Origin of the sequence: Flavobacterium psychrotolerans (assembly GCF_003097635.1) — a bacterium.
Taxonomy (GTDB): domain Bacteria; phylum Bacteroidota; class Bacteroidia; order Flavobacteriales; family Flavobacteriaceae; genus Flavobacterium; species Flavobacterium psychrotolerans.
The window spans coordinates 57,672-173,014 of the sequence record NZ_QCZI01000001.1 but is presented as its reverse complement, the minus strand read 5'-3'; the positions used below and the strand labels follow the sequence as shown (position 1 = coordinate 173,014).

Below are 115,343 nucleotides of genomic sequence, written 5' to 3'. Positions count from 1 at the left end.
GGCTAAATTCTTTTTTGAAATCGGGTAAGCGTAAAAATGAAATAACCGAACCCACTAAATGCTGATGCCAAAACTTTGTTTTCCATAAACTAAAAGCAATAAAATAAAGACTTTCGCAATCTTCTTTGTTTTGAAAAATGACTACAAAACTGTTAGTAAATGGCTCTTTTTGGGGCTTACCGCTGTTCATCCCTTTGTTAAGTACAAATAAATGGGGTTTTGTGTAAATTGTTCCCACTTTGTGGGTTTTGATTATAAAATTCATCATACGTTCCGTTTTAAGATGATGTGCCTTGCATTACTCAATAGTTCAGTTTGTTTTTTTGGTTTTCGTGAATTCCACTTCGTTCCATTTCACAAGCCATACATAAAATTTTTAAAAGAAAAAAAGAAAAAAAAGAAAGTCGTACTTCAAGTGGAGGTTTCAAGAAAAACAAGTTTTTTTAGAAAAAATACTACCCGATACATCATCGGAAATGTGGGCGTGAAATCGGAATGAAATGTTGTTGCGAAACGGTATGGGTGGAGATTTTTTCTAAAACCCGAAGGGCTTGAACTTTTTTTTCTTGAAACCGGAACTTACCTTTACTTTCTTTTATTTATTTTTTTATTTTCCTTTTGAACGAGATGTTCTTAATGAAAACGGAACCAAAAAAGGTTGATTTGATAGCTGATGTTCTTCGGAAAGGGTATTGAATTTTAAAGTAGGAAAAAGAAATATAAAATCTATTCCAATCATTTTTCTGCTTTAAAATTCAATACTCTTTCTTACGGTTTGATTTTGTGGGTGTAATAAATTGCTTTATTGAAATTGTGAAGTTTAGAAATGAAGTTGTAAAGCAATTTATTACACTTACAAAAACAATGAAAACACTTTTTCCTAGTGCGATGAGGCAGTAGCGCAGGTAAGTGTGTCTTTTTTTATTTGCTTACTGAGAAGTTTCTGATTGATTTTACTATCGGCTTGATGCCAACACTTCTTAAAAAGTTAGATTTGAATTTTTAAGAAAATAATTTACTTAAAACGCTAGTTATCAAGGCGATGGAAAATCAATTTATTTTGTGTTTCTGGCAAATAAAAAAAGATACTCTTACTGGCTCTTTTTTGGTTTTGTGGGTGTTGTAAATTGCTTAATCCGAAATTGTGAATGTTAGAAATAGAGTTGATAAGCGATTTACAACACTTACAAAAGCAATGCAAACACTACCGATTTAGGTGTAAAGTTGCTAAAAACAGTTACCTAAAACGTTCTTAAAAGTAAGTATAACCGTAAAGTTTCTGATGAAATGGTGAACGTTGTTGAAGACAGTGGCGAAGGACGGTGTTTTTTGTAGCTGGGTGATGCGATGGGAGCTGCAAAAAATGTTGTCCTGGAGCCACTGGCAAGCGCGTTGGCAGGAGCGGCTGTTTTACATAAATGATATTATAGCTTCATTGCAAAAACCAAAAAAACAATATAAACGCTTTGTGATGAACTATAATACTCAATTATGTAACACAGCTTGGGGAAAAAAATTACTGGCGCAAGTTGCGAAGCGTACGTGTTTTTTCTAAAAACTGTGCCAGTAATTTTTTTTGGAGCGTTGGCAAAGGAGTGGCAACTGAAATGTAAAACGTCCTTTTTAGCACTAATCCTTTTTTTAAAGATTATGAGTTGATTAAACTATTGTTTTAAATTAAAACATAATTTTGTTTTATATTAAAACATTTTATATATTTGTACCCACTAACTAATATCTCAAAATTATGATTTTTCAAATATCACAAGTTCAAATTGGACAGCGGATTGTTGAGTTAAGAAAGAAAAAACAACTTTCACAAGAAGACTTGGCAAAAATTGTTGGAATATCTAGACCTTCTATAACTCAAATTGAGTTGGGTAAAAGAAGTTTAAATATTATGGAACTGCAAAAGTTTGCTCAAGTTCTTGGTTTTTCGCTTGACGACTTTATGTCAGAGGACTTTACATCAGAAGGTTTGCTTATTTCAGAAGAAACTGAAAAGCCAAAAACTGTAAATGAGAGAATATCAGTACCAACTTTACAAATAGGTAAGTTTAAAAATGTGCTATTGTATATTTTGGAAAAGTGTGCCGGAAAACCAAATGTAGGAGAAACTGTTTTATACAAGCTTTTGTATTTTTCTGATTTTAATTATTATGAATTATACGAAGAACATCTTACTGGAGCTAATTACAGAAAACTACCTTTTGGACCAGTGCCTCAAAACCTAGATACTATTATTTCTCAAATGATTGATTTTAATCAAATACAACGTGTAAAAACAGAATATCACGGTTATCCTCAAACTCGTTATTTACCATTAGAAAAAGCTGATTTAACAGAATTAAAAGCTAGTGAAAAAGAGATAATTGATAGAGTAATTGAACAAATGAGTGATTGGTCGGCTTCTGCGGTTAGTAATTATTCGCATAAAGATATTCCTTGGATGGCTTCAAAAGATGGAGAAGAAATTAATTACGAATTGGCTTTTTATAGAGAACCTCCTTTTTCTGTAAGAAATTATGAAGAGGAAGTTGAATTATGATAGTATTTGAAGAAATAGATCCGTTTAAGAAAGACTTTAAAGGTCTTTTGAAAAAGTATAAGACTTTAAAGGACGACATAGAAGTAGTAAAGAAAGTTTTGGAAATTTTACCTGATGCAAGACCTCCTTTTAGTTTTAGAATTGACAACCTAGGAATTGAAAGCTGTGTTATTAAAGTAAAAAAAATAGCTTGTAAATCGTTAAAAGGAAATGGAGTTAATTCGGGATTGCGTTTAGTTTATGCTTATTTCAAGGATGATAATAAAATTGTTTTTATTGAGATATACCATAAAAATGATAAGGATAATGAGGACAGAGACCGAATAATGAATTATTTTGAATAGTAAAAAAAAATAACCGAAGCAAAAAGGAATAGCGCTTCGGTCGGATGAAATAAAAGTTTGACGGCTCTATATTTCTTCTGCAAAAGTAATAGAATTCTATTTATTACCTAATTATTCCTTGGGTTTTTGACCAAACGCCTTAATATTAAATAGTTTGGTTAGACAAAATCATTAACAGCTATGGCTAAAAATGGTAAAGTTGGAGACGGACATCGTAATGGTGCTGTAAAAGACCGTAGTCAAACTTATAATCCAAAAACGGAGCAGTGGGTAAAGCGTGATGCTGATACTGGTCGTTTTATGGATGTTAAGCAAGATGGTACTCCATTCAAAGGTGTTACTAAAGAGAAGTAACATTAGGTAGCTGATAGAACACGGCTTGGTGTTGTTCGGAATTCTATTAACCAAAAAATTAATTAGATGTACACATTTAATAAAATTAAAACCAGTGAGCAAGCGTCACTATGCCATAACAGTAATTGTGTTACTGTTTATGGTGAAACTGCTAAATTTGTCAATAGTGTTGTTGCAGTTGCAACTGTTTCAATTGCTTTGATTTTGATCATAAGGGCATTAAAATAATGTTCTTTAAAAACCAGTTTTGCCTATGGTAAAACTGGTTTTTTAAATTATACTCAAATATGTTGTCTTTAATTGGATTGGAAATTAGCGAAATGAAGCAAACAAAGAATTGATGCTAGGAATACTTGGACTAGGAGCGATTTTTGTGCAGATGAAAGAGATAATGTGATTTAAATTTCTTTATTAATTTAATAAGTCCACCTAATAGTTTATTAACCCTATATCTGTTAATGAGTTAATAAAAATTTGGTTTATGAAATTTTATATCATTTCTATATAATTATGATTCATATTTATAAAACTATTAATGGAATTATTCAAAGCATTGTCAGAGGGTAAAAGCTCAATATAACAAGTGTCAATTGCTCTAGTTAAAGCCATTAGAACCCAAGTTGCTGCATATTTGTTTTTTCTTTCTTCTGGTTCCATAATTTCTGAAAGCAAAAAATTATCTGCATCATCTTCATTTCGTTTGGAATCAAAAAAACCATTAATATCAAAACACATTGTTGACCAAGCCTCTAAACCTCGACTAGATTCGTAATAAATCGCTCTAATACTTAATGAACCTGGTACACTTTGTTTTCTTTTATCAATATTTCCTGTAGAATTCCAAAATCTAGCTTCATTTATTACATTGTCAGCAATTGATAATAATTCCCATTCTGTTTTTTTATTGTCACTATCGATTTTTACAACATCATATTCATTAATATTAATACTTTTTTGATCTGATAATATAATATTTGCATTTTGATTCTTTTCTTTAGCATTTTTTAGTAATAATAATGAATCATAAGAGCTACATCCTTGCCTAGTACCCGCTATTAAAAGTTCATTAATTATTTTTGCTTTTCTAAATAAATCAGGATTGTAATTTCTCTCAATCAATATTCTACCGTGATCTTCTGTATCTAATGGTTCTATTCCTAAATCTATATTAAAAGATGCAGCAATATGATTTACCAAGGATGCGATTGCAGGTTTCATTCTGTAAGATTTTCTTCTTTTTAGGTATTGATAACTATCAATTTTATATCCTTTTGAAATATTCCAGTTGCATACTTCTGAATATCTTATAAGTTGTTCTTTCCCACCGCTAGCAATTATTATATTTTTTACACCAAATAATGAAAAAAAAATATCTCTTTCGTAAGAATGACAATCTTGAGCCTCATCAATATACAAACTTCTTCCTGCTCTAAAACCATTTATACTTTTTCCATATCGCTTTTTTAATTCCTCTAAATTTATATTCTTACTTCCATCATTAACAAGAATTGATGAATTCAAATTCATTGTGTTCTCAAGTAATTCAAACTTATTTTCAATTTGAAATTCTTTAAAGAACAAATCCAAGTTATCTATAGCCAACAGAATTTTTTTTAATACTTCGTGATAATCAGACAAAAACATACTGGAATTAATATGCTCTTCTAATTTTATCTTTTTAAATATTTTAAATTGATTTATATGCTTCTTTGTTTCTAGTACATTTTTAAAATCTTTATACATATCAGAATGATTTATAAAATCAATTGCCTCTCTTTTAGTCCCTTCATCAAAAGAGTTTTCATTTTGTATAATTTTTTTTAAATCATTCTTATTGATTGTAATATTTTGATTTCTAATACCATTAAACAATAACTCAATTCTTTCAAGTCTGTCATTCATTACATTTGTTAAATAACTAATTCTACTTTCAGACATTAGTAAAACCACTCCTAATTTTTTAGCAATATTGAACATAAAAGAATGAATCGTGTTTGTCGTAGTTGATTCTTTCTGAATAATTTCATTTTCGGTTAATACATTCTCAAATCCTTTTATTTGTCTTGAAATCTCATAAACTAATAGATGATTGTAAGTTAAAAATGTAGCTCTTTTGCCTATCAAACTTTTTTGCAGCATCCATTTTAGTAAATCTGATGACTTACCTGAACCAGCTCTCCCTTTTACTTCAACAAGTGTATTTCCTATTGAATCAAATGCTTTTTGTGATGCTGACTCAAATCTATTTTGAAATCGTTCAATTTTTTGTTTTGTTAGATAACCTAATTCTGAATCTTTTGATGCTCGTTCTAAAATTTGTTTAATCGATGTTTCATACGAGGGCTCATAATTCCAATCTAAATATCCTGGATATCTTAAGTAATCATTTAAAGCAATACATTCCTTTATTAAATTAAATTTTAAACTTTTAGCTACAATTATATTATTGGAAACTAACTCATCGTTATCATTTAAAACCCAAAAAACAGGATGAACAGTTATTTTTTCTCTAATTAGATTACAAGCATCGTGAAAATAATTTGTTAAACCCCATTTGAGTTTTGAGGCATTATCTTTTAAATCAATAAATGAATCATTAATTTCTAATTCGCTATTTTCAACTGTGATATTTTGGTTCTTATATTCTTTAATAATTGAAACCGCAATAATTAAATTTGATATATAAACAAAATTATCTTTAGTTTCAATTTTTGGTCTGACTGAAAGATTCTCAGGGACTTTTATAAAAATAACAAAATCTAATGTCGATTGATTTAATACTGAAACTGGAAATTTATTTAAAATTATAACTTCAGCTTTTCCATAATAAGAAATTAACTCATTTATAAACGAATCTTTTAATTCATCGTAATTTAAGAAAGGATTGGTGCCGTTTATTTTAGTTAAAGTTAATTCCATATCTGATAGATTTTAGAATGAATTAATAAAAATTATAAATTAATACCTCATTTAAAAAATAAGGATTTTACAATACAAATTAAGCAGCAAAACCTCTTCCCATTTGTGCTAACTCATAAAAATGCTGAAATGCTACATCTACTTTTTGAGAAAAAACTAATCGGTCATAACTGGTTTCTGGTAGCAAGCTTCCAAGTACCAATTGGATTTCTCTTTTTACTTTTTCCTGTGTTGCCTTTTCTTTATGCCATTCTTGGATTAGGATTTTATTTTTAGCGTCGTATAATTTCTCTAGTAAAGACTTTGCAGCCAATCGAACTGATTTTTCTTCCTCTTTGGTTAATTTGTCTTTTTTTAATAAGTCGAAAAGTTCTTGCTCTTCTTCATTCATTTCATTTTTAGCAGCTCGATGTTGCTCTTCATTCATTGCTTCGGCTTGTTTCACTAATTCTTCATAAGCTTCTTCAATAGAAATACTACCAGAGTTATAATCATCAATTATCTTTTGAAAGTTTTCTAAAAATGAACCTCTCGTTTTATTTTGAGCCATCATTTGCTTTAACTTCACTTCGAGCAATTCTCTTAAATCTGCAAACTGAATATTCTTATGCTTTTTTTCTGGAAACTCGCTTCTCAATAATTCGAAATTTAATTTACTTAAATCGATTTGCTTTGATGAATCCATCTTGTATTCCAAATTAATTGGTTCTTGCAAATCTCCTTTTCCAACGATACTACTGTCTAGTAATTCTTCAATCTTTTTCTTGGCTCTTTCTACTGCTTCGTCCTGATCTACATTTCTGTCGACAACATCTCTTAAATATTGTAAAACATCCCTATTCTTTTTTACGATTGGAAATTCATACACTTCGGGTTTTGCTGAATCATATAACGAAACAATGGTATTTACGAATAATCCTAATTGTTTTCTATGCTCATCTTTAGCCAAAATAATATTGGCGTATTCTTGAAACAATTCTATTTCTTTGAATCCTCTTTCTCCCATTGATAGAATTTTATCTACATCAGCTCCCAATTCGTTACAAAATAGCTTTGCTTCAATTATTGCTTGGTCTAATAATGATAATAATTCTTCAAACTCTTTTGCTGGATATTCGTCTTCATCGTCTTCATTTTTTCTGCCTCTAGTTCCTTCTGCATATGCAGCTAAAGCTATTTTAAGATTTCTAAAAACTCCAAAATAATCTATTACTAAACCATTCTTCTTTCCTTCAATAACCCGATTTGTTCTTGCAATAGTTTGCATTAACGTGTGATTTTGCAATGGTTTATCTAAATAAAGCGTTGAAACCGATGGTGCATCAAAACCAGTCATCCACATTGCGGTAACAAAAACAATGCGATATGTATTGTTTGGGTCTTTGAAATAATCTTCAATATTGCGACCGTCTTCATCTGGATGGTCTAATAATTGTCTGTGTGGTCTAATATTTAAACCTGCTTCACTAAATGTTTTTTCCTCTTCTTTATCACTTCCTTCTTGACTAATTACCACTGCCATTTTGGTTTCGGTCATAAAAGAAATTGCCTTTTCATATCTTGTTTTTAGTTCGGGATTGGTTTCGCTAGCTATTTTCTTTCTTAACTCTTTGATTTCTTCTTTTAGATGGTATTGTACTTTTTCATACATTTTGACAGCTGTGAATTTATCAATGCTTATTACCATTGCTTTCATTGGTCTTCTTCTGTCCTCTTCATCTACGACATCTAAACGATACGGAAAATGTTTCACTATATGCTTTGCAATTTCTTCTAATCTATCGTCTCTTCTGACTACATTCAATAAGGTAGAAAACTCTTTATCTAATTTGCTTTTTTGCTCTTCTGTAAGGTTTTCGTCTTCCAAAATAGCAGCTGCTTCTCCAACCAAATCAGGATTTACTTGTTCTACTCTTGGTACACTCTTTTTATAGAAAATAGGCACTGTTGCACCATCTTCAATACTTTGCGCAAAATTGTATTCCGAAATATAAGAACCGAACCAATCCTTTGTTAATTCGCTTTTTAATAATGGTGTGCCTGTAAAAGCTATGTATTGGGCGTTTGGTAATGCAATACGCATATTCTCTGCCAAACTCTTATATTGTGTTCTGTGGGCTTCATCTACAATAACAATCCAATCTTTTCTGTCGGTTAGTTGTGGATATGTTTTGCCGCTTTCTATCCCGAATTTGAAAATCAATGTAAAAACATACGCTCTATTGGATTGCAAGTATTCTCGAAGATTTACTTTGTCTTTTGGTCTGAAATAATTTTCTTTTTGGTCTTTGGTTTCAACAATGGCTTCTGTTTCTAGAAAGTTTCTGTAAATCTGACCATCCAAATCTTTACGGTCTGTAATGACTAAAAAGGACCAATTTCCTGTAACTTTACGATGGATTTTTTTAGAAAAGAAAATCATTGAATACGATTTCCCTGAACCTTGTGTGTGCCAAAATATACCTAACTTCCCTTTGTTGGTATCTTTATTCTGTAAAGCCAGTATCGCATTGTTTACTCCTAAATACTGATGGTTTTTAGCAATAATTTTAACCTTGTTTTTATGGTACAACACAAAGTTTTCAAAATAATCTAGTATGTTTTCTTTGCAACAAAGACCTTCGCCAAAGATTTTCAAACTTAAATGTTCTCCGGTTCTTTGGCTTTCAATCTCGATTTCGTCTTTTGTGGGCTGGTCGTGAGTAATGGCGGTGTCGGTTAATTTTAACCAAGAAAAGAAATGATCCCAAGGTGCATTGAAACTACCCACTCTGGTTTGAATTCCGTTTGACACACACACAAATAAATTGTACCAAAACAATTGTGGAATATCTCGTTTGTAATCCTTTAAGTTTTTATCAAATCCTACTTTTACCTTTTCCGTAGCATTTTTTAATTCAATCATTACTAATGGTAAACCATTTATGTAGAGCAATAAATCGGGTCTTCGTGTGATGGTTTGTGTTTCCTGGTATTCGATACTTAATTGAGAAACCAATAAAAAATCATTGTTTGTCTTTTCGTTAAAATCAATTACTTTGACATAATCATTTTCTTCACGACCTAATTCGTTTTTATATTCAACTTGTACACCGTTTTTAATTAGTTCATATATTTCTTTGTTTGCTATGATTGGCGTAAGTGTAGCTCTGCTTTTTGTCAGTTCATAAATGGCGTGGTCAATACATTCTGACGGTAAATTTTTATTTAGGTTCTCTAAACTGCTTCGTAATCGGTCGAGTAACACTACATCTTTGAGTGTTTCTCTGCCCATTAGTTTTTTCTCCCAAGCATTGATGTGAGTGTAGCCCAATTTTTCGGTAAAGAAATTGATGTCGGCTACTTCAATATGTGATTCGTTTAGATATGCCATAGTTAAAATGTATTATGGTATTTATTTTTTTAAAACTTCTTGACAAAAATCAATCGCTATTTCAATTTTATCTTTTGTTATAGATTCCTTTAAAACGTAATAATTACTAGCCTTTACCAGTTTAAAGTTTTTTACAAGTGAATTAAATTCTTTGTGTTTATCAATATTGTAAATATCATATCCTTCATCGCTACAATAGATATCTATATCTTTTAGCAAACGTAAAAAGCTTAAATCCTCTGTATATCTACCCATATAGAGTGTTAAGCCTTTTTGCTTGGTCAATCTACTATTTATAGTAATTAAATAAGGATTAAGGTGATAGGAAGCCAAAGGCTGTATACCTGAATTGCCTAAACTATTTATATTAAATCCATTACTATCTTTCCAAGTAAACAAATTGAACCTTTCAGAATAAGTTGAAGTAAACTCATTGTATTTGACAAAATAATAAATCCAATCTTTTACTATTGGTTTAAAATTCATTATCATTTTGTTTAATTTATCAGTGATTGTCTTTTCTGGTAAATTAATATATTCTTTTAAAAATGAGTTAATTATACTTTTTATTGCTACCTGTTCAATTTTATCAGTAGTTGAAAGAATTCTATTCCAATACTCCTTGGAACCAAAATATCTAATTATACCCAAGCTGGAATAATCGTGTGTAATTACTGAAAAATCACCGTGTGTTAATAATGCTCTCACTAATAGTGAATTATTAGTTTCTTTAAGTTCCCAAATTTCATAAAAAGCTTCCACATATTTTTCAATATTAACAGCTTCAATTTCGAAATTATCACTAATGCCTTCTAAATAAAAATGTTCCTCTAGTTTGATAATATTTTCTTCTTCTTTATTGTTTTTAAGAATAGAAACAATTTTACTCTTTTCAGCATCAAAAGCCTCTTTTGTAAATCCTTTTAGTTTATTTTCTGTAAATAATTGAAATACATTTTTGTTTTGATTTGTCTTAATTAATTTTACCAATTCATCGATAAATTTAGAATAATCAAAAAAGTTCGGAAGTCTTAAATTTGAAGTATATTCAATTCTTTTTTTGGTATTTACTTGTCGAATTCTTGAAAGTAAATTTCTCAATATTCTAATGAAATCCTTTAATTTTTTATCCGGAAAGAGTGATTTAGTTTCAATACAAAATTCTAAAACTCCATATAGCAGCACTCTTTGCTTCACATCAAATTGATTGTCAGTGAACGCTCTTAAAAATAAATCGGTAGTATTGTCATCAAATAATTTTACTTTACCAATTACATATTCATTATTACAAAATAATTCACTGAAAAACGAATCAATACCATTTACACTCGACAGAAAATCAAGCGAATTGAAAAGAAAATCAACATTTTCCTTATGTGCGTAAACCGTTTTTAATGATTCGAAATTCTTGATGAAATTTTCATCTTTATTTTTCTTGTAATGAAGCATTTCTGCTACATAATAGAAAAAATTTAATATGTTTTCATCTAAACCTTTATCACTAACCTTCCTGTAATTCCAAAATAAATCGACCCATTTACCATCAATATTAAAAGCAAAATATTGTTGATAGTTAATTTTACTTCCTTTGAAATCAATTCTTTCCTTAAAATAATTTGTTTTATCATCATTTAAAAGTTGAGAGAATATTGCTTTAAAATTTTCAAAAGGTGTTAAAGGTTTTCCTCTTGAATTCATTTTTATGTATAGCTCATCTGTTAATTTGAATTCATCGGATTTAATATCAATGTAATCAAAAGTAATAAGTTCATTCAAAGTCAATTTATCCCAAACATTTTCAGAATCGGCTAATGATGAATGAATTGTTTCCAACATATTAAGCATTGCAATAATTGTGGGATCATTTTTCCAAGAAGTCATAAACCAAGACGAATCTATTATTTCTTCTTTTATAGATTCTATTTTATCTAAATTTGAAATTGGGTTATTGACTAAATTTTCACAAAATCTTTTAGAAGAAATTCTTGTTTCATAAGTGAAATTTAAAAGAATTGTTTTGATTTCATTAGTTTCTTCCTCTTTTATTAATTTCCCTTCTTTAGAAGCAAAATACCAATGTAATAACCACAAAGTAGTTAATCGTTGTTGTCCATCAAGCGGTATAAAATCGTTCTTACCTTGACTGGTTTTTTCGGTGTAACCATAGACAAAATCTAAATTAAGCTTTTCTGTATCTTCATTTAAGATTTTTTGTATTTTGGTTATGAAACTATTTCTTAAATCTTTTTCTGATTCTCGACCTTGTGCATAATCTCTTTGAATCAATGGAATTTTGACTAAATTATTTTCTAATAATGTATATAAAGTATATTTCATTGATTTGCTTTAATTAACTGCTTCTATTACAAAATAATTATACATTTCCTCAAGACTTTTAAGATACCCTGTTCTGTCTTCTAATCTCCAATAGGCATTGTTTTGAGGGTAATCTGTGTACGATTTTAAAAAGACATTCCTAGAACTAATAGGAATGTAAAATCCTTTGACTTCTCTTTTTTTAATTTTCTCTCTCTTTACATCAAAAACAGAATTGTTTAGTTGACTGTTGGTGTTTTTATCGATTAAACATAAATTATCAATCTGATGCGTGTTCTTTTCGGTAATACCCGATATTTTATTGATTAATGAGTACACTGAACTCACCATTTTATTAAATTCTTCTTTGTCTAAATCATCATCTTTTAAAGCAATATTCATCTTTTTAATTACACTGTCAAATTGCGTATCATTTGTATTGGTCAATGATTTTATATGGTCTTGTAGCCAAGATTTTTGCTGTTCTAATTTTGTAATATTTTCAGATTTTTGTGCGTGGATATGCTCTAAACTCCATTTTTCGTTCTTTTTAGTTTTTTTGTAAAGATTGAAAGGAAATTTTGCTTTTTCTTTTTCCGATTTTAAGGTAGCTATAACATTGTGCAAAAACAAAATCTTGATAATTAATGGCTTATCGTTTGTTTTTTGGTCCTCGTTTTCATAACACAAATCTTTTAGATTAACAGCTATACTATTGCCACTTGCATCTTTGCGTTTTGTATTTATTTTGATTAAATCTTTAATTTCGCCTTCGAGATATGTTACAAAGGATTTTTTTGTTCTTTCTTTCGATTCTTTTATTAAGGTATCAATTATATAACTTCCTTTTGATTCAATTAGATAGCCAATATAATGATAGAGTTTTCTGTTTTCGAACCATTCTTTGTAATATTCAAAATATTCAATTACCATTTCCCAAATGTGTTTTACCGCATCTATTCGAGATTTTTTATCATTTGTGATTAAGTCTTGTAAATAAGCTGACAGGATTAGAAAAGTTGCGTGTTTTAAAGGTTTAGATTCAAAATACTTTTTCTCTTTTAAAATCTTATTTGCAATAGCATCAAAAATAAATTCGATGTGTGTGGGCTTTGTATTTTCCTCGTTGCTTAAAAAATACCAAAAAACTTCTTCTTGTAATGTATATTCAATCGTGTCCCATTCAGTGGCGATTTCAAACAATTTCATTTTATTGAATTTCAAATCGTCTGGATGGTATTTGTCACTTTGTAGTAATAATGCTTTTATCAATTCGGCATCGGTTAATGGAATTTTACCCACATTCAGTCGAATGAAAACATCTATTGGATTTTTTTCTTGTTCTACATCATACCAAATAAAACGTATGTTTTTGTTTCCTAAACTATTATCGTCAAGTAAAATTGGGATTAATTTTCCTTTTGCTCCTGCGTGTTTACTAAACCAAGTTTCTATGTATCTATAACTATTACAGATGTGCTGAAAATCAATATTTGATTCATCAACAGTAGTTATAAAAGTTCTATCGGCTAAAAACTTTTCGCACTTGTCTCTTGTTTCATAGTTTAATGTAAAAAGCTCCTGATTGTACCCATCTTCAAACCTTCTTTCTTCTAAATAAACCAGTATCAAGTATAACGTTGTTAATCGTTGTTGTCCGTCTAAAACATTGTATTCGTTTTCTGCTATTTTTTGAACTACAATAGGCTGCAAACAATAGAATTCTCCATTGTTAGACGTGTTCATAAAATTCCAAATATCATCAAGCAGTTCAGTAACTTCCTGCTCTTCCCATCTATACCCACGTTGATAATGCGGAATTATAAATTTTTTGCCAAACAAATCTATTAACGGTGTTGTGCTACTCATAATTTATTTATTTTGATATTCGGCTCTTGGCTCTGCTACCATTAATAATTCTTCCTCGACCAAATGATTAACACTTAATTTACCGCTTATTAATCGAGGTAATAATAAATTACGTGTTTCTTGAAGTATTTGAGTTTTACCTTTTAATATCAGAATCTCCTCAATAATTGGATTTACAACTTCTTCAAACTTGTCTAAAATTATTTTATCAGGTAAAAGAATTTTCATAAAGTTTATCGAACTTCCAGCGTGCAGAATTGTTGTTCCCGCAGCGTGAGCTTTTATTGTTGATTGAATGTTTTCTGACAATAAAGTTTGGTAAATGAATGACCTCTTTAAATTTTTATTTTTAAAAACTATTTTTCTAACTCCACTAGAAAATCCTCCAGATAAATTCATTGCAACTAGACCAACACTTCCGTCTAAAGTAATAGCAATATCATCTGTATTTAAAATTTTGTCTTTTAATAAGTCTTTGTGAACAAATACACAATTGTCCCTTGAACCCAAATCTCCAACTCTCAAAAAAGGTATGTAATTATTATCTATTTTTTCATTGCAGTAATTATCACTTCCTGGCTCAATACCTTTTTCAAATTTAATATAATCATCTAATCTTACTTTCTCCCAACCATAAGGTAATCCATTTAGTATTTTAGAATTTACATAACCCGGAAAACGCAAACGCACAAACCATTCTTTATAAATTTCTTCTGCCATTTCTTCCAAAAGCTTGATGCGTTGTTTGTTGTTTTCAATCAATTCATCGTAAGAAGATAGTATGGAAGCAATTTTATTTTGAATAATAACTGGTGGTGTTGGTATTTTGAAAGTAAATAACTTCTCCATACTTAAGTTTTCTCTTGCTCCACCATCAGATATTTTTCTCATTTGCAGTTTCATTGTGTCAAAATAATATTTAATAAATATTTCATTTGACATTTCGGGATTTGCAATGAAACCAATTACACTATCAGGAAAACAAGCATCAAATCCTAAAATAGCAGATTCGGCAGTATTAGCACCAACGATGGAAAGACACAATGTGCCTTTTTTCCATAATTTACTTTGAGCTAATCCAACATCGTTGTATGTGTTTGTATATTCGGAAATATAAAAATCGGTTTTTTGAATATCTCCTGTTTGAATTAAAGGATATTTTCCGCCGTATAGTTTTTTATCTCCGCGAGGTCTGTGTTTTGATTTACCACGAGCAACAAAACCTAATTCGTCTAAAGTTTTTATTTGCCAAATCATATAAACAGATTATTAATATTTTCTTCAATAGTTAGTTCGATAGATTTAGATTGAATTTTTAAACTATTTAATTTTTGATTTAAATCAAAAATTTTGTCTTTATAATCATTGAATGATTTAAAACCATCATTATCAACTATCCCAACATATCTACCCGCATTCATTGAGTAATCTTGTTCTTCTGTATATTCAGTTTTATCGGCAACTTTGCATAAACCTATAACATCGGCATATTTTGCTTCTGGAAAACGGCTTTGTAACCAGTCTATATTGGTTTGAAAATAGGCAACTTCGTCGGTACTGTTTTTCCAGATTTGTTGCAATTCTTCAATTAATTTTATACCATTTAAGCCTAAAGCCACCCAGTCTTTATCGTTTTTTACTTTGATTTGTTTATCAGCAAGTGCTAAAACTTCAAGCAATGCGTCTTTGCTAGTTTTTAGTTTAGTTTCTAATTCTTTTATTTGGGTGGTGTAAACAATTAATTTTTTGGCGTACTTTAATTGTTGCTCGTTTGATGCGATTGCTTCGTTCCTCGCAATGACTGGTAACGGAATATTTGGTAATGATAAAGCTGCTATTTTATTAAGTAGACCATTTTCTTCAATCTTTTTGAAAGCTTCAGGCTTGTGTTTGGTTTTACTTTCTCTTGAATAATGCTGTAAATTAATTATCGTACTTTTTAAAATAGTAAAATAATCATTATAAGCTGTTGGCACTTTGTCTATCGCTTCGTTGGCTTGGTTGATGTAACTACCAATTAATTCAAGATAGCGTTCGTTTTCTCCACGATACAAACGTACAATTGCCGTAAGGTTTTGTATGTGTTCTTCTTTCCACTCACGGTGTGCTCTATCAATTTGATTGTAGGTTTCTGTCGAATCAATAAAAAGTATTTTATCTTTTCTATCCGTATTTATTTTCTGCTTGTCAAAAAACCATAACGTTGCAGCAACCGTAACGGTTAAAAACATATTGGAAGGCATAGAAACCATACAATCTACAATGCCGCTATCTACTATCTTTTTACGAATTTCATATTCTGAATTTCTTGCATCAGATGCCGAATTAGGCATCACAAAGCCAGCTCTTCCTTTATCGTTTAATGATGTAGCAAATAAGGAAATCCAAAGATAATTGGCATCGGTAATGCTGTCGTTGGTGTTTTTGCCTTTGTTTTTTGGCAAGCCGTATTTGTAGAAACGTTCGTCGTTTTTTACGGTACTTTCTTTTACTGATTTTACATTAAACGGTGGATTAGCCATTACAAAATCGAACTTTCCTAAACCATCATAAGGGTCATTTTCGTAAGAGTTGGTTTCTGTAATTTCGCCACGAATGTTGTTGACCATCAAGTTCATCTTTGCCAATCGTGCCGTTTCGCCCATATATTCTTGACCGTACACATAAATATCACTCAAATCGTGTTTGGCTTCTTTAACGAAAGTTGCACTTTGTACGAACATACCTCCCGAACCACAAGCTGGATCGTATATCTTTCCGGCATACGGTTCAATGACTTCTACAATAAAACGCACTACAGAAGTTGGTGTGAAAAATTCTCCTCCTTTTTGCCCTTCGCTCATTGCGAATTCGCCCAAGAAGAATTCATATATCTTACCAAAAATATCTCCTGTTGCATTTTTAGGAATGTCGGAGAATGTCTTGAGTAATTGTGGTAGTATATCGGCTTTCTTTTTTTCTATTTCAAAGTAGGCTTCTTTTGGCAAAACATCCTTGAATTTATCGTCTTGGTATTTTTCGATGCCTTCCATTGCTTCACGGAGTTTTTTAGCCAAACTTTCGTCTCCAGGAAGTGTGAGTAAATAATCATAACGAGCAAAATCTGGCAAATAAAAACCACATTTTGACAACGCTATAGAATGAATTGATCTTTCTAATCTGGTTCCTTTTTCGGCTTCGTATTCTTTAAGGATTTCAGGCTCGTAGTGGCTGTATTTATTTTCTGCAAATCGTAGAAAAATTAGTCCTAAAACTGGCACTGCATAATCGGCTGCTTTCAGTCCGCCATAAGCACGGAGCGAATTGGCAGAATCCCACAGGTCTTTTTCTAGTTTTTTGAGTTGTTCGTTTGTCATTATTGATTAAAAATAGTATTTAAAAACAAAGTTATCTACCTAACTCTTTGTTAAATGAGACCAACTTTATTTTTTAGATTTTATAATTTGTGCAGGTATTTTATTTTCTGTTTTTACTATCTGTTGTAGCAGATTTTGTACAATCAACAAACATACAAAAAAGCAATGGAATGTAAAAGAGCGAAAACAAGTTTAGGGTAAGGTTGGTACCCTAATTTGAGATAAAAGATTTTTTATTTTTTTAGCATAAAAAAAACGGATTTATATGGCTGTATGAGTGCAAACTGGAACTACTACTTTACTAATTTGCTTTGTTATGGTCTTATATTACCCGATTGTTTGACAAGAAAAAAAATAAAAAATGTTTGTGCCGTTTTTTGGGTACCAACCTTACCCTATAAAAACAAAGAATTTTGAAGCAAATAAAAGTAAAAAACATAAAAAAAGTGGAAACGTTAGTTTTCCACTTTTTTAAGCGATTTTTGTGTGCTGTTTTTAAGGTTTAATTATTCAATTATTCTTGAATTTCTCTGTTGCTATAATCTACTTCTTCATAGCTGTTTTCTTTAACTGCATAAACAAATAATCCATTTTTTTTAAGTCTTATAAAATTATGTTTTTTTAGTGCTTTCCCCAGCTTGTTAATTGTATTATCATTAATGTTGATTTTTGTTCTATCGACTAATTTTGAAGCTATTTGCGAAGCATTTAAAAACGTTTGCGCATTTTCTACCTCGCAAGGTTCAAACCACGTTAAAAGCAATTCTTCTTCTGGACTTCGGAGTTGGTATTGTTCATTATTCTCGGTTATTGATTTTATTTCTTCCTGGTCAAACCAAAACCTGAAACCACTTTTGAAAAGAAATAAAGCTTGTGAAAATGCCATATTAATATCTACATTGTGCTGGTATTTTATGCCTTCCAATTCAAAACAAAGAAACCTTCTGCTTCCTGTACTATCATTTAAAAACTGTGCGGTATTGACACTTCCGGCAAACGATGCCCTTCTGGGCATTGTTTCGTTGTTGTGTCCGTAAGCTTTTCGCATTCTGATTTGCGTTTTTGTAATGATTTCTTTTAGTGATCCAATTTCGGAACGATTTAAATTTTCGAGTTCGTCCAAGTTGATTAACATACATTCCGCTAGTTGAACCAAAGTATCTTTATTATTTGGGTTGATGGTTCCGGAAAATAAATATTCTTTCAATTGCTTGGGAACGAGTTTTTCAACCCACGTTGTTTTACCTAATCCTTGTTTGCCGCTAAAGACAATAACGGTGTGATTTATTACCTTTTCATCGAGAACGCAACCAACCATAGCCACTAACCATTTTTTGAAACATTGCTGCCAAAGTTCTTGTTTTGTAGTGGTTATGGTGTTGGCTAATTCGGTAATGTAATCGGTCTTTTCATCATAAGTAGGTAAATTGAAAAAGTAATCTTCAAATGGATTGAACAGCTCACAAAAATCAGAATACAATAAGTTTCGTAATGAAGATAAATTGGTTTTAATTCGTCCTTTTAAACACTCCCGTAGCATTGAATTTTCAATAAAATCATTCATTACATTCCACTTCTTTTTACCGAAATATTGGAACTCTAATTTACCTGATACTATATTATGCCGAAATACATATTTGTTTGATAAAAACAGTTCTAAACGGTCTATTTGGGTTGGTTTTGGTTTGTCTTCGTCGTCTTCGCTATCATCAAAGCTCTTCGACAAGCTCAGAGTGACATCTTTTTTCTTAGTTGGCTTTTCTCTTTTATCGTTTCCAAACTCGTGAATGTTTCCGTAAGCACTATTTACTGCTTGTGTTACTTCTTTTTCATCATAACCAAAATCAGTTAAAATATATCCCAAAGCTTCGTGAAGTGAAACTCCTTTGCGATTTAGGTTACAGGCTAATTGGTGTACGAATACGTTTCGGCTACCATTCACGAATTGCACTTTTTTTTCGGTGAATTTTATGCAATGATTGTAAATGGCATCGTAATCTGTTGATGGTTCTAGTTGAGTTCCCTCGACTGCGCTCGGGATGACAAGCTCGGGAATTTCGACTGGAATTGATGTAGCAAAAACGGAAGCGTTCTCATTGAGATATAAATTTTCATCAAAAGAATAAAAACATAACCTTGTTACATCTTTGCCCGATTTGTCTATTTCCAGTTTTAAAATAGCCTCATAATGTGCTTGAACCAATAAAAATGCTTCTTTGTGATTGGCTTTGTCTGAATTAATTTTGACTAAAATTTTTAATCCGTTTCCTGATGGACTGATGAAACTGGCATAAGTAAACTCACTTTGATTGGCCAAATGCGAAGCATTTTGCAAATCGGTTTTACTTAATTTATCAATGTCCAAAATGATACAATTTGAATATTCGGCTAGGAATTCCAATTTTCGACCTCCAACAAACTTTCCCGAAGGCGTGAATGCTGGAAGTGATTTTTTGGCTTTGTTGTAGGCTTCTGTTTTGTTTTCGGTAAGTGACTTTCGTAAGTAAACTATGCCCGGTCTGTACTTTCCAGTTTTGATTTCTTCTAAAATTGTTGAAATTGTTTTGTGTTCTATGACTTCGTTGAAGTTTTTAAAGACTGTTACCATTTTTTAGGTTTTAAAATTTATTTTCAAGATTAGAAGTTTCCCTTTTGTGATTGGCTTGCAATCACAAATTTCGCAAGTTCCGTTACACTCTTTCATTTTATCTTCCTTTAAAAGATTTGTTGTAATGTTCCGTAAGGAGTTTTTCAACATCAGAAAGTTTGTAGTAGATTTTGTTTCCCACTTGACTGAATGAAATTTTACCTTCGTCTCTCCAGGTTTGAGCTGTACGTTTTGAAATTTTCATCAGTAAAAGGAATTCTTGATTGTCTAAAAAGGTTTCTTTCTTTGGGTCTGCCTTGATAGAGATTTGAGATTGAATAGTGTCTAATTTTGTCATTAGATCTGTGAACTGGTCTTTTGTGAAGATAATTGCATCCATTTTTAAAAGTTTTAAATTGTTATGGTGCAAATGGACGAAATCAAAAAAAGTCCGATTAGACTTATTTGGTCTTATCGGACTAAAAAGTTTGTTAGACCTTATGAATATTGAGAAGTTGAAATGTTAATTTTAGAAAAAATCGGACTATAGTTTTATTTTCCAATCATTATTTGGGTTCTTATCTGTTCGAGTTGGCGATAAATATGTTTGAATTGTAAGCATTGAAAGTTCATTTCCATTTTCGTCTAAATAATTATCACAAATGAATTTTGCAATTTCTTTTATTTTATACTCAATGTAAGGTTTGCCATTTGGTTTTACATCATTCATCATTTGTTTGTAAGCATCAGTTAAAATATTGATTGGACCATTCAAACGGATTTTTAAAGTTGGTGCTTTTGCCAATTTTACATTGTCTAATTTTTCTTGTTGTTCTTTATCATATTCAGAACGCATTTTGCGTAGAGTTTGTAAATGCTCAATTTGATGGTTACATTGTTCGTCATACGCTTGTAAAGTTGTATTAATTGAAAATTTATCAGCTTGTTTATACGCAAAAGCTTCTTGGGTTAAATAAATAAGTTTTTCGGTAAAGTCTGTTAGTGTTTCAATATGATTTTTGACTTCAAAATACGAAAAATATCTATCATCAGAATTAGCGTTAATAAGTCTTTTTGGAGTTTTTGTTTTCGTGTCAACTACTCTTAAAGATTGCAGCTCTGTTCGTTTTTTCTCGATTAAAAAGTACAACTTATTGTATCTACTCATTGCCGTTTTGGAACTGAAAAAAGCTTCATTGTTGGCTAATAGTTTTTCGAGTTTACAAATCCATACCTCTGGGTTTTTTACCAGGTTGAATTGATAATCGATAAATGCAGGGAATTGAGATTGTTTGAGTTCTAATGTTTTTGCAATTAAGGCATTGCAATAACTTTGAACATTGACTTTTTCTTCAACGATTATATCAAATAAAGGATTTTTGGCTAGTGCTTGTGGCACTGCCAATAATTCTACAAACGGAGCTGTTTGCATATTTTGATCCTTTGAATTCAAATTTTAGTATGTTTTTTTTGGTATTCATTTAGTATTGAAAGGTAATTAAAAGCGGTTTTAAATTGGTTGCTTTTTGGAAGTCCTAGTGTTTTCTACTAGAGTTCGTTTATCACTCGTTTCGAATGCTTTAAAAATTACTTGTTTACTCTGTGGTAAAGTTATAAAATAAAAAAAATCCTTGTTAAAGGATTTTATTTGAAGTTATTAACAATCGTTTAAGGTCAATAAAATAGGCACTTAACACGATATTTAAAAAATATAATTGTCTACCGCTTTGTCCAGTTCTTCACTGATGATTTTAGCATATATCTGCGTTGTGCTGATGTCTGTGTGATCCATTAATTTAGAAACGTGCTCAATTCTCATTCCGTTATTTAACGCATTGGTTGCAAAACTGTGTCTTGATAAATGGAACGAAAGTGGAAACGGCAGTTTCATTATTTTACCCATTCGGTTGAGTTGGAAATTGGCGGAATGATTTTCTCTTTGAGATATAAAATAACGCATTTCTTCGCTCTTTTTGTAAGTTGCTTTATCGGTTATAATCGGAAAAATATAATCATCGTGTTGTGCATCTTCCTTGATGTATTTATTCAAAATATCAATCGCAACCTTTCCGATTTTAAACTGGTGTAATCTTCCTGTTTTGCGGATTACTTTTTTTATTCTTTGTTCTTCGCTATTGTAATTAGTGTATTGCAGCTCGATAACATCACTAAATCTTAATCCTCCTGCGTAAATTGAGAAAAGGAATAAATCACGCCATAAATCAGCTTTTCGTCCTTCCTTTAGTTCTAAATTGGTTAATATCTCGATTTGGTCTTTGTTTAGGAATACTCTTTTTTCAGTATCTTTTCTCAATGTCAGTTTGTTAAATGGGTACATATATTCCGGAATGATATCTTCTTTGATTGCTTCCTTGAACATTATCGCCAAAATCATAATAGAATAGCGTTGCGTAGTTGCTCCGTTTTTCAAAATATTTCCCATATGAGCCATATAATCTTTGAGAACTGTAACCGTAATATCATCGAAATAAACATCCCTACTACCAACATAATTCTCAAACTTCTTGGTGTAAAGCGTATAGTTTTTATAAGTTCCAAATGATACGCTGCCTTTTATTTTTTCACATCGAGCATAAGCATATTCAAAAAAGTTTGGCACAACTTTTCCCTTGATAGCATCTTTTAATTTACTGATTGAAATGGATTTTACTTTGCGTTCCATATCCGCAACCTGACCTTCAGCATCGGCAATCTTTTGAGATAATGAGGCATTCATCCTCGCACTGTTTGGATGGTTCTTCTTTACTTTCTGCTTTGTTTCATCCCACTCGTTCTCTTTGAGCTTCACTCCAGCAGTGATAAATTTCGTTTTTCTATCTTTTATAATTCGAATATACAATGGGCTGTGTCCTGTTTGGTCTGCCTGATGTGTTCTTAAAATTAGTTTAATTGATGCCATAGTGTTAGGAAATTAGAAATGTTGTACTATATTTGTAAAGCAATGCAAATGAGTGAAAGTATTGTAAATACTAGGTTTTCAATTGGGTGCATCGTGATACGAAGGTACAACATTAGGTATAACAAAACAAGTATTTCGTTGCTTTTTGTTGCTTAAAATTGCATAGTATATTTTTATAAAGTCAATGAATACAATACTTTAAGTGCAAAATGGAACTGGCAGTAACAAAATGAGGATAACAGCGGTTTGCCACAATGGCTTAATTCTGTGTTTCTTTAGAAAATATGCTGATAACTCAAAGTTTGGTTTATATTTGCGATTGTTCGGTAAGATTTACGCCACTGACGCAAGCCACCGGACGTTAGCTGATATTTTGAAAAAACCGAACTAGATGACAATGAAAAACAAATTACTATTTATTCTCTTTTTTGCAATTCTCAGTTGTTCTAAAAACAAAATACTTAAAACTGAATTAAACAAAATTCAAATAATTCCTTCGGGCGAATGGATTAGTTCTGTAGATTCAGCATCAGGCTTGAGCATAAGAAAAGATCGAATGGCTTTTTATAATAACAACAAGTTTAACTCTGAAGATATTGCTAAATATAGAATTATTGATTCAATCGAAATGGACGATAATAATAAAAAGATTTTGGGAACTTATTTAATCGCCGACGGAATTGACGATACAATAGTTTATAAAATAACAAATCGGAATAATAAAAGTATTAGTATTGAACTTAAAAACGGCAGAATTGATGAGTTTAAACTTGAAGAAAAATAAAAAACATCAGCTAACAGCCACTACAACGGATTTGGGCATTTGGCTTAATGGAAAAATGGTTTTGTATTTGGGATGATTTGCTTCGCCTGTTCGCTATCGCTCGGGTGGCAAATCCGAATAATGAGCTTAATTTAGTCGTAGTACCAGAACGTTTTCAGAGACAACTCATTGACAGAAATAAAAAGTAGAAATTATTTTAACTTCAACAACTAAGTATTTAAAAAATGGCAAAACAAATTTTTATCAATTTAGCAGTAAAAGACTTGCAAAAGGCTATGGACTTTTATATTGCATTAGGTTTTACAAACAATCCTCAATTTTCGGACGACAATGGAAAGTGTATGGTTTGGAGTGAAAGCATTTTTGTGATGATTATGACTCACGAAAAATTTAAAACATTTACCAACAAACCCATTGCAAACACCAAGAGCAATATTGCAGGTTTGTTTTCGCTTTCCGTTGAAAGCGTAGACAAGGTAAATGAAATTGTGAAAAACGGTATTGCAGCAGGAGGTATAGAACCTAATGAAATGAGGGACTATGGCTTTATGCAACAGCGAACTATTGAAGATTTTGACGGACATACTTGGGAAATTTTCTATATGGATATTTCAAAATTTCCAACAAAACAACCAGCAGAACAATAACAACGAACCGCTAACATCGACTTGACGATATGGCGGTTGAAGTGCTTCTGTGAAACATTTGTGCTGGTTTAGCATTAACAATTTTTTTGAACTTTAATGCTAAATCTGCCATCTAACCCGCTCGTCTGAGCATTGGTAACCCGCTGACAAGACACCCTAATAAATCTGTACGGTCGATGATTCTTTTCTTGAATTAGCCTTTTTTAAAGTCAATTTGTAAATATTGGATTTCAATTCATCCGTGTCTTGGTCTTCGCAGAGAAAAAATGTGATTTCGGAATTGGAATTTTCAAATAGGGTCAATCCCTCAAATTTGTGTTCGTCACTGATTTTTCTGGTAAAATCAATTTTCATGGTTTGCACATCAATACGACCAATAATGCTGCCTAAAACTTCGCCATCTTCATAAGTTGAGGTCGTGTCTTCGGCTGTAGCCAAAAAGTAAATCTTATCATCAACCAAAATCGCATCGGTAAAACTGGTGCGCACTCCATTTATTTGGGGTAGCTTATAGGCGTTAGAAAGGATATTGAATTCATTGGTCAAGTTTTTTCTCTGAATGGTAAATATGACATTCTTGTTGGTGGTTCCGTTGCCACGGTTAAACAATAGCCAACTTGTGCCGTAGTAAATGGCACCTTCAATATTGAAATCTTCGGATTTGATTTTGCCGAAACTTTGTATCATCAGATACAAATCGGTCAAATCAGTTGTTGTGATGATTTGTTTGGTTTTTGCATCGATTTGTACCATTTTGTTGCGTTTTTCGGTCGATCCCGAACCCAAAACGTACAAACTATTTGCAAAAGAAGTTATCGATTCAAAATCGGGTTTGTCTTTTTTAGGAATGTTTTCTAGTGGATGTTCCGTCAGCGGATGCTGCTTTAAAACACCGGAATTAAGGATGTATTCATAAAGAAATTCGCTGTTGTCGCCAATGAGCAGTAGGGTATTGTCTTTGTAAACCAGTCCGGAGGCGGAGCCAATTCCGATAATTTGAAACAGTAATTCGAAAGTAAATTTTTCCATAAATTTTATTTTGAAAAGAAAAGCCTAGCCCTGATGGAAGTGACATCCTTTTTGTTCCCCCTTTTCGGGGGAACAAAAAGATATAACGAACAGCAGGAAATAGCTTCAAAAAATGATTAAATTTGAGGTGATAAATATAAATTATTTTCTATGAAGTCTATTGATCCCGATGATTTTAAAGTAGTAAGTCCAATTCGGCTTTCTGAAATTCCAACAAATTTGCGTAACAAATCCGACGATGCCGAAAAGGAGGAGAAATTAGATAAGGTGCAGGTCAAGCTGAGTGCGTTGCAGGACGTGATGTATGCCCACAACCGGTATGGTGTTTTGATTTGTTTGCAAGGCATGGATACCTCAGGGAAAGACAGTTTGATTCGGGAGGTTTTTAAGGAATTTAATCCTAGAGGGGTTGAGGTTTTTACTTTTAAGACTCCAAATTCAGCAGAATTAGAGCACGATTATTTGTGGAGGCATTATTTGGCTTTGCCCGAAAAAGGGAAGTTTTCGGTTTTTAACCGGACGCATTATGAAAACGTGTTGGTAACGCGGGTGCATCCGGAATATGTTATGAGTGAGAATTTGCCGGGAATTTTATCTGTTGAGGATATTACACCTGAATTTTGGGAAAACAGAATGGAGCAAATCAATAATTTCGAGAAGCACATTACCCAAAACGGCACCATAGTGTTGAAATTCTTTTTGTACCTGAGTAAGGAAGAGCAACGCAAGCGGTTAATGCGTCGATTGGAAGAGGTGGAGCACCATTGGAAATTTTCGCCTGGGGACTTGAAGGAACGCGAACATTGGGATGAATACATGCAGTATTATGAGGAAGCCATTAACAAAACTTCAAAAAAGCATGCCCCTTGGTATATTGTTCCCGCTGATGATAAGGAAATGGCCCGTTATATTGTGGCTAAAATTATTTGGGAAGAAATGCAGCGGCATACGGATATTAAAGAACCCGAATTAGATGAAAAAGTTAAAGCCAATTTTGAAATGTATAAAGAGATACTGAAAAAAGAATAAAACAAAAAATGCCCTCAAATTTTGAGGGCATTTTTTGTTTTTGAATGGGTATTTATAGTTTGAAACCATAAGCAACACGCAAGGCAATTTGATTGGTATCATATTCGGTGTAGGCTTCATAACGTAAACTCACGTCAATGATTTTATTGGCATATCCAATTCCGGGTGTCCATAAGTAGGTGTCTTGTTTGTATCCATTAGTAACTGCAATACCACCACCAATTTCTCCTAAAACATAGAATTGATCTTCCCAAATAAAGGCTTTGAAACCTGCTTTTACTGGGATAAAACCTAGATCCTTAACACCATTATTAATAAATAAATTGGTAAAACCGGTAGTAAGTGTTACCGAGGTTCTTTTTGATAAATCATATTGAAGTCTGACATCTGCACCTAATGAATAGTTGTAAAAATCATGGTTGGTAGGTACACCACCATTTAATCCAACTCCTAAACGAAATCCTTGGTCATAATTAGTGGCTTCCGTTTTTTCTTGTGCTTGTAGATTGTTTGCAAATAAGATTGCTATTGCAAATGCAAATAAGACTTTAATTTTTCCCGTAATTTTCATAATTTTCGTTTTTAATATTTATTAGTAATAATTTAATTGGCTCAAAACCATGGTGCAAAAGTATACTTACAATAAAGCCGAAATGTTACATAATTATTGAGGTTTGTTATATGATTCCTTGTTTTACATAAATTTTCATGCCTAAAGAGACTTTATATTCGCAATAGTGTTGATGCAATTGAAAGCTTCTACTTACCTTTGCGGACTTAATAATAATAAAGTGAAGCGATCTCAATACACAAAAGAATTTTCTTATAATTTAAAATTGGCCTATCCCGTGATTCTCGGGATGTTAGGGCATACCTTAATAGGAATTGTAGATAATTTTATGGTGGGGAGTTTAGGCTCCACAGAGTTGGCGGCTGTTTCTTTAGGAAATAGTTTTATTTTTATTGGTTTATCTTTAGGGATTGGTTTTTCTACTGCCATAACCCCATTGACTGCTGAAGCCGATGCTGAAAAAAACGACAAGAAAATCCGTTCCACGTTTCATCATGGTCTTTTGTTATGTACCATATTGGGAGTTACTTTATTTATCTTGACCGTTTTGTCAAAGCCCATCATGTACTTGATGCACCAGCCCACAGCAGTAGCCGATATGGCTGCGCCCTATATAGATTGGGTAGCGTTTTCTCTAATTCCGGTTATTATGTACCAGGGTTACAAGCAATTTGCCGATGGGTTATCTCAAACTAAATATTCCATGTACGCTATTTTTATGGCAAACGTGGTGCATATTTTTTTTAATTACGTTTTGATTTATGGAATTTGGATTTTCCCAAAATTAGGGATTTTAGGTGCCGCATTAGGAACCGTGATTTCGAGAATTATGATGGTGGTTTTCATGCACTTTCTTTTGCGAAAAAATGCAGTATTTAAAAGGTATTTCAAGAATTTTAGTTTCAAGGAAATACGAAAATCCATGCTAAAAAAAATCATCAATCTCGGATTTCCTTCTGCCATGCAAATGTTGTTTGAAGTGGCTTTATTTACCATGGCAATCTGGCTTTCGGGTTCCCTTGGAAAAAACAGCCAGGCGGCCAATCAAATTGCGCTGATCCTGTCCTCCACGACTTTTATGATTGCCATGGGGCTAAATGTCACCGCCATGATTCGGGTGAGTTATGCAAAGGGATTAAACGATTATAAAAATTTAATTACCATTGCACGATCTATATTTTTATTGACCATTATTCTGGAAACGTTTTTCGCCATAACATTCGTGGCTTTACACAACTATTTGCCGCACTTGTTTTTGAATATGGATGATGTTACGCAATCACTGGACAATACCGAAATCCTATTGATTGCTTCTAAATTGCTTTTGGTTGCTGCTGTTTTTCAAATTTCAGATGGGATGCAAGTTGTTGTTTTGGGTGCTTTGCGAGGGTTACAAGACGTGAAAATCCCCATGTACATTACTTTTGTAGCTTATTGGCTTATTGGTTTTCCTATATCTTTTTATTTGGGAAAATACACCGATTTTAAAGCGACTGGAATTTGGATTGGATTGTTGGCGGGACTAACAGCGGCCGCATTATTTTTGTATATTCGCTTTGCGAGATTGACTAAGAAATTGGTTTTAGAAAACCAAAAGGATTTAAGCTAAAATAAATACTAATCATTCTCTCGTTCAATAAACTAAATATTAAAAAATGATACTATTCATTATTCTTGGAGTTATTTTACTAATTGTCAGTTTTTCATTAAAACACAATGCGAATCCGTTTACTCCATATGCCAACACAGTAAAGTTTATTGCGCTATTGGTAATTGCTATAGGGATTTTCTCTTCAATGTTCAAGCAAATAGACGCTGGGAAAGTGGGCGTGCAATCGCTTTACGGAAGTGTTCAATCCGACGTATTGGAAAGTGGTTTGCATTTAATCAATCCGCTTTTGGACGTAACGGATTTTGATATTCAAACACAAAACTATACCATGTCAGCCATTCACGGAGAAGGAGTTCAGGAAGGGGACGACGCCATTCGTGTTTTGTCTAATGACGGGCTGGAAGTAGTTATTGATTTAACTGTTTTATACCGGATTACTCCCAATGATGCACCAAAGATCTTTAAACAAATTGGGGTAAATTATACCGATAAAATTGTGCGTCCCGTAACCCGAACCCGTATTCGTGACAACGCCGTTTATTATGATGCCGTGGCATTGTATTCTACCAAAAGAAACGAATTTCAACAGCGTATTTTCAAAACGATTGAAGCCGATTTTAAGACTCGAGGATTAATTTTGGAGCAATTGTTAATCCGAAACATCAATCTTCCAGCTTCTGTAAAAGCGTCAATCGAAAGTAAAATTAATGCCGAGCAAGATGCCCAAAAAATGACTTTTGTATTGCAGAAAGAAAAACAGGAAGCGGAACGAAAAAGGGTAGAGGCACAGGGTATTGCCGATTACCAACGGATTATATCTTTAGGATTAACCGATAAACAATTGCAATACGAACAAATAAAAGCACAGAAAGAAATTGCGACTTCCCCAAATACTAAAATTATTTTTATGAACAGCAAAGGGAATGCACCGATTATTCTGTCAGACAAATAAATTAAATAAGTAAATTCGGTTATTCGTTAATTTTAATGAAAAAATAACCGAATCAGCAAATAATCAAATCAACATAATATGGAATTACCAAAATTTTTACTAGGCGACAACACGGACTTTCCGGAAGATATTTTCATCATTCACTTGGATTATCCTCGATTTATCATCAACCTAAAAGACGATGAGGTCGAGTTTATGGAAGAAGCCGAAGACCTAGATGAAGGCGAATTAAATGCCGAAATGGAAGGTTTGATCGAGCTTGCCAATGCCTTTTATGACCGGGAAATGGAACGTTACGAGAAAGAGTAAAATAAGTTTTTAATAAAATTTGAGCAGCTGTAAAAGGTGAAATTTCATCATTTTGTACTGCTTTTTTGTTATAGAAAACTTAAAGTAGTAGATATGGATAAAGATACAAGTGAATTATTTACAATGTTGAGGTTCGAGAACTATGTTACAGCTAGATATATTGCTTTTACTTGTGGTTCTTTTAATCGTATGGCACATTACTTAATGGGAATGAGTTTAGAACTTTCATATAAATTTATTTGTATGGAGCTTAAAAAAAAGGGAATCCAATTTTCAAATAATGAAGATAAACTTCTGAAAAATTCACACGATCTAATTAAATTACATGAACTATGTAAGTCAAAAGGACGTCTTTTGAAAATTATCAATTATGAATCATTTCTTTTTTATGCCAATGCTTTCTACAAGACAAGATATCCTGAACATATTAAAGAATCTACAAAAATTGCTTCTGAAAAATTTAAACAAATTTCATTTTCAGCACATAATATTTTTCCGTTCGATGATTTAATTTCCCAAATTGATAGTGATATATTTGATTTGACTAATGATGAAAAAACATCTATTATCTATGTGGGGATATTTAATATGAATACACATCCATCTAATTCATTATTTCATTCAAATGGTAAATGCTATGATTTAATACCAAAATATGAGATTTTTCTAAATTCAAATATTCCAAATCACGTTAACTCAATGTATATTTTAAAAAACAAGAGAGAATCAATCCTAAGGAGTAAAGAAGTATATATGTATGATTCATATGAAAAAAGCAAATCATTTGATATGAAAAAATTTATTTCCCATTTAGGAGAAAAATGATAAGTAATTATAATTTCTTATCATCAATCCGTCATAAAATCCTGAATGTTCTGATAGATATTTTGTAATTTTTTATAAAGAAACGCATTATATATTTTTATTTTTTAAAATAGGTTTTCAACAAAATTTGAGCAGCTGCAAAAGGTGAAATTTCATCATTTTGCACTGCTTTTTTGTTTTCGTCCAATAATTTCTGGATTTCCGGATGATTGAAAAAATGCAGTTTTAGTTGTTCGTTGATGGTTTCCAACATCCAGTACTGGTTTTGCTCCTTGCGTTTTTCAAAGAAATACAGATTCCCTTTTGTCTGTTCCAGAAATTTAGAAATCGTTTCCCAAACTTCAGGAATTCCGTCGTGGGTAATAGCGCTACAGGTAGCAGTTGTAGGGATCCAACCCGATTTTTTAGCGGGAAATAAATGCAATGCCCGGTTAAATTCGGTTTTGGCTAAATTGGCTTTTCTAATATTATCGCCATCGGCTTTGTTAATTACAATAGCATCCGCCATTTCCATAATGCCCCGTTTTATGCCTTGCAACTCATCGCCAGCACCCGAAATTTTTAGTAACAAAAAGAAATCGACCATACTGTGTACAGCCGTTTCGCTCTGACCAACGCCAACGGTTTCTATAATTATGGTGTCAAACCCTGCGGCTTCACAAAGCGTAATGGTTTCCCGAGTTTTTCGGGCCACTCCACCTAACGTTTCTCCCGAAGCGGATGGGCGGATATAGGCATTTTTGTCTTTTACCAATTCTTCCATTCGGGTTTTGTCTCCCAAAATGCTTCCGTGACTAATGGTACTACTCGGATCGACAGCCAATACGGCTACTTTTTTTCCTAGACCAGTCAAGTATTTTCCAAAGGCCTCAATAAAAGTACTTTTTCCAACTCCAGGAACTCCTGTGATTCCTATTCGGACTGATTTGTTGGCATGAGGCAAACAAGCATTAATAACTTCGTTTGCTTTTTCTAAATGGTTAGTATTCGTACTTTCTACCAAAGTAATCGCACGACTTAATGCAGTAATATTTTTGTCTAAAATCCCCTCCACCAATTCTTTTGAAGTGGGTTGCTTTTTTCTAAATTGCTGAATTTGAGCCACAACGTTTGTACTAAGAATTTCTGGTGGAGAAATTCCTGCTTTTTCGTGAAGTGTCGAGGCGATTTTGTTTTTTGAATCCAAGGAATTTCATTTTTGTAAAATTACTAAAAATAGTAGTTCCGCTTAAAGGACTTCTTATAAATTTTAATTTTAGCTTTCTTGTTCCTTAACCTGTGGATTCATTTTTTTGACGTTCCTTTGCACAAAATCAATAAAAATAAATGGACAATATTGTTTTATTACTCCTTTGTTTGCTTATTGGGTTTGGATTGAAATACGTTAGTGCTTTTCCCAAAAACGGATACATAGCCCTGAATCAATTCATTATCTATGTGGCCTTGCCCGCTTTAGCCCTGTTTTATATTCCCAAAATAGCAATTAACAGCAGTTTATTGTTTCCTTTAGGAGTGGCATGGTTGGGATTTTTTCTGTCGTTTATTTTTTTCTATTTCATCGGAAAAAGGTTCGGTTGGTCTAATAAACTTATAGGTTGTCTGATACTCACTGCCGGATTAGGAAACACTTCCTTTGTTGGATTTCCAATCATTCAAGCCTTATATGGAGAAGAGGGTTTGAGGACCGCAATTATTGTTGACCAACCGGGATCATTTGTTGTATTGTCCACTTTTGGAATTATTACGGCCTCTTTTTTTTCAAGAGGGAAACCGGATTTTGGTTATATATTCTCTAAAATTCTACTTTTTCCGCCTTTTATTGCTTTCGTACTTGCCTGTATCATGAATGCGATTCAAATGGATTTTTCAACGGAATTGCAATCTGTGTTTCAAAAATTAGGGAATACCATCACGCCAATTGCATTGGTTTCAGTAGGATTACAATTAAGTATTGACAGAAAAAGCAAGCACTGGGGATTTTTGGGATTGGGTTTGTTTTTCAAGTTAATAATTACTCCTGCCATTTTTTATCTTTTATATAAAGTGCTGCTTCACGGTAAAGGCTTGGCTATTGATGTTTCGGTTATGGAATCTGCAATGCCATCCATGATTGCAGGGGCTATCTTGGCTTCAAATTATGGACTGAAGCCCAAATTAAGTAGTATGATGATTGGGATAGGGATTCCTTTATCATTTATTACATTGGGATTTTGGTATTGGATTTTAACTACTTTTTAGACTATGAGCACTTCAGATACTACTTCAGCGGGAAATTTAGCCTCAAAAACAGTTTTCCCTATTCTGTTTTCTATTGCTTTTGCCCATTTAATTAACGATTTATTGCAGGCAGTAATTCCCGCATCCTATCCCATTCTAAAAGAAAATTTTCATTTGAATTTCACCCAAATAGGATTAATAACGCTTTCCTATCAATTGGCAGCTTCCATCTTGCAACCCCTCGTAGGATTGTATACAGATACAAGACCCAAACCTTTCTCTCAAATTTTCGGCATGTGTTTTACCTTGGCAGGTATCGTTTTTTTATCGTATGCTTCAAGTTTTTACACAATAGTATTTTCGGTAATCCTTGTAGGAATTGGTTCTTCCATTTTTCATCCTGAAGCGTCCCGAATTTCATTCTTGGCTTCCGGCGGAAAAAGAGGTTTGGCGCAATCTATTTTTCAATTGGGTGGAAATGCAGGAACGGCCATTGGCCCATTATTAGTAGCATTAATCGTAGTGCCCAACTCGCAACACTATATCATTTGGTTTGCCATAGTAGCATTTGTCGGGTTAATAGTCCTGAGCCGAATTGCATTTTGGTATCAAAATCACTTGAGTCTTCGTACTTCTAAAAAAGCAGTGATTGATTTGCCTAATTTATCCCAAATAAAAATCAATGTTTCGGTTGGAATCTTATTAGTATTGATATTTTCCAAATTCTTTTACATGGCTAGCATGTCGAGTTATTTTACCTTTTATCTCATCGAAAAATTTCATTTATCGGTTCAGGATGCTCAGTTTCATTTAGTATTATTCTTAGCTTCTTGCGCTATCGGAACTTTAATTGGAGGACCTATTGGTGATAAATTCGGACGGAAATATGTTATTTGGTTCTCTGTTTTAGGCGTTGCTCCATTCACTTTGCTATTGCCATTTGTCGATTTATTTTGGACAGGATTCCTATCTGTCCTCATCGGAATCATCATTTCTTCAGCATTTCCAGCCATCTTGGTTTATGCACAAGAATTATTACCTAAAAAACTCGGAATGGTTTCTGGACTTTTCTACGGATTCGCTTTCGGGATGGGCGGTTTAGGCTCTGCTTTATTAGGAAATCTGGCCGATCACACCAGTATCATTTATGTTTATTATCTCTGTGCTTATTTGCCCTTAATAGGAATTATTGCCTTCTTTTTGCCCAATTTAAAGAAAAAATAATCGAAATCAGGAGCGAAATACTCGGGCCTTTTTAGAAATCATTTTCCTGCTTTCGGCTTTATCCTCGCAAAGAAGCGAGGGATATCACCTCTATCAGGGCTAAATAAGAAATGCCTTTTGCATTTGTAAATATTTAAAAAAACAACTACTTTCACGCCACAAATGCAACTTTCATGAACACTCCAATTACAGCCGAAATATTGCAACAACTCGATAGAATTGTTGGTAGCGCTTACCTTTTTACCGACGAAGAAACTAGAAATCATTACGGCCATGACGAAACCGAAGATTATGTTTTTCCCCCATCGGTAGTGATAAAACCAGGAACGCCAGAAGAAATTTCTGCAATACTAAAAGTGGCTAATGAGCATAAAATCCCAGTAACGGCAATAGGAGCCAGAACGGGTTTGAGTGGAGGCGCATTAAGTATTCACCAAGGAATTGGACTTTCTATGGAACGTTTCAATAAAATTTTGAATATTGATGAGAAAAACCTTCAAGTTATTGTAGAACCCGCTGTTATCACCCAAGTTTTAAGGGAAGCCGTTGCCGAGAAAAAGCTGTTCTACCCACCAGATCCAAGCAGTCAAGGCAGTTGTTGGATAGGAGGGAACGTTGCCGAAAATTCGGGTGGAGCAAGAGCCGTAAAATACGGAGTTACTAAAGACTATGTTTTAAACCTAGAAGTAGTTTTAGCCAATGGAGAAATTATTTGGACAGGAGCAAATACCTTAAAAAATTCTACAGGATACAATTTAACCCAATTAATGGTGGGTAGTGAAGGTACGCTTGGAATCATCACAAAAATTGTAATGAAATTGTTGCCTCAAAACACACATAATGTCTTGATGCTCGTTCCGTTTTACAATGCTAACGAAGCATGCGAAGCCGTTTCAGCTATTTTTAGAGCAGGAATTGTTCCGAGTGCTTTAGAATTTATGGAGCGCGATGCCATAGATTGGACATTAAAATTTGTTCCAAATCTCAATGTAACTGTCAAAGACGAAATTCAAGCTCATTTATTGATCGAAGTAGATGGCAATTACCCAGAAATCCTTTTTGCGGAAGCTGAAAAAATAATGGCTGTTGTCGAACAATTTCAAATAGATGAAGTTCTGTTTGCCGATACTGAAGACCAGAAAAATGCACTTTGGAAAATGCGTCGCAGTGTTGCCGAAGCCGTAAAAGCAAATTCAATTTACAAGGAAGAAGATACTGTTGTTCCTCGGTTTGAGCTACCAATATTGCTTAATGGAATAAAAGGAATAGGAAATAAATACGGTTTTAAATCTATTTGCTACGGTCATGCTGGTGATGGTAATTTGCATGTAAACATCATAAAAGATACCATGTCTGATGAAAATTGGAAAACCGAAGTGCCAAAAGGAATTCGGGAAATTTTTGAATTGACTGTTGCCTTAAAAGGAACTTTGTCCGGAGAACACGGCATTGGCTACGTTCAAAAAAACTTTATGGATATTGCCTTTAGCGAAACCCATTTGCAACTCATGAAAGGGATAAAGACTATTTTTGATCCTAACGGAATTTTAAATCCAGGGAAAATTTTCCCTGACAATAAATAGGATTCATTTAGGAATTGCTTTTTAAACGTTGGATTTGAACTTAATTTTGTTCTAATTTTTTGGCGAGTTCGATCAATAGAGAATCTGCATTTTTGAAAGTTGGGGATTGCTCCACAATGCTGGCGACTCTTTTTTTATTGAGTTTCAACGTGACATCAGCATCGGTCGTAAACAGTAAAACAGAAAAAAATGGATTATTGATATAAGGGATTAATATTCTGATTGCTTCATCAATACTATAGCTTTCCACCACTTCTTCAGTCTGAAAACGGAAGGTTATTGCTAGGCCAAGTTCTTCTTCGAGCATTGCAGTACGTACATAAATATTCTTCAAATCAGGGTTGCCGATAGTTTTCGCTAAAGTTAATTTGGCGAAAGTGCCATCTTCAATACTGGCTTTAACTCGGCTGAAAAATGTGGAATAGATACTATTGTTTGGCATTTTGATGTGATAGTGTTATTAATTTTTTTGGAAATCTGACATTGCAAAATTAGTATTTGTCTTTTTTAATTAACCCAAAATTTTAAAATTGATTGAGGCAAGTTTGTTTTTTATTAAAATTCATGTAAATCATCATTATCGTTTCATTGAAAAATGCGATTTGAATTCTTTCAAAACTCCAAACTTCAAATAGTTTATAGTGAACCAATAGTCACTGGAAGGCATGTTTTGATTGTTATAACTTCCGTCCCAACCATGCCCGGATGGTTTTATTTGACTTAACAATTTTCCGTAACGGTCAAATATATATATGGTAGCATCCATATCCTCCTTTAAGTCATAAATGTTCCAAGTGTCATTGTAACCATCGCCATTAGGGGTAAAGAATTTAGGGTAATTTACAATCAAAGCTTCTGTTACAGAATTCCCACAGCCATTTTTATCTCTAACGGTTATTGTATGAGTTCCTGATGGAACGTTTTGAAAAACGGGACTGTCTTGAAAAACACCGGAATCCAATTGGTATTCATAAAATCCTCCAACGCCATTAGCTTCTACTACTATCATTTGGTTTTCTAAAAAATAATCGGATGATGAATAGCCAATTACGGCCGGTTCAGAAGGGGATACTTCAACGGAAATAGGATCTGATACACACCCTAATTGATTGTCAGTTGCAATTAAAGTATATGTTCCGGGTAAAATGGCATTATATGTATCATTGGTTCCCATTATAACTCCGGTTTCATTGAGCCATTTAAAGGTATAGTCAACAGCACTCAAACCACTGGGAATAATATATGGATTTAATAATGTGCTAGTTTTACTGTCATAACAAATGATTCCTCCTTTTGGATTTGGCACGGGAAGTTTTTTTACAGTTATGGCAATACTTTTTATATCAAAACAATTTGGAGTTAATGTGTTGCTTACTCGTACAAAAATTGTTTTCAAGTCGGTTGAAACAATTGGGTTGATTTGCGCTATAGCATCGGCTTGTTTGGCATAATATTGAATTGTAAATTCAGCGGAAGTCTGACTTCCTAAAATAGTTGAACTAAGTGGAGTCAAATTAAAAATAGTAATTCCGTCATTGGTACCGTCATAATCACAAACAGTTGTCAAGTTACTTGGCACTGGAAAGGCAATTGGAGTGTCTACAATGGTAACAACAAAATCACTTTGATCATTACATGTTGGACTAAATGGGGATAATGAATAAATGTATATGGTTTGGAAGCTTTTTACCACTTCTCCAGAATTTAAAATGGTTCCCGTTCCGTTTGACCCTGTATAATAATTTCCAATTTTCAGTTGGGGTAATGTGTAACCTTCGCAAATAGTTATATCTGGTAGTTCATCTACGTTGAATATGGTTACTTTAAAACTTTTTTCATCTGTACAATTAGGAGTTGTTGCTGTTTGGGCATACACATAAAGCGTTTGGGTTGATGTAATGATATCTCCTTCCTTCAACAGAGTTCCAGCTCCACCAGTTTGGGTGTAATAGTCTCCTAATGCCAGTTTGGGCAATGTGTATGAATTACAAACATTAACATCGGAAACTGCGCCTATTATAGGTGATTTATTAATGGTTATAACAAAACTGTTTTCGTCTGTACAATTGATTCTCTCTCCCGATTCGGTATATATATACAACGTTTTTGTGGTTGTTATTACATCCCCAGCATGCATTATACCTGCTGTACCACTGCGTATGACATCACCTGATGAATAATCTCCGGGTTGGTCATAATAATTTCCGACTTTTAAAGCAGGTAATGTATAACTGTCACAAGCAGAAACATCTGCGGGCTGATCGGCTTCAATAGAATATAAAATAATATCAAAACTGTTCTCACTGGTACAATTTGCCGAGATTTTCGAAACGGCATAAATATATATCTTTTGTGATGTATTAATAACAGTTCCGGAAGAAAGTTTTGTGCCAGATCCTCCTGGACCAGTATAATAATCACCAACGGTCAAAGGCGTAAGTACATAATTATTGCAACTTTCAACTAGAGCTCTGGAATCTATTAATGGACTTTTGTTAATAGTGACTTTAAAACTGGATTCATTGTTACAATCAATAGAACGTTTGAAAATATATATGGTTTGACTTGATGTAATTATGTCTCCCGCCTTTAACAATGTTCCTGCACCATTAGTCTCCGTGTAGTATGCTCCTTTTGCTAGCAAAGGCAAGGTGTAATTGTCACATGCAGTAATATCATTTAGCACATCAATTTGTGGTTGTGCAATTTGTACTACAAAGTGTATCGTGTCAGTACAATTGGGTACGTTTCCATTTGGGACATAGATATATATGGTTTGTGTATCATTTATTATGGTTCCAAATGGAATTAAAGTTCCGGCACCTGAGGGCAAAGTATAGTAATTACCAATAGGTAAATCAGGTAAAGGATACCCTTCACACTGTGAAATATCTGGGGGGGTATTTATTCCTATAAAAATTTCAAAAGAAGTTTTTGAAACACAAATATTAAGAGGATCGGAAGCGTTGGTATTGTAAACATAAACGGTCTGCGAAGTTGTAATGACGGTTCCAGGGGCTAACATTGAGCCACCTCCGTTATCCTGAGTGTAATAATTACCTGCAGTCAATGGAGGAAGTCGATATGAAGTGCAATCAAATACGTTAGGATGGATGCCTACATTTTCAATTGGGATTATAGTAACTGTAAAAGGTTCGTCAATCTCACAAAATGGTTCTTCTTTAGCTTTGTAATAAAAATTGATAGTTGTTGTAGTGGTAATCACGGTGCCTTTTTTTATTTCAGTACCTTTTCCTCCGGGTAAAGTAAAATATTTACCAACTTCTAAGGCGGGTAAAGTATAATTTTCACAATGTGTGCTGCTTTTTGGGGTTAATTTTTCAGCGTCAATTATAGTGATTTTAAACGTGCTTTTGGCGGCACAACCCAAAGGACCGTCGGGTTGGTTAATTATTTGCATAGTTGTTGTTTCAAGAACAGCATCTCCGGCTAAAAATACGTTTCCTGTTTCAATATCTTTTGTAGAATAATTTCCATTAACTAACGGCATCAACAAATATTTATCACAGGCTTCCACATCCAGTAATTTATCGACTTCGGGTAATGGATTTACAATCAATTTGAAGCTAGTTGTACTAAAGCAACTTGTATCAGTTGAATTTTCAATTCTGGCATATATTATAGTACCATCAATACCGGTATAAACATTCCCTAATGGATTTGTATTTGTATTGGCATCGGATATTGAGGTGTAATAAGTTATGATGTTTGAAGTTGCTGATTGACCATTTAAAATGAATGGATTTTGTTTAGAGGGTTGAATTTGACTCGTATTTGTCCCTGCTTTTATAGCGCATTGAGTTATGTCTGGTGGTTTATTGGCAATTGGAGCAGGGGAAGTCAATAACTTGAAAGATTTTACTGTAAAACAAGAATTCGCACTATTGTTAATTCTAACATAAACAGTTTGTCCCGGAGCGCTGGTATAATTGGTTGGTAAAACGTTTATTCCAGCATTTGCATCGGGAATTGAAGCGTAGTAGTTAATCACTGTTAGTGGATCTAAACCGGTTTTTACTATTGGTGTATTCAATGACAAATCATATAAATAGGTGGGAGATCCTATGTCACATTTTGATAAATTAATTGGGTTTTTTGTAACAATCATTGGGAAATACTCAACCTTCAAGAAGTCGGTTTCCGGGGGGCAACCATTTATTTTATTTTGATAGGTAATCGAATAATTTCCGGGTTGGCTAATGGTTAGGTTTGCACCATTTCCTTTAGGAACACCATCTTTTTTCCAACTTAAAGTATAATCCGCAGGATTTAAACCAGAGGATAAAATATGGGAAGTGCCAAAACAAATGGCCGTATTGTCAGCAACAGTTAGGTCTAAGCCCAAAACATTTTGTCCAATGTTGAAAGTGTCTGAAGCTATAAATATAGCAGAATCAGATCCAGAATCTGTACGATCGGCAATAACCAGTTTAATATGGTAAGGCGTATTAGGAACTAAAGTGGCAGATGCATTTAATAATTTGGTTTGGCCATTAAAATTTGTTGCAGAACCAGCAGCAGCAGAAGCGCCATTGTAACTTCCAAAATATTGGGCATTTGCAGAAGGGCATTTAGAATTATACAAATAATCTCTAATTGTTGTAACAGATATTGGTGTAGTAGTATTTGGAACTATGGCTAAGTTTGTTGTTACGCCTGTGGCGGTGTTGGTTAGCAAGAAAGCAAAAGCATCAGAAAACTGGCATTGGAAATTTCCATATTCTTCAGAAGCAAAAAGGAATTGAAAGCTAAAAGAAGGAGAAATAGGTGTAAAATCAAATTCTAAAACGGTTGCATTAATGGAATTCATCGTAATTCCTGCTTGTGTCATGGTATTTTCTAAAGCGGAATCTCCAGGCCAATTATTAGCGCCGTCATTCAACGCTGTAAAATTAGGTCCAACGGCATTTTGTGCATTACCGGTACTCAAAATTACACCGTTTTTAATCGGAAAATTTGGATTAGTATTCTGGAAATACCCAATACCATTTGATGAGCCAAAATTAGTGCCTGTTTTAGATGTAATATTTGTTGCTGAAGCACATAATGAATTAATCAATACGGTATTCACTAATTGAGGGACAGAATACGTACTAGTATTTACTGTTATGGCCTGCGAAAAACAATTTACTGCTATTGAAAAGGCTAGTAAGAGTGATAATTTTTTCATTAAAATTTAATATTATCATAATATGATATCCTTTAATAAAACAATGTACAAAAAAACATCGATTAAATGCAAATTAAATCGAAGAAATGCGCTTCTATGCACTTAAATATGTAAAATTCTTACAAAAAAAACATTTTCTTGCAAGGAATTCATATTCAATATTATAGTGGTTCAAAAGGTTATACATTTATATTTGACAAATATATCAAACTTGTTAGATTAATATAATAAGTTATTGTTAAATGCTTTTAGCGTTCTGTAATTATTCAAAAATATTTCCATTTTTAAAATGCAATAGATATGCCTATATTTGCAGACTTAAAATCTATAATTCTATGTCTCTTTCTCAAATTCTTACCCCGCAAATAAAAAATGCAATACGTGTACTATTTGATGTTTCAATCGAAAGAATTGAATATCAAACTACCCGTAAGGAATTTGAAGGAGATATTACCATGGTACTATTTCCGCTTCTGAAACAAATCAAAAGCAATCCACTGGAATTAGGAAATAAAATTGGAAGCTTTTTAGTCGAAAACGTTGAGCAAGTTAAAAGTTTCAATGTAGTTTCCGGATTTTTGAATATTGTAATTTCGGACAGTTATTATTTGAGTTTTTTCAATGAAATTAAAGATGATGCCCAATTTGGTTTTGTAATTCCCAATCCAAATGATAAAGCGGTAATGGTTGAATATTCTTCGCCCAACACAAACAAACCGTTGCATTTAGGACATGTTCGCAACAATCTTTTAGGGTATTCCGTTGCCGAAATTATAAAAGCTTCCGGTAAAAAAGTATACAAGACCCAAATCATTAATGATAGAGGAATTCATATTTGTAAGTCGATGCTCGCTTGGCAAAAATTTGGAAACGGAGAAACTCCGCAAAGCTCTGGTTTAAAAGGGGATAAATTGGTTGGGAAATATTATGTTGCTTTTGATAAAGCCTATAAAGAAGAAATCAATCAATTAGTTATTGAAGGGAAAACAGAAGAGGAAGCCAAAAAACAAGCTCCAATTATTCTCGAAGCCCAAAAAATGCTTTTAGATTGGGAAGCGGGAGATGAAAAAGTGGTGCAACTCTGGAAAACGATGAACCAATGGGTTTATGATGGATTTGAAATCACTTATAGAAATCTTGGAGTCGATTTTGACACTTATTATTACGAGAGCAATACTTATTTATTGGGAAAAGACGTAGTGCAAATTGGTCTGGAAAAAGGCGTTTTTGAAAAAGATCCAGACGGTTCAGTTTGGATTGATTTAACGGAGGATGGTTTGGATCGAAAAATTGTACTTCGCTCTGACGGAACTGCCGTTTACATGACACAAGACATTGGAACCGCCATTCAACGTGTCAAGGATTTTCCTGATGTTGGGGGGATGGTTTACACGGTAGGAAATGAACAAGATTACCATTTTAAAGTTTTGTTTTTAATATTGAAAAAGCTTGGCTTTGATTGGTCTAAAAATCTATTTCATTTATCCTACGGCATGGTCGATTTGCCTTCCGGTAAAATGAAATCTCGTGAAGGAACCGTTGTTGATGCGGATGATTTGATGGAGGACATGACTAAAACGGCACAACAATTAGCAGAAGAATTAGGTAAACTGGAAGAATATTCTAAGGAGGAAAAAGAAAAATTGTACAAGGTCATCGGGTTAGGGGCATTGAAATATTATATTTTGAAAGTGGATCCTAAAAAAAGAATCCTCTTTAATCCGGAAGAATCAGTAGATTTTGCAGGAAATACGGGGCCTTTCATTCAATATACCTATGCAAGAATTCAGTCGATTTTAAGAAAGGTTGATTTTAATATTGATGTCACATTGAGTGCAGTCGAAGTGCACGAAAAAGAAAAAGAATTGATAAAACAAATCGAATTGTACCCTGAAGTAATTCAGAATGCTGCACAAAATCATAGTCCCGCTTTATTGGCAAATTATACCTATGACTTAGTCAAAGAATACAATTCATTTTACCAAACTGTTTCTATTTTAGGGGAAGCAGATTTGATTAAAAAAACATTTCGAGTTCAGCTATCTAAAAAAGTAAGTGATACCATTAAATCGGCGTTTCAACTATTAGGGATTGAGGTTCCGGAAAGAATGTAGGTTTTAAAAATTTACTCTGAAACTTAAATTTGGAGTTCTTAGCAATGCCAATGTTTTTACATCTTCGATAGAATTAGAAGCAGTATTTATTCTATAATACTCACTAATTTCATTTTGTTTATTTAATACATTCAATATGGAGAAACCCAACTTGTATTGAATTCCATTTTGATTTTTCCATTTGTAAGTTGTAGAAAAATTTATTTGAAAAAAAGGCTCTAAATGTTTGTTGTTTGGAGAATTATATTCAATAGTTGGATTTGAAGGATTGCTGTTATTTATTTTATCATTTACAGGAGTTGTTTCTGGTCTTCCCGAATACCATTTGGATCCCAAAGCTATTTTAAGATTATCTTTTTCATAAATACCAGCCCAAGTTATCACATGATCCATTTTGAAATTGTTTGAAAATGAGGGATGTATAAAGTTTGGGAAATAATAATTATTGTCGTTATAGGTGTAACTTATCCATGAAATAAAGTGATCTATTTTTTTTTGCAACAGAATTTCCGTCCCAAAGACTTCGTAATCCCCGTTAATTTTTTCGAATTCTAATTGATTCTGAAATCCCTGGCCGGAACTGTTTATTCCGGATACTTTTTTATAGTAATTTTCTAAAGTAATCAGCCAATTATTTTTTGCAAAAGTCAAACTAATGGATGCTTGTTTGCTCCTTTGAATTGGGATTGTAGTATTATTGGCTAATATCCAGCGTCTTTTTTCTATTCCAAAATAATCTTTCTGTAAATCAATAATCTGAAAACAATTTTGGCTTTTAAATTCCCCTAAAATCTCCAAATTTAAATATTCGAAAATTCCGTAATTAAATTGTAATCTCGGTTCAAAAAGATACCTGTTAAATTGTTCAATATAGTTAATACGTATTCCAGCATTCAAAGACACTTTAGAAATGGTATCGTTATACTTTCCTTCAAGAACGAGCGCATGGATTCTCAAAACACTTTTGTTTCTTCTGTAAAAAGACGGACTATTTACTTCATCTAAATTTGAAGCACCAATTTCGCTAAACTGATATCCATTATTGAAAGTAAATTTGGAACTGATAACATGGTGGTTTTCTAACTTAATGCCATTATCCAATATTTTATTTTCTTGTTTAACAATTTGGTTGTCTTGTATCTTATTTTTTTTGGCATCAAGTTCATATGAAGAGCTGTATGTATTGATTTTGCTCGTATTTTGGGTATTCCAATTTCGTTCCCACGAAAGATTTCCTCCATAATTTTTTTGATATAAGGTATTATTTTCCGACTGATAGTTAGAATTGATAGTATTAGTTTGATAAACGTTTAAGCGATCATTAATGGATATAAAATCGACTGTGAAATGATTTTTTAATCCTATTTTTTGAGAATATTTAACTGTAACATCAGAAAAATAAAACTTTTCATCATTTGTATAATTGACGTTTTGTTGGTTGGAAAAGTTGGAAATAGTTGTGTTTTGAAATGCCTTATCAAAATACTGTTTGTAAGTAGGGGTTTCAACTAAATCAGTTATGGATCTTCGGGCCGAAATTTCAAAAAAACCTTTTTTACTACTATAAAATTTAGAGTAAACATCCGCATTAATCAAATTTATTCCAGCACCAAAACTGTTCTTTTCAAAATCTCTCGTGTCAGATGAAATATCCACAACACTCGATACACTTTCCCCATAAAAGGCGGAAGTTCCATTTTTATATATAGAAACTGTGTGAGCCAAATTAGGATTAAAAGCTGAAATTAATCCGAAAAAATGGCCGGTTTGGTACATTTTTATTCCATTCCACAAAAACAGATTTTGGTCGTGGGTACCGCCTCTAACATTGATGTTCGCAACACTTTCATCGGCACTATTTATTCCAGGAATTTGTTGTAGAGTTTGCAAAACATCCGATTCAATTAATCCGGGTAATAGTCCAAGTTTTTTAGGTTTTATTTCATATGTGCCATTCAAAGTTTTTGATATTCCCGAGGTCAAAAAATGATTAGTTGTAATATCATCCAGTTCAGAAATTTCTTGTTCAAGATAAATGGTTATACAGTCCTGATTTTGTAAATTGGGTATTGTGATTTTAATTGTTGTGAAACCAATAAAACTTACCACAATTTCATTTGAATTTTCATTTTTCAATTCGAAATAGCCCTTCTTGTCGCTTACTGTAGTATTGCCTCTACCGATTTGAATATTTGCATTTTCAAGTGGAGAATTATCAATTCTCGAGAAAATATGCCCGCAAATTAGTGTTGAATCAGACTCGCTTTTATTAAAAACAGTAATGAATTGATTGTTTATGTTTTCAAAGGAAAGGTTGGTCTTGTTTTGAAGATAGTTTATCTTTTCATTCAAGGTCAAAGTGCTTTTTGGAGGTGGAATTATATAAGAAACAATTTCAGTATCGATATAATTAAAAATTACGTGGTGTTCTTTTTCTATGGTTTGCAAAATGGTTTTTAACGGAATTGCTTTGTCTCTTTCTTGGGCAAAAGCGCTCAAGGCAAAAACAAAGCAAATCAATAATGTATAATTCCGTTTTAAAAAAAACATTTATTTTCCTTCAAGATATATTTTATTTGTTCCAATTTTTTTTATTTCAAAATGATAGGTTGTAGCAATAATTTTAAGAGCAACATTTAAATCATCAGTAGGTATTTTTCCGGTAAATAATTCATCTGAATAATTTGGTTTTACTTCAATTGAAACATCATATTGCCTTTCAATTTCATCTATTATTCGTTGTAAATTTTCGGTATTAAATGCAATTTTGTTTTCTAGCCATTCAGGTTTAGAAACATCAATTTTTGAGTCTATTTGCCTTTCATTTTCAAAAGTTACACTTTGCCCGTAAGTCAAAAGTATTTCTTTGTCCTTATAATTTACTTTTACCCTGCCTTCAAAACAAGTCACGTCAAATCTGTTTTTTCTGGCTTTAACATTAAATTGAGTTCCTAGTACAGTTACTTTTCCCAGATTGGTTGCGACTTCAAATCGTTTGCCTTTTGCGACCCTAAAATAAGCTTCTCCATTTAACTCTAGTTTTCTGTTATTGTCCCAATTCCATTTTTTATATTCTATTTCGGAACCGGCGTTCAAAACAACTTCAGAATAATCGGGTAATGTAAAAGTAGTTTTTTTTCCGTTACCGGCACTTTGGGTTTGCGTAGTGAAATTCTGCATTACAAAGATAACACCAAGTCCAATAATTAATACCGCGGCAATTTTAAACACCCAATTTTTGTACATGGAAATTACATTCCCTTTTTTATTTTGTCTCTTAATAATACTTTCGTATAATTTTTTTTCATCAAACGGAGGTGCTTCTAGCTCATTTGAGTACTGTTTTATTCTTGCATAGGTGGTGTATTCTTTTGTGTTTTGGAAATTTATTAATTCCTCATCCGACATTTCTCCAGCTAACCATTTTGCTAATTCATATTTCTCTTCCATACTATCCTTTTATTTACGATATAAACAGATTACATCATAGAAACCCTACTTTATTTGCTCAATTTCAATTCGCAATGAAACTAATGCGCCGTGAATTCTTTTTTCAACAGCTTTTACACTAATTCCCAATATTTCAGCGATTTCTAAATATTTTTTTCCTTCTATCCGATGCAGAAGAAAAGCGGTTCTTTGACCTTCGGTTAAGTTACTGATTGCTTTGTCTAATTTGATTTTGAATTGCTCTTCTTCAAGAATAAATTCTGGATTAACACTATTTTTATCTGTGTTAACGTTATTTTTTGCATAATTCAAAACCACCTTTTGGTGTGCAATTTGGTTTAGAGTAGCATTATTGGCCACGGTATATAAAAATGATTTGGCTTTTTCTTGTGGAACATCGGCACAGTTTTCCCACAACTTAATGAAAGCATCTTGTACCATGTCATTGGCTTGTTCTTCATTTCCGAATTTAAAGTACAAATAATTGCGAACGGACTTGACATTGCTTTTGAAAAAGGTCGAAAAAATGATTTCGTTACAAATACCAATGATTTTGGTTTTATCCATTATAAGCTGTTAATTTCTCAGAGTGTGAAGTTAAAAAAAAATATTTAGTGTAGGGTTATTTAGCTTAAACTTGTTTTGTATATTGCAATAACATGGATAACGCCAATTACGGTCATGAAAAAAATACAATTTATACTCATCTTTCTTTTAGGGGCAGTCTTGTTTTCTTGTCAAAAAGAGGAAGAAAATGTGATTCAAAATCCAACGAATAGTTTAACCAAGACTTCACCATTAACATCATTGTTGTCTAGAGTTTCCCAATATCCAACCGCTTATGATAATATTATAGACGGAACAAGTTTTTGTAGTGTAAAATTGCCGGTTACTATTGTTGTTGATAATCGTCGAATTACAGTTAAATCAAAATCAGATTGTGGTTTAATTGCTGCCATTAAAGAAGAATCTGTTTTTGATGATGACAAGGTAAATTTTGTTTATCCGATAACTATGATTTATAGAGATTTTCAGCAAGTTGTAGTATTAAATGATACGCAATTAAAATATATTTTAGAAAATTACGGAGTAGCACAAAATATAAATGAAATAGATTGCATTGACTTTAATTATCCAATCATTATTAATTCATATGACAGCAATCGTCAAATTGCCAAGACTATAACTGTCCAAAGTGACTCGCAGTTGTTTAATCTTTTAGATAATGTAAATGTTACCGATTTTTTCGGACTAGTTTATCCCCTAACTGTGACCAATTTTGAAGGGCAGATTTCTACTATTTCCAATAATGATGGATTGAGTCGTGCGATAGAAAATGCAATAGTCCAGTGCGGCAATCCATCTGACATGAAATTATCTGATATTATCGTGGTTGGAACCTGGCATATTTCATATTTTTTAGATAATAATGAAGATAGAACTACGCAATTCTACGGCTATAACTTTACTTTTTCATCTGATGGTTCAGTCACAGCGGTAAAAGGGTATACAACCATTAAAGGTTCTTGGAGCTCTCTGGATTATGGGACTAAAAAGTTGAAGGTGAATTTTGCAGGTTCTATGTTTAATGAATTTAATAGGGATTGGAACGTTTCAGAATTTAACTCTAAGAGTGTTCAGTTAAAACATGTAAGTGATGAAATTCACCTTTTGTATTTTGTAAAAAACTAATTCAGATCATCCCCAAAAATCAAAATCATTTTTTGGTTTTGAGATCTAATCTTGTTATTATTACAAAAAATTACGCACCCATCAATTCAATAATCTAAAATATCTTATATATTATCTGCAAATAAGTAGTTTGAATGGGAGGAAGGTAAAAAGGTTACTTGTGTTGTTTTTGTTAGAAGAAATGGAATAAACGTTATTTTTTTCATGCCTGCATTTCTCAAGAATCAGTACAATTGGGTATTTTATGGAATTGAATCCATAGGAATATATTGAGTGCAATTAGGAATTCGAAGCTATTCGTTTTGTTGCGTATTTTAGGATTTATTTACTAATCAAGTCACAGCAATTTATAAAAAAAAACCATCAAAAATTGCTTCTTGACGGTTTCTTAAATAACTAATTCTATAATAATATTATTTTCCTTCAAGGACAAAATTAATTGCAATCTTGATGTTTTCTGCAAATTTTTCTTTTACAAGACTTGGGATCTCAATTTTATAATCTTGTGCCTTTACTGTAAAGTTGCTGATGGCATTCACTTTTCCCGCATTTAGAGCAAGAGAAATCTTCGTTTTTATTTTTTTAGTAACGCCATGGATGGTCAAATCGCCTTCCAAATCATAAACTGTTTTTGAGGAAGATAATTTTGAAGCATCAAAATTCGCTATTTTTCCTTTGAAAGTTGATTTAGGGAATTGAGAAGATTCCATGTAATTTTCATTAAAATGTTCTTCCATCAAAGGAGCTTTGAACTTAAATGCTTTTACCAAAGCCAAGGCAACAAAGTCACCCGTTGTCTCATCAAGAATACAAGAAACCGTACTATTGATTCCCGCAACCTCTACCATATTTGGAACGGAAGCATCAAATTTTATTTCTCCAGATCGAGTCATCATTTTTTGAGAGAATGTGAGGCTTCCAACAAAAAGACACATTGTTAAGACTGCAAATTTTTTCATGTTTTACTTTTTTTAATTTAGGAATCCTTGATCCGCCCAAAGTTGAATCATATCTATTGTTGCTTGAGGCATTTTCCCATCTTGAGGCATAATACCGCCACAGGCTCCGTTAATTTTACATAATAGGTTCCCATTTTGAGTGGATTCAAGTACTTGGTCGTAGTTCTCCAAGTCAGGGAATTGGGAGCCTCCTGAGTGGCAACTTGTGCATTTTGCATTAATTACGGTTTTTATGTTTTTCTCATAAGTAGGGTTAGTGACAACCCCTGAAATGTCTTGATACGTGTTTGATTCACATGAAAACATACAAGAAAACATAAATGAAGCACTTGCAAGCATTAAAAATATTTTTATTTTTTTCATATTCTTTTTTTTAAAAAACTCGATACATATTAAATCCAAAATACAGTTGTTTCTTACCATCCCATCTGCCCTCTGTATTAGAGAATAGTGTAACGTCATTCATCGGTTGACTATTAGAGAATATCAATTGAAAAACGTGTCCACCTGTTTCAATATCCAATCCTGCCGAAAGCGGATTGTGATAAGGAGAAGTAAAGCCTTCTGGTAAATTTAATCGTGCAGCATATTCTAAGTTCACGCTCAATCGTTTCGATAATTTATATCTCGCACCTGAGCCTAATAATAACAGGTCTTTTTGGTCTAATATGCCATCATATAAATTTTTGTGAACATAAATGGGAGCTAATTCAAATGAAAACGAGTCAGAAAATTTTCTGGAAACTAACAGCTGTGTGGTATAAGCTAAGCGGTTATTGAACTTTAAACCTGGAGTTAAATCATTTTTTTTAAGTTCACTATTGATGTCCATAGTGTTATAGCCAACAATTGTTACTGGAAATCCTTCTGCTTCTTGATTTGCAAATTTGTATTTTGCAGTCAATTCATATATTTTCCCGTGTGTTTGTCTGGAAGCCCCCAAAGAGAACCAATTTGTTACGCCATAGATTCCGCCAATTTTAGTATAAGCTTGGTCAAGTCCAAAAAAATTGTCCAATCCTTTTGCTAAATCTCCAAATCGGTGAGAAATTAATACATAAAATTCTCCTTTTACGGGTAATTTAGTCGATTGCATGTTGCATATTTGCAATGCTTTAAAAGCGGCAGTTTCAATTTCTTTCTTGTCTGATTTTACGGCATCTAGTTGGCTTAATAAGTCATCTTGCGCTGAGGCATAACCCACAACGAAAAAGACAAACACAAAAGATAAAAAGCTTTTTATTTTCATTTATTTTATTTTTTTAATTACAAAAACATTGGTCTAATTTTAATTCCCCCATCAAATCATCATAACCTACGATTCTACCTTTTACAGTTACGGTTTGATCTTTTTTGAAAGAAGTATTTGGGTTATTTAAAGTACAAATAATAGTGTTATCTAACGTTAATTCCGAGGCAGTTACAGCAGTTATGGTTCCTTTTATAGCTACCGCTTTTTCTAGATATTTTTTGTTGGAGGCATCAATGTTAGCTGCGAATTCACCGGAAATACTTTTTGACGAAACGGTAAAATTAGCGTCCTCAGTTGATAAATCTCTTGCGCCACCAAACATTACGTAATTATAACCTATAAGTCCAACTAGGATAACGACTAAAAGAGAAATAACAATAATTAGGGGTTTCTTTTTCATTTGTATTTAATTTAAATAAGTATTTATTTTAGTACTATTTTTTTAACGGTTTTGTCTTCTTTGTTTGAAATTTCAATGAAATACATACCTTTTGACAATTCTGACAAATCTACTGCGTTAATTGGATTATCAAGATTAGTATTTATTTCTTTTAATAATTTCGCGTTGGTATCAAAAACTCTGATTTTTGAAATTTGAATTGCGTTGTTTTTAGTGATATTAAAAATGCCGTTTGAAGGGTTTGGAGAAATGCTTATTTTGTCTAAAGAGGCGAAATCTTCTGTTCCAAGTGTAGTAAAAGTAAGTGTTTTACTTCCAAATGTTGAATGCTGACTGGACACGTTTGTTGACGGTCCTACTGCATAAATAATGTTGATGGAATTTGAAGCATAATTAAAAGTGAAATCTTTTGAGTCACTAGTACTAAAAGGTCGGGTAGCAACAACTGTTCTGGTTGTGCCCACAACTACATTGCTTACTAATGTTAAATTCTGGGTTGGATCAGTAATTGCAGCACTATGACCTCCAGGAAGAAACTGATCTAATAGTGATGTGCCATAGGTAAAACAATCCGTATTAGAAGTCATCGAAGTTGTATTAAAACCTACAGATAACCACTTGTTTGAAGGGCCTATTAGTGTTATGGTTGCAGTTGAGTTTCCTTTATGTAAGTTTATTTTTACTTTCATTGATCCAATAGTGGTTAGGGCAGTTTCTTTCTCTTGCGCATAGGACAAGTTTATTATTGTCAGCATTATTAGTAAAGAGTAGATTTTTTTCATTTTTTTTGATTTTTATTGGTTGTTTTTATTTTTCTAAAAGGATTATTAATTCGGTATTCTTATTAAAATTAGCAAAATCAAGAGCTGTTTTTCCATCACTATCTTTCGCGTTTTTATTTGCGCCGGCTTCAATTAATAGTTTAGCAATATCATTTTTATTAAAAAAAACAGCATATATCAACGCGGTTTTTCCTTGGAAGTCAGATTGGTTCAAGTCGGCCTTAACATCAATCAATTTTTTAACAATTTGTATGTTTCCGGACATAACTGCTGCCATTAGAGCACTTCCCATTCCTGAATTATAATTGATATCTTTTACATTATCGGCCAAAAACATAGCTACGTCAACATTTGTCCTGTAACATGCTAAAATCAGTGGACTTGATTTCCTGTCATCAGTCGTGTTTATTAACTGGGGATGTTTTTTGTATAAACTTTTCATTTCTGTTAAAGTTCCTTTTCTGGCAATATCGAAAACATTATTTCCCTGTGCAAAAAGAGAACCACAAGTAAAAAATACGAATACAATTATAACAATTCTTTTCATCATTACTTTATTTATTGCGATTTGAATTTAAACAAACTTTAAACGCAAAACCCTACCTTAATAATTAATTATTTGCACTTTTTGAAAGCAGGTGTTCTTTATCAGTTAGTTGTGGTTTTTTTGTATGCGAAAATACGAATAAAATAATAAGTAAAAATGCAGTTCAGATTAATTTTGGTTTAATTTTTTACAGAAAAAGTCGAATGCTATAAGGAGATTATCGGATTTTTTTTATTTCTAATACAACAAAACTTCAAAATCAAATGCTTAAATTTGCGCTTCGTTCTGAAATAAATTCAGAGTCAAATAAATTCAACACCATGTTCAGCAATTTAAGCGATAAATTAGATAAAGCCTTTCATGTCCTAAAAGGTCATGGAAAAATCACCGAAATAAACGTAGCAGAAACCTTAAAAGAAGTTCGTCGTGCCTTACTAGATGCCGATGTCAATTTTAAAATCGCAAAAGATTTTACTGCTAAAGTTAAAGAAAAAGCCATTGGTCAGGACGTTTTAACAACGCTTCAACCAGGACAACTTTTGGTGAAGTTAGTCAAAGATGAACTAACCGAATTAATGGGAGGAGATGTTGCGGGTTTGAATCTTTCCGGAAACCCAACCGTGATTTTAATGTCAGGTTTGCAAGGTTCTGGAAAAACTACTTTTTCAGGGAAATTAGCCAATTTCCTAAAAACAAAAAAGAACAAAAATCCGCTTTTGGTGGCTTGTGACGTTTATAGACCTGCGGCTATCAATCAGTTGCATGTGGTTGGAGATCAAATAGGAGTAGAGGTTTATTCTGAAATAGGGAATAACAACCCCGTAGAAATTTCGGTTAATGCCATAAAGTATGCCAAAGAAAAAGGATATAATGTCGTTATTGTCGATACTGCAGGTCGTCTTGCCGTTGATGAGGAGATGATGACCGAAATTGCCAATGTCCATAAAGCTATTCAGCCACATGAAACTTTATTTGTTGTAGATGCCATGACGGGTCAAGATGCTGTGAATACTGCCAAAGCATTTAACGACAGACTGAATTTTGACGGTGTAATCCTTACCAAATTAGATGGTGATACCCGCGGTGGGGCAGCAATTTCGATTAAATCGGTAGTAAACAAACCGATTAAATTTGTTGGGACAGGTGAGAAAATGGATGCTATCGATGTGTTTTATCCTTCTCGTATGGCCGAACGTATTTTGGGTATGGGTGACGTCGTTTCATTAGTGGAAAGAGCACAAGAGCAATTCGACGAAGATGAAGCTCGAAAAATTCAAAAGAAAATCGCGAAAAATGAATTTGGTTTTGATGATTTTCTTACTCAAATTCAGCAAGTAAAGAAAATGGGTAATATGAAAGATTTAGTAGGCATGATTCCTGGTGCTTCTAAAGCCATGAAAGATATTGAGATTGAAGATGACGCTTTCAAGCATATTGAAGCAATAATCTATTCGATGACACCTACAGAACGAAGTAAGCCATCCATAATTGATGTCAAAAGAAAAAATAGAATTGCCAAAGGAGCGGGAAGAAAAGTCGAAGAAGTAAACCAATTGATGAAGCAATTTGACCAAATGAGTAAAATGATGAAAATGATGCAAGGTCCCGGCGGAAAGAATATGATGAAGATGATGGGAGGAATGAAGGGTGGTATGCCAGGAATGAGATAATATTTGTTTAAGGTTTAAAGTTTCACTTGGAATTTTAAACCTTTATTTTTATATAACAACACAACAATATTTTAAACTATAGAGAATGCAACTACTAGATGGGAAAAAAACTGCGGAAGATATCAAAAATGAAATTGCTGTAGAAGTTCAAAAGATGAAAGCTGATGGGGCGAAAGTTCCTCATCTGGCAGCCGTAATTGTGGGGAATAATGGAGCCAGTTTAACCTACGTAGGAAGTAAAGTACGGTCATGTCAGCAAATTGGTTTTGAATCAACTTTAGTAAGTTTACCTGAAGATATTACGGAATCTCAATTACTTGAAAAAATTAAAGAATTGAATGAAGATGACAATTTGGATGGATTTATAGTTCAGTTGCCGTTGCCGAAACATATTGACGAACAAAAAATTCTAATGGCTATTGATCCTGACAAAGATGTGGATGGTTTTCATCCAACAAATTTTGGTAAAATGGCACTGGATATGGAAACCTTTATCCCTGCAACACCGTTCGGTATTTTGCAATTATTGGAACGTTATAAAATTGAAACGCAAGGGAAGCATACGGTTATTATTGGCAGGAGTCACATTGTTGGCCGACCTATGAGTATCCTGATGGGAAGAAAAGGCTACCCTGGAAATTCTACGGTTACCCTTACGCACAGTCACACTAAAAATATTGAAGAATATACAAAAACGGCTGACATTATCATAACGGCATTAGGTGTTCCCAATTATCTAAAAGCCGACATGGTAAAAGAGGGTGTAGTAGTAATTGATGTGGGTATTACGCGATTAACCGATACTACCAACGAAAAAGGCTATGTCATTACTGGTGATGTCGATTTTGAAAGCGTGAGCAAGAAAGCATCTTATATTACTCCCGTTCCTGGTGGGGTAGGGCCAATGACAATCGCCATGTTGTTGAAAAACACATTGTTGGCTAGAAAATTAAGAAAAGTGACCCCCTTAAATAGATAAAATACCTAAACTAAATTTAGTTTTTTATATAATCTCCTTTTTTTCTTATATCTCGGATTCTCCCTTTTTTATTTGAAGGTTTAATTAATTTACATGAAAAAATACCAGTTTATATTTTGTTATGTAAAAATATAATATAACTTTGTATTACAAAGTACTTTATATGAATAAAAAGCATCAAGAGGATTTATCACATATTCGTTCCATGATGGAACGCTCCTCAAGATTTATTTCGTTAAGTGGCCTTTCAGGAGTGTTTGCAGGAGTCTCTGCATCCGTGGGAGGCATTTGCGCTTATCTATTATTTGAAGATAATGGAATTGAATATTTTGATGGTAAGCAAAAATATTACAATCATGATTTAATTGTTGAACTATTTTTTATTGCTTTGGCAGTTTTAATTTTAGCTTTAGCATTTGGAACTTTTTTTACATATAGAAAAAGTAAAAAATATGATTTGCCTTTTTGGACAAATGCAACCAAAAACATGTTATTGAATTTGGCAGTTCCACTATTTGTAGGTGGAGTGTTTTGTGTAGCGCTTTTATACCATCATTTATTTGCTTTTATCGCACCATCTACCTTATTATTCTATGGATTAGCACTTATTAATGCAGAAAAGTATACTTTTTCAGATGTGAAATATTTAGGTTATTGTGAAATTATTTTGGGTTGTATTTCTCTTTTTCACCTTGGATATGGACTTGTTTTTTGGGTTATTGGATTTGGAATTTTGCATATTCTATACGGATTGATAATGTTCAAAAAATATAAATAACCATCTGCATGGGGATCATAGATAAATTAAATAAAGATTTTGAAAGTCGTGTTAGATTGGGTATTATGTCTATTCTAATGGTTAATGACTGGATAGATTTTACAGAGATGAAATCTTTATTGAATATTACCGATGGTAATTTGGCGAGTCACTCTTCAGCTATGGAAAAGGCGGAATATATTGAAGTAAAAAAAGAGTTTATCGGCAAAAAACCAAGAACTTCTTATCGAGTTACCAATAGAGGTAGAGCGGCTTTTATGGAACATTTGAATAACTTAGAAAAATTAATGAAATCGAATAACTAAATATTTTTTTATCTAAATACTTTGAAATACAAAGTACTTTTAATTCTACAATTATGAAAAAACACCATTTAATTTTAGCCAGCAGTACTATTTTTACACTGCTTTTTTACAATGAGTCAGTAGGGCTTAATCTTGCCGTCTTTGGGCTATCGCTTTCAGGATTGATTTGCTATTTTTTTAGAAGTCGATTTATCGACAATTCCAATTGGGTTTTGATGATTTCAACTATCCTATCATGTTCGGCTTTTGCTTGGTATGGTGATTTTGCCTCTTTTTTAGCCCTAGTTTTTTCATTAATTTTTTTACAATTCAAAACTCAGGATCCAAAACTAAAAATCATACAATCTATCCCTGTTGTATTTATTAATCAGTTTTCTTCAATTGTGAGAATATTTCAGTTTAGTCAATGGCTTCCAAAGAGAAGAACCGATAATGTTTTGGTTAAAAAACTAATTGCGTTTTTTTTAATTCCGACATTATTTATTATTGCGTTTTATACTATTTATTCTTTTGGTAGCGAACATTTTTCGGGATTGTTTACAAATTACACTTTAGATTTGGATCTATTTGAAGTTGTTTTAATCGGGAGTTTAGGTTTCTATATTTCATTCACTTTCTGGAATTATTGGGTGCCGCAATTTTTTTATGATATTAATTCGAAATTAGACAATGATTTTAATGAAGCAAGTAGAAAGGTACAGAAACAAACTTTTGAGTTTCTGGAACTTGACTTTGAAAGAAAAAGTGGTGAGATTACTATGCTACTCTTAAATTGCTTGCTTTTAGTTTTTATTGCAACCTACAATTATGAACAATTTTTTCAGGAAAATGAAACGGTTACATTAAGTTCAGCGATACACGAAAGGGTCAATGCTGTGATTTTTTCAATAGTTATGGCGGTTGGAGTGATGTTGTTTTATTTTAAAAATGGGTTTAATTTTGATGCAAAGGCAAAAAAACTGAAATTGTTATCCCAAATTTGGATAATATTAAATGGCTTATTAATACTAAGTACAATAATAAAAAACTCGGAATATGTTTCGATTTTTGGATTAACTTATAAAAGACTAGGTGTTTATGCTTTTCTTATATTAGCTATTATCGGATTGTTTTTTACGTTCCTGAAAATTTATAAGCAAAAAACAAATGCCTATCTCATTAATCACATGGTTTGGTATTTTTATGGAACTATACTTTTATGCAGTTTTGTAAATTGGGGAAATATGGTTACGGTCTACAATATTTCGGTTAACAAAGGAGTTGATTCTGAATTTTTGATAAGTTTAAATTTTAACGAGGTGAGTTGTATGGAATATTTTTCTTTGAAACCAGATGAAACTGAAAAATTGAATTACATAAAGCAAAATGTTAAAAACAAAAAAAATATAAGTTTTCTTTCTAAGGCTTTATATTATGAAAGTTTAAAGGTTGAATAGACTAAAACAAAAATCCCAAGAAATAGACTGCCTCCAAAAAGTTAGACACTAACTATTTGGGGGTGTTTTTATGGAAATAAAAATCAATAATCTCCTTTTTTCTTATATCTAGGATCATCTCTTTTTATAAATTCCGTTCTTCTTTTTGTGGGTTCGGTTTTAGGTAAGCTCGCTTCTTCGGTTTTGCTGGAAGGTTCAATTAATTGATTCAATTCTTTTATTTCGGCATCGGTTAAATCCCGGTAGCGACCAACGGGGACATCCAATGAAATGTTGATTATTCGGATGCGTTTTAAGGCCGTCACTTCAGAGCCCAAATACTCGCACATACGACGAATCTGACGGTTTAACCCTTGCGTTAAGATGATTTTAAACGTGTATTTACTGATTTGTTCCACCTTGCATTTTCGGGTAATGGTTTCTAAAATAGGAACTCCATTTCCCATCCGTTCGATGAATCTATCGGTTATGGGTTTGTTAACTGTCACGGTATATTCTTTTTCGTGGTTGTTTCTGGCACGTAGAATTTTATTCACAATATCGCCGTCATTGGTCATGAAAATCAAACCTTCGCTGGCTTTGTCCAATCTGCCGATGGGGAAAATACGTTTTGGATAATTGATGTAATCCACAATATTGTTATGAACGTCCAGATTAGTGGTACATTCTATTCCAACCGGTTTGTTGAAGGCGAGATATACGGGTTTCTCATTTTTTTCTCGAATTAGCTTGCCGTCTATGCGTACTTCATCCTCTGGGGAAACTTTTGTTCCCAATTCCGGAATGATTCCGTTGATGGTTACGCGACCTTCTTCAATGATTTTATCGGCTTCACGGCGGGAACAAAACCCAGTTTCTCCGATGAATTTATTGAGGCGTTTTAGATTTTCTTCCATTTTGTAAAAGTAATCATTTTGAAAATAGGTCAGGAAGTTTAAGGATTGGAAATTAGAAAAATTATAAGTATTCCTAATTTTGGTCTTTAGCCCTGATGGAGCCGATATCCCACGTCATTGCGAGGCACGGAGCAATCTCGTGGATAAAGGCGAGAGCAGGAGGAAGCATTTATTAAATAAGCCCAAACTATTCTGCTTCAAATAAAAAACGGACTATTTTATTATATAAATCCTCGTCGTGCATGCTATGTCCTAGACCTTTTGTCTCTATAAAACGGGAGTTTTTCCAGGAACGGGCAATTTTTTTTCCTTCTTCAAATGAAACTACAGTATCATCAATATCGTGGGCGATTAAGCCTTTTGTTATTATTTTGGATGCGAAAAGTTGCCCTGAGAAATCGTCTATTTGTAATTTAAAATGATTGAGATAATGGTCTTCCAGTGCTTTTAAAATCTTTATATTCAGGCTCAATAAGGCGATGTAATTGTTAAGGATAATTCTGAAATCACTAGGAGATCCCAGTATTACCATTTTTTGAACTGCAACATTTTGATAAAGAGATTGGTAATACAAACAGGCTTTCCCACCCATGGAATGGCCGATGAGGTATTGCGGTTGGAATTTTTTTACAGCCACATTTATTAATTCGACATATTTTGGTATGCTGAATTCTTTACCGCTTGATAATCCGTGTGCCGGACCGTCAAGAGCGATGATAGTACTTCCAGATTTTTTTAGGTATGGCAGTATGTTTTCCCATCGGGAGGCGTTACTTTCCCATCCGTGAACTAGCAATATTATAGTGTCATTTCCTTTCCATGTATAGGTCTGAAAGGTTTGATTCTCATGTAGAAAGGTTTCGGGATACGTTTCTTTGAGTATTTCGGGGAGGTTTTTCTTAGATAACTTTCCTGTCCTTGGCTCACTAAAAAAGGCGTAAGCCAGTTGTGATGCTTTTTTAAGATATATAAAACTCAAAAGGTTTATGTATAACCCGATAGATTTTGTGAATAAAAAATGAGAGATGTTTTTCATATGTGTAAATTTCATTTTTTATAGGTCACATATGGTATGCTTTGCTAGTTCGGGTCACTTTACACTCATTGGTGTTTATCTCACAATATTTTATTTTCATCAGAGTTCGATGATTATTCAATTGCTGGTGCAAACTGGTTGTTAATAGCAATTTCATAATAAAAAAGCCACGCTTGGCGTGGCTTAAATATAATTAAAATTTAGAAAATAACTTTTCCATTTTTTCTTTTTCTTCTTCAGCAAGTGAACTGTCTACTAAAATTCTTCCGGAGTGCTCATCAATAATGATTCTTTTTCTACCGGCAATTTCTACTTGAGTTTGTGGCGGAATGGTAAAGAAAGATCCTGCAGACGCTCCTCTTTCTATAGAAACAACTGCTAAACCGTTACGTACACTGCCACGAATTCTTTTGTAGGCGGCTAACAAACGTTGCTCAATTAAGACTTCGTATTCAGCTGATTTTTCAGACAAAAAAGCTTCTTCTTTTTGGGTTTCAGACATGATGTCACTTAACTCCGCTTTTTTATGTTTCAAGTGGTTTGATTTCGCTTCCAGTCTTTCTTTAGACTCAGCAATCACTTGTTTTTTGTGCTCCATAGAAGCTTTCATCTCTTTAATTTGCTTTTCGGCCAATTGGATTTCAAGTTCTTGAAACTCAACTTCTTTTGTTAAAGAGTTAAATTCTCTATTGTTACGAACACTATCTTGTTGTTTCGTGTATTTTTTTATTGAAGCCTGATAGTCATCAATAGCAATTTTTTTTGCTTTAATTTGCTCTTCAATATGCTCTAAATCTTGTTTCAGTTTTTCATTACGTGAGCTTAAACCAGCAACTTCGTCTTCTAAATCTTCTACTTCTAAAGGAAGTTCCCCTCTTACATTTCTGATTTCGTCAATTCGAGTGTCAATTAATTGTAAATCGTACAATGCTCTTAACTTTTCTTCAACGTTTAATTCTTTTGTATTCGCCATAATCTTTATAAGTACTTAACAGGATTTGTATTTTCTTCTGATAAAATGATTGCAAAATTAAGAATTTTTTTCCGAAGATAATCAACAATATAATTTTTTGTATAACGTTCGCTTTCAAAATGTCCAATATCTGCTAAAATCATCTGATTTTCAGTCTCGTAAAAATTATGATACTTCAAATCGGCTGTTAAAAAAGCATCTGCGCCGGCAACTATCGCATTTTTTATAGCAAAACTTCCTGAACCGCCAAGGACAGCTACCTTTTTTATAGGTTTCTCGGTAAATTGCGAATGCCGAATACCATCAGCTTGCATCTTTTCTTTTACAAATAGTAAAAAGTCTTTTTCGGTCATTGGCGTTTTTAGTTCGCCAATCATTCCCAAACCAATGTTTTGATGAGCATTTTGCAATTCGTAAATTTCATAGGCCACTTCTTCGTATACGTGTTTGCTGAAAAGGGCTTTCAAAATTTTACTTTCTAAATGTTTTTCGAAAGTGACTTCAATTTTAATTTCATCTCCTTCAACAAATTCAAAACGAGACCCAATTTCAGGATTGCTATGCTCGTTACCCATATAAGTTCCAATTCCCTTGGAGTTGAAACTGCAATTTTCATAGTTTCCGATATTTCCTGCGCCTGCATCAAATAGTGCATTTCGAACTTCTTCCGCATTTTCGGGAATGGTATAAGTCACCAATTTTCGGATAAAATTGGGTTTCGGAATAAGTATTTTGGTTTTGACCAGCCCCAGTGCTTCGCAGAATATTTTATTCACGCCCTCCTGATGGTTGTCTAGCGCAGTGTGAACGGCATAAATGGCAATATCATTTTTTAGGGCTTTAATCACTACTCGCTCGACGTAATTTTTGCCCGTAATTTTCTTTAAACCCGAAAAAACGATGGGATGAAAACAAACGATTAGGTTGCATTTTTTTGCAATGGCTTCGTCAACTACATTTTCTAATGCGTCGTGACAAACCAGAATTCCTGTAGCTTCGGTTTCTTGATTTCCAACCAATAGGCCAACATTGTCAAAATCTTCTGCATAGGCGAGTGGTGCCATTTCTTCTAATACAGAAATAATTTCTTTTATTTTCATATATAAAATTTATTTGTTAGTGGTCATATATGGTATCGCCCTTTATTTATTGGTGTTTGTTTACAACAAACGTTTTATTAGTGGCGATTTCATGGGGTTAGACTTTTTTGATTCAACAAATTAACGAATAAACAAATCAACTTTTTTTATAAAGATAATTTATTATACTTTCGTAAAATGATTTTCTTACGAAAAATATTGTTTCCATTTGCTGTTTTATACGGTTGTATTACCCGATTCCGGAATTTCCTTTTTGATGTTGGAATTTTGAAATCATATTCCTTTGATATGCCCGTAATTGCTGTAGGAAATTTAAGCGTTGGTGGTACTGGAAAGACGCCGCAAATAGAATATTTAATCCGATTACTTTCTGATAAACACAAAATTGCCACCTTAAGCCGAGGGTATAAAAGACAGTCCAAGGGGTTTGTTTTAGCGGATACAACTTCAACTGCAATTACCATTGGCGATGAACCTTTTCAGTTTTATAAAAAATTCCCTGACATAATCGTTGCTGTTGATGCGGACAGGAAAAACGGAATTGAACAACTGATTTCATTAAACGAAAGTCCAGATATTATTTTACTGGATGACGCTTTTCAGCACCGTAAAGTAAAAGCAGGATTCTATATACTTTTGACGGCCTATGATGATTTGTTTTGCGATGATTTTATTTTGCCGACTGGTAATTTACGAGAGAGCAGGAGTGGAGCAAAAAGAGCTAATATGATAATTGTCACAAAATGCCCCAAAAAAATTTCGGAACTTGCACAAGATAAAATTAGGCGAAGAATAGGCGTGGACAAACCACTTTTTTTTAGTGTAATAACTTATGAAGATTATGTTTATTCTTCAAATGAAGCCATAAAAGTGAGTGAAATCAAAAATGTCAATAAATTACTTTTGGCAGGAATTGCAAAACCTAAATCATTTTTCGCATATTTGCAGAACGAAAACGATGTAATTTTGACTTTTTCAGATCATCATCATTTTACGGAAGAGGATATTTTACATATTAAAAAACAAGCTAAAAACAATATAATTATTACAACTGAAAAGGATTATGTGCGTTTAAAAGGGAGCATTTTAGAAAGGCAACTTTTTTATTTACCTATTAAAACTTCATTTATTTCAGGTGGTGATAATTTTGACAAAACAATTTTAAATTATGTGGGAACAAGTACAAGAAACAGTTAGTTTTATAAAATCGCAAACCAATTTTACTCCTGAATATGGAGTCATTCTAGGATCCGGACTCGGAGGTTTTACAGAGGACATTCAAATAGAATACACATTACCTTATACAGATATTCCTAATTTTCCGGTTTCTACGGTTCAGGGACATAAGGGAGCTTTAGTTTTTGGAACTATTGGCGATAAAAAAGTAGTAGCCATGCAAGGACGATTTCATTTCTATGAAGGGTATGATATGAAAGAAGTGACTTTTCCGGTTCGTGTCATGAAATTTCTAGGGGTACAAAAGTTAGTTGTTTCGAATGCTTCAGGAGGGGTAAATCCTAATTATGAAGTGGGATCCATAGTTATTATCAAAGACCACATCAACATGATGCCCGAGCATCCTTTACATGGGAAAAACGACGAACGTTTTGGTCCACGTTTTGTAAATATGAGTGAGCCTTACAGCAAAAATATGATAGTTAAAGCTAAAGAAATTGCAAAAGCATTAGCAATTGAAGTGCATGACGGAATATATTTAGGTTTACAAGGTCCTACTTTTGAAACCTTGGCCGAATATAAAATGGTCAAAAATATTGGTGCCGATTGTGTTGGAATGTCAACTGTTCCAGAGGTAATAGTGGCCCGTCACATGGAAATGGAAACTTTTGGAATTTCGGTTATTACCGATATGGGGGATGAAGAAAATATTGAAGAGGTTAACCACGAGGAAGTCTTAAAAGCCGCGGCTAAGGCAGAACCATTCGTTAGGAATTTGATAGGGGAACTGATTAAGCACTATTAAAATTTATTGAACTTAAAATGGTGCATCAATGGCACTACTTTTACAATTTTATAGTAATTTTCAATTCTGTGTGAAATTATAAAAGTAGTGCCATAATTTTTTTTAGTCAATTGTATTTTAGGATCAACTGCTTTGATTTTACTTTTGTATCAAAGTAATCAAATCAATAATTCGAGAAGAATATCCAATCTCATTATCATACCATCCGACAACTTTAACCATTTTATCAATTACAGAAGTCAATTGGGAATCAAAAAGGCAGGAGTTGGGGTTTCCAATGATGTCCACCGATACGATTGGGTCTTCGGTATACGCTAATATCCCTTTCAATTCATTTTGGGCTGCTTTACTAAAAGCGGCGTTAATTTCATCAATTGAAACCTCACGTTTTACGTAACAAGTAATATCGGTAAGTGAACCATCAGGGACTGGAACCCGAATACCGCTACCTCCAAATTTCCCTTCAAATTCAGGGAATATTTTTGTCAATGCTTTTGCAGCGCCAGTTGTAGTTGGTACTATCGATTGGCTGGCACCTCTAGCACGGCGCAAATCTTTATGGGGCTGGTCATGTAAACTTTGGTCAGTGGTATAGGAGTGAACCGTGGTAATGTAAGCCTGCTCAATACCGCATAATTCGCTAATAACCTTAATCATTGGTGCAGCATTATTGGTAGTGCAACTTGCGTTGGATATGATGGTTTCTGTCCCATCTAAGATAGATTCATTTACACCCAAAACCACCGTTTTAATTGAATCCACTTCTGAAGGCGCCGAAAGAATCACTTTCTTGGCTCCAGCCAAAATATGTACGTTTATTTCTTCAAAAGTCCTGTATTTTCCCGTGGATTCTACAACAAGGTCAATATTTAAAGTTTTCCAATCCAGATTAAAAATATTTTTCTCATGAAAAAAATGGTATTGTTTGCCACCAACCCAAATCGAAGTATCATCATAGGAACATTCTTCAGGCAAAACTCCATGAATGCTATCGTATTTAATTAAATGAGACATCGTTCTGTTGTCGGCAATGTCATTAATGGCAATGACTTCAATGGTAGGATGATTCAAGAGCAATCGAAATAAATTCCGTCCAATTCTTCCAAATCCGTTAATCGCAATTCTTGTTTTCAAGTTTTTATAGTATATGTTTGGCCGCTTTATAGGAAGAGCGAACTAAAGCACCGCTTTCAACGTGTCGAAAACCTAGTTCTAAACCTATTTTCTCATATTTTTCAAACTGGTCGGGCGTGATATATTCTTTCACGGGTAAATGTTTTTTGCTGGGTTGTAAATATTGGCCAATGGTAACAATATCAACATTCGCATTGCGTAAATCGTGTAAAGTCTGAATTACTTCTTCTTCCGTTTCGCCCAATCCTAACATAATTCCCGATTTTGTTCGGTTGATTCCCTTTTCTTTTAAATACCGTAATACCTCCAAACTTCGGTCGTATTTTGCCTGAATTCGAACCTCGCGAGTCAATCTGCGAACGGTTTCCACATTATGTGAAACCACTTCTGGATTGGCTTCAACAATTCGGTCTATATTCCTTTCTATGCCTTGAAAATCAGGAATCAATGTTTCTAAAGTGGTGCTTGGGTTCATTCTCCGAATAGCTTTCACGGTTTCTATCCAAATAATAGAACCGCCATCTTTCAAATCGTCCCGATCCACGCTCGTAATTACAGCGTGTTTAATATTCATGATTTTAATGGAACGCGCCACTTTTTCGGGTTCATCCCAATCCACGGTTTCTGGTCTTCCGGTTTTCACACCACAAAATCCACAAGAACGAGTACAGATATTGCCTAAAATCATGAACGTTGCCGTGCCTTCTCCCCAGCATTCCCCCATATTTGGACAACTTCCAGAAGTGCATATCGTGTTCAAACTGTATTTATCCACCAAGCCTCGAAGCTCCGTATATTTCTGGCCAATCGGTAATTTTACCTTTAACCATTTTGGTTTAGCTCCGCTCAATCCGGCTTCACCTCGGGTTCCAACAGGCAATGTATTCTCTAAAACGGTTTCCATAATGACAATTTTTGCAAGGCAAAGATAAGTAAAGTAGATTGAAGAATGATGAATGTCTATTTCTGATTTATGATTTTTTTAAGAGGAGATACTTGGTCATTTTAGAAATGGAATTTTTAGAAACGGGAAAACTGAATATTAAAAAAGCAACTAAATGTTGCCTTTTTAGTCAATGAATTGGAGGCACAATGGGGTAATTATTGCTACTGCATTTGGACAATAATTGGCAAGTTGTAGGCTGTTCTCACTGCTTTCCCTTTGATCATTCCTGGAGCCCATTTCGTTTTTAACGATTTCAAAACTCTAATCGCTTCTTTAGCTAGCCCATAACCGGGATCTCTTTCAACCTGTATATCCGTCATGCTTCCATCTTTTTCAATCACAAAAGACACATAAATACGAATTGTTCCCATATCATCGAGTTCTGGCTTCTCAAAATTTTTTCCTACAAATGAATAAAATTTACCAACTCCACCAGGAAATTCAGGAAGTTTATCTAATGTTTCGGTAGTATTAACGGTGGTTCCAGTATCAGAAGGAGCAGTTTCAATTCCTGTACCCGTTGTATTCGTATTAGTTGTGTTTGTTTCAATTGTAGTGGGGTCGTTTGCAATAAGATCATCCGTGTTTTTTTCAATAATTGGACTGGTAGCAATTGATTTTATTATAACTGGATTTACAAGTTGGTCTTTCGTAATTAAATTTCCCGTCGATTTTTTTTCAATAGGAACTATATATTTATTAGGTTCTTTAGGAATGTTGGGTCTAATATTACTCAATAAAATTTTGATGTTTGTGTAATCAGGAACTTCAATTTCCATTTTTTTAGGAATTATATAAAAATTGATAAGTACTGAAATACTAATAAGACTTGCAATAAGTGACAACCCCATAAAAAACGCAAGTAACGTTGTTTTTTCGCTTTCCTGTCTTAATTGATAGGCTCCGTATTCCTTGTTTTTTCCTTCGAAAACGAGATTGATCCAACGGTTTTCATAAATACTTAATTTTGACATAATATAATAGTTTAATGGTTAAGTATCAGTCAAATCATAAGCGCTCGTTGTTTTAATTCATAACGTGCAAGTTTTTTGTTTTATTGTGAGGATTTTTGGATTCTTGGAAATTGAATCAATAAATTATCTTTTATTCTGAATGATTTCCGCCAATAGTTTTTTAGCACGAAGCAGTTTAATTTTTACATTATTCAATGGTTCTCCCAACTGTTCGGCGATTTCTTGGTAACTTAATTCCTGAAAATAACGTAATTGAATCACTTCCTGATAGTGTGGTTTTAATTCTTTAATGAACTGGAGCAATTGCGATAAATTTTGTTCGGTAATCAATTCGTCTTCCGCCGAAGGGGTTGTGTCGGCAACATTGTAAGCCTGATTGTCTTCTTCGTCCGTAAAATCTATAAAAAGGGATGATTTTTTTTTTCGAAGTAAATCGATATGCACGTTTTTTGCAATTGCAATCAGCCATGTATTGAATTGAAATTCGGGATTGTAGGTGGCTATTTTGTCAAATGCCTTGGAGAACGTTTCAATGGCAATGTCTTCAGCATCTGTTTCATTTTCGGTACGTTTTAGCATAAAGCCATAGACTTCATTCCAGTAAAAATCCAACAGAAAAGTGAAAGCGACTTGATCGCCTTTTTTTGCCTTTTCAATATTTTTTTTTATTTCCAATGTACGGGTTTCGAAAACAGATTAGTTAAAAAGATATTCAATTGCGCGAAGACAAGTACAATTTCAATTATTGGAAACCAATACATGACATCTTTTTCTTTTAGTTTCCCTGACGAAAACCCAAGTGTAATCCATGTGAATAGATAGCGAAATCCAATCAATGCCAATACGGCAATCCATTGGTATTGAAAAGATAATAATATGATTGGCAATAAAATAAATAACAATTGCGATCCGTAAAACATTGCCAATTGCATTCGGTCAAAGGGTTTGTAAAAGGCTGCCGTAGAAACATGTCTTCGTTTTTGGTCAAACCATTCTTTGAATGCTGTTTTTGGCTTTGAATAAGTGAAACTTTCTGGCGAAAAACAAATCGTGGTATTTTTTCTTTTTGCTGCTTGATTAATAAACAAATCATCATCTCCAGAACGAATTTTCATATGATCAATAAATCCATTTACATTAAAAAATTCTTCCTTTTTATAGGCTAAATTTCGGCCAACGCCCATGTAGGGATGCCCCATTTTTGCCCAAGAAAAATATTGAACGGCAGTAAGCATGGTTTCAAACCTAATAATTTTGTTTAGAAAGGAACCCGCTATTTTTTCATAAGCACAATAACCCAAGACAATGGTTTTATGAAGTGTAAAATGAGAGCTCATTTCCTTAATCCAGTCTTTTGAGGTAGGGTAACAATCGGCGTCCGTAAACAATAAATATTCTTTTTTGGCCGCTTTGATTCCTAAAGTTAATGCAAATTTTTTGTTCCCCCAAAATGCCTCGTTGTTTTTTACTTTAACCAACTTAATGTTAGGGTATTGTTTTTCAAATGCTTCAAAAATTTCCAAAGTTTCGTCACTTGATGCGTCGTCAATAAGTACAATTTCATAATCGGGGTAATCCTGTTCGGCTAAAAGAGGTACGAATTTAACTATGTTTTCTGCCTCATTTTTGGCACAAACAATAACGGAAACAGGAATCTTTTTCGGATTGCTTTTTTGTGTTTTTGCATAGGCAAATTTCCCAAAAACAATCAGATAATAAAAAAATTGAATCGCAATGACAACGATAAACAGATAAAAAGTAATGGTCAACATATACGCTAATTGTCTTTTAAAATCGTCTGCAAAGGTACAAATTCAATTATGAATTAAGGATTAAGTTAGTATATTTTGTTAAAAAATATATCTAGGATAGCTTAAAAAGGCTTTTGTTTTAGCAACAGCGTTTCGGTTTTTTAGTCACGAGGTATGAATACGAACACTTATTTCTAAATTATATTCACTTCTGCTTCAATACGAATTCCGAAAGTGCCCAAAATTGTTTCTTGAATATTTCTTGAAACATTCAAAATTTCTTGGCCTGTTGCATGGCCATAATTTACTAAAACCAATGCTTGGTTTTTATGGATTCCTGCATCGCCAAAGCGTTTTCCTTTAAAACCGGCTTGTTCAATAAGCCAACCAGCAGGCACTTTGACTTCGGTCTCAGAAACATCATAGTATTTCATTTCGGGAAATTGCTGATGAATTTTTTGGAAATCGGTTTTTAGAAGAATTGGATTTTTAAAAAAACTACCGCTGTTTCCCAATTCTTTTGGATCGGGTAATTTATTTTTACGTATTGCAATTACGGCGTTACTCACGTCTTTTAGCGTTGGATTCGTGATGTTGCTTTTTATTAATTCTGTTGAAATATCCCCATAAGAGATATTGATTTTATGGTTTTTTTTGGTCAGTTTAAAGACAACAGATGTGATTATATATCGGTTTTTAGCTTCGTTTTTGAATATGCTTTCCCGATACCCAAAATGACAATCATCTTTAGTGAAAGTTTTCGTTTCTTGGGTACTAATTTCCATTGCTTGGCAAGAAATAAAGGTGTCTTTAACTTCTGTTCCATAAGCCCCAATATTTTGGACAGGAGTTGTTCCAACATTCCCGGGAATGAGCGACATGTTCTCTAATCCTCCAAAATTTTGATTAATGGTCCAAAGTACAAATTCATGCCAGTTTTCACCCGCCTGGCTTTCGACCCAAACGGAATCTTCATTTTCATTAATGATTTTTCTTCCTTTCAAATCAACATGAATCACTAACGCCTCAATGTCTTTTGTCAATAACATGTTGCTTCCACCTCCTAAAATGAATTTCTCATCGTTTGGGTATTGTTGTAAAATAGTTTTCAGTTCATCGTTAGAATGAATCGATATAAACTGTTTCGCTTTAGCCTCGATGCCAAAAGTGTTGTAATTTTTAAGAGAAAAATCAGTGTGAATTTCCATAAAATAGGTTGAATGAATCAATTTTTAAAATAAGATTTTAAATTTACGGCGATAATTTCCATCTACGATATTAAATCTAAAACGGGAGAAAAACCGGTTGCATAATTTTTTATCCAAATGTGCATCATAAATAAGGGCATGAAATATGGAATCATTTTCGCATCACCTTTTTGCAAGTTTTGAACTAATTTTGCAGCATTAATGTTTTCAAAATAGGGCATTTCAAATATTGGGCTTCTCGAAAAAGAGTCTAATTCATCTTTGAATACAGGACTTTTTATGATATAATCTCCCCAAGGCACACTTAAACCTACCTTTTTAAATTTCAAAATTTCTTCAGGTAATTTTTTTTGCATGGCCGATTTTAGAATAAATTTCCCTTTTTTACCAGTAAATAGCCATTCGTCATTTAAGGAGCCTAAACCTGAAATTAATCTCGGATCTAAAAATGGTTCTCGGCATTCAACGGAAGCCCCCATGGTACAGCGGTCATTTCGATCTAAAAGGGAGCACAGATAGGTGTGCTGGTCAAAATATAATGCTTGTCTTCTTAAATTTTTGGGGTACAATGATTTTGCATCTTCATAGATTTCCTTTCTGTATTCATTTTTTGGTACGCTATTAATTCCAAAAGTATTTGCAATGTCATTTGGGTAAATATTAGAACTGTTATACATCACTAAATCCTGATTGTTTTTGATTTGTGCATAACGAACTAATTTTTCATAACGCGGTTTCTTGGAAAAGAAATCCAAATGACCAATTGCTGCTATCGAATTCAATAATGAGGGGTATTGCAAGGCTTTATAGCGAACGTAGCCGCCCATCATTTCATCGGCACCTTCTCCAGAAAGAAGTACTTTTACAGAAGGTTTTGCCAATTGTGATAGTGCTAAAATATGGGGTTCACTTAAATGCATTATGGGTTCGTCTTGGAAATAGGTTGAGGCTATCAACTTATCATAAAGGAGATCATTTTCTAACTGCATGGTGTGAAAACCATAACCGAATTTTTCAGATAACCTTTTGGCTAAATGTGATTCGTTATGTTCGGCCTCTTTAAAACCAATATTAAAAGTTTGTAAATCGTTATATTTTTGTTCATGTAATGAAGCCAAAATTGAAGACGAATCTAATCCTCCACTCAACAATACGCCAACAGGTACATCACTAACCATTCGCAATCGAACAGAATCATCGAAAGTAGTTTTGAACCATTCCAAAGGGTTTTTGATTTTGGTATGGTTTTGAATTTCACTCTTCAGATCCCACCATTTTTCAGTATTGACTTTCCCGTTTTCATGAATGGTCATGCTATATCCGGGCAATACTTTTTTTACATTTTCATATAATGTGTTTTCCCCAGCTACAAACCTATTGAAAATGTATTCTCCCAGCCCATCTTGAGCAATTTTTAAAGGAACTCCTGCTGTGAAAAGTGCTTTTTGTTCAGATCCAAAATAAAATGTTGTGTTATGGAAGGAGTAATACAAAGGTTTAACACCCATTCGATCCCTTACAACAGTTAGCTTTTTTTCGGTTCTATCCCACACCGCAAAGGCAAACATTCCGTTCAATCGAGGGAGCATTTTAAGACCGTAGAGTTGGAATAATTTCAATAATACTTCCGAATCAGAGTTTGTTCTGATATCAAAACCATTGCTTTTTAGTTCAGGATAAAATTCCTTGAAGTTGTAGATTTCACCATTGTAAACCATAACATACCTTCCATCACCAGAAAGGAAGGGTTGGTGTCCTCTTGAAGAAACATCAATAATGGAAAGTCTTCTATGACCTAGGCCAAGATTATTTTCAATGAATACCCCTTTATCATCAGGCCCTCTATGTTCAAGTGAATCACGCATTCTGGTTAAAATACGTTCATCTACTTTCTTTTGCGTTTGCAAATGCAAAATTCCGTTAATTCCGCACATGCTAATTTTTTTTAGTATTTTTTATCAATTCATGGTAGCGGTCAGCAATAATTTTCATATTGATTTTATAATCTGCATTTTCTTCCACAAATTTTCGATTTTTTTCTATAGCTTCATTTCTTAAAGCAGGATTTTCTTTGGCCCAAATGAGTTCTGATGCCAACATTTTGTAATCATCAACTGCAATTAGTTGTCCGTTTTCTCGGTGCCTAATCCAACTCTGATTGCCGGGAATATCAGTTACTATGGGATAGCAGTTAGTAGCCATCGCCTCAAATAGAGAGGCAGATACGCCTTCTGTTATTGGCATGCTGATATAAAAATTAGATTGTTGTAACAATTGGGGCAATTGAGTGTTAGGAATTTTTCCGGTAAAATTAATTTTGGTGTCAATTTGTAATGTCTTTGCCAATTCTTTCAAAGTAGACAATTGTACTCCATCTCCAACAATGGTAAGTTCAAAATCAAATCCTTTCCCATGCAAAATGGCAAATGATTTTATAATAACATCGTGTCGGTATTCAGGAGATAAAGAACGGGTAACAATAGCATTTATTTTTGAAATACTTGCTGTATTTTTATTTTCAAAAGCAGATAAATCGATTCCTTTTGCTAAAACCAAAACCTTATTCATGTCCACTTTAGCTTTTCTCATAGAAACGGTCATGACGGGACCCCAAGCGTGAATTAAATCTGCTTTTTTAAAAGCATAATCTTGAATTTTTCTCTTTAAAGGAAGTAAGATGGAACTTGAAGGCCATAAATCAGTGATGCCTTGTTGGGCAATAACTACGGGTTTGATTCCCGTTAAAACGGCAAGAAAACCATAACTGGTTGTTCTTTCTGCAATGACCATTTCGGGTTTGTAAGACGCTATTATCTTTTTAATTTTAGAGAGTGCTAAAGTGTATTCAAAAAGGCGGATTACTCGATTGATGATTCCGCAACTTGGGGTTTTTAATTCCCAAGTCACAATTTCAAAATCGCCAAATTCCTTCAGCCCATTCATCCAAGTGATGGCGTCTGCTCTGTAGGTTTCTCCGAGGAAAAGTATTTTTCTTTTGTTTGTTTTCATGATAGTATTACTCGGAGTCCAACCCACGGTTTAGAAAATCAATTAGAGGTTTTAAAGTGATGAGTTTTTCGGCTGTTGATGCAACAAAATTAGCGTCAAATAGCATTGCGTCATCAATTTTTGTTGAAACGGTAAAGCTTTTTAGTTTCAAAAATTCGATAGCCGGATGGTCCTTTTCAAAATCTTTAGGGGCGTTTTTTAGCGAATTGGTTTCGTTTCGATCCAAACCACTAAAATAAGTTTTGAATTTTTTGTCATTTACAATCTCCTCTAAATCTTCATGGAAGAAGGCAATTTCTTTGCGTATTTTTTTTAAATCAGAGGCTTCTGGCGAATACAATCCCCCAGCTACAAAACTCTTTCCTTTTTCGATATGAATGTAATATCCGGGAGCATTTATACCACTGGAATTGGTGTTCATCCAAATACCCATGTGGGATTTATAAGGGGATTTGTCCTTTGAGAAACGGATGTCTCGATTGATTCGAAAAGTGCAATTTTTAATCTGCAACATTTCTAAAGAGGCATCCTTTGGTTTCATAACCTCAAGAAAGTCACCTATCAATTGGTAGTAGTCTTTTTTATATTCTTCGTAGCGTTTTTTATTGGCTAAAAACCATTCCCGATTGTTATTTGCCTTTAAATCCTCAAGAAATTGTATGGTATTTTTTGAAAGCATAAATAATTATTGCAATTGTTTTTTCAAATCTTCTTCGCTGATGTACCCGGAATGTTTCCATTTAATTTCCTTGTTTTCATAAAGAATCAACGTAGGAAGTTCATCAATTTTCAGTTCTTTTAGCATCGTTTTATTCTCGTCGGCATTCAGACGAACAATAACTACTTTATCAGCCATTTCGGTTTGCATTTTTGTCAGGTAAGGCGCCATTTTTTTACAAGGAGCACACCATTCTGCATAAAAATCAACGAGGATTTTTTTGTCAGATTTCAACAAATCGTTATATTCCTGAGGGCATATTCCAATGATTTTATCACTGGGAACATCTATTTCGGACGAATTCCATTTTAGAATACCACCTTGTAATTCATAAATCGTGGTAAAGCCCAATTCTTGCAGTTTTGCAACTGCCTGTTTGCTTCTTCCGCCACTCAAACAATATACAAAAACAGGTTTTGTTTTGTTGTATTTGTCTGCTTTTTCCACAAAGTCATTCCCTTTCCAATTCACATTTACAGCATGATCCAAGTGCTGCTTGGCATATTCTTCAGGAGTTCTCACATCAAGAATCTGAGCATTCGGGGTTGTGCTGATTTTTTCTGCAAAAACTGTTGGTGGAATGGTTTCAATATTGGCAGTTTGCCCTTTGCAGCTAACAGACAAGAAACTAATGAAAAGCAATGTCAAAAGATGTGATTTCATTTTTTACACAATTTACAATTACGCAAAATTACAAATTTCAGTGATACTACAGATTAAATATTTTATAACTCTGATGGGTCAGTTTTACAATCGCTTCGGTACGTTCCGGATGCGTATCGGAAATGAACAATTGTCCAAAGATATCATTATTGACCATATCTATGATTTTTCCCACGCGAGTTTCGTCCAATTTGTCAAAAATATCATCAAACAATAAAATGGGTTTCACGCCCGATTGTTTTTTTACAAATTCGAACTGCGCTAATTTCAGTGCAATTAGGAATGATTTTTGCTGCCCTTGCGAACCAAATTTTTTGATGGGATAATGATCTATTTCAAATGACAAATCGTCTTTGTGCACTCCGACAGAAGTATAATGTAAAGCACGGTCCTTATTGATGTTTTCCTGTAAAAGGGTTAGTAGGTTTTTTTCATACAATTGGCTTTCATAGACCAATTGTACCGTTTCTTCCGATCCCGTTATTGCTTGATGGTGCTGGTTGAAAATGGGAATAAAATCTTCCAGAAACTGCTTTCTCTTTTCAAAAATACGGTGTCCCAAACCATTCAACTGCTCGTTATATATAGATAAAGTATCGTTTTCAAAAACATGGTTCAAAGCAAAATACTTTAACAAAGCATTGCGTTGGTTTAGGATTTTCTGATATTGGATAAGTTCTTGCAAATAATGGGCGTCTAACTGCGAAATCACGCTGTCAATGAATTTTCGTCTCGTTTCGCTTCCTTCCACAATCAAATCCCGGTCGGCTGGCGAAATAAGCACCAATGGAATGAACCCAATGTGGTCTGAAAATTTTTCGTATTGCTTGCCATTGCGTTTCAGAATTTTTTTCTGATTTTTCTTTAAACTGCAAACAATTTGTTCGGTTCTATCGTTTTTTTTAAATTCACTATCAATCACAAAAAATTCCTCCCCGTGTTTGATGTTTTGAAGTGCCAGAGGATTGAAATAGCTTTTTCCGTAGGATAAATGGTAGATAGCGTCAAGCACATTCGTTTTTCCAATGCCGTTTTTACCCACAAAACAATTAATTTTGGTATCAAACTCGAAACTGGCTTCCGAAAAATTTTTATAATTGAATAAAGAAATGGTTTTTAAATACATCGACAGGCCTTGCTGATTGTGAAAACTTTTAGAATTGGATATTAAATTTTTAGCGCCTGCAAATTATTGAAAAAATACCGATAAAAGTGGCTTTTAGTCTTTTTCTCTGATAAAAGTTTAAATTTAGAAAGAAAGAACCTCTTTTTTTGAAATAAGGATACTTTTATTTGAATATAAAACCATATTTTTTATGTGGGTTTGAATAAATATTTTATTTTTGCGGCTCACTAATTTAAAATAAATGGCAACGTATAATAAAAGAGGTTACAAAACTCCAAAAGAAAAAGAAGAAAAGTTAGATACTAATTTCATTGAAGATGTAAAAGTAGATGAGAAAGATAGCACAACGGCAGGTGTTTTTAATTCTTTGGATCAAACCGCTTCAAAAACGGAAGAATTTGTTGCTAAAAACCAAAAATATATTTTTGGCGTTGTAGCAGCCATTGCCCTAGTTACCGTTGGATATTTAATGTATCAAAAATTTGTTGCACAACCTAAAGAGGATGAAGCGGCAAATGAAATGTTTGAAGCACAGCAAAATTTCCAAAAAGCGGTGGACGGAACCAAAAGCGACTCTCTATTTAACTTGTCATTAAAAGGCGCTGAAGGTAAATTTGGTTTCAAAGATATTGCCGAAAAATTTTCAGGTACTGATGCAGGAAACTTAGCGAACTACTATGCTGGGATTGCTTATTTGAACACAGGAAAATATGACGAGGCGATTGCTTCCTTAGAAAAATTCAAATCGAAAGATGCTGTTTTAAGTGTTTTGGCTGTTGGAGCCATCGGAGATGCGTATTCTCAAAAGAACCAACCTAAAGAAGCTTTAGAAAATTATATTAAAGCATCAGAAATGAATAAAAACGATTTCACGACCCCACGTTTTTTACTAAAAGCAGGACAAACGAGTCTGGCTCTTGGAAACAAAGCAGATGCCTTGAAATATTTTACCGATATAAAAGAAAAATTTGAAAGCACTCCAGAGGCTTCAAATATTGATGCTTTGATTGGTTTAGCCCAATAAATAGATTTTAGATTTCTGATTTTGGATTTTTCAAATCAAAATTCGTAACTTTAAATTCTAAAATTATACAACATGGCAACGGCTAATAAAAATTTATCAAATTATAATAAAAATGCAATCCCAAACGCGAAAGATTTTCGGTTTGGGATTGTTGTTTCAGAATGGAACGATCACATCACCGAAGGGTTGTATCTAGGAGCGATTGCTGCATTAACAGATTGTGGGGCGCTGCATAAAAACATTATCCGATGGAATGTGCCAGGAAGTTTTGAACTGGTTTACGGTGCCAAGAAAATGATTGAGACCCAAAAACCAGACGTGGTCATTACCATAGGATGCGTTATAAAAGGGGAGACCCAGCATTTCGAATTTGTTTGCGAAGGCGTAACCCAGGGCATTAAAGATTTGAATGTTTTGTCGGATGTGGCTGTGATTTTTTGTTTACTGACAGACAATTCCGAGCAACAGTCCCTAGATAGAAGCGGGGGAACTCACGGAAACAAAGGAACAGAGGCAGCAATTGCGGCCATCAAAATGGCGTATCTAAGACAGCAGGCATCATTGAGCCATCAATTTGAAAGTCATCAGTTGTTGTCCTCAGGACAATTGCAAATTGAGGATTTGCCCTTGGAATTGAAGGAGTAATTGATTGTACAATTAATCGGATGTAAATACGATAACAACCTTATAATGATTTTCTCAGGAATGGGATAATCATTTAGCTGTAAAAACAGAAAACCTCGCATTTGCGAGGTTTTCTGTTTTATAGGTTTGGGATATTATTACGCCCGCGTGAGGGGTTGCAGCGGCATCCTTTGTTTTCTTTCTTTAAGAAAACAAAGATACAGCGGAAAACCCGACAGCGCCGTAGCCTGCGGAGGTGGTGTCACGCCCAAAAACTACTTATATGCGAGATTTGGCGGAAAAATCAATTTGCTGAGGAATGGATTTTTGGCGTATTTTTATGAGGACTAAATTTTAAAACCCAATGGAAATTCGTTAGATTTGTGAACTTGGGAAAAGGAGATTGCTTTGCTTCATGTTTCGCAACCCTTGCAATGCCCCAACACCCTTAAAAACACGTAACAAAAAATTAATGTCGAGTATCATTCAATTACTTCCCGATCATGTTGCCAATCAGATTGCTGCTGGTGAAGTTGTTCAACGGCCCGCTTCTGTAGTGAAAGAATTGCTGGAAAATGCAGTCGATGCCAGAGCGACGGACATTAAATTAATTATAAAAGACGCAGGAAAATCATTGGTACAAGTTATTGATAACGGTTTGGGGATGAGCGTGACCGATGCCCGTTTGTGTTTTGAGCGTCATGCCACGTCCAAAATTAGACAGGCCGAGGATTTGTTTTCCCTGCATACCAAGGGGTTTCGGGGTGAGGCCTTAGCTTCGATTGCCGCGATTGCCCATGTGGAGATGAAAACCAAACAGGACCAAGAGGAATTAGGGACGCACATCATCATTGAAGGCAGTAAATTTGTTTCGCAGGACGTGGCGGTTTTGCCTAAAGGGACATCGTTTGCCGTTAAGAATTTGTTTTTTAATATTCCGGCGCGACGCAATTTCCTGAAATCGGACGTAGTGGAATACCGTCATATCGTGGATGAGTTTCAACGTGTGGCTTTGGCTCATGCCAACATCCATTTTACGTTTTACCATAACGGAAGTGAAATGTTCAATTTGCCACCCTCGAATTTCAGACAACGGATTGTTAATATTTTTTCGGGAAAGACCAATGAGAAGCTGGTTCCCGTGCAGGAAGAAACCGAAATTGTTGCCATTAAAGGATTCGTCAGCAAACCCGAATTTGCCAAGAAGAGCAGGGGAGAACAGTTTTTCTTTGTGAACGACCGGTTCATAAAAAGTGGCTATTTGCATAATGCAATTATGAATGCTTATGAAGGATTATTGAAAGACGGTGCACAACCGAGCTATTTCCTTTATCTGAATGTCCCGCCAAATACCATTGACATCAATATTCATCCCACTAAAACCGAAATAAAATTTGACGATGAACAGGCATTGTACGCCATTTTACGTTCTGCTGTCAAGCACAGTTTGGGACAATTTAATGTGGCTCCCGTTTTAGATTTTGATCGGGACGCTAATTTGGACACGCCGTATCACTATAAAAATTTAGAGGGGGCAACGCCAACAATCCAGGTGGATGGCAATTACAATCCTTTTTCGGAAGACGTACCGAATAAAGGTCCTAAATCGGATTATTACGGCAATCGGAAACCGGACGCCAATTCTGAGGGGTATCGGTACGAACCAGTGAAACAAACTGCCAGTTGGGAAAGTCTCTACGTTGGTTTAAAGCACGACACGGATACGATTACCGAAAACGGAGGGTTTCATTTTGAAAGTGAAGAAGCGACCGCCTCTTTATTTAATGAAAATGATGTGGAAAAAGCCGTCAATAAAACGTATCAAATTCACAAAAAATACATTGTAAATCCCATAAAATCGGGAATGGTCATTGTAGATCAACAGCGCGCCCACCAACGCGTTTTGTACGAACAATTCTTGACCAACATGACGCTGCATCACGCTTCCAGCCAACAGTTGCTGTTTCCGTTGCATTTGTATTTCTCGACTTCGGAAATGGAATTGATCGCCGAATTGCAATTGGCTTTGGTCAACACTGGTTTTGTTTTTGAGGAAACTAACGATGATAGCGTGGTTATTTCGGGATTGCCTGTCAATATAGCCGAAAGCGAAGTTCCGAAGGTTCTGGAGCAATTATTGAGCGATTTGCAGGACGGGATTCCCGAAAGCAGCTTTAGTCAGAATGACACTATAGCCAAATCTATGGCCAAGAGTTTATCCATAAAGACGGGAACTTATTTGACGGAAAAAGAGCAGGAAAATTTGGTCAACGGACTTTTTGCTTGTAAAGAACCGAATGTTTCCCCATTTCAAAAACCTACTTTCATCACCATGCGTGTGGAAGATTTAGACAAAAAATTCACGATATGATGCACATCACACCCACTGTAAAACAGTTATTGATTATTAACATTATTTTTTTTATAGGCTCTCAAATTGTTGGTGATGGGGCTTACGATTATTTGTCGCTGTTCTTTTTTGAGAACGCTAAATTTCAATATTGGCAACCATTAACCCATATGTTTATGCATGGGGGAATTATGCATATTGCCTTCAATATGTTTGCCTTGTATTCCTTTGGGTCAGCTTTGGAACATTTTTGGGGAGCTAAAAAGTTTTTGTTTTTCTACATTTCTTGTGGATTGGGAGCAGCCTTGTTGCATACGGGGGTTAATTATTTTCTTTTTCATGATGGATTGGATACGCTTGTTCAGGCTGGGGTTAATAAAACCGATATTTTCAATTTGTTGAATCAAGGACAAATCGACACCCGATGGACAGATATTTTAGGGGCTTCAGGCATGGATCGCTTTGCTGGTTCGTTTGCTTCTCCAGCCGTGGGAGCTTCCGGTGCCATTTACGGACTTTTGGTGGCTTTTGCCTTTATGTTTCCCGATGCCGAATTGGCTTTGATGTTTATTCCTGTTCCTATAAAAGCGAAATATTTTGTTCCGGGATTATTGGTGGTCGATTTGTTTTTAGGGGTTTCAGGAAAATCTATTTTTGGAGGTGCTAGCGGAATTGCCCATTTTGCCCATATCGGCGGAGCTATAGTTGGATTTTTGATGATGTGGTATTGGAAAAAAAATGAATTTAACAAGAATCGTTGGAATTAAAGCTACCTAACCCCTGATTGCTTAGTACCTCACAATGACAGGGAGAATTTGAGGCAGAATTTAGAATGACAAAAAAAATAAAAAATGGACATTTTTAACGACTTAAAATTACAATACAAAATGGGTGGTTTTGAACAAAAACTCATCTATTGGAATATTGGTGCTTTTTTAGTTTCGATTGTTTTTTTTTATCGGTTTTCACTGGGTATTTTTGATTTTCCGGATTGGGTTTCTTTGTCTTCTAATGCGTCCAATTTGCTTACGAAACCATGGACATTGGTTACCTATTCTTTTTTTCATGCGGGGTTTTTCCATTTGTTCTTCAATATGGTTGTTTTGAATTTTTCCGGGAGAATTTTCCTTACTTTTTTTACACAAAAACAGTTTTTGGGATTATATTTGTTAAGTGCAATTTTTGCAGGGCTGGTCTTTGTTGGGATTTATGCGATTTTAGGAATGCCAAATACTGGGATTGTAGGAGCATCTGGAGCCATAATGGCCATTTTGGTGGCAGCGGCAACCTATTCGCCTTTCATGAATTTGAGGTTGCTTTTGATAGGAAACGTGAAGCTCTGGCAATTTGCATTTGTAATTGTAATTCTGGATATTATTCAGATTTCCGTCGAAAACACGGGGGGACATATTGCCCATTTGGCTGGAGCGTTGTTCGGATTTGTTTATATTAAATTATTGTTGAACGGGATTGATTTGAGCAAGGGAATTTCGTTTATCCTAGATAAGGTCAGTAATTTGACTAACCCAAAAAAAGCAACGCCGTTTAAGAAAGTGCATCGGAATTACAATCAAAACCAGCAGAATCCGAACTCTAAAATTGTCATCAAAGACAAAACACAACAGCAAATAGATGAGATTTTGGATAAAATTAGTCAGTCGGGGTATGATAGTTTATCTAAGGAAGAAAAGGAGTTCTTGTTTAAAACGGGGAAGTAAATTTCAAATTTCAGATTAGAAATGTTTTCGATTCAGTGAAATAGGCTTATTGCCGAACAACCAAATATACAAAAATGAAAAACCTCTCATGGTTTAATAAAGTGATGTTTTTTTTCAATATAGTGTTGACTGTAGTGACTTTTGTTGCCTATGTTTTGCCTTTTTTAGCTCCGAAATTATTTCCTTTACTGTCTGTTTTAACCTTAATATTACCGTTTTTTTTGATATTGAACGGTCTTTTTTTTATGTATTGGTTTATACAATTCAAAAGACAAATGTTTTTATCTGGTTTGGTTTTGTTGATGGGAATTACTTTTGTCAATAAATTTTATAAGTTCACAGCCACGGATTTGCCCAAATCCGAACAGGATTTTGTTGTCATGAGCTATAATGTGCGCTTGTTTAACTTGTTTGATTGGTTGCCTGATACCGATGTCACAAAGGAAATCCAAACGTTTATCAACGATAAAAATCCAGATATTTTATGTATTCAAGAATATTCGACGGCTGCCAACATTGATTTAAAAGTGTACCCGCATCGATATATCTTTATGCAAGGGAATAAAATTAGGACGGGACAAGCTATTTTCTCCAAGTTTCCAATTATTGATGAGGGAAATTTAGTGTTTCCGAAATCAAACAATAGTGTGATTTTTGCCGACATCAAAAAAGGGAAAGACATTATTCGGGTGTATAATATGCAATTGCAGTCCATTAAAATTTCGCCCGACGTCAATGAAATTTCTGAAAACATGGATGAAATTAATCATGCAAAATCGCAGCGGCTCATTAATAGAATTAGTATCGCCTTTAAAAAACAGCAACAGCAGGCAGAGATTATTATGAATCACAAAAAGGATTGTGAATATCCCATCATTATTTGTGGCGATATGAATAACAGTGCTTTTTCCTATGTTTACCGAAGCATAAAGGGGAAACTGAGCGACACTTTTGAAGAAGCGGGTAAGGGTTTTGGGAAAACGTATAATTTTAGGTATTACCCGGTGAGAATTGATTATATATTTGCCGATCCTACCATGAAAGTTAAAAGCTTTGAGAACTTTCCTAAATTTGCCAATTCAGACCATTATCCTGTTTTGACTAGATTGTCAATGGAATAATTTACTTGTGTTTATAACTTTTGGTTTCTCAAATAATCCAACGCATATCTCCCCTCATTAAACAGCAAATCCAAAATGCTCAGATTGTTGATATAACCGTATTTTTCATTAAATACCTGGGTGTAATTCTCGAAGATAGACGTATCTTTTTTTCCGTTTACCAAAGTTCTGAAATCGGTATAATCCGATGCTTCGTGGAAATATTCGGTGGTTTTTTTGTATTCCAATTGCAATCTCAAACACTTAGAAACGATTTCCATAGTCTCAAAATTCAAGTCCATCAAAAAAGTATGTTTTTTATTGAAAATCGGTAAAAGTTCGGATTCGAAATATTCAAAAAAAGGGGAAGTTCTATAGGCAGCTTCTAGGGATTTAAAATGTTGCTTTTGCCAGTCGAAGGCCGTTTCTAATTTTACATCCTTGGTTTTTTGGTGCTTTCCTATAGCATGTTTTATGGGGATGTTCAATAATTGGATTCCGTTTGGACTGTAAATATAGGTTCTGTTTCTGTTGGTTTGCTTCTGGAAATTGTCTTCCATTTCGAAAGTAATACTATCTGCTTGAGCCATTGCTACATATTGGCTGATGGACGGAAAGTAAGAAGGATGGAGTATGACGTTCATACGTTTTAGTTTTTTTAGTTTAAGGTTTAAAGTTCTCACTTAGCAACTTTAAACCTTAAACTTTTGAATCCTAAATATTAGCTATTTTCTTTTTTCTTATTCATAAAGAAAGTAATTCCAAAATAAGCGGCAAGACCCATCAGAAAAAATTTGAAATAGGAATAGGGTTGTCCTTCGCCTCCAACTGTCGTAAACATGCGTTCCCAACGAATTTTACCCAACCCTTTTCCATTCGAATCTAAACTCATCCAAATAAATACGGGTTTCCCTACGATGTGGTTTTCTGGAACATAACCCCAATATCGGCTGTCTTCAGAGTTATGGCGATTGTCTCCCATCATCCAGTAATAATTCTGTTTGAATGTGTAATCCGTTGCCACTTGACCATTGATTCTAATTTCGTTTCCGTTCACTTTTAAATCATTGCCTTCATATTCGGTAATAATTCTTTTATAGAAAGGCAGGATTTCTGCATTCAAAGCCACGGTTTTTCCTGCTTGAGGAATGTAAATGGGACCATAATTGTCTTTGTTCCAATTGTTGCTTATTTGAGGGAAAACGCCTGGTTCAGCTTCGTGGGAAATGTTCCTGACAATACTGGTTACTGCAGGGTTATTCTTTAGTCTAGCGGCAGATTCCTCTGTTAATGCAGAAAATAAAAAAGTATTTTGTGCAGTTTGATAAATGCCGTCGGTAATATGCAATTCGTTTAATATATAGGTTTGGTCAAAACCGGAACCATTTGTAGTTACAGTATAAGAATACTGTGGTTTGGCTCTTTCAGGCAATAACAATTGCTTCCCGTTAATGAATACAACTCCATCTTTTATCTGTAAACTATCGCCGGAAATTCCCTGACATCTTTTTACATAATTTGATTTTTTGTCGATGGGTTTGTCCGCTTTTCTTTTTGAAGTGTCAAAAAATTTATAAACGGTGTCTACTGGCCAGTTAAAAACAACGATATCATTTCGTTCTATTTTTTGTAAACCTGGAAACCTAAAATAGGGTAGCTGTGGCCATTTAGAATATGATTTACTATGTAATAGCGGAATGGTATCATGAACCATTGGCAAGGCTACTGCAGTCATAGGCGTTCTGGCGCCATAATGGAATTTACTCACAAACAGAAAATCGCCAATTAGTAATGATTTTTCTAACGAAGAAGTCGGTATGGTGTACGGTTGCATCACATACGTATGAACTAAAGTAGCCACTACAATTGCAAAAAGTAAGGAACTTATCGTGTCTGCCCCTTTATTTGTAGGTATTAGACTCCTGTCAGAAATGTATTTAAGTTCCTGAGTGTAATTTAGATAATAAATATATATTCCAAGAGTTGCTATCCCTAGAACGGTATCTAAAGTGGTGTTTTTTCCGAAACTTCTTAATGTTTCTACCCAAACGACAGGAAACATAATTAAATTTACAATAGGGATGAAAAGCAAGATCGTCCACCATGTAGGTCTATTGATAATTTTCATCAAAATGATGGCATTGTAAACAGGAATTGCGGCTTCCCAACGTTTTCTACCGGCACTTTCATACAGTTTCCACGTTCCCAAAAAGTGAATTATCTGAACAATCAGAAAAAATACAAACCATTGAAGTAATGTCATAATATTTTTGTTTTTTTAATTAGAATTGATCTGTATGGTTTTGTTACGGTTTTATAATAAAATTAACAAATAATTTAATTGTTGAAATTCAATACGTCTTTCATGGTAAAAATTCCTTTTTTACCCACAATCCACTCTGCGGCGATTACAGCACCCAGCGCAAAACCATCTCGATTGTGAGCCGTATGTTTTATTTCGATAGTATCTACTTCCGAAATATAGCTTACCGTATGCGTTCCTGGAACATTTTCAGTTCGTATGGCATCAATAGGAATTTGCTTCGCTAGTTCGCTCTTGCTCGGGTGTGTTGATTCGGGTTTTTCTAATGCCCAACCGGTATAATTACTGTTTGCTATTACTCCTTTTGCCAATGAAATGGCAGTCCCGCTTGGAGCATCTAGTTTTTGTGTGTGATGAATTTCTTCCATTTCCACGCGATAGGAATCAAACTTAGCCATCATTTTGGCTAAATAATCATTAAGTTCAAAGAAAAGATTTACGCCCAGGCTGAAGTTGGAGCTAGATATAAAAGCCCCATTTTTTTCCTTGCAAAGTGTAGCCATTTCATCATAATGTTCAAGCCAACCTGTTGTACCCGAAATCACAGGCACGTTAGCATGAAAACAACTGGAAATATTACTAACAGCTACCATTGGAATACTAAAATCGATAGCGACATCGGCATTTGAAAGTCCGTCGTAGGTATTGAATTCATCTTTTTTCAAGACAATTTCGTGACCTCTCTCCAGAGCAATTCTTTCGATGGTTTGACCCATTTTTCCGTATCCTAAAAGTGCTATTTTCATTAGAATGTATAGTTTAGTGCAAGACCAAAATTGGGCTTGAAATTAATTTCGTTTGTATCTAGTTTTGGGTTTAACGATAAATTGTCGTTTACATTAAATTGGAGTAAATGGGCATCCACATTGGCATCCACAATATTTAAAATATAGAAACCAGCAGTTAACAGTAGCGAAAGATCCCGATTTCTTTGATAAAAACGTTGCGCGGTTATCAATCGGGTATCATCCAAGTAGGAATATTTCTCGTTTGGATTTCCTGCCAATCGGCTTTTGTAGGCATCACGAAATTCATGATATTTGGTGTTGTTCAGCGAATAAAAATAAAGGGTTGTTCCTATGGCGCCATAAACCAAAGGTATTTTCCAGTATTTTTTATTGTACGCTTGACCCAAACCCGGTAAAATAGCCGAATAAAATGCCGCTTTCGCCGGAGCCAACGGATTGATTTCCTGACTTTTTATGGTGTCTTTAGAGGTAAGAATGGGGTCTGTTTTAACTTGACCAAAAAGCAAGGTATTCCCAAATAGAAACAGTATTATAGCTATATATTTAAGCACTAGCCTTTGATAAGTTTAATGATTCTATTGAAATCTTCTTCAGAATGAAACGGAATCGTAATTTTTCCTTTCCCGTTACCGGCAACTTTCACATCCACTTTTGCCCCAAAATAGGTTGCTATGGCTTTCTTTTCGTTTTCTTCAACTTCAAATGCGATTCCTTTAGGTGCTTTTGCAGGAGCCGGTTTCAAACTTTCCTGATAGTTTTTAACTAAAGCTTCCGTTTCACGAACGGATAGATTTTGGCTTACAATTTTTTGGTAAATATCAGCCTGAATATCTTGATCTTCAATATTGATAATGGCTCGACCATGGCCCATGCTTATGAATCCATCGCGGATTCCGGTTTGAATAATTGGATCTAATTTCAAAAGTCTCAAATAGTTGGCAATTGTAGAACGTTTTTTTCCAACCCGATCGCTCATTTGCTCTTGTGTAAGTTGAATTTCATCAATCAATCGTTGGTAAGAAAGGGCTATCTCAATAGGGTCTAAATCATGACGTTGAATATTTTCAACCAAGGCCATAATCAATGATTCATTGTCATTCGCAATTCGAATGTAAGCAGGAATTGTAGTTAATCCAGATATTTTTGAAGCACGTAATCTTCGTTCTCCAGAAATTAATTGGTATTTATTAAAGTCAGTTTTCCGAACCGTTATGGGTTGAATAACGCCCAATTCGTGAATGGACGTGGCCAGTTCCTTTAAGGATTCCTCATTAAAATTACTTCTGGGCTGAAACGGGTTGATTTCGATGGCATCAATGTCAAGCTCAATAATATTGCCCACCACTTTATCGGCATTTTTATCTTCAACCGACTGAATGTTGTTTTCAGGGTCTTTCAATAATGCCGATAATCCTCTTCCTAAAGCTTGTTTTTTTACTACTTGTGTCATAAAACCTTTTAACTGTTTTTCTGTATAATTTCGTGGGCTAAATGCAAATAATTTGATGCACCTTTACTTGCCGCGTCATAATTAATGATGCTTTCGCCATAACTTGGAGCCTCGCTCAACTTCACATTTCTTTGAATAACGGTATTAAAAACCATGTCGTTAAAATGTTTTTGCACTTCCTCTACGACTTGATTAGATAATCGCAATCTCGAATCAAACATTGTCAGTAGTAGACCTTCAATATCCAAGTCCGGATTATGGATTTTTTGAACACTTTTTATGGTATTCAACAATTTTCCTAAACCTTCTAAAGCGTAATATTCACATTGAATAGGGATAATCACAGAGTCGGCAGCAGTCAGCGCATTCAAAGTTAACAAACCTAATGATGGCGCACAATCAATCAAAATATAATCGTATTGATCTTTAATACTCGCCAATGCCTGCTTCAGCATGTACTCCCTGTTTTCCTTGTCAACCAATTCGATTTCGATGGCAACCAAGTCAATATGAGCCGGAATCACATCTACATTTAACGCCGAACATTTAATAATTGCCTCTTCAGGAAGGTTGCTGTGCTCTAATATTTGATAGGTACCAATAGCAATATTTTCAATATCAATCCCAAGACCAGAACTTGCATTCGCCTGCGGATCAGCATCAATAAGTAAGACCTTTTTCTCTAAAACCCCTAGTGATGCCGCCAAATTTACTGAAGTTGTCGTTTTTCCAACGCCTCCTTTTTGATTGGCAATAGCAATGATTTTACCCATTTAATTTTCTAAATTTTGAGCCGTAAAAATACAATATTTTATGGTTTTTTCAATTCTAATTTGTTAACAAAAGTTAATATTGATACATTCTTGATTTTTCATGCCCTTTCCTGAATTTTAAGGAGCTTTTTCCAGCTCTACATTACAATCTGTTATAAAAAAATCATTTTTCCAAGAAATCGCAGGAGCTTCTTTTAGTCGCTCTGCCATTTCAGGAAAAATTTAGATTTTTTGTATAAAAGGATTTTTATTTCCATCTGGGCTAAAAAAATAGAGAGAACTTAAGGAACTCTCTACTTTATTATCCATTTATTTGCCTTTCTTCGCCTTAATCATCATCTCTAACATATCCCACATTTCTTCGGGAATTTGTTCCAGTAAATTAAATTGTCCTGCGCCTTTCAGCCATTCGCCACCATCAATAACCACCACTTCACCATTGATGTAAGCCGAAAAATCGGAGACCAAATAAGCGGCTAAATTCGCCAATTCTTGATGGTCGCCAACGCGTTTTAAAGGCACTTTTTTGGCCATGTCAAATTTTTCGGCTAAATCGCCTGGCAATAATCGGTCCCAAGCACCTTTTGTAGGAAACGGTCCTGGGGCAATGGCGTTGCTTCTAATTCCGTATTTTGCCCATTCTACGGCTAAACTTCTCGTCATGGCAAGCACGCCCGCTTTAGCCGTCGCACTCGGAACCACATAAGCCGAACCCGTAAACGCATACGTAGTCACGATATTCAAAATAGTGGAAGATTCTTGTTTGGAATCAATCCAGTGTTTCCCGAAAGCGAGGGTACAGTTTTTTGACCCTTTCAGCACAATATCAATCACGGTATCAAAGGCATTAGCGGATAATCTCTCTGTTGGCGAAATGAAATTTCCTGCGGCATTGTTCAGCAAAACATCCGCTTTCCCGAAGGTTTTCAGCACTTCCTGCAACATATTTTCGACTTGGTCGTAATGGCGCACGTCGCATTGTACGGGATGACAAACTCCGCCAGTTTCGGTTTCAAGCTCTATAGCTGTATTTTTTAGTTTTTCTAAATCACGGGAAGTAATGGCCACTTTAGCTCCCAATTCAAGGAAATATTTGGTCATGGCCTTGCCAAGCCCGCTTCCTCCACCGGTCACTACTATTACTTTGCCTTTTAGGGCATCGTCACGAAGCATTTTTGCTGAAAAATTCATAATGTATCTTTTTTATAGATGTAAATATAGGAAAATGCCACTAGGCTTATCATTCAATATTCGTTGTTCGTTATTCAACATTCGACCTTTTTTATATTTTAAACAAAATTGTTAAAAAAACGAATGTTGAAAATTCAATAAAATCCTTAACTTAATGCCACTAGGCGTGCATAGCATCCACAAAGGTAAATTTGGATTATCTTAATAATGAAAAATGACCTTTATGGATTCGGCCGTCTTGCCGATAAACTACAAACCAAAAGTCAGTAGCCAGCATTGGTCGGCCATTGTAATTCCCGTCCCAACCCGCTGTATCTGATTTAAACGATTTTATTATTTTTCCATAACGGTCATAAATAATAACCTTGAAATCCGGTTCCTGTTCTGAATTTTTTATTAACCAGGTGTCATTAAATCCATCATCGTTTGGCGTGAAATATTTTTCATAATTCAATAACCAAATTTCCTGCTTGACGGTTTGACAACCCTCTCTATTTCGAACGGATACGGTATACAATCCAGCCTCCAAATTAGTAAAGGAATTACTGTCTTGATAGTTGTTGTTATCTATGGAATATTCAAAGGCAACATTATTAGAAGTAACAACTTGAATACTATTTTCACTTGGAGTCCAGTCGTGTGTTTCTATTTTTTCGATAACTGGAATTTCAGGGATAATAACAGCAATGTCTTCCGTATTGGTGCAGGAAGTGTTTGTATTATTGCATATCCCGTAAGCATTTGTTGTGGTGACCGTTAGTTTGGTTACGCCAAGTTGACTAACTGTAATAATAGGTGTTGTTAAACCATTAGACCACGAGTAAGTGGTTGAAGCAAGATTATTTAAGGACGCATCAAGAACAACTGGAGATTGGGTACAATTTAAAGTTGTAGGGATTACATTTATTTTCGGAATTTGCCCTGCAATTAAATCAAATGAAGTTGTTTCATAACAGTTTGGCAATTGATTGAAAACTAATCGACTATAAATGGTTTGTGGGTTAGTGGTAGCTATAAAATTGACTAAATTCACTATTGGGTTAATCGCTGCTTGTGCATTTGTCAAAGAAGTATAGTAACTTAAAGTATACTCATTGGGAGATTGGTTGCCAAGGATGATGCTGTTTTGAGACGTTAAATCAAAAACTTCATTTCCTGTAATTGTAGTGACACATTTTAAGATATCGCAGGGTTTAATATTATTCACTAATGAGACTAAAGACGAGACGTTGAATATTTTGTTTTTTATTCCGCCACAATTGTCTTCCACTTGAAAAGTATAAATAGCAGGAGGTAAATTGACAAAAACATTTGAGTTTCCATTATCCAATACAAACGGAACACCATCTTTAGTGATTATGGAATAATGTAAGGGTAAAGTGCCATTGGCCTTAATAATCACATCTAAACTTCCGCTGATGGTGCAGGCAATTCTGTTGGCATCCGTTATTTCTAAGGCCTCGTTAAACGTTAAATTTGGTGCTAAAATTTCTACGCAATTTTTGGTTTCAGTTGCAACGGTTCCATTATTTATGGCAACGCCATTATTATAAGTGGAAAAGGTGCGAACAATTCTAAACGTGCCGCTAAAAGTTAAATTTAAATTGGTGGTTGTATTGTCTATTTGAAATGAATTGGCAGCTGTGGGAACAGTCCCATCAACGTATGCAATCATGGTATCTGGATGTCCCCATATATTCGTGCCTATATTTAATAGTTTTTGTATCCAAAATGTTTCATTGATATTTCCGTTACTGACAAAATCCAGTGGGATATCAAATGAGCCGCAGTTTGGATTTAAAGAGAAAGTACTTTTGGTGATTTTATATCCATCTATAGCAACATCAATGGTGTTGTTAAACCCACATTCATCAATTGAGCTAAATTTGTAGTTTCCTGCAGGCAAAGCATCCAAATAAAATGTACCATCTGTTATGATATTAATGGAAGCATCAAAGGGTAATGTATTTGGGAAATTTGTAGGGGCCGAAATAACCGTAACTGATTTTAGTTTATTAGAATTTTTACTCGTTATTTTTACGGCACCCGTTTGCAAATCGCAACCTTGCCGCGTATCGAAGGTTATTCCTTGGTTTATATATACAGGAAGAGACACTGGAACTGGTGCAATTACATCATTGCAGGTATTTGTCAATAAAAACACATAATCACCTAACGGAACAGGGTCAAGGATTAAAACGCCATTTGTATCTATAAATGAAGAAACATCGTTAGGTAAGGGGAATGCATATTCAGCAGGAGCAGCCGTAATTATTGCCGTTGCTATGTGGTAATTGGACAATAAATTAACGGTGATTTTTCCGGAATTAGTCAAACATCCATTGTTAGTGGCCTCGGGAGTTGGTATGGGTGGAACACTTAAAATGGTTAATGATCTAGTGGTTGTTCTCCCACAAGCATCCAGAATTGTTACTGTATAATCTCCTTTAGGTGTAGGGTTCGTAGCATTTCCAAAATCTACATCTTCAGTATTAAAGGGACCTGGATAATTTGCGTTAAATGAATTAGGGTTAAAACCTGCTGGGGCATTGGTGAAATTTAGCGTGTAAGGAGGAGTGAAATTGGTAGTAGAGAGCATAAAATAATTTTGGTTGCATTCTAAGTCAATCAGGGTTGTTTTTAAAATGATAGCTTGGTTGGGTACAAAATTTTTAAGATATGTTTTTCCGCAAATGTCTTTTATTGACAGGTCATAGGAATAATTTTGATTTAGATATAAGGGGATGGTTTCAGATAAATCTTGAGTATTTGGATTTCCGGTGTTTAGGGAATTAATAATAATAATATCCGGATCGCCATTAGGCGGATGTACTGTATATTGGATGGAAAGAGGGTAGCCAATAATGGTTCCTGCAGCAGGTGTGATGGTATTTGTAGCAACAGTAAAATTGCAAGATGATGGATTAGTATTAGAAAAGATTGGTGAGCCGATTTTCAAGTCAGCGGGATTTAATGTTGCCGTAAAAGTTTGAACTACGCCAACGCCACAAGTATCAAAAACCCGAATTTTATATACACCAACGGATAAACCTATAAATGTATTGGAGGCTTGTAAAGGAAACAGTTTTGGACCTGAAAAAATTTCATAATTGGCAGCTACTCCAGAAATTATGGTAACCGAGATATTACTCGTAGACGAGCATGCCTGATTTAGACTTTGTACGGAATAGGTTAATGGTACCACGGTACTAGTAATGGTAACGTCTGTTTGTTGTGAAGTAGTAGTATTTCCCACAGTTTCTTTCGCAATAACCCTATAATCTCCTGAAGAAAGTCCATTTATAGAATTTGTGTTTACAGAAGTAAACGGGACTGTGGTGTTGGGCAATTTGTAAATTATATATACAATGGTTCCGTTTGGATTGACATTAGCGGGGTTGAATGCCAAAGAACCGTTTCCATTACAAGTTTCAGAAGTTGGCGTAACAGCCAATGTAAAACCAAAACTGAAAGTAGGGGTTAGGACAGATCCAAAAATTAAAAAAAGGATAACCCATTTTTTCATACGTAGTTACTATTTGTTTTTTAGATTCTAAATATACAAATAGTGTCTTTCATTAAACAGATGCAGTGTAATATTTTTATAAAAAAAACATTAATTTAAAAAGTGAAGTTTTTTCACATCGATTTTAATAGATAAAAAGGCTTTAAAATGGTATTAACAAAGGCTAGGAGGCGAGTCTCCTTTTTATAGAATCACAGTTTCAACAATCTTTCTGTGACTTTTATGCTATTCAAAGAATCAAGCTTTTGGCTCAATTCTATAATCCCCATTTTTTTATTTGCTTCTAAATTGAGCATCATATATTCCAATTTTATCGAATGGAATTTGATGCCATGGCAATAGAAATTTTTTGTAATCCGAAATTGTTGTAATCTCACTTCTTCTTTTCAATATTATATCATTAAAGCTCTGAAATTTATACGATTTTCTGAGTATTAAGGATTTCGAGTTTATCGCCTGATTATCATTTGCATAGTTTCTATCCGAATCAATAAGCAAATTTTTCAAATCGGGATATCGAGTTTGCCACAATTCACTTTGCCAATCGAATGCGTGCATCGCTTTATACATTGGGCGATTCACTAGTTTTAATGTTTTCTGCCAAGCTTCATCTCCCCAAGCGGTTTGGCTTATTGCCGCATGACAATCTGCAAAAATATTGCCCTCAATAAAGTTGTCTTTCCCTCCATGAATCTGTATGCCCCCGAATTGATTATGGGAAGATCTCAAAAAAAGGTTTTCATAAATTCCAAAGCCACAAATGGAGTCATCTAATCGTATTCCGGAAACCATATGCAAATTAGGAATACCTATATCACGAAAGAAATTCCACCGGATGACGTTGCCCCTATACAATGGATTCCCATATACATCTATGGCCCCTTGGTCATCGGACTCCATAACACATTTTGTAAATTCATTCATCTCAATCAACATTTCATTGCCTTCAAGCCGAATTGCACTGCTCGGAATATCAGAGAACAAACAGTTTCGGACTTTGATTCCTACTCCTTCGAGCAAAATAGCCGGGGTATATGTTCTGTCAATTCTTGAAAGGTCGCTTATTTTACAATTCTCAATAATACTTCCGGAACTGACTAAGGTTTGCATATCACCAGCTTGTACATAAATCCCGCCCCTCCCCATGCTTTCGATTGTACAGGAATGAACCAGATGAGAATTGCCTCCTTCAATTTTTATCCCAGTGCCAGAAGCATCTTTTACCGAGCAATTCGCCAGTGTTAAATTAGAACAATTTGTAAAAACTAAGCCGTCACCACGTATATATCTAAAATCGAGGTCTTTAATGGTAAGGTAATCGCAGTTTTCGACCTGAAATGCTGGACCGGTAAGGCTAAGAGTGCAATTCTCAGGTTTGAAATTAGTATTGGGAAAATACCAAATTTTCTTATCTTCGACTGAAACATACCATTCTCCAGGACTATCCAATTCAGATAATGCATTGACAACATGCCATTTGCTTTTCCCAAAACCATATTGATTGAAAGGAGGTTGTAGTTCGATAAGGAAGTTTTTCGGCGATACCGATTTCAGTTTCTCGTATGCGTCTGCCCATAAATACTTCCAATATCCATGCAACCAAACATCTTTATCCAATGCCCATTTTGTCGTCCTTGCATCTTTAAATTCATTTAAAGAAACAATAGTATCATGAGTATTGGGCCATCGCGCCATTCGTTGCGGACTGCCTTCATAGAATAATTCAGGCACAGGAAAAGTCTTGAAACTGGAGTTTCCGCCTTCTGCCCGCTTGCTGGAAAAACCACCAAATACCAGACTGTCAATACTGTTTATATTATTTTCCTTTAAATCAGCATACCAAACCTTATTTCTGGAAGTTTCGGGTAAACGACTAAGGATTACTGGATTTGTTTCTTTATGCCAATATTTTAATGTTTTCCCGCCAGACACCAATACTTTTTTACTGGATGAGGCTGATCTGATAATATAAGGATTCTGTGGTGTTCCTGTATTTTCTGAATTGAGCCTAATTGAGGTATCAAGCGAGTAAGTAGCACCTTCAATAACAATTTCAATAGTCCCTTGAGGAAGATTAGTTTTTTTTTGTAATAACCTCGCCGCGTCAAGTGCCTTTTCGATTGAGTTGAAAGTTTGCCCGTGCATTTCAATCTTGTTTACACTATCAGGGTTTGAATTTACATAAAAAGTGGCAACTGTTTTTTTGTAGAAAGGAATAGAAGTTTTTTGATTTATTAGCAAACCATCCAATTTTCTTTCTAATTCTTCAACCTTTAATTTGTGATGTGCAGGAATAACCGCCAGCATTTTAATTTTGGATAATGTGAGCCGACAATCATCCTTGAGATTCATCTCAAACTGTGCCTCGGCAAGTCGCAAATAAACAAGTGACTGATAGGCCGCAGGAATGTTTTCTTTATCAATAATCATTCGATAATGTTGAATCGCCTGATCTAGTTTGTTCTTTTTCCAGTAGGCATCGGCCTCTTGAATTTTGCTTTCTAGAGTGGATAAATGGATTTCATTATGGGGCAAAAGAATTTCAGAAGTGCCATTAGTTTGTCCTTGTACAGCTATCATTCCAGCGCAACTGAGAAATAATCCTAACAGTAATTTTTCCATAATTTTTATTTTTTTTCTTCTATTTATCGTTTCACAACTTGCCTCTCTTTGGTTTTGACAACGATTCTCAAATATTACATTTTCCATAAATGTAAAGTTTCATAACGTTGTTAATTGCATGAAAATACATTTCTTAAAAAAAAACAGGGTGTTATCCTAATTTTTTATAAAATCACAGTTTCAATAATCGTTCCGTGGCCTTTATCAAAGTGTCATCGTCTTTGGCGAAGCAAAAACGGAGGCATTTTACGTCTTTCCCTTCCCCATAAAAGGGAGAAAGCGGAATAGTTGCCACTCCATAATCGGTGACCAATCTTTTGGCGAAATCCAAATCATTTTCATCGGAGAAATTGGCATAGGAAGCCACTTGAAAGTAAGTACCTTCGCAACGAAACAATTCAAATTTGGTTTCCTGCATCAGGGTTCTGAAAAAATCCCTTTTTTGTTGGTAAAAAGATCCCAATTCCGAAACTTCCACCAAATCAATATAGTCGTTAATGGCATATTGGGCAAGGCTGTTGACGCTGAAAACCAAGAACTGGTGTACTTTTTTAATTTCTATCATCAAAGATTCCGGAGCAATGAGGTACCCGATTTTCCAACCCGTAATGTGAAACGATTTCCCAAAGGAAGAAACGATTACGCTTCGTTCCCATAATTTTTGACGTTGATTTGCCGAAATGTGCTTGTTTTCGAAAGTGATGTATTCATACACTTCATCCGAAAGCAAAATGACATTGGGGTACAAATCCAACAGGTTTTCCAATTGGATAAAATCCGTTGAAGTCCAGATTTTCCCCGTAGGATTGTGCGGGTTGTTGGTGACAATCATTCGGGTTTTACCGTTCATTGCTTCTGTAATCGCATCCCAATTCGGCGTAAAATCATCTTTTAAAGGGACACGAACTGGTTTGGCACCGCACAATAAAATGGCGGCTTCATAACTGTCGTAACTCGGATCCAAGATAATGACTTCATCGTCTTTATAGACCAAGGCTTGAATGGCGGCAAAAATCCCTTCGGTGGCACCGGCGGTTACCAATACTTCGGTGGCGGGATTCACTTTCCTTTGGTAGGAATTTTGGGTAAGTTTGGCAATTTTATCCAACAATGGCGGAAATCCTGCCATGGGTAAATACTGATGGATTTCTTTTTTCGCCCATTTGGAAACCAACGCTTTTAATCGGGCATCCACAGGAAAGTTGGGAAATCCCTGAGATAGGTTAATGGCTTGATATTCATTTGCCAATTGCGACATTATAGTAAAAATGCTCGTACCAAGATGTGGAAGTTTACTCATAAACCAACGTTATTTTTTCAATTTATAAAAGTACTGGTTTTAATTGATTTTTTGGATTTGTTTTTAGTGGTCATTGCGTCCCGTCGTCATTGCGAGCACAACGCAGTGGATTATGGTAATCTGTAGTTGATTTATGAAACCAAAAAAAACTTTATTCAGAAAACCCCCAATCCAACGACTATTTACATATATTTACATACATCAAAAAACACATCCTATGAAAAAAAAATACTTCTTGGTACTGGTTTTATTACTATTTGCAAGTGTAAACGCACAAATCATCAAATTTCCTGATGCTAATTTTAAGGCAAAACTTTTAGCGGACGGGATAGATACTAATGGCAACGGTGAGGTTGAAGTTAATGAAGCTCAACAGGTTGAGTTTTTAACTCTAGAGGCGTCTTCCATTTCGTCCTTGGAAGGAATATCGAGTTTTACAAATCTACGGGCATTATCTTGCAATAATAATCAACTTACTTCATTAAATGTAAACGATTTAATAAACTTAGAACAGCTGTCTTGTGATTACAACCAACTTACTTCTTTAGATGTAAGTAGTTTGACAAAAATAAGCTATTTAACCTGTGGCAACAATCTACTTACTTCTTTAAATATTAGTGGCTTGATTAATCTCCAATTTTTGCTATTTGATTATAATCAACTCGTATCAATAGATTTGAGCAGTTCAACTAATCTTTTAGATTTGTATGTTGGCAACAACCAACTTACGTCCTTAAATCTAAGTGGTTTAACAAAACTCAGACAGTTGTATTGCTATTATAACCAGCTCACCAGTATAGATATAATCGGTTTAACAAGTTTAGGTACTTTAAGTTGTGAATACAATCAATTATCTTCTCTGGATTTAAGTGGCTTGCCAAATCTTAACAGTCTGTCTTGTAGTAATAATAAACTTTCTTCCTTGGATATTACTGGCTTACCCAATCTTACATCTTTTCAATTTTGGAATAATCAAATAAAAACTATAGATTTTTCTAGTTCATCAAATATAATAGAATTGGAAGGTGGTCAAAACCCAATAGAGTTTATAGACTTTTCATATCTGCCTAATTTAGAAAATTTATGGATCGGATACACCCCTATTCATACATTTGACTTAAGTAATTTAAAAAAACTTAAAGGAGTTAATATTTCCAATTGTCCAAATTTGGAATATGTGAGTCTCAAAAACGGGAGTTTAGAAGATTTGACATTTTTTGAGGACTTATCCAGTCTGCAACTTGACGGCAGAAATTTTTCTAACTGCCCGAAACTCCAATACATCTGTGGAGACGAATCAGAATTGGCAGCCATCTCTCAGAAAATTTCCAGTTATAATTATGCTAATTGTGTAGTGGGCAGTTATTGCTCCTTCACACCCGGAGGAACATTTTATACCATTCAAGGCAACAACAGCTATGACAGCAACAACAATGGCTGCGATGTTTTAGATTTGCCAGCTGCTAATTTGAAATTTTCCATTACTGATGGAACCAACACGGGAAGTGTAATCGCTAATGCAACAGGAAGTTATTCTATTCCGGTTCAGGCAGGAACGCAAACCATAACGCCAGTTCTAGAAAACCCAAATTATTTCAATGTTTCGCCAACTAGTACAATAGTAACTTTCCCGACACAGGCAAGTCCGTTTACCCAAGATTTTTGCGTTACTGCCAATGGTGTTCATCCTGATTTAGAGGTTTCTATTTTGCCAATAACAAGAGCAATACCGGGCTTTGATGCCACGTATAAAGTCATTTATAAAAACAAGGGAAATCAAACCCAATCTGGATCTATAAATCTAAATTTCAATGATGCGGTTTTAGATTTGATTTCCGCAAATCCTCTAACTACAGTCCAAACCACAGATAATTTATCTTGGGATTTTGCCAATTTATTACCGTTTGAGACCAGAGAAATAACAGTAATAGTTAACGTGAATTCTCCTTTAGAAACTCCAGCGGTAAATAACGGTGATGTTTTGGCCTACAATGCAACCCTTATAAGTGCAGCAACGGACGAAACCCTAACGGACAATAGTTTTACTTTCAACCAAATTGCTGTGAATTCTTTCGACCCCAACGACAAAACCTGTATGGAAGGTACAATCATTGCTCCTAGCGCAGTGGGTAAAGAAGTGCATTACATGATTCGTTTTGAAAATAAAGGAACTGCAAATGCACAAAATATTGTGGTAAAAGATATGATTGACATTTCAAAATTTGACATCAGCTCTTTGGTTCCCACAAGCGGAAGCCATTCGTTTACAACGAGAATCACAAATACCAATCAGGTAGAATTCATTTTTGAAAACATCAATTTGCCTTTTGACGATGCCAACAATGACGGATATATCGCTTTTAAAATCAAAACAATGCCTAGTTTAACGGTTGGAGACTCGTTCAGCAATTCGGCCAGCATTTATTTTGATTACAATGCGCCAATTGTAACCAATACGGCAACAACCTCCATTCTTCAGGCTTTGGGAACACAGGATTTTGAGTTTGCCAATTATTTGAGCGTTTATCCAAATCCCGCAAAAAACCTTTTAAACATTGCTATTAAAAAGCAAATAGAGTTAACGTCAATTAGCATTTACAACACTTTGGGACAATTGGTTTTAGTGATTCCTAATGCGCAACAAGTTTCAAGTGTAGATGTTTCAGGTTTAAAAACCGGGAATTATTTCATCAAGGTCAATTCTGATAAAGGAAGCGCAAATGCGAAGTTTATAAAGGAGTAAATGGAGATTTTATGCCTGACAGGTTTTAAAAACCTGTCAGGTATAAATAAATTAAACCAGTAAAATCTCCAATATCTTAATCGCGGCGTCGCTGATCTTTGTTCCGGGACCAAAAACGGCAACTGCTCCGGCATCAAACAAAAACTGGTAATCTTGTGGCGGAATCACGCCACCCACAACCACCATAATATCTTGGCGACCGTATTTTTTGAGTTCTTCAATGACTTGGGGCACTAGTGTTTTGTGTCCTGCAGCAAGGGAAGAAACCCCAAGGATATGCACGTCGTTTTCTACAGCTTGTTTTGCCGCTTCGGCCGGTGTTTGAAAAAGAGGACCTATATCTACATCAAAACCGACATCGGCATAACCGGTAGCTACCACTTTAGCACCACGATCGTGTCCGTCTTGCCCCATTTTGGCAATCATAATTCTAGGGCGGCGTCCTTCTTTTTTGGCGAATTCGTCGGCTAGTTGTTTTGCTTGTTCAAAGCTTTTGTCGTCTTTTATTTCTTTACTGTACACGCCGCTAAAGGATTTAATTTGTGCTTTGTATCTTCCGAAAACGGTTTCCAGGGCATCGCTAATTTCGCCGAGAGTCGCTCGGTTTCTTGCGGCTTCAACTGCGAGTTCCAGTAAATTGCCTGCTCCGGTTTGGGCACAAAGGGTTAAATTTTTGAGTGAAAGTAGTACTTTTTTGGTATCTCGGGTTGCTTTTATGTACTCCAATTGTTTGAGTTGCTGTTTGCGCACCATTTGGTTATCCACATCCAAAATTTGCAACGGATCTTCTTTTTCCAATCGGTATTTGTTGACACCGACGATAATGTCCTGACTGCTATCAATCCGTGCTTGTTTTCTGGCAGCGGCTTCTTCGATACGAAGTTTTGGAATTCCAGATTCAATTGCTTTGGTCATGCCACCGAGTTCTTCAACTTCCTCGATGAGTTTCCACGCGTTTTGGGCAATTTCATTGGTCAGACTTTCCACATAATAGCTGCCTGCCCAAGGATCGACCGTTTTGGTGATTTTGGTTTCTTCCTGCAAATAGATTTGTGTGTTTCTCGCGATTCTGGCGGAGAAATCCGTAGGTAATGCAATCGCTTCATCCAAGGCATTGGTGTGCAACGACTGTGTACCGCCAAAAGCCGCAGCGGCCGCTTCAATACAGGTGCGCGCCACGTTATTAAAAGGATCTTGTTGGGTTAAACTCCATCCCGATGTTTGACAATGGGTGCGTAAAGCCAATGATTTATCATCTTTTGGGTTGAATTGTTTTACCAGTTTTGCCCAAATCATTCTACCGGCGCGCATTTTGGCAATTTCCATGAAATGGTTCATTCCAATGGCCCAGAAAAACGATAGGCGAGGAGCGAATTCATCGATTTTCATTCCTGTTGCCAATCCGGTTCGGATGTATTCCAATCCATCGGCAAGTGTATAGGCTAACTCAATATCGGCAGTGGCTCCCGCTTCCTGCATGTGATAACCCGAAATGGAAATCGAATTGAATTTCGGCATTTTCTTGCTGGTAAATTCAAAAATATCGGCAATGATTTTCATCGAAGGTGTCGGAGGATAGATATAGGTATTTCGGACCATAAATTCCTTCAAAATGTCATTTTGTATGGTTCCGGAAAGCTGTTCGGGTTTTACGCCTTGTTCTTCGGCGGCAACAATATAGAATGCCATAATAGGTAAAACGGCTCCATTCATTGTCATGGAAACCGACATTTCTTCGAGAGGAATATGGTCAAACAATACTTTCATATCTTCAACAGAGTCTATTGCAACCCCTGCTTTTCCGACGTCGCCAACCACGCGTTCATGATCAGAATCGTACCCGCGATGTGTGGGTAAATCGAATGCAATGGAAAGTCCTTTTTGTCCAGCGGCAAGATTTCGTCTGTAAAAAGCATTGCTTTCCTCGGCAGTCGAAAATCCTGCGTACTGGCGTATTGTCCAAGGTCGGCGAACGTACATTGTGGCATATGGCCCGCGTAAATTTGGCGCAAAGCCAGCTCCAAAATCAAGATGCTCGAGATTTTTGACATCTTCTTTGGAATACGTTGGTTTCACTTCAATACCTTCGGCGGTGAGAAAAGAAGGTTCCAGGTTTTGGGTTTGTTTCTCTTGTTCGAGCAGATCTCTCGGGTTGGGTACTGAACCTGGATTTTCTAGTTTTATATGTTGGAGGTCTTTTCGTATCATTTTTTTTGAATTACTCTTTTTCCAATCGTTCCTGCTCTATTTTCTCCGCCAATCGTCTTTCTATGATTGGTGTAATCAGGGCTTTTCTGGGCTTCATTTTTACGAAAGGAAACAATTCTAAATCGTGTTTCATCTTGTCGTCTTTGTTGGGATATTTGTTAGTCCCTAAAAGGACTTCTTTTCCAGAGTTGAACAATTCCTGCTCTTTGTCGGCACTCTCCTGAATTTTTCGTTTGATAATTCCGTTGTTGAGCTGCTTTAAGAAACCGCCATTGGCTTCAATATCTTTGAATAATGCTAAAGATTTTTCGGCTAATTGTTGGGTCAAACTTTCGATGTAATAACTTCCGTCGGATGGATTATTGACCTTGTCGAAATAGCTTTCACCTTTGAGAATCAACAATTGGTTTCTCGCAATACGATCCCCAAATTCATTGTCTTTATGATACAAGGCATCGTAAGGTAAATTAGCAATGCCATCTGCTCCACCCAGAATTGCAGACATGCATTCTGTGGTGGTTCGTAATAAATTCACGTTGTAATCGTAAAGTGTCTTGTTGCGTTTTGTTGGGGAAACTAAAAGATGACATTCAAAAGTAGGATTGAATTCTTTCGCAATCAAGTGGAACAATAGTCGTAATGCTCTAAGTTTTGCAATTTCGAAAAAGTAATTTGTTCCTACGGCTATTTGAAAAACAATGGGCTGATTTATTGTTGAAATCCTATTGAAATATTCATTGGCATGCGATAGACAATAGGCAATTTGTTGCACCATATTCGCTCCAGCATTTTGATACAAACTACCATCAATGCTGAGAATGGCACTTTTAGTAACTGTATTGGAAAGGAGATTTAATGTTTCGAAATTGTCTTTTTCAACAGTTGAGAACCAATTGCCATCCTTAGCCAATTGCCCTATTGGATCAAGATTGCAAAAGATAGTTGCCTTTTTATGTTGGGAAATTGTTTCAATTTTATTTACGAAATCGATTGAAATAAAAGATAAATGAAAGTAAATGGTAATTTTATCTAAAGGAAGACTATTGAGTAGTTTTATAACATCTGTTTTTTCGTCTTCAATGGTGAAACGAAGGCTTTCCGCACCACGTTCTATACTTTCGTTAGCTCTTGAAATCGATTTTTCTAAATCATGAACAAAGATATTTTGGCAAATTTGAAATGCTGTAGCTTTTGTATTTGTAGACAGTCCATTATCGAATTCATCCGCATGATAAAACGGCTTTACTTTGATGTCTTCGGGCGAATTCCAGATTAAGGTTTCATTGTAATCGGCCCCTTTAAGTTCAAACTGTATTTGCTGTTTCCATTTTTTGGAAGAAACAGGTTCAAATTCATGGAATAAATTTTTTTTCATTTGTTTATTGTTTTTCTCATCCTTGCAATCCCAATGGAGAGGGTACCGAAATGGAAATTAAAACTTAATAATTTACCTCCAATTCATTGGAGAACTTGAGGAAAGAATTATTTTTTCTTGACAGTATCGCCTTCGAATTCAATGATATAAATATCTTCACTGTCTTTTTTCATATAGTATTTTTCGCGAGCGTATTTTTCTATTTGGTCTGGGTTTTTAAGCAATTTGATGTTTTCCTGGTCCTTCTTAATCTCTTCCTCATAGTATTTTTTATTGTTTTCCAATTCATTGATTTCATTATCTAAAATCTGATGATCAAAATAGGAGTAATTGTCTAGAAACAACATCCAAGTACAAAAAAATAACAAAGCCCAAACATATTTATTGCTTAAAAATTTGAACCAAGCGGTTTCTTTATAAGGATTAGCCATTTTAATTGGAATAAATTATAATATCTTCTGATGAATTACCGCACGAACTACATCAATAGCAACTGTATTGTATTTGTCATTTGGAATAATAATATCTGCAAAAGCCTTTGTCGGCTCAATAAATTGCTGGTGCATGGGTTTTAGTGTCGTTTGATAACGGTTTAAAACCTCATCAATGTCGCGGCCTCGTTCGGCAATATCACGTTTCAAACGACGAATTAAACGTTCGTCAGAATCGGCATGAACAAAAATTTTGACATCAAACAAATCTCTCAATTCTGGATTTGCCAATATTAAAATACCTTCCACAATCATTACTTTTCTGGGATGCGTTGCAACAGTATCATCTGTTCGGTTGTGTTTTAAAAACGAATATACAGGCTGATTTACGGTTTTTCCTTCCTTCAATTCCTTGAGATGTGTAACAAGCAATTCAAAATCGATGGCACGAGGATGGTCAAAATTGATTAATGCTCGTTCATCAAAGTTCAAATTGTGGGTCTCTTTATAATAAGAATCTTGGGAGATAATTCCTACTTCGGTTTGTGGCAATTCATTCATGATTTGGTGAACCACAGTAGTTTTTCCACTACCTGTTCCTCCTGCAATTCCAATAATTAGCATCCAATTGTTGTGTTATGTTTAGTAATGACAAAAATAGGAATTTTATTGGGAGTGGATTTTGTTTTTCGGAAATGTTTTTAATTTGTTAGGAAGTTTATGCAAACCAAAACGGAATAATCCAACATTGGGACATTTTTTTGGTTAAAAAGCATATATTTTATCAAAACAGAATGCTCTTTTTTAATAAAAATAGTATTGTTGTTTATGCTAATGTCATAATTATATTCAATAAACATCAATTCAAGTTGTTAGTTAATTATTTTGTTGCGTTGGATAAAAAATCTCCAATGTAACTCTGAATCATTTTTAAATGTCACTTTTTATGGAATGTAAAATTGCATTTAACACCGTAAAAAATTACTTAACCTTTAAATTTAAATTGTTTTATGCAATTAGTGACTGGAATAAGTTATTTAAAAACAGAATTGGTTAGCCCCAACTTTATTAAAAGGAGATTGAGAGCAATTAATGTTTTTAAGACAGTAGCGGGCAATTTAAGCAAAATTCTTTTTTTTGAGGACAAATTTTTTAAATCTATACCTTTTCGTAAATTTTCAAAATTAATTTTGTCATTATTTAATTTGCTTTTGATGGCAAAGGAAAACCGGTTCAAATCTAAAAATTTTCGTAATGCTGGATTTTTTCTTTCGGCATCAGTAAACTTCGAGAAATCCATTTTTTTATTATAATATTCTTTTCTTTTTGAAAGGCTATTGCTGTCATGAACATAGCGGGCAAGTATTTTCCATGAAAATAGGACAGGATAAATTAATCCTATTCTAATCCATAAATCAGTGTCTTGACCACTTTTTAGATTAATGTCGAAATTGCCAATTTCCTCAAAAAGACTTTTGTGAAAAACGGCACAAGAAGTACAGATTGCAGTGGTTTTAACACTTGCGTCGAAGTAATTTACAATCTCGCAATCACTTGTTTTTTTGATGGAATATTGCGCTTCAATAATTTTTGCTGAAGTTTCAATTTCTATAGCCGCAGAAAACACTTTTTGATTCGAAAATCGATTAATGTTCTCAAACATTTCTTGCAAAAAATTAGGATACCAATAATCATCAGCATCAATAAAAGAAATATAATCTGATTGCGCCAAGGCAATCCCGTAATTTCGCGCTGAGGAAACACCCTCATTTTCTTTAGAAAAATATCGAATCCTGGCGTCAATAAACTGCTTTGCTTTTATTTCACTTGCATCTGTAGAACCATCATTTACAATAATAATTTCAAAATCAGTAAAACTTTGGTTGATGACACTTTTTAAAGTGTTTTCAATAAAGTTTTCCTTGTTGTATAGCGGAATGATGATGGAAAAAAAAGGCATTTATTTTTGAATTAATGGTTTGGAAAGCACAAGAATTGTTTCGTTTTTATCGAAACCGAACTTGTTTTCGTCAATAAAATTTGTTCGGATTTCAACATTGAAACCACAACTTTCCAATCGATCGTTTAACCCTAAAACAGAATATATTCGAACATGATCTTCTTGTCCAAAGTGCTTTAAGCGTTCTTCGTCTGATGCGATACTGAAATCCTCATAAATAGCACCTTCTTTAAATGGCGTTTGAACTAATGCTTTGGCGCCGGGTTTCATTACTCGAAATAATTCTTTCATTGCTGTGATATCATCAACAATATGTTCTAAAATATGATAGCAAATGATTAAATCTAAGCTATTGTCGGATATTTTTAGATTGGTTATGTCAAACTGATAATCTGCAATAAAATCTCCAGATAAATCAGTACTTAGATAGTTGATATTTGGATATTTTTTTAATCTTCGATACAAACATCTCGAAGGTGAGAAATCTAAAACAGTACTATTTGGAGTTAAAAATTCAGCTAGTAAAAGAGACCACAATCTTCGGTTTCTTTGCAAACTCCCACAACTTGGACATAAAGAGTCATAATTGGATATAGGAATAAATTTTTTTAAATTTTTATTGCATACAGGACATTGATGCGAATTTCCCGCATAGAATAAAGCATATAAACCTCTCAAATTTTCTTCTTGTTCAAAGAGCAATTTTCTAGGAACAATACTTGTAATTAATTTCTTAATTGTTTGATACATTACTTTTGTTTTCAAGGGTACACAAATATCCCAATCGATATAAATCAAATAGAAATAGGGAAGGATTAGTACTTGATAGATTTTTAAGAAAAGGAATTCGCGTTGTTTTATGGAAAAAAGAAAAAATAGGTATCAGTTTTAAATCTTTAATTTTAGAAAATATTTTTGAAATGCGAATGTAATCAGTTGGCAATAACCGATTGTCGATTAGATGTTTTAATGCCAATAAAGAATCATTTTCTTTTTTGATGGCATTTTCAAAATCATCCAGTCCATAATGATATATGGGATTGTCAATATGAACTATTTTTATTTTTTTTTGCATCAAATTATAAGAGAATAAGGTGTCCTCGTGTCTTAAATTTGGAATCGTTTCATTAAAAGAAACTTTTTCAAAAACAGCCTTGGGAATTAAAAAATTTAAAGTCAAAAAACATAAATAAGGATTGTGTTCCCTAGTATTATAAGGTAAAGCTTCTCTTTTTTTTCCATAAACCCAACGAAGTAGTTTGCTTTTTTCGGGTTTTTCAGTTTGATATAACAGACCGCCATTCACAATTTTCTCTTCGGTATTGATTTGCTGGATATATTCTGAAATAAAACTTTCTTTTTTAGGGAAAACATCGGAATCCAGAAAAAGCAACCAGTCGTATTTTGCTTTTTTTGCCAATAAATTTCTGATTTTGCTTCTGCCAATATTGGTTTCCAATATTTCATAACTGGAATGTTCTAACCCATTTATTTTTTCGTTTTCTAAAAAAAACAAATTTGAGGCATCATCCAAACAAATAATTTCAAAAATGATTCCTGTTGCTTCAACCTGCTTATGAAGTGTTGAAACCAGCTCAAAAACATTGTAATTATAGGTAGGAATAAGTATGGATAACATTATACTGTTGCTCTCTGTACGACTTCAAAAATTTTATTATCCTCACATTTCAATGTTTTGGATGGATATTTCATCAACAAGGCATAATCGTGAGTTGCCATGATTACCGTTTTACCGTTGGCATTAATTTTCCGTAACACTTCCATTATTTCAACACTTGTTTTAGGATCTAAATTTCCAGTTGGTTCATCCGCCAATATTAATTCGGGGTCGTTTAATAAAGCACGTGCAATGGCTACGCGCTGTTGTTCTCCGCCTGAAAGCTGGTGTGGCATTTGATTGGCAACCGATTTTAAATCTACTTTGTCTAAAACTTCGTCGATTTTTACCTGCATTTCTTCTTTGTCAGTCCACCCAGTCGCTTTCAAGACGAATAGCATGTTTTCTTTAACACTTCGGTCAGAAAGTAATTTGAAATCCTGAAATACAATTCCAATTTTACGTCTTAAATACGGAATGTTGTCTTCTTTCAGTGTAGCTAAATCATAATCTACAATACTTGCTTGTCCTTCGGTTAAAGGCAAATCAGCATAGAGTGTTTTCATGAAACTACTTTTTCCGGACCCTGTTTTACCTATGATATAAATAAATTCTCCATGATCTACTTCGAGGTTTATATTTGATAAAATGACTTTATTTTCTTGATAAATAGTTACGTTTCTCAAAAACAGAATAGGTTCAGACATATTGATTTTGTTTATTGGGTAAAAGTAATAAGATAACGTTGGTATTCAAAATAAATTTTAAGACTATTCACAGATAAATTCCAATTGTTAAAAAAATGTTCATAATAAAAATTGGTTTTGCTTCGTTATCACCTGCAGAGTAATACTTTTGAATCTATAAATAAAACAATGATGCGAAAATTTTCAGGGTTATTTTTTCTGCTTTTTTTAATGAAGTTGACAGTTGTTTCTGCCCAAAAATCGGCCATTTATACTAACGATTTACAGGATTATAATAGAGCCGTTTCTTTGTATAAAGACAATCAATACCAATCAGCACAAATTATTTTCGATCAGGTGATGGAAGTTAGTAAAAATGCTGATATTCAGTCTGATTGCGCTTATTACAGTGCTAGTAGTGCCATACATCTCAACCAAAACAATGCCGATGAATTAATTGAAAATTTTGTTCGGAATTATCCAACAAGTCCAAAACAGAATCAAGCGTATATTGAAGCTGCATTTTATTATTTTCAACAAGGAAATTTTCCAAACGCATTAAAATGGTTTGATAAAGTAGATGAAAATACGTTGAGTTATGACGATTTAGATCGGTTTAATTTTCAAAAAGGCTACAGTTATTTCACAACCAACAAGAAAAAAGAAGCTGCTCCTTATTTTAATAAGGTGTTAAAGTCAAAAGAATTTGGTTCGCAAGCTAAATATTATCTTGGTTTTATGGCTTATGATAATAATGATTATAAAAAAGCGACACAATATTTTGACGAAGTTTCAGGTGAAGAAAAATATAAAGAAAAACTGTCCTATTTTCAAGCGGATATGAATTTTAAATCGGGAAATTTTCAAAAAGCGATCGATTTAGGATTGGTAGCCATGCCGAAATCTAGTGTTGTAGAAAAATCAGAATTGAATAAAATCATTGGCGAGAGTTATTTTAATTTAAAACAATACGATAAAGCCATACCTTATCTAAAAACCTACAAAGGGAAAAAAGGTAGATGGAGTAATACCGATTTTTATCAATTAGGGTATGCATATTATGAACAAAAGGATTTTGAAAATGCCATTTCCCAATTCAATAAAATCATAGACGGCAATGACTTTGTGGCTCAAAATGCCTATTACCATTTGGGTGAAAGTTATATGAATACCGATAAAAAGCAACAAGCCTTAAATGCTTTTAAGAATGCTTCGGAAATGCAGTTTGATTTGAAAATTCAAGAAGATGCAAATTTAAATTATGCAAAATTGAGTTATGAAATAGGAAACTCCTATCAATCGGTTCCGGATGTTTTGGCTGCTTTCATTGAGAAATATCCAAATTCGACAAGCAAAGACGAAGTGGAATCCTTGTTAATCAATTCCTTTATCACGTCTAAAAATTACAAAGGTGCTTTAGATGTATTGGAAAAAAATAAAAGTTTTGCAAATAAACCAGTCTATCAAAAAGTTACTTTTTACAGAGGGCTGGAATTATATACTGACGGAAATTACAAAGATGCGTTGGCTATGTTTAAAAAATCTATAGCCGAACCTAGAGATCCCAAGTTTACAGCCAGGGCAACTTTCTGGAAAGGAGAGACGGAATATGTTCTTGATAATTTTAACGAGGCACTAATAACTTATAAGCAGTTTATTGCTATTCCAGAATCTAAAAATACATTAGAAAACAAAAATGTAAATTACAATATTGCATATTGTTATTTTAAACAAAAGGATTATGATCAAGCCGGAAATTACTTCCAAAGTCAGATAGAAATTAATAAGGTAGACAAAATTCGTTTGAATGATGCCTATTTGCGTTTGGGGGATTGTCGTTTTGTTACTGCAAAATATTGGCCAGCCATGGATGCTTATAATAAAGTCATTGAACTAAAAAGCGTAGATGCTGATTACGCTGCTTTTCAAAAAGCAATTAGTTATGGATTTGTATCTAAAAATGACAAAAAAATTGAGGATTTGAATAAATTCATTACACTTTATCCTAAATCACAGTATCGTGACGATGCATTGTTTGAGTTAGGAAGTACTTATGTCGTAGAAAAGAAAACCGATTTAGCCATTAAGACTTATGACCAGTTGATTAGCGAATTCAAAAACGGATTGTATGCGTCCAAATCGATTTTGCGCCAAGGTCTAATTTATTATAATGCCGAAAATGATGCGTTGGCTTTAGTTAAATTCAAAAAAATTGCTGCGGAATATCCCAAAAGTCCCGAAGCTCTAGAAGCAGTTGCTACGGCACGTTTAATTTATGTGGATAACGGAAAAGTAGATGAGTATGCTACATGGGTTCGTACGTTGGATTTTGTAGAAGTTTCAGATGCCGAACTGGATAATGACACTTATGAAGGGGCAGAAAAACAATATTTGCAAAATAACACGAAACAATCTATAGCTTCACTGAGTAATTATGTGATTAAATTTCCGAATGGGATCCATGCATTAAAAGCGAATTTTTATTTAGCACAATCTTATTTTTCAGATGGACTGGAAACCAATGCGATTCCTAATTATGAATATGTAATAGCTTTATCCAGAAATGAATTTACTGAACAATCGTTATCACGGTTAGCACAGATTTATTTAAAAAAGAAAGAAGCGGCAAAATCAATAATCATATTAAAACGATTGGAAACTGAAGCTGATTTTCCTCAAAACGTCACTTTTGCCCAATCCAATTTGATGAAAACGTACTACGAACAAAAGGATTATCCGAATGCAGTAGTGTATGCTGAAAAAGTTTTGGGGAATCCTAAAATGGATGATAAGGTCAAATCAGATGCACAAATCATTGTGGCTCGTTCTGCAATACAAACAAATGATGAGCCAAAAGCGAGAGCTGCGTATGCCAAATTGCTGACTATTGCCAAAGGAGAATTAGCTGCGGAAGCGTTATATTATGATGCCTATTTTAAAAATATAGATGGAAAATTTGAAGCTTCAAATGCCGCTGTTCAAAAACTAACCAAAGATTATTCGGGGTATAAATATTTTGGAGCGAAGGGATTGGTAGTGATGGCAAAAAACTTTTATGGATTGAAAGATAGTTTTCAGGCGACTTATATTTTAGACAGTGTCATTAAAAATTTCACCAATTTCCCTGATGTTGTTGAAGATGCTCAAAAACAATTAGATACAATTAAAGTACAAGAAGCTACTACTAATTCATCGATTCAGAATTAATTAGAGAAAAGATAATAGAATAAAGAGAAAGGAAACATAGCTAACTAATTAGTTAAAAAATAATTTAATACAGTTTTGGTTCTTGTCTCGAACTTCTAAAAAAAATAAACCATGAAAATCAAAATTGAATATACAACTGCTGTTCTTTTATTTCTTGCCAGTTTCCAAACGGTTTTGGCTCAAAAGAAAGATGAGAATATAGGGACTGAAGTAGTCAATGTAGTTAAACCTTATACGCCAACTATTTCTGATGCTTTTAAAGTTAAGGAAACCCCGAATTTAGAAGACGAAGACAATACTAAAAAAGAAAATATCAAGTACTCCATTTTCTCTTTTCCTGTAGCTTCAACATTTGCACCATCAAAGGGGAAAGCAGCAGGAGTCGATAAAGCAGCGGAAGAAACCCTATATAAAAATTATTTCACAGGAGGTTTAGGGAATTATTTAACCGCCTTTGCCGAACTGTATATTACTGAAAATATAGGTGATAATGATTATATATCCGCCATGGTAAAACATTTGTCTTCTAGAGGAGGAATTTCAGGAGTTCCAGTAAAAGATAATTATTTAAACACGGGAATAGATTTGACTTATGGAAGTAAAAAAAGTGATTATTCTTGGAATACCGATTTAGGGTATCAAATCCAAAAATACCATTGGTACGGTTTACCATCTGATTATGGTTCCTTATTAACGCCAGAAGTTAGAACAACTATTTATGATGGAATTGATAAAGGACAAACCTATAATGACTTTTACTTGGGTGGAAAAGTTAATTTTAGCGAAAGTGTTTTTAAAGAAATTGCATTGAAATACGATCGTTTTTGGGACGGATACAGTTCGGTTGAAAACCGGGTAATTGCAAAACCTTCATTCCAGTTTGATGTAGAAGAAGAAACAATAAAAACCAATTTGATTGTAGACTATGTTGGGGGAACTTTTGCAAAAGATCTTTCAGGCAGTACTCCAGCAGATTATGGTTATGTGAATTTTGGAATTCATCCTAGTTTTATGATGAAAAAAGACGACTGGTCCGTAAATTTTGGTGCCTCCGTTTTTTATAGTTCAGATCTGAAACACAGCAACAGTCAATTGTTTTTTTATCCAAAAATAAATGCTTCACTTAAAGTTGTTGGTGATTTGATGGTTTTTTATGCTGGAGCTGAAGGTGGTTTAGATCAGAATTCCTATAGGGATTTTGCTAATGAAAATCCCTTTTTGTCACCCAATATATTTGTGACGCCTACAGACAGACAATACGATCTTTTTGCAGGGTTAAAAGGAAAATTATCCAATTATATCAGTTATAACGTGAAAGGTTCCTATGTTAGCGAAAAAAACAAAGGCTTATTTTTAAGCAATCCATACAGCGACACAATCCTTGTTCAGGACGAATATAGATACGGGAATTCCTTTGGAGTTGTCTATGATGACATAAAAACAGCAAACCTTTTCGGAGAATTGAAAGGAGATTTTTCTAAAAATGTTTCTTTCGGAATAAACGGAACTTTTAGTTCTTTTTCTACTGCCAACCTACAAGAAGCCTGGAATTTACCCACCATAAAATTAGGAGCCAATCTTCAGGTCAATTTTACTGATGAATGGTATGCTGGTACCGATTTGTTTTTTGTAGGTGAAAGAAAAGATCAACAAGTGAATTTAAGTATTATGCCTTTAATTGCTTCAGATAACACCAAAACCTTAGACAGTTATTTTGATGCCAATGCACATCTCGGCTACAAATACAATAAGCGATTTACTGCTTTTTTGAGATTCAATAATATCGCAAATCAAGCCTATCAAAAATGGTTGAATACTCCAGTGCAATCCTTTCAAGTAATGCTGGGTGGCAATTATAAATTCGATTTTTAAATATATTTGCCACTAAGACACTAGGCCACAAAGTTTTTTTAATATTCTTGTGAATCTTGTTTCTGAGTTACGATGTCACTTTTATACCATCTTTATTAATACTCTTTGTGGCATAGCGCCTTAGTGGCAAAAAAAATATGACTCTAAAACAAAAAATATACCATCATTACATACAGCAAGTTCAAGACAAAATTGATGTTTTCAGAGACATGATTTCGGCTTTAACGGAAGATTCAAAAAACGATGCCAAAGGTTCTGCCGGAGACAAGCATGAAACGGCTTTATCGATGATGCATATTGAACAGGAAAAACTCAACCGTAAATTAGCAGAGATACTGGAACAAAAAGCCATTCTCGATAAAATTGACATCACTATCGTTTCCAGTAAAATAGCACTTGGAGGTTTGGTTCAAGCAAACGGCATGTTGCTTTTTATTGCTACCGCCTTACCCAAAATAACAGTTGAAAACAAGACTGTTTTTGCAGTTTCTCCGCAATCGCCTTTAGGCAGTAAATTAATGGGAAATGAGGTGGGTTTTTCGTTTGAGATTAATGGGACGAAGTATTTGGTGGAAAGCATTTGTTAATATGAGATAGTTGTTTTTCAATGTTTTTACAATCTCTAACTTTAAATACTAATTTCTCGAATTATTCATTTCATATTTTCAGTAAAATTAATTTATTAGTTATAATTTACAATCAATACGTAGATTTATGTTTGTAAATGACAACTTAAATCGCACCTTTGCTCCACAATTAGAAACAATCAATTAAAATATAGAATTATGTGCGGAATAGTATGTGCCTTTGATCTAAAACAAAAAGCAGAAGTTTTAAGACCACAAGTATTGGAAATGTCTAAAATCATTCGTCACCGTGGACCGGATTGGAGCGGTATTTTTAGTAATGATAAAGCAATTATGTCTCACGAACGTTTGGCTATTGTTGATCCAGCTTCAGGGAAACAACCTTTATTTAGCGAAGATAAAAACCTTGTTTTGGCTGCCAATGGCGAAATTTACAACCACAGAGAATTACGTAAACAATTTGAGGGTAAATATAAATTCCAAACCGAAAGCGACTGCGAAGTTATTTTGGCACTTTACAAAGAAAAAGGGGTTCATTTTATAGATGAAATGAACGGTATTTTTGGATTCGCCATTTATGATGTCGAAAAAGACGAGTATTTTGTGGCTCGTGATCACATGGGAATCATTCCATTGTATATTGGTTGGGATCAAAACGGTACTTTTTATGTAGCTTCAGAATTGAAAGCTTTAGAAGGTTATTGCACCAAAATCCAATTATTTCCTCCAGGACATTATATGTCCAGCAAAGACGGAGAATTTGTGCAGTGGTACAAAAGAGAATGGGTTGATTATGATGCGGTAAAAGACAACGTAACCAGCATTGACGAAATTAAAGTAGCTTTAGAAGCTGCGGTTCACAGACAATTGATGAGTGATGTGCCTTATGGAGTATTGCTTTCTGGAGGGTTAGATTCGTCTATTACTTCGGCTGTGGCCAAAAAATATGCACAAAAACGTATTGAATCCGGTGATGTTGCCGATGCTTGGTATCCACAACTACACTCATTTTCAGTAGGATTGGAAGGTTCTCCAGATTTAGCTGCGGCACGTATTGTAGCAGATCATATTGGAACCATTCACCATGAAATTAAATTTACCATTCAAGAAGGTTTAGATGCAGTTCGTGATGTGATTTATAACTTGGAAACCTATGATGTAACAACGATTAGAGCATCAACACCTATGTGGTTAATGGCCAGAGTTATTAAATCTATGGGAATCAAAATGGTGTTGTCAGGTGAAGGTGCTGATGAGTTGTTTGGAGGATATTTGTATTTTCACAAAGCGCCAAACGCTAGAGAATTTCATGAAGAAAACGTTCGTAAATTAGGAAAATTGCACATGTACGATTGTTTGCGTGCCAACAAAAGTTTAGCGGCTTGGGGAATTGAAGGTCGTGTACCGTTTTTAGATAAAGAATTTATGGATGTGGCGATGAGAATTAACCCACAAGATAAAATGATTAATAAGGAACATCCAATGGAAAAATGGGTGGTTCGTAAAGCTTTTGAAGATATGTTGCCGGCAAGTGTTGCCTGGAGACAAAAAGAACAATTTAGTGATGGAGTGGGGTACAGTTGGATTGACACTTTAAAAGAAGTAGTGGCTGTTGAAGTTTCGGATGAACAATTGGCAAATGCGAAGTATAAATTCCCTTTACAAACGCCAACATCTAAAGAGGAGTATTACTATCGTTCTATTTTTAACGAACATTTCCCAAGTGATGCTGCTGCTTTATGTGTACCACAGGAAGCAAGCGTGGCCTGTAGTACAAAAATTGCATTAGAATGGGATGAGGCATTCAAAAACATGAATGATCCTTCAGGAAGAGCAGTTGCTAATGTTCATGAGGATTCATATATAAAAGGATAAAACCATTTGGTTTACATAAATTATTGTAATTTTAAAGCGTTGAATTTTCAACGCTTTTTTTATGGCTTTAACTCTCGCTTTCCATTTTTATGATTTGCCCCTGAGGCATCCCTTTACAATTTCCCGTTATACGGTTAAGATTCAAAAAACTGTGGTGGTTTGCATTTCTGACGGAACGTTTTCAGGTTATGGTGAAGCAACCGTAAACCCATATTATCATAGCACTGTCGAAAAATTATCGGCAAGTTTGGCCAAAGTTTTACCCATTGTTGCTATAACTTCAGAAATTCATCCCAAAGATTTTTGGGAAAGTATTGCAATTGTTTTGAAAGACGATTATTTTGCCTTGTGCGCTGTAGATATGGCCTATTGGGATTATTATGCCAGAAAGAACATGAGGACATTACGAAGCTATTGGTCGGATGAAGATTCTAAAACGCCACTGACTTCTTATACGATTGGGATTGACTCCATAGCGATAATGCAACAAAAAATCATCGAAATGTCGTGGCCTATTTATAAGATTAAGTTAGGAACTCCAAACGATATTCAAATAGTGGAAAGTTTACGCAAAATAACCGATTCCGTCTTCAGAATAGATGCGAATTGCGCCTGGAATGCAAATCAAACCATTAAATATGCTTCAATCTTAAAAGAACTTAACGTAGAATTCATCGAGCAACCTTTAAATGCAGGCGATATTGAAGGCATGAAAAAAGTCAAATCCAAATCCGTTTTACCTATCATTGCTGACGAAAGTTGCCAACGGGAAAAAGATGTTATTTTGTGTAGCGAATTATTTCATGGGATCAATATCAAATTAATGAAATGTGGCGGAATTACTCCTGCCTTGAGAATGATTGAAGTGGCAAAGGAACAGGATTTGTTACTAATGGCGGGCTGCATGACAGAATCAACAGTTGGAATATCGGGATTGGTTCAAATCGCGCCACTTTTAGACTATTTAGATGCCGATGGAGCCTTGCTTTTGAGTCAGGATATAGCGGAAGGTGTAACTTTCGATTTTGGGAAAATTGTATATCCAAATGCTTTTGGAAGTGCCGTGAAATTATATGTGCCAAAAATCATAAAATGTTAATAACTTCAATGCTAAAAGTGCGGTTTATAGGGCATAATCGATCCCTATTTTATATATTTGCGTGTTAGACAAAAAATACATTTTTTAGAGTAAATTTATATGAGCGAAGAAATCAAGAAGAACAATTATTCAGCAGATAGTATTCAGGCATTAGAAGGAATGGAGCACGTTAGGATGCGTCCTTCCATGTATATTGGAGATGTAGGTGTAAGAGGTTTGCATCATTTGGTTTATGAAGTAGTCGATAACTCTATCGATGAGGCAATGGGAGGTCATTGCGACACCATTGGCGTAGCGATAAACGAAGACGGTTCTGTGACTGTTGAAGATAACGGACGTGGAATTCCGGTCGATTTACATAAAAAGGAAGGCGTTTCTGCACTAGAAGTTGTAATGACTAAAATTGGTGCCGGAGGAAAATTTGATAAGGATTCTTATAAGGTTTCCGGGGGATTGCACGGTGTTGGGGTTTCTGTAGTAAATGCATTATCTAA

Annotated in this window: 93 protein-coding genes (2 of these 93 cut by a window edge); 35 read left to right on the top strand and 58 right to left on the bottom strand. The window is 34.3% G+C overall.

Features of this window, described 5'->3' with window-relative positions; all coding sequences use genetic code 11:
• On the bottom strand, positions 1 to 268 hold the 5' portion of the coding sequence (locus tag DB895_RS00725) for a DUF6943 family protein (protein ID WP_116723427.1). Its footprint begins 155 nt before the window's first position; the window shows 268 of its 423 coding nt (coding positions 1–268); it begins with the start codon at positions 266 to 268; its stop codon lies off the left edge, out of view.
• 1,479 nt (positions 269 to 1,747) lie between these two features.
• Here DB895_RS00725 and DB895_RS00710 point away from each other — a divergent pair.
• From DB895_RS00710 to DB895_RS14215, 3 genes are all read left to right on the top strand, one after another.
• Positions 1,748 to 2,548: a type II toxin-antitoxin system antitoxin SocA domain-containing protein gene (locus DB895_RS00710; protein ID WP_116723424.1), complete on the top strand. Its 801-nt coding sequence runs from the start codon at positions 1,748 to 1,750 to the stop codon at positions 2,546 to 2,548.
• Positions 2,545 to 2,892 carry a hypothetical protein gene (locus DB895_RS00705; RefSeq protein ID WP_116723423.1) on the top strand — a complete coding sequence of 116 codons (348 nt, stop codon included), beginning with the start codon at positions 2,545 to 2,547 and terminating at the stop codon, positions 2,890 to 2,892. Before DB895_RS00710 ends, DB895_RS00705 begins: the two co-directional genes overlap by 4 nt.
• 180 nt (positions 2,893 to 3,072) lie before the next feature.
• A complete protein-coding gene (locus DB895_RS14215) occupies positions 3,073 to 3,246 on the top strand; it encodes a hypothetical protein (RefSeq protein ID WP_086440623.1) in 174 nt (57 codons plus the stop codon).
• A gap of 489 nt (positions 3,247 to 3,735) precedes the next feature.
• Here the strand turns inward: DB895_RS14215 and DB895_RS00700 are convergent, their stop codons facing one another.
• The 10 genes from DB895_RS00700 to DB895_RS00655 form a co-directional block, all read right to left on the bottom strand.
• Positions 3,736 to 6,165 (bottom strand): hypothetical protein, encoded by a 2,430-nt coding sequence (locus DB895_RS00700; protein ID WP_116723422.1) that lies wholly within the window; start codon positions 6,163 to 6,165, stop codon positions 3,736 to 3,738.
• A 79-nt stretch (positions 6,166 to 6,244) separates the two neighbouring features.
• Positions 6,245 to 9,538, bottom strand: a complete 3,294-nt coding sequence (locus tag DB895_RS00695) for a type I restriction endonuclease subunit R (protein WP_116723421.1) — start codon at positions 9,536 to 9,538, stop codon at positions 6,245 to 6,247.
• Positions 9,539 to 9,559: 21 nt separating this feature from the next.
• Entirely contained in the window at positions 9,560 to 11,875 is a 2,316-nt protein-coding gene (locus DB895_RS00690; protein WP_116723420.1) for a DUF262 domain-containing protein, read from the bottom strand.
• A 9-nt stretch (positions 11,876 to 11,884) separates the two neighbouring features.
• Positions 11,885 to 13,723 carry a DUF262 domain-containing protein gene (locus DB895_RS00685; RefSeq protein WP_116723419.1) on the bottom strand — a complete coding sequence of 613 codons (1,839 nt, stop codon included), beginning with the start codon at positions 13,721 to 13,723 and terminating at the stop codon, positions 11,885 to 11,887.
• Between the two features lie 3 nt (positions 13,724 to 13,726).
• Positions 13,727 to 14,980 carry a restriction endonuclease subunit S gene (locus DB895_RS00680; RefSeq protein ID WP_116723418.1) on the bottom strand — a complete coding sequence of 418 codons (1,254 nt, stop codon included), beginning with the start codon at positions 14,978 to 14,980 and terminating at the stop codon, positions 13,727 to 13,729.
• Positions 14,977 to 17,079, bottom strand: a complete 2,103-nt coding sequence (locus tag DB895_RS00675) for a type I restriction-modification system subunit M (protein ID WP_116723417.1) — start codon at positions 17,077 to 17,079, stop codon at positions 14,977 to 14,979. Before DB895_RS00675 ends, DB895_RS00680 begins: the two co-directional genes overlap by 4 nt.
• 514 nt (positions 17,080 to 17,593) lie before the next feature.
• A complete protein-coding gene (locus DB895_RS00670) occupies positions 17,594 to 19,687 on the bottom strand; it encodes a VapE domain-containing protein (protein WP_116723416.1) in 2,094 nt (697 codons plus the stop codon).
• Between the two features lie 97 nt (positions 19,688 to 19,784).
• A complete protein-coding gene (locus DB895_RS00665; RefSeq protein ID WP_034098978.1) occupies positions 19,785 to 20,066 on the bottom strand; it encodes a helix-turn-helix domain-containing protein in 282 nt (93 codons plus the stop codon).
• Between the two features lie 144 nt (positions 20,067 to 20,210).
• Positions 20,211 to 21,098, bottom strand: a complete 888-nt coding sequence (locus DB895_RS00660) for a hypothetical protein (RefSeq protein ID WP_116723415.1) — start codon at positions 21,096 to 21,098, stop codon at positions 20,211 to 20,213.
• 270 nt (positions 21,099 to 21,368) lie between these two features.
• On the bottom strand, positions 21,369 to 22,586 hold the full coding sequence (locus tag DB895_RS00655; protein ID WP_116723414.1) for a site-specific integrase: 1,218 nt from the start codon (positions 22,584 to 22,586) through the stop codon (positions 21,369 to 21,371).
• A gap of 397 nt (positions 22,587 to 22,983) precedes the next feature.
• On the opposite strand from DB895_RS00655, the gene DB895_RS00650 reads away from it, so the two are divergent.
• Together DB895_RS00650 and DB895_RS00645 are read left to right on the top strand one after the other, a co-directional pair.
• Positions 22,984 to 23,370 carry a hypothetical protein gene (locus DB895_RS00650; RefSeq protein ID WP_116723413.1) on the top strand — a complete coding sequence of 129 codons (387 nt, stop codon included), beginning with the start codon at positions 22,984 to 22,986 and terminating at the stop codon, positions 23,368 to 23,370.
• 224 nt (positions 23,371 to 23,594) lie between these two features.
• Complete coding sequence (locus DB895_RS00645; RefSeq protein WP_116723412.1) at positions 23,595 to 24,017, top strand: VOC family protein; 423 nt, start codon at positions 23,595 to 23,597, stop codon at positions 24,015 to 24,017.
• Between the two features lie 156 nt (positions 24,018 to 24,173).
• Here DB895_RS00645 and DB895_RS00640 read toward each other — a convergent pair whose 3' ends face one another.
• On the bottom strand, positions 24,174 to 25,046 hold the full coding sequence (locus DB895_RS00640) for a DUF6929 family protein (RefSeq protein WP_116723411.1): 873 nt from the start codon (positions 25,044 to 25,046) through the stop codon (positions 24,174 to 24,176).
• A 150-nt stretch (positions 25,047 to 25,196) separates the two neighbouring features.
• On the opposite strand from DB895_RS00640, the gene DB895_RS00635 reads away from it, so the two are divergent.
• Complete coding sequence (locus DB895_RS00635; RefSeq protein WP_116723410.1) at positions 25,197 to 26,075, top strand: PPK2 family polyphosphate kinase; 879 nt, start codon at positions 25,197 to 25,199, stop codon at positions 26,073 to 26,075.
• A 52-nt stretch (positions 26,076 to 26,127) separates the two neighbouring features.
• Here the strand turns inward: DB895_RS00635 and DB895_RS00630 are convergent, their stop codons facing one another.
• Entirely contained in the window at positions 26,128 to 26,646 is a 519-nt protein-coding gene (locus tag DB895_RS00630; protein WP_116723409.1) for a hypothetical protein, read from the bottom strand.
• Positions 26,647 to 26,866: 220 nt separating this feature from the next.
• Between DB895_RS00630 and DB895_RS00625 the strand changes: the two genes are divergently transcribed.
• The 4 genes from DB895_RS00625 (at position 26,867) to DB895_RS00610 (ending at position 30,344) form a co-directional block, all read left to right on the top strand.
• Positions 26,867 to 28,255: an MATE family efflux transporter gene (locus tag DB895_RS00625; RefSeq protein WP_116723646.1), complete on the top strand. Its 1,389-nt coding sequence runs from the start codon at positions 26,867 to 26,869 to the stop codon at positions 28,253 to 28,255.
• Between the two features lie 46 nt (positions 28,256 to 28,301).
• Positions 28,302 to 29,210 carry a prohibitin family protein gene (locus DB895_RS00620; protein WP_116723408.1) on the top strand — a complete coding sequence of 303 codons (909 nt, stop codon included), beginning with the start codon at positions 28,302 to 28,304 and terminating at the stop codon, positions 29,208 to 29,210.
• 78 nt (positions 29,211 to 29,288) lie between these two features.
• Positions 29,289 to 29,519, top strand: a complete 231-nt coding sequence (locus DB895_RS00615) for a hypothetical protein (protein WP_116723407.1) — start codon at positions 29,289 to 29,291, stop codon at positions 29,517 to 29,519.
• 93 nt (positions 29,520 to 29,612) lie between these two features.
• Positions 29,613 to 30,344, top strand: a complete 732-nt coding sequence (locus tag DB895_RS00610; protein ID WP_116723406.1) for a hypothetical protein — start codon at positions 29,613 to 29,615, stop codon at positions 30,342 to 30,344.
• A 97-nt stretch (positions 30,345 to 30,441) separates the two neighbouring features.
• Here the strand turns inward: DB895_RS00610 and meaB are convergent, their stop codons facing one another.
• A complete protein-coding gene (gene meaB / locus DB895_RS00605; RefSeq protein WP_116723405.1) occupies positions 30,442 to 31,530 on the bottom strand; it encodes a methylmalonyl Co-A mutase-associated GTPase MeaB in 1,089 nt (362 codons plus the stop codon).
• Positions 31,531 to 31,670: 140 nt separating this feature from the next.
• Between meaB and DB895_RS00600 the strand changes: the two genes are divergently transcribed.
• The 3 genes from DB895_RS00600 to DB895_RS00590 all read left to right on the top strand — a co-directional run bounded on the left by DB895_RS00600 (position 31,671) and on the right by DB895_RS00590 (position 35,368).
• Entirely contained in the window at positions 31,671 to 32,582 is a 912-nt protein-coding gene (locus DB895_RS00600; RefSeq protein WP_116723404.1) for an AEC family transporter, read from the top strand.
• Positions 32,583 to 32,585: 3 nt separating this feature from the next.
• Positions 32,586 to 33,785 (top strand): MFS transporter, encoded by a 1,200-nt coding sequence (locus DB895_RS00595; RefSeq protein WP_116723403.1) that lies wholly within the window; start codon positions 32,586 to 32,588, stop codon positions 33,783 to 33,785.
• Positions 33,786 to 33,958: 173 nt separating this feature from the next.
• Positions 33,959 to 35,368 carry an FAD-binding oxidoreductase gene (locus DB895_RS00590; RefSeq protein WP_116723402.1) on the top strand — a complete coding sequence of 470 codons (1,410 nt, stop codon included), beginning with the start codon at positions 33,959 to 33,961 and terminating at the stop codon, positions 35,366 to 35,368.
• 40 nt (positions 35,369 to 35,408) lie between these two features.
• Here the strand turns inward: DB895_RS00590 and DB895_RS00585 are convergent, their stop codons facing one another.
• Both DB895_RS00585 and DB895_RS00580 read right to left on the bottom strand, forming a co-directional pair.
• Positions 35,409 to 35,810, bottom strand: coding sequence for a hypothetical protein (locus DB895_RS00585; protein ID WP_116723401.1), 402 nt, complete (start codon positions 35,808 to 35,810; stop codon positions 35,409 to 35,411).
• A 135-nt stretch (positions 35,811 to 35,945) separates the two neighbouring features.
• Entirely contained in the window at positions 35,946 to 40,559 is a 4,614-nt protein-coding gene (locus DB895_RS00580) for a T9SS type B sorting domain-containing protein (RefSeq protein ID WP_116723400.1), read from the bottom strand.
• Between the two features lie 335 nt (positions 40,560 to 40,894).
• Between DB895_RS00580 and argS the strand changes: the two genes are divergently transcribed.
• On the top strand, positions 40,895 to 42,673 hold the full coding sequence (argS, locus tag DB895_RS00575) for an arginine--tRNA ligase (protein ID WP_116723399.1): 1,779 nt from the start codon (positions 40,895 to 40,897) through the stop codon (positions 42,671 to 42,673).
• A 3-nt stretch (positions 42,674 to 42,676) separates the two neighbouring features.
• On the opposite strand, the gene DB895_RS00570 is transcribed toward argS, so the two are convergent.
• From DB895_RS00570 to DB895_RS00560, 3 genes are read right to left on the bottom strand one after another with little or no spacing between them, the layout of a single operon-like run.
• Positions 42,677 to 45,223 carry a TonB-dependent receptor gene (locus tag DB895_RS00570; RefSeq protein WP_116723398.1) on the bottom strand — a complete coding sequence of 849 codons (2,547 nt, stop codon included), beginning with the start codon at positions 45,221 to 45,223 and terminating at the stop codon, positions 42,677 to 42,679.
• Complete coding sequence (locus tag DB895_RS00565; protein ID WP_116723397.1) at positions 45,224 to 46,123, bottom strand: FecR family protein; 900 nt, start codon at positions 46,121 to 46,123, stop codon at positions 45,224 to 45,226.
• Positions 46,124 to 46,168: 45 nt separating this feature from the next.
• Positions 46,169 to 46,690 carry an RNA polymerase sigma factor gene (locus DB895_RS00560; protein WP_116723396.1) on the bottom strand — a complete coding sequence of 174 codons (522 nt, stop codon included), beginning with the start codon at positions 46,688 to 46,690 and terminating at the stop codon, positions 46,169 to 46,171.
• A gap of 114 nt (positions 46,691 to 46,804) precedes the next feature.
• On the opposite strand from DB895_RS00560, the gene DB895_RS00555 reads away from it, so the two are divergent.
• Entirely contained in the window at positions 46,805 to 47,815 is a 1,011-nt protein-coding gene (locus DB895_RS00555) for a hypothetical protein (protein ID WP_116723395.1), read from the top strand.
• Positions 47,816 to 48,228: 413 nt separating this feature from the next.
• Here the strand turns inward: DB895_RS00555 and DB895_RS00550 are convergent, their stop codons facing one another.
• The 6 genes from DB895_RS00550 to DB895_RS00525 are packed head-to-tail and all read right to left on the bottom strand — an operon-like array spanning position 48,229 to position 51,758.
• A complete protein-coding gene (locus DB895_RS00550) occupies positions 48,229 to 48,774 on the bottom strand; it encodes a YceI family protein (protein ID WP_116723394.1) in 546 nt (181 codons plus the stop codon).
• 12 nt (positions 48,775 to 48,786) lie between these two features.
• Entirely contained in the window at positions 48,787 to 49,113 is a 327-nt protein-coding gene (locus DB895_RS00545) for a hypothetical protein (protein ID WP_243694605.1), read from the bottom strand.
• Positions 49,114 to 49,147: 34 nt separating this feature from the next.
• Positions 49,148 to 50,023 (bottom strand): DUF5777 family beta-barrel protein, encoded by an 876-nt coding sequence (locus DB895_RS00540; RefSeq protein WP_116723392.1) that lies wholly within the window; start codon positions 50,021 to 50,023, stop codon positions 49,148 to 49,150.
• Between the two features lie 13 nt (positions 50,024 to 50,036).
• Entirely contained in the window at positions 50,037 to 50,426 is a 390-nt protein-coding gene (locus DB895_RS00535; protein WP_116723391.1) for an OB-fold protein, read from the bottom strand.
• Between the two features lie 23 nt (positions 50,427 to 50,449).
• Positions 50,450 to 51,208: a T9SS type A sorting domain-containing protein gene (locus DB895_RS00530; RefSeq protein WP_116723390.1), complete on the bottom strand. Its 759-nt coding sequence runs from the start codon at positions 51,206 to 51,208 to the stop codon at positions 50,450 to 50,452.
• Positions 51,209 to 51,233: 25 nt separating this feature from the next.
• A complete protein-coding gene (locus DB895_RS00525) occupies positions 51,234 to 51,758 on the bottom strand; it encodes an ankyrin repeat domain-containing protein (protein ID WP_166426911.1) in 525 nt (174 codons plus the stop codon).
• A 317-nt stretch (positions 51,759 to 52,075) separates the two neighbouring features.
• Here DB895_RS00525 and ffh point away from each other — a divergent pair, with 317 nt between their 5' ends.
• The 5 genes from ffh (at position 52,076) to DB895_RS00500 (ending at position 56,923) form a co-directional block, all read left to right on the top strand.
• Complete coding sequence (gene ffh / locus DB895_RS00520) at positions 52,076 to 53,425, top strand: signal recognition particle protein (protein ID WP_116723645.1); 1,350 nt, start codon at positions 52,076 to 52,078, stop codon at positions 53,423 to 53,425.
• Between the two features lie 85 nt (positions 53,426 to 53,510).
• Positions 53,511 to 54,404 carry a bifunctional 5,10-methylenetetrahydrofolate dehydrogenase/5,10-methenyltetrahydrofolate cyclohydrolase gene (locus DB895_RS00515; protein WP_116723388.1) on the top strand — a complete coding sequence of 298 codons (894 nt, stop codon included), beginning with the start codon at positions 53,511 to 53,513 and terminating at the stop codon, positions 54,402 to 54,404.
• 163 nt (positions 54,405 to 54,567) lie between these two features.
• Positions 54,568 to 55,182 (top strand): hypothetical protein, encoded by a 615-nt coding sequence (locus DB895_RS00510; RefSeq protein ID WP_116723387.1) that lies wholly within the window; start codon positions 54,568 to 54,570, stop codon positions 55,180 to 55,182.
• A gap of 8 nt (positions 55,183 to 55,190) precedes the next feature.
• Positions 55,191 to 55,487 carry a winged helix-turn-helix domain-containing protein gene (locus DB895_RS00505; protein WP_116723386.1) on the top strand — a complete coding sequence of 99 codons (297 nt, stop codon included), beginning with the start codon at positions 55,191 to 55,193 and terminating at the stop codon, positions 55,485 to 55,487.
• 53 nt (positions 55,488 to 55,540) lie between these two features.
• Positions 55,541 to 56,923: a DUF4153 domain-containing protein gene (locus DB895_RS00500; RefSeq protein ID WP_116723385.1), complete on the top strand. Its 1,383-nt coding sequence runs from the start codon at positions 55,541 to 55,543 to the stop codon at positions 56,921 to 56,923.
• 83 nt (positions 56,924 to 57,006) lie between these two features.
• On the opposite strand, the gene rluF is transcribed toward DB895_RS00500, so the two are convergent.
• The 4 genes from rluF to DB895_RS00480 form a co-directional block, all read right to left on the bottom strand.
• Positions 57,007 to 57,819: a 23S rRNA pseudouridine(2604) synthase RluF gene (gene rluF / locus DB895_RS00495; protein ID WP_116723384.1), complete on the bottom strand. Its 813-nt coding sequence runs from the start codon at positions 57,817 to 57,819 to the stop codon at positions 57,007 to 57,009.
• A 187-nt stretch (positions 57,820 to 58,006) separates the two neighbouring features.
• Positions 58,007 to 58,870, bottom strand: coding sequence for an alpha/beta fold hydrolase (locus tag DB895_RS00490; protein WP_243694604.1), 864 nt, complete (start codon positions 58,868 to 58,870; stop codon positions 58,007 to 58,009).
• A gap of 178 nt (positions 58,871 to 59,048) precedes the next feature.
• Positions 59,049 to 59,828, bottom strand: coding sequence for a zinc ribbon domain-containing protein (locus tag DB895_RS00485; RefSeq protein WP_116723382.1), 780 nt, complete (start codon positions 59,826 to 59,828; stop codon positions 59,049 to 59,051).
• A gap of 5 nt (positions 59,829 to 59,833) precedes the next feature.
• Positions 59,834 to 60,928 (bottom strand): Nif3-like dinuclear metal center hexameric protein, encoded by a 1,095-nt coding sequence (locus DB895_RS00480; RefSeq protein ID WP_116723381.1) that lies wholly within the window; start codon positions 60,926 to 60,928, stop codon positions 59,834 to 59,836.
• A gap of 177 nt (positions 60,929 to 61,105) precedes the next feature.
• Here DB895_RS00480 and lpxK point away from each other — a divergent pair, with 177 nt between their 5' ends.
• Positions 61,106 to 62,125, top strand: coding sequence for a tetraacyldisaccharide 4'-kinase (gene lpxK, locus DB895_RS00475; protein ID WP_116723380.1), 1,020 nt, complete (start codon positions 61,106 to 61,108; stop codon positions 62,123 to 62,125).
• Positions 62,097 to 62,909 carry a purine-nucleoside phosphorylase gene (locus DB895_RS00470; protein ID WP_116723379.1) on the top strand — a complete coding sequence of 271 codons (813 nt, stop codon included), beginning with the start codon at positions 62,097 to 62,099 and terminating at the stop codon, positions 62,907 to 62,909. The genes lpxK and DB895_RS00470 overlap by 29 nt, the downstream gene beginning before the upstream one ends.
• Positions 62,910 to 63,047: 138 nt before the next feature.
• Here DB895_RS00470 and gap read toward each other — a convergent pair whose 3' ends face one another.
• The 11 genes from gap to recF form a co-directional block, all read right to left on the bottom strand.
• The gene (gene gap, locus DB895_RS00465; RefSeq protein ID WP_116723378.1) at positions 63,048 to 64,043 is read right to left on the bottom strand and encodes a type I glyceraldehyde-3-phosphate dehydrogenase; all 996 of its coding nucleotides are present in this window, start codon (positions 64,041 to 64,043) and stop codon (positions 63,048 to 63,050) included.
• Between the two features lie 4 nt (positions 64,044 to 64,047).
• Positions 64,048 to 64,947, bottom strand: a complete 900-nt coding sequence (lipA, locus tag DB895_RS00460) for a lipoyl synthase (protein WP_116723377.1) — start codon at positions 64,945 to 64,947, stop codon at positions 64,048 to 64,050.
• A 203-nt stretch (positions 64,948 to 65,150) separates the two neighbouring features.
• Entirely contained in the window at positions 65,151 to 65,963 is an 813-nt protein-coding gene (locus tag DB895_RS00455) for an energy transducer TonB (RefSeq protein ID WP_116723376.1), read from the bottom strand.
• Between the two features lie 123 nt (positions 65,964 to 66,086).
• On the bottom strand, positions 66,087 to 66,638 hold the full coding sequence (locus tag DB895_RS00450; protein ID WP_116723375.1) for an RNA polymerase sigma factor: 552 nt from the start codon (positions 66,636 to 66,638) through the stop codon (positions 66,087 to 66,089).
• Positions 66,629 to 67,735: a glycosyltransferase gene (locus DB895_RS00445; protein ID WP_116723374.1), complete on the bottom strand. Its 1,107-nt coding sequence runs from the start codon at positions 67,733 to 67,735 to the stop codon at positions 66,629 to 66,631. Before DB895_RS00445 ends, DB895_RS00450 begins: the two co-directional genes overlap by 10 nt.
• A 173-nt stretch (positions 67,736 to 67,908) precedes the next feature.
• Positions 67,909 to 68,922, bottom strand: coding sequence for a UDP-N-acetylmuramate dehydrogenase (gene murB, locus DB895_RS00440; RefSeq protein WP_116723373.1), 1,014 nt, complete (start codon positions 68,920 to 68,922; stop codon positions 67,909 to 67,911).
• 62 nt (positions 68,923 to 68,984) lie between these two features.
• Positions 68,985 to 70,856 (bottom strand): asparagine synthase (glutamine-hydrolyzing), encoded by a 1,872-nt coding sequence (asnB, locus tag DB895_RS00435; protein WP_116723372.1) that lies wholly within the window; start codon positions 70,854 to 70,856, stop codon positions 68,985 to 68,987.
• 1 nt (position 70,857) lies between these two features.
• Entirely contained in the window at positions 70,858 to 71,931 is a 1,074-nt protein-coding gene (locus tag DB895_RS00430; protein WP_116723371.1) for a glycosyltransferase family 4 protein, read from the bottom strand.
• Between the two features lie 7 nt (positions 71,932 to 71,938).
• Entirely contained in the window at positions 71,939 to 72,610 is a 672-nt protein-coding gene (locus DB895_RS00425) for a DUF2461 domain-containing protein (RefSeq protein ID WP_116723370.1), read from the bottom strand.
• Between the two features lie 6 nt (positions 72,611 to 72,616).
• Positions 72,617 to 73,312, bottom strand: coding sequence for a thioredoxin domain-containing protein (locus DB895_RS00420; RefSeq protein WP_116723369.1), 696 nt, complete (start codon positions 73,310 to 73,312; stop codon positions 72,617 to 72,619).
• A 46-nt stretch (positions 73,313 to 73,358) separates the two neighbouring features.
• Positions 73,359 to 74,438, bottom strand: a complete 1,080-nt coding sequence (gene recF, locus DB895_RS00415) for a DNA replication/repair protein RecF (RefSeq protein ID WP_116723368.1) — start codon at positions 74,436 to 74,438, stop codon at positions 73,359 to 73,361.
• A gap of 241 nt (positions 74,439 to 74,679) precedes the next feature.
• Here recF and DB895_RS00410 point away from each other — a divergent pair, with 241 nt between their 5' ends.
• From DB895_RS00410 to DB895_RS00380, 6 genes are all read left to right on the top strand, one after another.
• Positions 74,680 to 75,462 carry a tetratricopeptide repeat protein gene (locus tag DB895_RS00410; protein WP_116723367.1) on the top strand — a complete coding sequence of 261 codons (783 nt, stop codon included), beginning with the start codon at positions 74,680 to 74,682 and terminating at the stop codon, positions 75,460 to 75,462.
• A gap of 72 nt (positions 75,463 to 75,534) precedes the next feature.
• Entirely contained in the window at positions 75,535 to 76,107 is a 573-nt protein-coding gene (ribH, locus tag DB895_RS00405; RefSeq protein ID WP_116723366.1) for a 6,7-dimethyl-8-ribityllumazine synthase, read from the top strand.
• Positions 76,108 to 76,558: 451 nt separating this feature from the next.
• The gene (gene mutL / locus DB895_RS00395) at positions 76,559 to 78,457 is read left to right on the top strand and encodes a DNA mismatch repair endonuclease MutL (protein ID WP_116723644.1); all 1,899 of its coding nucleotides are present in this window, start codon (positions 76,559 to 76,561) and stop codon (positions 78,455 to 78,457) included.
• Positions 78,454 to 79,203 carry a rhomboid family intramembrane serine protease gene (locus DB895_RS00390; RefSeq protein ID WP_116723364.1) on the top strand — a complete coding sequence of 250 codons (750 nt, stop codon included), beginning with the start codon at positions 78,454 to 78,456 and terminating at the stop codon, positions 79,201 to 79,203. The genes mutL and DB895_RS00390 overlap by 4 nt, the downstream gene beginning before the upstream one ends.
• Positions 79,204 to 79,287: 84 nt before the next feature.
• Positions 79,288 to 80,154, top strand: a complete 867-nt coding sequence (locus DB895_RS00385; protein WP_116723363.1) for a rhomboid family protein — start codon at positions 79,288 to 79,290, stop codon at positions 80,152 to 80,154.
• Between the two features lie 74 nt (positions 80,155 to 80,228).
• Positions 80,229 to 81,275 (top strand): endonuclease/exonuclease/phosphatase family protein, encoded by a 1,047-nt coding sequence (locus DB895_RS00380; protein WP_116723362.1) that lies wholly within the window; start codon positions 80,229 to 80,231, stop codon positions 81,273 to 81,275.
• An 11-nt stretch (positions 81,276 to 81,286) separates the two neighbouring features.
• On the opposite strand, the gene DB895_RS00375 is transcribed toward DB895_RS00380, so the two are convergent.
• The 10 genes from DB895_RS00375 to DB895_RS00330 form a co-directional block, all read right to left on the bottom strand.
• Positions 81,287 to 81,898 carry a WbqC family protein gene (locus DB895_RS00375; protein ID WP_116723361.1) on the bottom strand — a complete coding sequence of 204 codons (612 nt, stop codon included), beginning with the start codon at positions 81,896 to 81,898 and terminating at the stop codon, positions 81,287 to 81,289.
• Positions 81,899 to 81,975: 77 nt separating this feature from the next.
• The gene (lepB, locus tag DB895_RS00370) at positions 81,976 to 83,517 is read right to left on the bottom strand and encodes a signal peptidase I (protein WP_116723360.1); all 1,542 of its coding nucleotides are present in this window, start codon (positions 83,515 to 83,517) and stop codon (positions 81,976 to 81,978) included.
• Between the two features lie 74 nt (positions 83,518 to 83,591).
• Positions 83,592 to 84,323 (bottom strand): 4-hydroxy-tetrahydrodipicolinate reductase, encoded by a 732-nt coding sequence (gene dapB / locus DB895_RS00365; RefSeq protein WP_116723359.1) that lies wholly within the window; start codon positions 84,321 to 84,323, stop codon positions 83,592 to 83,594.
• Positions 84,323 to 84,877 (bottom strand): DUF5683 domain-containing protein, encoded by a 555-nt coding sequence (locus DB895_RS00360; protein WP_166426910.1) that lies wholly within the window; start codon positions 84,875 to 84,877, stop codon positions 84,323 to 84,325. The genes dapB and DB895_RS00360 overlap by 1 nt, the downstream gene beginning before the upstream one ends.
• Entirely contained in the window at positions 84,877 to 85,776 is a 900-nt protein-coding gene (locus DB895_RS00355) for a ParB/RepB/Spo0J family partition protein (protein WP_116723358.1), read from the bottom strand. The genes DB895_RS00360 and DB895_RS00355 overlap by 1 nt, the downstream gene beginning before the upstream one ends.
• Before the next feature lie 8 nt (positions 85,777 to 85,784).
• A complete protein-coding gene (locus DB895_RS00350; RefSeq protein ID WP_116723357.1) occupies positions 85,785 to 86,549 on the bottom strand; it encodes a ParA family protein in 765 nt (254 codons plus the stop codon).
• Positions 86,550 to 86,858: 309 nt separating this feature from the next.
• The gene (locus tag DB895_RS00345) at positions 86,859 to 87,740 is read right to left on the bottom strand and encodes an SDR family oxidoreductase (protein WP_166426909.1); all 882 of its coding nucleotides are present in this window, start codon (positions 87,738 to 87,740) and stop codon (positions 86,859 to 86,861) included.
• Between the two features lie 196 nt (positions 87,741 to 87,936).
• On the bottom strand, positions 87,937 to 91,266 hold the full coding sequence (locus tag DB895_RS00340) for a T9SS type B sorting domain-containing protein (protein WP_116723356.1): 3,330 nt from the start codon (positions 91,264 to 91,266) through the stop codon (positions 87,937 to 87,939).
• Between the two features lie 273 nt (positions 91,267 to 91,539).
• Positions 91,540 to 93,888 (bottom strand): right-handed parallel beta-helix repeat-containing protein, encoded by a 2,349-nt coding sequence (locus DB895_RS00335; RefSeq protein WP_166426908.1) that lies wholly within the window; start codon positions 93,886 to 93,888, stop codon positions 91,540 to 91,542.
• A 172-nt stretch (positions 93,889 to 94,060) separates the two neighbouring features.
• On the bottom strand, positions 94,061 to 95,188 hold the full coding sequence (locus tag DB895_RS00330; protein WP_116723354.1) for a methionine aminotransferase: 1,128 nt from the start codon (positions 95,186 to 95,188) through the stop codon (positions 94,061 to 94,063).
• Positions 95,189 to 95,405: 217 nt separating this feature from the next.
• Between DB895_RS00330 and DB895_RS00325 the strand changes: the two genes are divergently transcribed.
• The gene (locus DB895_RS00325; RefSeq protein ID WP_116723353.1) at positions 95,406 to 97,931 is read left to right on the top strand and encodes a DUF7619 domain-containing protein; all 2,526 of its coding nucleotides are present in this window, start codon (positions 95,406 to 95,408) and stop codon (positions 97,929 to 97,931) included.
• 51 nt (positions 97,932 to 97,982) lie between these two features.
• Here the strand turns inward: DB895_RS00325 and scpA are convergent, their stop codons facing one another.
• From scpA to DB895_RS00285, 8 genes are all read right to left on the bottom strand, one after another.
• Positions 97,983 to 100,139: a methylmalonyl-CoA mutase gene (gene scpA, locus DB895_RS00320; RefSeq protein WP_116723352.1), complete on the bottom strand. Its 2,157-nt coding sequence runs from the start codon at positions 100,137 to 100,139 to the stop codon at positions 97,983 to 97,985.
• Positions 100,140 to 100,149: 10 nt separating this feature from the next.
• The gene (locus DB895_RS00315) at positions 100,150 to 101,514 is read right to left on the bottom strand and encodes a methylmalonyl-CoA mutase subunit beta (RefSeq protein ID WP_116723351.1); all 1,365 of its coding nucleotides are present in this window, start codon (positions 101,512 to 101,514) and stop codon (positions 100,150 to 100,152) included.
• Between the two features lie 107 nt (positions 101,515 to 101,621).
• Positions 101,622 to 101,945: an FtsB family cell division protein gene (locus DB895_RS00310; RefSeq protein ID WP_208012104.1), complete on the bottom strand. Its 324-nt coding sequence runs from the start codon at positions 101,943 to 101,945 to the stop codon at positions 101,622 to 101,624.
• A gap of 15 nt (positions 101,946 to 101,960) precedes the next feature.
• The gene (gene udk, locus DB895_RS00305; protein ID WP_116723349.1) at positions 101,961 to 102,569 is read right to left on the bottom strand and encodes a uridine kinase; all 609 of its coding nucleotides are present in this window, start codon (positions 102,567 to 102,569) and stop codon (positions 101,961 to 101,963) included.
• 409 nt (positions 102,570 to 102,978) lie between these two features.
• Entirely contained in the window at positions 102,979 to 103,905 is a 927-nt protein-coding gene (locus tag DB895_RS00300) for a glycosyltransferase family 2 protein (protein WP_116723348.1), read from the bottom strand.
• Positions 103,906 to 104,655: a methyltransferase domain-containing protein gene (locus tag DB895_RS00295; RefSeq protein ID WP_116723347.1), complete on the bottom strand. Its 750-nt coding sequence runs from the start codon at positions 104,653 to 104,655 to the stop codon at positions 103,906 to 103,908.
• Positions 104,639 to 105,544: a glycosyltransferase family 2 protein gene (locus tag DB895_RS00290; protein ID WP_116723346.1), complete on the bottom strand. Its 906-nt coding sequence runs from the start codon at positions 105,542 to 105,544 to the stop codon at positions 104,639 to 104,641. Before DB895_RS00290 ends, DB895_RS00295 begins: the two co-directional genes overlap by 17 nt.
• The gene (locus DB895_RS00285) at positions 105,544 to 106,230 is read right to left on the bottom strand and encodes a cell division ATP-binding protein FtsE (protein ID WP_116723345.1); all 687 of its coding nucleotides are present in this window, start codon (positions 106,228 to 106,230) and stop codon (positions 105,544 to 105,546) included. The genes DB895_RS00290 and DB895_RS00285 overlap by 1 nt, the downstream gene beginning before the upstream one ends.
• A 171-nt stretch (positions 106,231 to 106,401) precedes the next feature.
• On the opposite strand from DB895_RS00285, the gene DB895_RS00280 reads away from it, so the two are divergent.
• From DB895_RS00280 to gyrB, 6 genes are all read left to right on the top strand, one after another.
• On the top strand, positions 106,402 to 109,416 hold the full coding sequence (locus DB895_RS00280; RefSeq protein ID WP_116723641.1) for a tetratricopeptide repeat protein: 3,015 nt from the start codon (positions 106,402 to 106,404) through the stop codon (positions 109,414 to 109,416).
• A 111-nt stretch (positions 109,417 to 109,527) separates the two neighbouring features.
• Positions 109,528 to 111,288 (top strand): TonB-dependent receptor, encoded by a 1,761-nt coding sequence (locus DB895_RS00275; protein ID WP_116723344.1) that lies wholly within the window; start codon positions 109,528 to 109,530, stop codon positions 111,286 to 111,288.
• A gap of 137 nt (positions 111,289 to 111,425) precedes the next feature.
• Positions 111,426 to 111,875, top strand: coding sequence for a hypothetical protein (locus tag DB895_RS00270; protein ID WP_116723343.1), 450 nt, complete (start codon positions 111,426 to 111,428; stop codon positions 111,873 to 111,875).
• Positions 111,876 to 112,073: 198 nt separating this feature from the next.
• The gene (asnB, locus tag DB895_RS00265) at positions 112,074 to 113,750 is read left to right on the top strand and encodes an asparagine synthase B (protein ID WP_116723342.1); all 1,677 of its coding nucleotides are present in this window, start codon (positions 112,074 to 112,076) and stop codon (positions 113,748 to 113,750) included.
• Between the two features lie 61 nt (positions 113,751 to 113,811).
• On the top strand, positions 113,812 to 114,849 hold the full coding sequence (locus DB895_RS00260; protein WP_116723341.1) for a dipeptide epimerase: 1,038 nt from the start codon (positions 113,812 to 113,814) through the stop codon (positions 114,847 to 114,849).
• A gap of 99 nt (positions 114,850 to 114,948) precedes the next feature.
• Positions 114,949 to 115,343, top strand: the beginning of a protein-coding gene (gyrB, locus tag DB895_RS00255) for a DNA topoisomerase (ATP-hydrolyzing) subunit B (protein ID WP_116723340.1). The gene runs 1,546 nt beyond the window's last position; only the first 395 of its 1,941 coding nucleotides appear in the window; its start codon is at positions 114,949 to 114,951; its stop codon lies off the right edge, out of view.

Coding starts and splice junctions, on each gene's coding strand:
- DB895_RS00330 (WP_116723354.1), bottom strand. CDS start 95,188: ATGAGTAAACTTCCACATCTTGGTACGAGCATTTTTACTATAATGTCG.
- DB895_RS00490 (WP_243694604.1), bottom strand. CDS start 58,870: ATGAAATTTACACATATGAAAAACATCTCTCATTTTTTATTCACAAAA.
- DB895_RS00515 (WP_116723388.1), top strand. CDS start 53,511: ATGCAACTACTAGATGGGAAAAAAACTGCGGAAGATATCAAAAATGAA.
- DB895_RS00315 (WP_116723351.1), bottom strand. CDS start 101,514: ATGAAAAAAAATTTATTCCATGAATTTGAACCTGTTTCTTCCAAAAAA.
- DB895_RS00535 (WP_116723391.1), bottom strand. CDS start 50,426: ATGAAAAAGAAACCCCTAATTATTGTTATTTCTCTTTTAGTCGTTATC.
- DB895_RS00700 (WP_116723422.1), bottom strand. CDS start 6,165: ATGGAATTAACTTTAACTAAAATAAACGGCACCAATCCTTTCTTAAAT.
- DB895_RS00420 (WP_116723369.1), bottom strand. CDS start 73,312: ATGAAATCACATCTTTTGACATTGCTTTTCATTAGTTTCTTGTCTGTT.
- DB895_RS00380 (WP_116723362.1), top strand. CDS start 80,229: ATGAAAAACCTCTCATGGTTTAATAAAGTGATGTTTTTTTTCAATATA.
- DB895_RS00350 (WP_116723357.1), bottom strand. CDS start 86,549: ATGGGTAAAATCATTGCTATTGCCAATCAAAAAGGAGGCGTTGGAAAA.
- DB895_RS00680 (WP_116723418.1), bottom strand. CDS start 14,980: ATGATTTGGCAAATAAAAACTTTAGACGAATTAGGTTTTGTTGCTCGT.
- DB895_RS00375 (WP_116723361.1), bottom strand. CDS start 81,898: ATGAACGTCATACTCCATCCTTCTTACTTTCCGTCCATCAGCCAATAT.
- ribH (WP_116723366.1), top strand. CDS start 75,535: ATGGCAACGGCTAATAAAAATTTATCAAATTATAATAAAAATGCAATC.
- DB895_RS00610 (WP_116723406.1), top strand. CDS start 29,613: ATGGATAAAGATACAAGTGAATTATTTACAATGTTGAGGTTCGAGAAC.
- DB895_RS00285 (WP_116723345.1), bottom strand. CDS start 106,230: ATGTCTGAACCTATTCTGTTTTTGAGAAACGTAACTATTTATCAAGAA.
- DB895_RS00630 (WP_116723409.1), bottom strand. CDS start 26,646: ATGAAAATTACGGGAAAAATTAAAGTCTTATTTGCATTTGCAATAGCA.
- DB895_RS00485 (WP_116723382.1), bottom strand. CDS start 59,828: ATGGCGAATACAAAAGAATTAAACGTTGAAGAAAAGTTAAGAGCATTG.
- recF (WP_116723368.1), bottom strand. CDS start 74,438: ATGTATTTAAAAACCATTTCTTTATTCAATTATAAAAATTTTTCGGAA.
- DB895_RS00310 (WP_208012104.1), bottom strand. CDS start 101,945: ATGGCTAATCCTTATAAAGAAACCGCTTGGTTCAAATTTTTAAGCAAT.
- DB895_RS00300 (WP_116723348.1), bottom strand. CDS start 103,905: ATGCCTTTTTTTTCCATCATCATTCCGCTATACAACAAGGAAAACTTT.
- DB895_RS00620 (WP_116723408.1), top strand. CDS start 28,302: ATGATACTATTCATTATTCTTGGAGTTATTTTACTAATTGTCAGTTTT.
- DB895_RS00650 (WP_116723413.1), top strand. CDS start 22,984: ATGAAAAACAAATTACTATTTATTCTCTTTTTTGCAATTCTCAGTTGT.
- DB895_RS00455 (WP_116723376.1), bottom strand. CDS start 65,963: ATGTCAAAATTAAGTATTTATGAAAACCGTTGGATCAATCTCGTTTTC.
- DB895_RS00705 (WP_116723423.1), top strand. CDS start 2,545: ATGATAGTATTTGAAGAAATAGATCCGTTTAAGAAAGACTTTAAAGGT.
- DB895_RS00600 (WP_116723404.1), top strand. CDS start 31,671: ATGGACAATATTGTTTTATTACTCCTTTGTTTGCTTATTGGGTTTGGA.
- DB895_RS00550 (WP_116723394.1), bottom strand. CDS start 48,774: ATGAAAAAATTTGCAGTCTTAACAATGTGTCTTTTTGTTGGAAGCCTC.
- DB895_RS00390 (WP_116723364.1), top strand. CDS start 78,454: ATGATGCACATCACACCCACTGTAAAACAGTTATTGATTATTAACATT.
- lpxK (WP_116723380.1), top strand. CDS start 61,106: ATGATTTTCTTACGAAAAATATTGTTTCCATTTGCTGTTTTATACGGT.
- DB895_RS00345 (WP_166426909.1), bottom strand. CDS start 87,740: ATGAATTTTTCAGCAAAAATGCTTCGTGACGATGCCCTAAAAGGCAAA.
- scpA (WP_116723352.1), bottom strand. CDS start 100,139: ATGATACGAAAAGACCTCCAACATATAAAACTAGAAAATCCAGGTTCA.
- DB895_RS00645 (WP_116723412.1), top strand. CDS start 23,595: ATGGCAAAACAAATTTTTATCAATTTAGCAGTAAAAGACTTGCAAAAG.
- DB895_RS00565 (WP_116723397.1), bottom strand. CDS start 46,123: ATGGAAGAGAAATATGAATTAGCAAAATGGTTAGCTGGAGAAATGTCG.
- DB895_RS00580 (WP_116723400.1), bottom strand. CDS start 40,559: ATGAAAAAATTATCACTCTTACTAGCCTTTTCAATAGCAGTAAATTGT.
- DB895_RS00545 (WP_243694605.1), bottom strand. CDS start 49,113: ATGCTTGCAAGTGCTTCATTTATGTTTTCTTGTATGTTTTCATGTGAA.
- DB895_RS00290 (WP_116723346.1), bottom strand. CDS start 105,544: ATGTTATCCATACTTATTCCTACCTATAATTACAATGTTTTTGAGCTG.
- DB895_RS00560 (WP_116723396.1), bottom strand. CDS start 46,690: ATGGATAAAACCAAAATCATTGGTATTTGTAACGAAATCATTTTTTCG.
- DB895_RS00695 (WP_116723421.1), bottom strand. CDS start 9,538: ATGGCATATCTAAACGAATCACATATTGAAGTAGCCGACATCAATTTC.
- mutL (WP_116723644.1), top strand. CDS start 76,559: ATGTCGAGTATCATTCAATTACTTCCCGATCATGTTGCCAATCAGATT.
- asnB (WP_116723342.1), top strand. CDS start 112,074: ATGTGCGGAATAGTATGTGCCTTTGATCTAAAACAAAAAGCAGAAGTT.
- DB895_RS00510 (WP_116723387.1), top strand. CDS start 54,568: ATGAATAAAAAGCATCAAGAGGATTTATCACATATTCGTTCCATGATG.
- DB895_RS00525 (WP_166426911.1), bottom strand. CDS start 51,758: ATGATGAAAAGAATTGTTATAATTGTATTCGTATTTTTTACTTGTGGT.
- DB895_RS00355 (WP_116723358.1), bottom strand. CDS start 85,776: ATGACACAAGTAGTAAAAAAACAAGCTTTAGGAAGAGGATTATCGGCA.
- ffh (WP_116723645.1), top strand. CDS start 52,076: ATGTTCAGCAATTTAAGCGATAAATTAGATAAAGCCTTTCATGTCCTA.
- DB895_RS00570 (WP_116723398.1), bottom strand. CDS start 45,223: ATGTTTTTTTTAAAACGGAATTATACATTATTGATTTGCTTTGTTTTT.
- DB895_RS00660 (WP_116723415.1), bottom strand. CDS start 21,098: ATGCAAACAGCTCCGTTTGTAGAATTATTGGCAGTGCCACAAGCACTA.
- DB895_RS00295 (WP_116723347.1), bottom strand. CDS start 104,655: ATGTATCAAACAATTAAGAAATTAATTACAAGTATTGTTCCTAGAAAA.
- DB895_RS00540 (WP_116723392.1), bottom strand. CDS start 50,023: ATGAAAATAAAAAGCTTTTTATCTTTTGTGTTTGTCTTTTTCGTTGTG.
- asnB (WP_116723372.1), bottom strand. CDS start 70,856: ATGTGCGGAATTAACGGAATTTTGCATTTGCAAACGCAAAAGAAAGTA.
- DB895_RS00675 (WP_116723417.1), bottom strand. CDS start 17,079: ATGACAAACGAACAACTCAAAAAACTAGAAAAAGACCTGTGGGATTCT.
- DB895_RS00655 (WP_116723414.1), bottom strand. CDS start 22,586: ATGGCATCAATTAAACTAATTTTAAGAACACATCAGGCAGACCAAACA.
- dapB (WP_116723359.1), bottom strand. CDS start 84,323: ATGAAAATAGCACTTTTAGGATACGGAAAAATGGGTCAAACCATCGAA.
- DB895_RS00640 (WP_116723411.1), bottom strand. CDS start 25,046: ATGGAAAAATTTACTTTCGAATTACTGTTTCAAATTATCGGAATTGGC.
- DB895_RS00585 (WP_116723401.1), bottom strand. CDS start 35,810: ATGCCAAACAATAGTATCTATTCCACATTTTTCAGCCGAGTTAAAGCC.
- DB895_RS00480 (WP_116723381.1), bottom strand. CDS start 60,928: ATGAAAATAAAAGAAATTATTTCTGTATTAGAAGAAATGGCACCACTC.
- DB895_RS00590 (WP_116723402.1), top strand. CDS start 33,959: ATGAACACTCCAATTACAGCCGAAATATTGCAACAACTCGATAGAATT.
- DB895_RS00410 (WP_116723367.1), top strand. CDS start 74,680: ATGGCAACGTATAATAAAAGAGGTTACAAAACTCCAAAAGAAAAAGAA.
- DB895_RS00500 (WP_116723385.1), top strand. CDS start 55,541: ATGAAAAAACACCATTTAATTTTAGCCAGCAGTACTATTTTTACACTG.
- DB895_RS00670 (WP_116723416.1), bottom strand. CDS start 19,687: ATGGTAACAGTCTTTAAAAACTTCAACGAAGTCATAGAACACAAAACA.
- DB895_RS00385 (WP_116723363.1), top strand. CDS start 79,288: ATGGACATTTTTAACGACTTAAAATTACAATACAAAATGGGTGGTTTT.
- DB895_RS00340 (WP_116723356.1), bottom strand. CDS start 91,266: ATGAAAAAATGGGTTATCCTTTTTTTAATTTTTGGATCTGTCCTAACC.
- udk (WP_116723349.1), bottom strand. CDS start 102,569: ATGCTAATTATTGGAATTGCAGGAGGAACAGGTAGTGGAAAAACTACT.
- DB895_RS00505 (WP_116723386.1), top strand. CDS start 55,191: ATGGGGATCATAGATAAATTAAATAAAGATTTTGAAAGTCGTGTTAGA.
- argS (WP_116723399.1), top strand. CDS start 40,895: ATGTCTCTTTCTCAAATTCTTACCCCGCAAATAAAAAATGCAATACGT.
- DB895_RS00445 (WP_116723374.1), bottom strand. CDS start 67,735: ATGTTGACCATTACTTTTTATCTGTTTATCGTTGTCATTGCGATTCAA.
- rluF (WP_116723384.1), bottom strand. CDS start 57,819: ATGGAAGAAAATCTAAAACGCCTCAATAAATTCATCGGAGAAACTGGG.
- murB (WP_116723373.1), bottom strand. CDS start 68,922: ATGGAAATTCACACTGATTTTTCTCTTAAAAATTACAACACTTTTGGC.
- DB895_RS00685 (WP_116723419.1), bottom strand. CDS start 13,723: ATGAGTAGCACAACACCGTTAATAGATTTGTTTGGCAAAAAATTTATA.
- DB895_RS00280 (WP_116723641.1), top strand. CDS start 106,402: ATGCGAAAATTTTCAGGGTTATTTTTTCTGCTTTTTTTAATGAAGTTG.
- lipA (WP_116723377.1), bottom strand. CDS start 64,947: ATGGAAACCGTTTTAGAGAATACATTGCCTGTTGGAACCCGAGGTGAA.
- lepB (WP_116723360.1), bottom strand. CDS start 83,517: ATGACATTACTTCAATGGTTTGTATTTTTTCTGATTGTTCAGATAATT.
- DB895_RS00335 (WP_166426908.1), bottom strand. CDS start 93,888: ATGGAAAAATTACTGTTAGGATTATTTCTCAGTTGCGCTGGAATGATA.
- DB895_RS00615 (WP_116723407.1), top strand. CDS start 29,289: ATGGAATTACCAAAATTTTTACTAGGCGACAACACGGACTTTCCGGAA.
- DB895_RS00530 (WP_116723390.1), bottom strand. CDS start 51,208: ATGAAAAAAATCTACTCTTTACTAATAATGCTGACAATAATAAACTTG.
- DB895_RS00710 (WP_116723424.1), top strand. CDS start 1,748: ATGATTTTTCAAATATCACAAGTTCAAATTGGACAGCGGATTGTTGAG.
- DB895_RS00270 (WP_116723343.1), top strand. CDS start 111,426: ATGACTCTAAAACAAAAAATATACCATCATTACATACAGCAAGTTCAA.
- DB895_RS00595 (WP_116723403.1), top strand. CDS start 32,586: ATGAGCACTTCAGATACTACTTCAGCGGGAAATTTAGCCTCAAAAACA.
- DB895_RS00425 (WP_116723370.1), bottom strand. CDS start 72,610: ATGCTTTCAAAAAATACCATACAATTTCTTGAGGATTTAAAGGCAAAT.
- DB895_RS00430 (WP_116723371.1), bottom strand. CDS start 71,931: ATGAAAACAAACAAAAGAAAAATACTTTTCCTCGGAGAAACCTACAGA.
- DB895_RS00665 (WP_034098978.1), bottom strand. CDS start 20,066: ATGGATGCAATTATCTTCACAAAAGACCAGTTCACAGATCTAATGACA.
- DB895_RS00635 (WP_116723410.1), top strand. CDS start 25,197: ATGAAGTCTATTGATCCCGATGATTTTAAAGTAGTAAGTCCAATTCGG.
- DB895_RS00325 (WP_116723353.1), top strand. CDS start 95,406: ATGAAAAAAAAATACTTCTTGGTACTGGTTTTATTACTATTTGCAAGT.
- DB895_RS00555 (WP_116723395.1), top strand. CDS start 46,805: ATGAAAAAAATACAATTTATACTCATCTTTCTTTTAGGGGCAGTCTTG.
- DB895_RS00260 (WP_116723341.1), top strand. CDS start 113,812: ATGGCTTTAACTCTCGCTTTCCATTTTTATGATTTGCCCCTGAGGCAT.
- DB895_RS00690 (WP_116723420.1), bottom strand. CDS start 11,875: ATGAAATATACTTTATATACATTATTAGAAAATAATTTAGTCAAAATT.
- DB895_RS00470 (WP_116723379.1), top strand. CDS start 62,097: ATGTGGGAACAAGTACAAGAAACAGTTAGTTTTATAAAATCGCAAACC.
- DB895_RS00275 (WP_116723344.1), top strand. CDS start 109,528: ATGAAAATCAAAATTGAATATACAACTGCTGTTCTTTTATTTCTTGCC.
- DB895_RS14215 (WP_086440623.1), top strand. CDS start 3,073: ATGGCTAAAAATGGTAAAGTTGGAGACGGACATCGTAATGGTGCTGTA.